Below are 115343 nucleotides of genomic sequence, written 5' to 3'. Positions count from 1 at the left end.
TCTTCACGGATTGCCACCAGCCTTGGCCGCCTTTGCTCATAACATGACGATGTTTGCCCCAATACACCAGATCCGGGCTTTCGCTCAGGAAAATGTCTCCAAACGGGGTATGTCCGCTATCACTTGGTCTGGACAGCATCACGTAATTGTCGTTAATTTTGCGTGGAAACAAGACGCCATTGCGGTTGAAGGGCAGCATCGGATTCTCAAGACGGATAAACATTTTGAAATCCTCCGTCTTGGCAAGGCCCAGAGCCGCACCGTAAAAATCGGTACACCAGATAATGTAATAGGTATCCTCCACTTTGACCAGACGCGGATCGTATGCGTAGTTCGGCATAAACGGTTCGCCCTGCTCGTCCACAAAAGCAATGCGCTCTTCTTCGATTGTCCAAGACAATCCGTCTTCACTGGAACCCAGGTGCAGGTGCGGACGGCCATTGATCGTCTCTGCGCGGAATACACCAATGAATTTCCCCTCATAAGGAACAACTGCACTGTTGAAAATACGCGCAACCCCTTTAACCGGATTACGCGGTACAACTGGATTGAATGAGTGTCTCCACACCGGACCTTCCGTTCCTTCCGGTTTATTCTCCCACGGCATATTTGGCAAAGCATCCCCAATAATGTGTACCTTTTTCGTTTCTGTAACTGTCATATTTCATTTCCCCCTTTAATTGAATGATTTCAAGGAATGGTTTCATGCATTCATTTCACGGAACCTTGCGCAAAACCGTTGTAGATGTATTTCTGAAGCAGCAGGAAAATAATCATCGTTGGAATAATGGCAATCATAATCCCTGCGCTGATGACCTCCCATTGTGATCCGAAGGGGCCCTTGAACTTGAACAGGGCAGTGGAAATCACCTGTAGATCGGTCTTGGGCATATATAGGAATGGCGTGTAGAAATCGTTGTAGATGTTTACACCTTTGACGATAATAACCGTAACAATTGCCGGTTTCAGCAAAGGTAAAATAATTTTCCAATAGATCGTGAAGTACGAAGCACCGTCCAGCATGGCCGATTCATCGAGTGCACTGGAGATTGAACCAAGGAATTGCAGGAAGATGTATACCGCGATAATATCGGTTCCCAAATACATAACGATGGCGGCCCATCGTGTGTTGAACAGGTCGAGTGCGTTAATAATCTGGAAGGTCGCAACTTGTGTGGTTACACTCGGAATCAAGGTAGCGAGCAGGAATGCGGCAACCATGATTTTTTTACCTTTGAATTTGAAGCGATCCAGAACATATGCAATCATAGATCCCGTTAATGTTGCACCCACGATGGAAATGATCAGGATAATAATGGTGTTTTTGAAACCAACAAGCATATTGCCATCAACAAATGCCTTCGTATAGTTCGCAAAATAAAACCAGTCGGCTGGCGGGGCAAGTGGACTACTTGTGGCATATTCGGCATTGGTCTTCAGGGACGCAAAGAGGATCACCACGATGGGCAAAAGTGCAATGAACGCTGCCAGAATAAGAGATGCGTATTTCAGTATAATTGCGATGGTCGTTTTGAATGGGTTCACGTTCATTCCTCTCCTTTCATGCTGACACGCTGCACAAGCGTCACAAGAATAACGATCAGAAGCAGCACAACAGCCATGGCTGATGCGAGTCCCAGTTTGCCGTATTTAAATGCCAAGTGAACCGTCTGAATAACAAAGGTCATACTGCCGTTGGAACCGTCAGTCATAATATATGGAATATCGAACGCACTGATGGCGCCGCTTATGGCCAAGATCAGGTTGAGCTGCAGGATACGGGTAATACTCGGCAAAATAATATGGCGGAATTGCTGCCAGCGGTTGGCACCATCAATATCGGAAGCTTCATACACATCCTTCGGAATGGAAGAAATCGCTCCGAGGAAGATAATAAAGTTAAAGCCCGTGTATCTCCAGACCGATGCACCCGCAAGAGATATGTTAATGATATTCGGGTTCCCAAGCCAAAGCTGGGTGTACTTCCCGAGTCCAATCGCTTGCATCAGCGTATCGAGCGTCCCATCCGGTTTGAAGAAAAAGAGGAAGATAAATCCGATGGCAACACCATTCAGCAGGTAAGGAAAGAACAGGATGCCTTTGAAGAAATTTTTGCCCCGGATTTTGAAACTCAGAATTGTCGCAAAATAAAGAGCCAGACCCATCTGTACAAAAGTGGCAACGAAATAATATAAGCTTACAATGAACACTTTGAAGTATTCCGGATCACTAAAAATCCGCGTGTAATTCTCCAATCCGACATAGTCGAACCTTTTACTGTATCCATTCCAGTCGGTAAAGCTGTATTTGAACATATTAATGACAGGCAAATAAGCAAACGTGAACAACAATGCCAGCGGAATAATCGAGAAGGCACAGATAATAAATATGCGTTGTGCTGAGTAACTCCAGTTTGAAAGTTTTACGTACTTCATGCTCCCCACACCTCCCAGCGGTTCGGCCGCCTTGGTTCATTAAAGCTTCGTATCGCTCCGCGGATGTAACCGCAGGGCGGGCCAAGTAAATACATTTTGAACAGGTTATCACCTTAGTCATTCCACTAATGGCTCAAACGCGCTGCGAACCTGGCCCTAAAACCCGACAACTACCGACACCCGCATTATATCTGCTCACATCTGCTGTATGAACGCTCGTTTTTTCTATTATTTCATGACCTCGGCGCGGGCTTTTACCCATTTATCGTTCAGATCTTTCATGATGTCATCGTACGATTCGCTTCGATTACCAATAGCTGCCTCAATAATGCGTTTCTTGAAGTCGGGCTGCCAGAGACCAATCTCGCCTTCGTTATCGATTTTGTCCATCAATCCCTCTTGCCCCTCTTTAGCGGGAGTTAGCGTAGAGAATTTTACGTCCTTGTATTGATTCAGAATGGGTGGCAGCTCTGCGCTTTTATCTGCGCTCATACCTCCTCCCTGCTGGACAGCATAGTTGGATTTCGCCAGGAACCAGTCGATCCATGCTTTCGCTGCAGGTTTGTTCTCGCTGTTCACATTCATGCCGATGTTGTAGTCCGCGGACAGCGGTACAATGATATCACTAGCCTTGGTCGGGAATGGCAAGAAACCGATATTGTCCGGTGTATCTGTCATACCTTGAATCTGTGTGATCGCCCAAGATCCGAGAGCCATCGTTGCAATTTTGCCTTTAGCCAGATCCGCCTTGGAGCTCTCCCAGTCTGTAGTCGTTGGATCTTTCTCGATCAGGCCATTCTTCGCTGCGTCATAGAGCACTTTGTATAGCTCGTAGTGCGGCTGCCCTGGCACAAAGTTATCATCCGTGTTTGGTTGATCTACGTTGACATAATCCACACTCCCTGCAACTGTCGGCAGGTCTGCCTCCCACTGAGTAAGTGCCCAGCCGGATGCGTAGTTGGTGTAGAGCGGAATAGCATCTGTGTTGTCTTTCACCTTCTGAAGTGCTACCTGGAATTGCTCTGGTGTCTTCGGCAGTTCGTTGATACCTGCATCTTTGAAGACTTGTTTGTTATAAATGATGCCGGAGAACGTAATAACGGTTGGAATTCCGTATACCTGGCCATCCACCATACGCTCTTCAATAGCGGTATATTTGTCTTTTAGCTCATCGTACGTACCGAGTGGCTCGAAAAAGTCCGGGATATCGGCGATCGGAACACTTGTTGGAATCATAAGTACGTCGCCGTAGTCTTTGGTGCTCATCCGAATTTTCACTTGCCCCTCATAATCAGCCAAGGCCTGGAAATTCACTTTAACGTCCGGATACTCTTTGTTGAACTCGGCCGCATAGTTCTTAAATACGGTATCCACAATATCTGTACGTTGCGTCAAAACCGTGATTTCCCCCTTGATATCTGCCGGATCTGTGCTAATCTCTTCTCCCGACTGCGAAGACCCTCCTCCTGATGAACATGCAGCAAGCAGCGAAGTGATGAGCAGCATCGTCAGCAACAACATCCAACCTTTATTTTTTTGCATTTGTTCCGACCCCTCTCTTAATTTAATTAGGTTATCGTTAAGGTTACAAAACAGATTCTATTATGGTAACGCTTACCTGTCAATGATATTATTCTATTACACCATTCATAAATGAAGACATATTTCGTTGACAAGTACATTTTATAGAACTAATATTACTCCATAAAGTTAACGATAACTTAATTAAACATAATTTTGTACTGTCGAAGGAGCACTCTGAATGACTCAAAAGTTGGTTCAGCTTCAATCTGAAATCGCGGAGCATTGGAAAACAAAGATTTTGCCGTTTTGGGCTAATCTGAAAGACACAGACCATGGCGGATTCTATGGCTGGGTTGGCAATGATCTGCTCGTTAACCGGTATGCACCCAAAGGTGGGATCGCTACAGCACGGCAACTCTGGTCTTTTGCCGCAGCCTACCGGGTGACCGGAGAGAAAATCTGGCAGGATCAAGCTGACCATGCCTATCGTTTTCTCACTGAATACCTGGTGGACAGGGAGCATGGAGGGATGTACTGGATGGTGGAAGCCACTGGTGAACCGCTGGATATGAGCAAGCATGTATATACCCAGGCTTTTGGCGTATATGCGCTCAGTGAATACTATCGCGCAACCGATAACACTTCTGCACTGGAACTTGCGAAAACGGTTTTTGCACGGATTGAGAGCAAAGGCCTTAACGCGGAACTGCCCGCTTACAAAGAGCAATTTGATCGGTACTGGAACGAACAGCCTAATGAAATGCTGAGTGAAAACGGGGTCATCGCGGATTACACGATGAATACCCATATCCATGTGCTTGAAGCTTACACCACCCTTTACAGGGTATGGCCGGACCCCGAAGTAAAAGCAGCGCTTGAACGCCTGCTCGGGATTCTGTATGAACGGGTATATGACAAAAACACAAAGTTCCTCGGGGTATTTTTCAACCAAAAGTGGGAGTCCATCATTGATCTGCGCTCGTTTGGACATGACATCGAGGCCAGTTGGCTGATTGACGACGCCCTCAAGATCCTGGGGCTTGAACATCACCCGCAATATTCAGTCATGGTCACGGATATCGCCTATAACATCCTGAATTCTGCTGTGCAAGCAGATGGTTCACTAATAAATGAACAGGAAGGCCACCATGTGGATACCATGCGCATCTGGTGGGTTCAGGCGGAAGCGATGGTTGGTTTCTATAACGCCTATCAACGCACCGGTGATGCCGTGTTTCTGGAACAAGTCGAAAGACTGTGGAGTTATACGAAGGATCACATTGTTGATCTCCGTGCAGGTGGCGAATGGCACTGGGCCGTGGATGAAAAGGGTACACCCGATCAGCACGAAGTCGCCGGCCCTTGGAAATGCCCGTACCATAACAGCCGGTTTTGCATTGAGCTACTGGAGAGGATGGGATAAGCATGATACACCCGAAATATGAATCATTACTGGAACAGCAGGAACAGCTTTTGTCACGTAAAAATGAAGTCGATTCCTCTTTCTACAATGGCGTACTCCGGCACGTATCATTGCCAAGCCGGGCGGCCATTTCATTGCCCCTTATGATGATGAGCGTGTGGGCAATGTATCCAATGTTATATTTTGCAACGGTGCTGCAGAACGAACGTTTATTGCAAAAGCATTGAAATTAACATCGGAAGATCAACCTCACCCCCTTTCGGACGTAGCGAAAATAGTGATGCGATGTCTGGAATGCCTTTATTCCAGGTTGGTAACGAGGTATACTAATATGGATTGTTGTTATGTTGGAAAAAAGCGCTCATCATAATGACAGCACATTGTATCTAAACCGGCTTGAAGGAGGCGACCAAAGCTGAAAAACAATATCACCATGCGGGATATCGCCGACAAGCTCGGGGTCAGCAGTGTGACCGTCTCGAAAGCGTTAAATGACAAAGATGGTGTCAGTGGCGAATTAAAGGAAAAGATTAAACAACTTGCCGTCCAGATGGGTTATCGGTATAACGCCACAGCCCGTTCAATGAAGGAAGGCTTAACCCATAATATCGGCGTAATTATCCCGGAGCGGTTCACCGGGCCTACGCAATCGTTCTATGTACGCGTGTTCCAACGCATCACTAAACATCTGGAGGATCAAGGGTACTACGGCATTCTCCATATTTTGAACAGTGAGGACGAAGAAGAACTGTCACTGCCCAAGCTGTACAGTGACAGTAAGGTCGACGGCTTCATTGTGCTGGGTCAGATCAGCAAGGAATATATTGAACTGGTACAGTCGATGGACGTTCCAAAGATGTTCCTCGACTTCTACGATGAGCATTCCGATATCGATTCGGTGGTGACCGATAACTTCTATGCCGCGTATGAGTTAACGAACTATCTGATCCAGCAGGGGCACCACAGCATTGCTTATGTTGGCAATCTGTATTCAACCAGTAGCATTCAGGATCGGTTCCTTGGTTACTACAAATCCCTGCTGGAACACCGACTACCTATGAATCCGGATCTCATCCTGAATGATCGGGACGAACGGGGAACCTTTATCGAGATTGACCTGCCCGCACAGCTGCCCACCGCATTTGTCTGCAACTGTGATCAAGTCGCTCATCTGCTCGTGCAGAAGCTGACTTCGCTGGGAATTCAAGTACCCGCTCAATGCTCTGTCGTTGGTTTCGACAATGATATCTATGCCATGTTGTCCGAACCCAAGCTCACCACGGTTGAAGTGGATATTGAGCAGATGGCACGCACAGCTGTTCAATCCATGCTCAAAAAGATCGATGATCCTAATCGCAGCTTCGGTCGTGTTCATGTGAAGGGCAATATCATCTACCGCGAATCGGTGAATGTTGCGCCGAAATCGACACGCCAATTGACAACCTAATGGAGTCAGTAAAATTTAAAAACGAGCGGCTCCCACAACCTTGTTGTGGAGCCGCTTGTTTTTTTGTGCATCTGTTTTTTTGGTGTACTGTATAGCTTAATTAGTAGCTTGTTTTCAGCCAGTTGTCTTTAGACCAGGTTAGTTTTCCTGCACCTGCACCATTGGAATTTGTCAGCCGTGCATTCAGCGTAGACGGATCATCCGTCTGATAACTGTATGGCAGGGAAGTAAAGCCATTCCACGAGAACGGTTTGATCACGGCTGGAACAGGTGCCAGCGGGCTACCTACTATGCCACTATCGCCACGGAACGAGCTCCCATCCAGAGAGTAGATCGTATCGAGCACGCTGATTTTACCCGTGTATGTGGCATTGGTTGGATCTGTCTGATTGTTGCGTACAGGGTACTGCACATCCTTGATTACGGATTTTTCAACCAACACAGCCCCATTTTCGGTGGAGATGGCTCCGTTGCTAGTAATACCGAATTTGTAGCCTTTGGAAGCGATGGCTGTTGCCATAGCAGTAGTAATACGCGCTTGGGCTGAACGTGCATCGGTCGCATCCATAATGATGTTATACGCATGAGCATTACCGCCGCGCAGACGAGGCATGCGATCCTGAATGTCTTTGTACAGGTTGTGATGCAGCGTAATGGACAGATTAGCGTTAGCTGACTCCAGGCTGGTCGCACCAACGAGATGCCCTTTTTTCTGCGGCCCAGCGATAGCAATGACATCTTCCTTGCTTAGACCGACCGCACTGCTACGCAGGTAATTGTACATGGGATAGGAAGCTTTATTGGCTTCCAACTCGTTAATCTGACGGGTGACCCAGCTGTTCGCGCTGCCGTCATCCCCTTTGAAGGTGGACCACGAGATGGTCACACCACTGGTTCCCTTTTTCGAGTCGACGAGTCCGTCATAGGCTTTGTTAAACGTGCAGTGATCGATCCATACGCCGCTGCTATCCTCCAGGGTAATGTAATCCCAATCGTTTTTGTCATAGTCGCCTTTGGTGGATTCATCCCACTCCCACAGCTCATCGAATTCCAGGTTGCGGATGATGACGTTGGAGCTTCGTTTCACCGTGATGGCAGCGTGTTTGATCTTGGAACCGTTGGCCGAGAAAATGGTTAATCCATTGAATCCGTCCACCGTAATTTTGCTGACTCCCGTCTGCTTCAATACAGGGTGTGTCAGTGCATCGTTATGCTTGGCAAAAGGCGAGGTCTGTGCCGCGCTAGGAATCTCGTTCCATCCTAAATCGAGGTCGTTCATAATTTCAACGACTTTGACACCGGAGTTCTTTTTCAGAGCCAGCGCCAGGTCGGTGGCATTGTACACTTTTTTGTACGTGGACGTGTTCGACTCATTGATGATTCCTCCGCCCGTATTGCCTTGGGAGAAACCGGTCAGATTGTAATCTGCATTGCCCGCTGCCTGCACACTTGCAGGTCCGGATAATAAGGTGAACCCTAACGTGAGAGCCAGAGCCGTGCTGCATAAGCTTCGTACTGTTTTTTTCATCGAATTGATTCCTCCCGGTAGATTATGAGTTTGCTTGTCTGCCCCTCTGCACTATGTTCATGTCGCAAGTGACATATTCACAATGTAAGTGTTGAAAGCGATTACAACAATAATCCTGATTTCACATTTGCAGGAGAACGACGGAACGGACAGGATTTGTGCCCAAAGCAACCTGGTATCGTATGTAGTTAACTTGTAAATCAGAGGATGTAGGAAAAATAACGGATGAATGACCTGATTAGCGGGCGTGTGAAAAAATGAAAACAAAAAAGCAGGACTGCTTCTGCTGCAGACCTGCCCGATTTTACTTTTTGATGGAACGTGTCCAGAAGCCTCCATGGAACTGTTTGGGCTCCACCGTAATGACAAACGCTTTGGGATCAAGAGCCAGGATCGTCTGGTAGAGCAGCTTCTGATTTTTACGTTTCGCAAGAATCTCCATCACAAGTCGATCTCCGTCTCGTCCGCTACCGACCCATGAGGTTACACCGTACCCTTTATCGCGCAGAGCATTTGCCAGCCCTCCGTCCATCTGGTTGCAAATCACTTTCACGGTAACGTAACCGAGTGCAATCTTTTCCTCGATCCATGCTCCGAGCAGTACTCCAAGTCCATACCCCACGGCGTATACGATGAGAGCTTCCGGCTGTTTCAAATAGTTAAGCACCAGATTCAAACCCAGCACATAGATCACAATCTCACCCATACTGATCAGGGCAGCGATGTATTTCTGCCCTTTGAGCGTTAAGATCATGCGCAGGGTATAGGCCGATACATATACAATCTGAATCAAAAAGATAAATATCAATATTTTAAACAATGACCATCCCTCTTTCCCAGGCTTTCCACTGTAAATCAAGCCCTCTGTTACATGCTGCATGACGAGCACTTCCGCCTAAGTGGAAAAACATTTTATATCACGCGTTACATGAAGCTCATCCTATTCCTCTATCTCCATCATTGGACGTTATGGCCTATTCCTAAACGGCTTGATGTAAATTTTCAGGTATCTGTCCGGTCCGTATGTGCCGGAACTGTCATTATAAAACCGTTTATGACGATGTTCAACCCGGCGAAGGTCCCAGGGGCGTAAAAGCCAAGGCATGAATATACTGTATTAACCACACGGGATATAGGGTGAGCCCTTATTCTTACGAAGCTGTCGACAGACTTGTTCAGAAGTGAAATTTGGACGGAATGCAGGTCTTATTGGGAATAGGGTTACCTGTTCGTACGAAGAACGGAATGAACATCAAAGGAGGAGTGCACCATGCGCATATGGCGAGAAATGGAGCAAGAAGGCATGGAAGAGCTTATATTTTGCCACGATCCCTCCAGCGGACTTAAAGCAATCATTGCCATTCACAATACTGCTCTAGGCCCAGCGTTGGGTGGATGCCGCTGCTGGGCCTATGCATCCGAAGAAGAAGCGATCCGAGACGCGGTAAAGCTAGCCCAGGGCATGACCTACAAAAATGCCATGGCAGGCCTGCCTTATGGCGGCGGTAAAGCAGTGGTCTGGGATGTCGGTGGCACGATAAAGCAGACGGTGACGGGGGAACGAGACGGCAGGTTGCTGGCGGACTCTGCGAAGAGTAGCACGCTTGGCGCGGGGCGGGCGGGTTCTGCGAAGGGTGACACGCTTGGCGCGGGGCGGGCGGGCTCTGCGAAGAGTGACACGCTTGGCGCGGGGCGGGCAGACTCTGCGAAGAGTGACACGCTTGGCGCGGGGCGGGCGGGCTCTGCGAAGGGTGGCACGCTTAGCGCGGGGCGGGCGGACTCTGCGAAGAGTGACACGCTTGGCGCGGGGCGGGCGGGCTCTGCGAAGAGTGGCACGCTTGGCGCGGGGCGGGCGGGCTCTGCGAAGAGTGGCACGCTTGGCGCGGGGCGGGCGGGCTCTGTGAAGGGTGAAGCACTGCGTGCGCTGCGTTTCCGGGCATTGGGTAGCTGTCTGGAGCGACTAAACGGTCGCTTCGTGACAGGTCTGGATCTGGGTACTACGGCGGCAGACATGGACCAGATCCGGATGGAGACGGCATATGTGACGGATACCACAGGTTCGCTTGGCGCACAGGATGACTTCACTGCCGACATGACCGCCTACGGCGTGTACACCGGCATTGTCACCTCACTGCGCCATCTGGGCACAGCCGATCTGCAGGGCATCTCCGTTGCCGTCCAGGGACTGGGCAAGGTCGGGCATGCCCTGTGCCGTTACCTGCATGCAGCCGGGGCACGGCTGATCGTGGCAGACGTTGTACCGGAACGTGTACAACGTGCCCTTGTGCAGTTCAGCGGCGCCATCTCGGCCGACCCGGCCCGTATTCACGCCGCTGACTGCAGGGTGTTCGCCCCCTGTGCCCTAGGGGGCGTGTTGACCCCGGCGACTGTGGAGGAGCTTCGCTGCTCCATTGTCGCCGGGGCGGCCAACAACCAGCTGAGTGAACGTCAGCTGGTTGTTGGCCGCATGCAGGCGCGCGGCATCCTGTACGCGCCTGACTACGTGCTGAGCGCAGGCGGCATTATCAGCACCGCCTGCGAACTGCAAGGCGCCGGGCCTGACCTGATCCGCCAGAAAGTGGCGGGGATTGCAGGCACGCTGAGCAAGGTATACGCAGAAGCTGCGCGCTCTGGAATCTCTACAGCAGATGCAGCGGATCGTCTAGCCGAGGCCATTCTGCGATCTGGCCAGACCGACCAGACCCAATAAATGAGGTTGAAGCAGCTCTTTTTTCAATGATCGAGCTAGTACTGTTTCAACCTTTTCATTCGGAGTCTTGCAGAGCTCTTTTTTAAAAGTCCTTCACCCATATCCACATCTACAGTTACATTCACACCTACATTACTTGTCCCAACACTCTAACGATCTCAGGAAAGCTTATTTGCCCCATTTTGCATGCTTCCCCAAGCTAACGATCACCAGAGACGCTATTTTGCAAAAACCAGCTCTTTCTCGGGCTAAAACACCCTCTTGTGCAGAAATAAGGTTCCTGGTGATCGTTAGAATTCATGAGAGCCACTTTTCGTCCAAATAAGCTCATCTGAGATCGTTAGAATACAGACTCACTTTGAGTACTTACTGCTTACTCTGGTTACCTATCCCTACCTACTGCACTTGAGTTACTTATTTTGTTTACCTCTCACTATCTACTGCACTTGAGTTACTTATTCTGTTTACCTCTCACTACCTACTGCACTTGAGTTACTTACTCTGGTTACCTATCCCTACCTACTGCACTTGAGTTACTCACTCGGATTACTTTCCTATCTAATCACTTTCTTTGGATTCTACTGCACTTTGGGTTACTTATTGCACTTGGTTCATCTTACTTCATTCACTTTCCATTTCATTCATTCGTTCATTCTGAACTCCCCTCTCTCCTACTCCACCCCTTCGCATCTCTCCCTTGCTGACCACTCTTGCGATGAAACAAAGCCCTACGTGCTGGTATTGCAAGTTGCACACGGGGCTAAATTAAAAGTTTACTTACATCATACAAGCGTAGAGTTACTGAGTAGGGCTACTGCATAGAGATATCACATTATACTTTTTGCATAAAGTCATTACATAGAGTTACTAAATAGAGTTATTACATTGCACTTACTGCATAAAGTTATTACGTAGACTTATTGCATAGTATTTACCGCATAGAGTTACTACGTAGACTCATTACATAGTACCTACCACATAGAATTATTAAATAGAGTTACTACTTATATACTTACTACATAAAGTTACTGCAAGAGTTATACTGGAGCCAATTCCAGTTCATCCAATTAAAAACTCTGGGCTGTTCCCAAGAAGCTTTCAACTCAAACCACCGCAGACGGTTGAACCACTGGTTTCTTCACCCGATACAACAGCGTCCACAGCAGCACATTAGCTAGAATCAAGATTGCACCGTATATCCAGACTCCTCCGGAGAAGGAACGGAAAAAGACATGAGCCCCCCACAGTAAAGCGAACACAGGTAAAGCAGCGAAAATATACCAGCCTTCACTTTGCTGGGCCACACTGAATGATTGCGAGAACGGCGGCTTTTGTAGCATAAACTTGCTGGATACCGGGATCAGCGCCGTAGCGGTGAGCAAAATAACCGCGATATCCGGCAAAATTCGCAGTCCGAATGTCCATGTGAACACTATCGCATTCAACAGAAATACGGGGATGAATATGTTGCTGAGGAATGCCTTCAAGGCTCCTCGATATAATACATTTTCATTAGCCATTGGCGCCGCACGAAAGATCCATGATGCCTTGTATTGGCCGGAATATTTCAGCATGATTATGATGGTTACCAAAAGTACCAGCATAATGTATAAGGTGTACATAAATGAACTTTGCCTGAATTCCGCCCAGGTCGATGATTGTAAAGCGGTATACCAGAAGATATAAGGCATCACTAAGGCAAAGCCTAGCGAAGGATATACTTTAAGCTTAAACTCCCGCTCATTGCGCATCATGCTGGCTGACAGGCGGAAGCAGGCCTGCTCCTCTGCAGAACGGCTGAACAGCTTGGCAGCCATCCGGTCCCATTTGCCCCGGCGGCGACTGGATGTCTGGCCGGAGTGAGCCATCTTTTCCAGATACAGCTCGAAAGAAGGCATAAGCTTCACGTATACGATTAGGCATATCACCGGAACAACAACAGCAAGCGCAGTTAACGTATAGATCCACACCCCGCCATGACCTGCGAATAACCATTCGTATGCAGCAGCGTACCATAGCGGAGGTAACAGCAACTGCCACCATTCGGGCGTAAAAGCTACTTTAAAATCAATAATATCGAAGGAACGAATGACAAACTGATATCCAACTGCGATGCCCACCGAAAGCAGAATCTGCACCATATTGATCATGTCTTTCAGCTTCTCTCCATCCAGAAACTTCATCATGAACAGGTAGATGAGGGATGTGGTCACCAGAATCAGCATACTGATCAGAATAATCTGTAAAAGAAAGATCAGGAAGAAACCAATCCCATGGGTAACCAAACCGGCAATTAGTGGCGCAGCCGTCACCGAACCCGTCAGCAATACCAGATAGACCCCTGCATGGATAGCCCGAGCCATACCTACGGTTCGTGCATTGACCGGTTTGGTCAATATAATGTTACGATCCCGGATGTCCAGAAGCACCGATGAAAAATCCGAAATCATCGATGTCATAATCATAAACATAAGCACGCCAAACAGGATGCCCATCTGAAGCATGAATTGGCCTGTATTCCAGACGACAAAGGGAATCATGATGGCTCCCATCAAGGCATACAGCCAGAGAGAGCGAACATACTGGTTACCCTCGTTGCTCTCCTTACTCTTTGTCCTTGAGGACATAATCGTAGGTACTCTGCGCTGATCCATCTGGAACTTCACCCGTAAAATGAGGCGTAGCACATCATAATCAGCCCCCATTTTGGTAATAATCGGCCGAAAACGATCCAGAATTTGGAGCGTACGAAAATCGGAGGATTCCGCCATGTCAGTTCACCTCCTGCACAATCGACACAAAGCGCTCAGCAATCGCCTTATGTTCATTAAAGCCAGTCAATTGGTTGAATACTTCCTCCAACGACCCTTCCATTGATTGCTGCTGAAGCTGTTTGAACGTCCCATCTGCCACCACACGACCCTCGGCAATCAGAACAATCCGGCTACTGATCTTCTCCACCACATCCATAATGTGTGACGAATAGAAGATGGTTGTGCCTTTCGCTGACAGCTGCGACAAAATCTCTTTCACCACCATCACACTGTTCGCATCCAGTCCGCTGAGCGGTTCATCCAGGAACAACAGATCAGGATCATGCAGCAGTGCCGAGATCAGCAGCACTTTCTGACGCATCCCTTTGGAGAAGGAGGCAATGCGCGAGTGATATGATTTTTCCAGTCCAAAACAATCCATCAGCAGCTTTGCTTTATAATCCGCATCTTCATAGGACAAGCCATATAACTCTCCGGTAAACGTTAAATATTCCGCCGGAGTTAATTGTTCATATAGTTCCGCCACTTCTGGCACATAACCGATTCTACGCTTATATTCCACATCGCCATTGGAGATATCCTGTCCAAAAATACGAACTGTTCCTAGATAACCCTCTACCAACCCGAGCAAGATCTTCACCGTTGTACTTTTCCCGGCTCCGTTCGGTCCGATATATCCAATCATCTCACCTCTACTCACATCCAGGTCGATGCCGTTCAACACATATCGCCCGTTATATCTCATACGTAAGCCTTCAATTGACAGTACTTGTTCTCTAGTCGTTTTGGAAACTATTTGTTCTAAAGCCACTTCGTTATCCAGCTCCTTCTCTCACCTATTTTCTACAATTCTACTAGTTTACCACAGTTTGGATTCAACTTCCTATGTAGCCTTGGAGACTCATCATTCTCGAACGTCATTAGTACAAGCAACGAAATGTTGCTACAATTACTCGCAATGTAGCCCATGTAGACTGTTTCCTTAGCTATACAAAAAAGACGCTTCATTCGAAGCGTCTTCCCTGCCTGATGCATCAGACTTAAGCTTTGTAGCCTAGGCACACTGTTTCGGACTAGTATGATATGGATGCTACCCATCAATCCTCATCGTCAAAATCCTGGTCAAACGACAACACCTTACCTGTATTCGCATCGATATCAACATCTGCTTCACCCTGAGCAGTTCTCAGTTCAATCTCATAGACATAGCGGCCGTTATCACGATCCAGTTCAACTTTCGTTACTTTCCCACCGGTCACTTGTTTCAGTGCAATGTTGGAAGCTTGCGCAACCGTCAGTTTAACCTGATTGGAAGCAGACGCACTCGAAGAGTTAGCTGTTCCATTATTACGATAATCATCGTCGTCATCGTGGTCGTCATCATTGATCACCGCCAAAACCTTGCCCGTGTACGCATCCAACCTAACCGTCACATCCGGGTTACCTTTTCTGTCGATCTCAACTTCATAGAACGTTTGGCCGTTTCTGCGCTCCAGATCCACATCATCCACTTTGCCTTCCACTGCTTTTAGCGCTATGGATTTGGCTTGTGCTGCTGTCAGCAGCTTACCTGTGTTGTTCTGATTTGCACTCGTGGACTGTGTCACTGATGCTGGTGCGGACTGCGTTGTTCCAGATTGTATTTGCGGTGCAGCTTGTCCATTGATATTGCCGCTGGCTGCAACGGCGGATCCGCCAAGCAGCACCGCTGCGGACAAGCTACCAATCCATAGTTTATGTTTGTTCATCATCATCATTCATCTCCTCGTTAATGTTCTCGTTCTCGTCTACATATATAGGATAACCTTGACGAATGAGAGTTCAGCGAGAGAAAGATTAGAATTTGATGAGAAAATAAACTTCAATCGTAGTTATCCCGAGCATCTTTTAATCATCGTCCTTATCCCAAGTTACCGAACGGATAGCACCCGAGATTGCATTCACCTGCACCGTGGCCTCCCGTCCGTCTTCCAGATCGATTTCAACCAGGTAGTATGGATTGCCACTGTTCGTACCGCGCAGCTCCACATCATCCACCTCGCCAGGAACCCTTGCAAGTGCTTTCTGCTTGGCCTGTTTCTCACTTAGAAACTGCGGCGCTTTCTCCGTACCTCCACCGCCGGATGCAGGCGGTACCTTAATCGCTTTGGAGGAAAGAATCCCGCCTGTATACGGATCAATCGTCAGTTCTTGACGGCTGTTGTCCTTGGCTTTCACTACTGCGGTGTACACAGGGCTGCCCTGCTGTTCAACTAACTCCAGCGACACAAGCGTCTCCCCGGCTCTTTGCTTCAGTAGCTCCGACTTCATCTGCTCACGGCTCCACAACGTCTTCTCTTCAGCCTGCGGACTTGCTTCCAGACGTTTGATCGATTGGACGGCTGCCGTAAACGCATCGACCTGCACATCGTATAGACCTGTCTCCGAACGAAGCTGCATCAGATACGTACCATCTTTAAGGGTGGAATGAATGATCTCCCCCGGATATTGATTCAGCACAGATTGTGCTGCTGCATCGGCGGATAACTGCTGACGGGCAGGTACCCACGGTTTCCACCATATCAATACGGCGAGGAGCACGAGAGCCAGCGTTCCAGCTCCCCACCACAGTAACTTTCGCGACCCTTTACCTACATTACTTCTGTCTGTATTTTTATTTTCACGCCCATGCTTATGTTTATGTTCACTTCGTATCATTTCAGGCCGTTGTTCCTGCTCTGTCATATGCATTCCCCCTCACCTTCTCCCACACTTTCACCTTATATATCCAGATCCTCACCCCTGAAAAAAGGAATCCAACAACGCTGGTCAAAACACCATCCTGGTTATTCTGTCATTGGAGTGTTCTGTGTGAACTTTTCAGTTCATTTATATCGTTCCATCCAGTATAGAAGAGAAGAATGAGAATTTCATGAGAGCGTGCTGTCTGGGCTTTCGGATCTGGATCGCGGCAAAATAATACAAGCCTCCGTACCCACACCCTCGGTACTGGAAAGTTCAATCTGTGCTCCCACGGCGCCTGCCAGTTCTTTGGCAAGGGACAATCCAAGTCCGGACCCCCCGGCACTGCCGCTTCGTGTTCTGGAGACATCCGCCTGGTAGAAACGGTCGAACACCTTCGCCAGATCCTCCTCCCGCATACCGATACCCTTATCCACGATTCGTATCCGGCAGCTCTCGCCCTGCGCCTCCAGCCTGACTTCAATGGCATCTTCACTATATTTCCGCGCATTATCCAGCAAAATAAACACCAACTGCCTCAGCTTGCTCTCATCGCTGATCGCCCAGATCGGGCCTGGAGCGTAGCACCGCACTTCCCGGTGGTACGCTTCGCGGAATGCACGTGTGGAATCCGTAGCCAGCTTCGTAATATCTACACGTTCCAGCTGTACATTCCATTGCTCAGGCTGCTTGGCCAGCAACAACAGCTGCTCGGTCATCTCACGCATGCGTACCGATTCAGACAGAATCGCTTCCACAGCTTCATCAAAGACTTCTGGCCGCTGCTTACCCCGGCGCCGAAGCAAACTGGCGTAACTCTCAATGATGGTCAGGGGTGTTTTCAGCTCATGTGATGCATCCGAGACAAAACGCTCCTGTCGTTCAAAGTTGGATTCCAGCAGATCCATCATGCGATTAAACGTCTGTCCCATTGTGTTCAGTTCATCTTTTGATTTTGCCTCTAGCGGAAGTCGCTTGAACTGTCCACTCGCTTGAATATCACTCATTGTACGTGTCATTTGCTGGATCGGTCTTGTCATGCGATTTGCCAAAATTCGGCTGGATATCACGGCAGGAATCAGGGCAACAATGGTCACGATTACTAATACCGTACGCAGGGTGGCAAGTCCATTCTCTGTTTCACCCACACTCTGAGTTACCTGCAGGTTTACCACTTCTCCGTCCGGCCAGATTAATGGCATGGATACCCACACATATCCGACCTGATCCACATGGGTATATTCTGCCTTTCTCTCATTCTCATATTGAAAAGACAACTTGCTGAGTTGTTCGGATGCTCCCGTTGTGGTTACTGGAGAACTGCTTCCATCTTCATGCACAATGCGTAGCATGCCATTCACGGGCGCATAAGCCCGGAGCAGATCATCTGGCGGGATGGAGCCGGCTGACTGCCGTACCCCTGTGACGATCGAATCCGCCTCGGCTTCCACCCGTCTGATCTCATTATTAATGGATACTCGCTCAAAGACGAGATATACAGACAGATTCACTGCAATTAACAGCACGGCAAATAGAACCGACGAGTATCCGTAGATTTTACTGCGCAAGCTCATGTTTGCTCCTTCAGGACGTATCCTACGCCCCTTACGGTATGTATTAAGGGTGGTGTGAATCCGTTATCCACCTTCTTGCGCACATAACGGATATACACGTCCACCACATTGGTATCGCCATAATAATCGTATCCCCACACGGATTGTACGATCTGATCCCTGTTAAGCACCTGACGCTGATTACGCAGCAAATATACCAGCAGGTCAAACTCACGCGGGGTAAGCTCGATAGCCTGTCCATCCCGAAACACTTCACGTGTTCCTTCATTCAGCTTCAAATCCGCAGCAGTCAACCATTCCTCCTGCGTTTCATGTAACTGACCCGCCGTCCCCTGCTCTGCTTCCTGCTCCAAAGTATGAGCCGCTGTCCTTGCAGAAACAGCCGCGGCAAGACGCAATGCTGCCCGGACTCGTGCCAGCAGCTCCTCAATCTGAAACGGTTTGGTGATATAGTCATTGGCACCCAAATCCAGGCCGGATACCTTGTCCTCCACCGAATCCTTGGCTGTCAGCATCAGGATCGGCACTACGGCATCTCTCGCCCGAATCCGCCGCAAAACCTCAATACCACTCAGGCCCGGCAGCATGATGTCCAATAGAATCAGATCCCATTGTCCTTCGCTGTACTTTTCCAGCCCTTCCGTCCCACTGCCTGCCTTTGTGACCTGATATCCTTCGTACTGCAATTCAAGTTCAAGCAGTCGTGCAATTTTGGGCTCATCTTCAATGACCAGCACAGCTTCATTCATGCTGATTCCCCCTCACCCGTCATATCATTCTCCCGTCATTTTACAACATCTGCTCACAATTTGCCCAAAGCATCGGAAACGGAGTGGTCTCCAGCCACCAGATCAAAGGCCATCCGATAGGTCTTCTCTTCCTGTAAAGAGGCAGCGATGACACGTGCCACATCTTCACGAGCAATGCTACCCGGTTTCAGCTCAGTTCCTACAGTCACTTTGCCGGTGCCCGGTTCGTTTTTCAGACCTCCGGGACGGATAATCGTATAGTTCAGATTACTGGCAAACAAGGCCCGATCCGCAAAATGCTTTGCGACATAATACGGTTTAATCTCCTCCGGCCATTTACTGCGCTGATCTGCACCATAGGCACTAACCAGAACATATCTGGAAATACCTTGTTTCTCTGCGGCCTCCATCGTTTTCACCGCACCGTCCAGGTCGATAAGCAATGTTTTGTCTGGACCCGTCGAACCACCGGAACCTGCTGTAAACACAATGGCATTCTGATCTTTCATCGCTTCGGCCAGCTCATCCACCGTACCCTCCAGATCGCCCATGACAACCTGTGCACCAAGTTCCTTCAAGGCGCCTGCCTGCTCCGGCTTGCGAATCATGGCTGTGACCTGATGTTTGCCTTCCTGCGCCAGCTGTTCTACCAAGTGTTTACCAATCTGTCCGTTTGCTCCAATCACCAGTACATTCATTGTTCATTCTCCTCTCAGGGTACGCAAGAGAGCGATTTAATCACTCCATGCCTGTTATGTTGTTGATCTTTTATAAAATTTTTAATCACTCCCCATCCTATCTTTTAAACGAAAGCGGGTGCTTTTAAGCGCGGACAGTGTCTATCGTTCCGTTTAATATCTGTATAACGCTCCATATTCATACCGTTAAGTGTCTCGTCTCAATTAGTTTCAACTCAAGCAGGTTCATGTCCAAAAGTGCATAGCAAAAAAGGACGCCCGATGGGCGCCCTTTAACGTTAGTGCTATAGATTAATAAGCCAGTGCGAACAAGCCATGGATGTGGGACAGGTAACGGATGTTACTTGCTTCTTTCATCATGGTTGCAGGCAGACCTTTCAGGCGAGTCTGGTTGCCACCGATCATGCCGACAGCATCTTTACGACCCAGACTTCCCAGCGTACCGGAGAAGATTGGCGAGAAGGATTCCATTGCGCCACCTTTGAACATTACGCCCAGGTTGTGACCAATGGTTTCACCCATTTGCCAAGCCAGTTGTGCTGTTGGAGGATACGGACGAGCGCCTTCGCTAGGGAAGACTACTGCGCTGTCACCAGCAACAAATACATCTTTGTGGGATGTGGATTGCAGAACTTCCGTTACTTTCGCACGGCCGCGATCCACTTCAATTCCGCTGTTAGCAACAACGGCATTACCTTGTACGCCACCTGTCCATACCAGTGTGTTCGTAGGGATGGAGCTGCCGTCTTTCAGCATAACTTCATTTTCTTTCATCTCGGTAATCGCTACGCCAACAATGAAGTTTACGCCGCGTTTCTCGAGACTGGATTTCGCACGATCAACCAGCTCTGGCGGGAAACCAGCCAGGATGGAAGGACCTGCTTCAACCGTGTAGAGGGAGATATCGTTGAAATCGATACCTTTCTCTTTACATACACCTGGAAGAAGGTCAACGAATTCGCCGACAAGCTCGATACCTGTCAAACCGCCGCCACCAATAACAAACGTAGCGTCTGCTTTGTTGCCGGATTGTTTGTATGCATCCAGACGTGCTTCAACATGTGCACGAATACGGTTTGCATCACTAACGGATTTCAGCGTGAAGCTGTATTCCTGCAGTCCAGGAATTCCGAAGTAAGCTGTTTCGCTACCCAGAGCAACAACGAGCGCATCGTAAGAGTATGTGGAGCCGCTAGTCATGAGAACTTTTTTCTCGTCCGGTTTGATTGTATCCACCGTATCGATTTTCAGGTTCACATCTTTACCGCGCAGCAACTTTTCAAGCGGGAGAGCAACAGCTTGCTCAGAAATGCTGCCTGCTGCAAGACGGTGCAGTTCCGTAATAATTTGGTGTGTAGGGTAACGGTTCACGACAGTAATTGTCGCTTCTTCCGGAGTCAAGTATTGACGCGCAGTCAGCGCAGTCAACAGACCGCCGTATCCTCCACCCAAGATCAAAATTTGCTTCGACATATCCATCCTCCGTTCTTCTAAGTCTTAACGTTTCGGTTGTTGACGCTCGTTCAGGATGCTCAAGAAAGATTGAGCAAAACGAAGCGATTGTTGTACGTTTGGATCTTTGAGCATTTTCAGCATAGCGAACAAGCCGACTGAAGACTGCTCTGTTTGTGCACGGTCGTTAGCTTCGATGGCAGCAGAAGCTACACCTTTAGCTTTGTCTACAACAGGCTTAGCGAACTCGCCCATTGCACTCATTGTGTCGCTGATCAGAACTTTGTCTGTAGCGATACCTTGTGCGAAGTCATAAGCTTTCGTCATTACAGTAACCATTTCAGCCAATTTAGGCAGGTTCTCCACCAATACAGTTAAAGACTCCTGTACCTCAGGCTTCATCAGTTGATCCAGTACATCCAGGGACTGGCGCTCAGCGCCTTCTGTTACTGGCACCTCTTGTTGAGTAGGCGATTGTGACATAAGAGAAAGTCCTCCTTTACTTTGGGATAGAAGTCCGCGACTTTCATGATGCCTGTCAAGCAGAGCCGAACCACAAATACATCAATACACTAAATGTACCAAATTTCACACATTAGGATAAGAGCAGCCAAAGACCACTCTCACGTATGCATGGTATGTTGGGTCTTATTGCGGACAACACATGTTGACGCACAAAACGACAAGCAGGCCGAAACCGAACTCTATACCCTTATATTACACCTCTTACACATGAACATGAAAAAGAAATTTTTTACACTTGTGAAGATATTGTGAACATTGTAACAAAATCGATTTTTTTGTCAAGCCGTGCAAGCTTATCACGAATGGTCATTTATCTTTCCCACACGTCACAAGCTACCATATGTGGTATTAAGACATGATCACAACGAACCATATGTACGAAAAGCACATATGAAAGTGCATGGTGAACGTTTTTTCAGGAATGGATTTCCAAAAATTTATTGTTCATGCAACGAATTTGGTCACTTTGGTTAGTATGCAGCGACAGCCCCGCCCTTATTCTCACAGTGTAAACATCTTTCATATTCAAGTATGAACATCTTTGGATGAGAATGCAAAAATGCCGCCCAAGAACGTGAACGTTTAAATTATCCTCAGCCCGGTTAATAAGGACTACACCAGACAACGAAGGAGATGTTCGATATGAGTAATTCAACTGGCGATAAAATCAAAGCAGGCATTAATAAGGCTAAAGGCGAAGTGAAGGATCAGATTGGTAACGCAACGAACAATAAGTCCCTTCAGGCTGAGGGTAAAATGGATAAGGCCAAAGGGGCCGTTCAAGATAAAGTAGCCGATGTGAAAAAACATCACGAATAATGCAATCAGGTTTGCATACTCGGCGAATTTCTACGCATCTTGCTAGAAGATCGCTAAAGAGTATTGAACCAGCCTAACCGTCGAAGTATGAAGTTCTGAACTTCATGACGGAGGCACAAAAAAGCCAAGGAAGGTGTTGAATAATCACCCTTCCTTGGCTTTTTTTGTTTTCTACATCACTGGTACCGAATACCGTGCCATATCAATGATAAAGTTACGGCTTTCACGCATGGTATGATATTCCTTGCTGAACAGTCTGACCCAATCGGTATGCTCCTGATACCAGCGGAATGTCTGTTCAAGCCCCTGCTCCAGCGTAGTTTGCGGATACCAGCCAAACGCCGCACGTAACTTGCCGGAGTGAACAACCAAGCTTGATCCTCTGGATTGCGTAGGCTCCTGTTCTCGTATCTCCTTCGCAGCTCCGGATCGATCCAGCGGCTCAATCAGCATCCCAATCTCCTGCATCGTTGTTCCAATTCCGGTAGAAATGTTATAGGTCTGTCCATCTTCGCCATGAATCATCATCTGCTCAATCGCTCTCAGTGCATCATCAATATACAGAAAATCACGTACTGCTGACCCCTGAATATCCAGTGGCAGCCCATCCAGCATCCGCCCGAAGTTTCGCGGAATAATGCGATCCGGCAGTTGCCATGGTCCGTACAGATTCGTCAAACGGAAAATTTTCACCGGAAGTTGATAACATCGAGCATAGGATTGAGCGAGTGTCTCGCAGGCTACTTTCGAGGCAGAATAAGGGGAGACTGGTGCGTAAGGGTCTGACTCGTTATATACTCGGCCCCATTCACCGCCGTACACTTCTACGGATGAAGCGAGTAAAAAAGGGATATCATGCTCGGATGCATACTGCAAGATGGCCTGTGTACTGAGGGTGTTATTGCGGAATACCTCTGCGGGTTGATGGTATGAATAATCGACATGAGGCATGGCGGCGAGATGAATGATGGAATCTGTGTTGTGTGGCAGATGAATGTTGTCTCTAGCGAGGTTACACTTGATGAAAGGCATATCATGTAGCGGAGAGCGGTACACAAGCCTCTGACAATAGTCATCCTGATCCAGCAGGGTGACCTGATGACCTTTTTGCGCCAAAAACTGTGAAAGATTAAATCCGACGAATCCAGAAGCTCCTGTGACCACGATGTTCACACATTTTCCCCCTATCGTTATATACATCGGCCGTTGAAAGAGAGTGTCTGTATCGAGTATAACTCAAAAATGATACACTTTGTATCATTTTGCAATGTTTTTTTGTTTGTCCATTCCCTGAAAGGTTAATATATGGAAAGAGGTGAATCAAAATGTGTGATCCAAAGCAGGAGTTCAGCGATATTCAGCACATGTATTTTAAAGACGACGGAGTCATGCCAAATCATCCGAATCTGCCAGTGCTTCTGTACAAAGGAGTCTGGCAGACTGAACCTGCCCGGGCTGAATTTAACTTAAACCGGAATGGCTGGGGCAATAGCTGGGTCAATGGTGTGTTTGATTATCATCATTATCACAGCAATTCACACGAGGTCCTTGCCGTAATTAGCGGATTTGTGCAGTTGATCTTAGGCGGTGAGAAGGGACAGAAGGTGTATCTGGAGAGCGGGGATGTTGTTGTGCTGCCTGCCGGAACCGGCCATAAACGTCTGGAGGCCAGTCCCGATTTTCGGATCGCCGGAGCTTATCCCGGAGGTATGAGCTACAACACCCGTACAGGCAAACAAAGCGAGCGGCCTCAGGTGTTGCAGGAGATTCAAGCAGTTCCGCTACCGGAGACAGACCCGGTGTATGGAAAAGGTGGTCCTTTAACCGAGCTTTGGCTCAATCATAATCGTTGAAACGCAAACTTTTGAAGTACACGCTGAAGCTGACAGACTATTTATGAAGAAATCGACTTTGAAGACGAATGCAATGAGTGTTGTTCATCTTGGTCCGGGTTGAACCGGGTAAAGTGACGCTCCAATTTTCGGCTTGCCCACAGGGATACCGCAATGAATAATACTACGCCAATCCAGCGTACGGGGTGTTCCAGAAACTGCTCTACGTTCGAGCCAATATACGTTACAGAGAAAATCATAATCCCTTTACCCAACCCAACTGCGAGCAAGAAGGACAACAATCGCATTCGGGCGATGCCCGCTGCCACATTAATAATAACAAATGGCCCTACTGGGAAAATGCTAAGCAGGAATACATAACTGAACGCGTTTCTGCGAATCCATACCATACTCCGCTGCACACGCGGTTTGCGTGCCCATTTTTCCACAAAAGCAGACTTCCCGATCTCTCTTACAATCAGAAATGTCACGGTACAGCCAAGAACCATGCCGATCCAGGAGTACAAGAAACCAGCCCATAGCCCATACACTGCCCCATTAACCCCCACAATTAATAACGTTGGAAGCGGCGGTACAAAAGACTTCATAAACGTAAGCAAAATGCCCGGCAATGGCCCGAGAGAACGGAACTTCTCCAGCCAGAATCGAATATTTTCTTCCGTGATATATGACATAATATCAAGCGCTGCTGGTGTCATCCGCATCCATCCAATCTATTCAATCTATTCAATCTATAATTCATTTATTTCATTCGTTAAAACAACGCTGAAGTACAGTTTGTTGAAGTACGTACACCTTAAGAAATGAATTAAGTCACTCCACTCGGTGCTACTCTGTCTCCTATACATGCAAGACAATATACAACTCGTTGTTTTCATGCGTATAGTTTGTGTTCCCTCGTGTGACGGTCAGCGCGCATAACCTCATTCCACTAAACATGTTGGAGGGATGTAGCTGTCGCCCTCCAAGTATAACGTACATTGAGGTGTAGCATCGTTGTCAATTTGAAGAAATTATTTGGATGGAAATATTCGGGTATCGAAACAAACGAACCAAAAAAGCACACCCCGATCATTCATCTTGGTGTGCTTACATATAAGAGCCCCTGGATCTTCTAAATTCAGCAGCATAACCTACCTAATGCTTATTCCAGTCCAGTTTCCTGTAACTCAAGCTCAAGCAGTTCCGCCTGATGGGCTGCATTCCACTCAGGAATACCCGAACGAATGAACTCTTCCGCATCCATCGCTGCTTTGGACTGGTTACACAGATTGCAGGCACAGACACAATTGAGTGGTGTAGTATGTCCACCTTTCGCCCGTGGTAGCAGATGATCAATCGTATCTCCATAGGAGCCGCAGAAGTAACACGTATACTTATCACGATCCAGAATAAACCGCTTGAAATCCTTGTTGCTGAACAATCGGCGAATGGTATACCGATTAACCACAACGGCGGCTTTCTCTTTTACCAGCGTAACCGCAAGTTCCATGTCCACTTCCTGATGCCAGCGGCGTCCTTTGTCCGTTTTGCCGCGCATGCGCACCATGCCCTGCCGATTGGTCCGGAGCGAAGCCGGATCTTCCGGGTCAATCGCTGCCGGCGGCGCGTGATAACGCCGCGGACGGCCATCCATGCCAGCCCCGTGGCTGCGGCTGGCATGAGATGGCTCTCGCCCTGCGGCGGCTGGCTGTGCCTTAGCCGCCGCATGTGCCGTGCCCGCGCTGGCCTCGCCGCGGGCTTGGCTTGGCTCCGGCGCAGGGGCCTCAGCAGCTCCGCTGCGGGCCTGCCCTGCGCCGGGCGCGAGCGCGGCCGCACGCTTGCGGCGCCGCTTGCGTTTGCGCCGGGCTGCGGGCGGCTGATCCGCAGCCACAGGCGCTGGCGCAGCTGCCGGGCCTTGCGGCATAGCCGGCAGCTGCGCTTGGGCCGTCGATGCCTGCACGACGGCCGGCACTACAGCGGCAGCTCGCTTGCGCGCCCGCTGTGCACTGCCCTTGCCATTCGCAGCAGCAACGCCTGGCGAATGCACATCCCCGGGCGGATGCTCCCCGCCCGGTGCCCCATCCACCGTATTCGGATCGGTGGATGGATTACCCTCGCTCTCTGCCTCGGCAGAGGCATGAGCATTCAGCATCTCTGACGGCTTTCTTTTCCGCCGTCTCCGTCTCTTCTTCTTCGTACTGGCGGAAGCACTGACCGAAGAAATCGCTGCATCCTTTACCGTCTGATCCGAAGACGCAGCTCCGGCCTCAGAGAGTGCCGGGCTTGCCAAGACATGTGGATCCACATGTCTTCCCAAATCCCCGCCCTGTTCATTCCCTCCGGTCGGCTGCTGCGACTGCGACGAAACACGCACGTTCTGTTCCCGTTCATTCTTTACCGGAGATGGAGGCTTGTCTTTCTCAGAATTCCTCTCCCTTCCATCATGACGATGCTCAAGCGGTGTACCCCCAGTTGCCTGTGGCACTCGCATATCACCGTTATGACGTTCTCGTACACCGAGCTGACGACAACGGCGGCAGGCTCCACGTCTGGCCCCGGAACCCGCACGTTTCCCGGTTCTGCGCCGAAAATCAGACGCAGGCCTCCGCTCTCCGCAATACATACACGTCTTGGTTTGTCGCGTTTCATGCTCTGTCTTCCCTTCGCGGAAAGGGGCTGATCCCGTCTCCATGTTGTCACCTCGGTTCCGAATGAATCCGGTTTCTTTCTATTGTATCACATCTGCTCGTGAACACCCTCATAGCCATAAGCCTTGTATTCTTCAGAGGTATACTCGGGTGTCTGTTCACTGCATTCACGGAGAATGTGCTCTACATATTCCAATATATCCTGCATCGGTTTCCCGCATTGTTCACATCTAGTCATGTATGATCACCTTGATCCTGTCCTCTAAGTTTACTGTATATTACCGTTCCGCCTTATGATTACCCTTGAATTCAGAAAAAGAAACATTCGTTCCCACGTAAACATACAGAAATATCCATCGGTATCGGACGATTCATAACAATAAAAACCGTCCCCGGCTCAACCTGAGGCTGATCCTGAGAACGGCTAATGGCAAAACATACGTTGCCTCGCTTCTAGCGGACATCCACTTGCCCCGAATTTTGTTGTGGTACCAAACGCGGTTTCGGTTTGGGCAGATTACCAAAGATAATCCACGCATGGGGCAAGAATCTTGCTGCAAGCCCAACCACAAACCATGAAGCCAGGAGTGCGATACCAAATCCACTGGCGTACCACAGATGAATGACCCAGGATACCCCGGTCTGCGGTGGATGTTCACGATAAAATAACAGGAAAAACGGATGAATCAGATAAATACCAAAGGATAATGCCCCAAGCCGGTTTAGCGGTTTGACGATCAGCGCAGGGCCATTGTGGTATAGCCAATAAGCAATCTGGATAATGACAAGTGCACAAGCGAAGGTATGTACATTCCAGAAGAGCTCGTACCATAACGTGTTGTATGTAGCAATTTTCAACCGCAGCAAATAATAAATATACACATGAGCCAATCCCGCCGTAAGCCACACCACCCACAGCAAAACCCATGAAGTTATGCGCACTTTGGTTGCATTCGCCCGGCTAATGACGAACCATTGCTTGATCTGTGGGAAGTACACACCCATGAAAGCACCTAACATAAAATAGGAGAAGTAAGAGAAGGCCCAGCTTCCTTTGTTGGGTACCTGAAATCCATATTTGTTGCTGATGATGAAGGCCCATTGAATAAGCAGACCGATTGGGATAGACCATTTTACAACAGAAGGATACTTCTTCAGTAGCCACAGCACCAGTGGGAAAATCAGATAAAATTGCATGTTGATAAACACAAAATACAGATGTGTGTAGGCTTTTCCCGTAAACAGCCTCTCTATGAAAGTAATCATCGAAACATCGAACGGACGCCCTTGATAGTACATGTTATGCAGTACAACAAAATACATAATTGAAAACAGGAAGTAGGGCAGTAGAATATAAACAAAGCGCTTCTTGTAGAAATTACTGACCAGTTTCTTGTCCAGCGGACGGGTGTAGTAGTTATAGAACAGCACGAAACTGCTCAAAAAAATAAAGGTCGGCGTACCATATTTCATAAAAATATTAATAAAGTTGTACATCCAGTAATAATTGGAATTTGTCATTTCCAGCATAGCATTGGATGTAGAATGTACGAAAAGCACACCGATAATCGCCATCGCCCGTACGAGATTTAACTCCGGGATTCGTTCTCTCTTCAGTGTTTGATTCATGTTATAGAGGTTCTCCTTTATGTATTCGTCAATATGTTAAATATGACTTAGTCCATTAAGCTCTCTATCTATTAAAAAGCATATTGCTTAACATGTGTAGCCCAATTTCTTAAGATTTTCCTAACTTTTAAGTTTTTCTCACATTTTTCCCATGATTTTGTAAGCCAAAAAGACCGCTATGACGCGGCCTAATATCTTTTAGCAATTAATCCAAATTTTATTTCTTTTGATAGCGATTAAATCTTGAAATCCGTTTCCCGATCATAGAATTTCTGTTGCACCGGGCATAAACCATAAAGGGCACAACGAGATTAGTTCTTCTCCCGGCTCGCCAAAATCTGCTTATACACGTCAATAGCCGCCTGTCTGGAGGTCTTCAGGTCTACGATGGCATCCTTGCCTGGCTGATGAATATCTTTGCTGTGCAAGTCTTTCAACTCAGGTAGCCACTTGCGAATATAGTCCCCTTCAGGATCGTACTTCTCCGACTGCGTCACGGGATTGTTCACACGGAAATACGGCGCAGCATTCTCTCCTAGTGATGCGCACCATAGCCAGTTTCCGCGATTCTGGATATTATCATAATCTTTCAATTTTCGTCTGAAATACGCCTCACCGAGCGTGAATGGGCACTGAAGGTTTTTGGTCAGGAACATTGCGGTAAGAATACGGAGCCGATTAGGCATATGCCCTGTCTCGTTCAGCTCTGTCATCGCTGCATCGATAATAGGGATACCTGTCTCTGCTCTGCACCAACGCTCAAAGTGAGTATCCTGAAGAGCAGAAAGATCATACACTTTTTCATACGTAAAATAATGTGCCTCATAAACTGCCCTGTACAAGTAGAAATCGCGGAAGCACAGCTGCCTGATCCACTCTCCAGCTTCTGAGATATGCCGCGCAGCATCGTACATCTTGCGAATGGATACAGCTCCCACAGCTACATACGAGCTAAGATGGCTCGGCTCATAGGCCTCAAACTCATCCCGATGATCCCCGTAATCCGCCACTCGCTCCGACAGAAAACGATCAAGCAATTTATGCGGATCTTCCTGATCTCCTGATTCGTCAGAACTCTCCAGCAAAGAAGGTGGAACCTTCATCTCCTTCGGCCAATCCACATCTCGTTCACTCACATTCACATCTGCGATGGTTGTTGCTGATGCCGGGTTAGGATGTTCGTTCATGAATTCAACCCAGCGCCGGTGGAAGGCCGCGAATACTTTATAGGGTTCCGACTTGCCTGTAAAATGGGCAAAGGCCTTCAGGTCCATCAGCAGGTGATCGGTCAGCAGGGTAAATGGAGTCTCATGGGCTTCGCAGATTTTACGTATCTCTCGATCCCGTTCCATCGCGTAAGGCGTCATATCCCGATGAACGACAATCTCACTGATCTCACCTTTCATATGTCGCAGTAGCCATTCCACCACTTCGGCTGGTTTGCCATAAGCTACATGCAACTGCCGTTTCGCCACCTGATACTTCTTGTCCAGTGCCGCAGCATGTTTAAGGAAATTCACACCACTGTGTTCTTTCTCCCTTCCTTGCCGCAACAGGAATGGGTCGTAGATCAACACATGCAGGCTCTCTTCTTCCTGCTCCCGCAAATAATCGAATGCGTTCAGATCATCTGTACGCAGATCTTTACGATGTATAAATAATTTCACGCGTCCTCCATCCCGCCTGAACAACTAAGGTTTGGTCAGACTTTGATATAACTTGCTCGTTTCAGGCTCTGGCTGATGACCCAGATCCTCCTTCAGGATTAATGTAAATGAATGATAGAGTCGCAATATGCCTTGCTGGTCATCCATGGAGGCATATACTTCCATCATTAATCTGCAGATTTCTTCCGAATAAGGCTCGCGTTCCTGCAATTGCATCAATAGCTCAATCGCTTGCCCGCCCCGCCCATGGTTCATTTCCCATGTGGCAATATCCATGACAAGCCCCGTATACTTACGCCTGAGTTCTCTTCCCTTGGATCTTGCCCAATCATAATCATGCTCTTCCAAATAATCGCCTCGGTAGAGCATGTAGATCTGTCTTAGATCCTGCACATTATCGGAATTGACGGCTTCATAGGACATCGCTTGCTCAAACTGTTCAATGTCACTCACCAGATTACCGGTCAACAGACGATAACGGTTCATATTGTACTCTAGCTTGCCCGTCATGCTCCATTCCTTCAATAACTTGCGGATCTGATACACAGATGTATGCAGAAGCGTCAATCCTTTGTCCTGGGATACATCTGCCCAGAGCTTATCAAGCAGAATCTCCTTGCTTACCCACTCTCCGCGGTGATGAAACAGAAAAGCAAATAATTCCTGCGACTTGGTCGTTCGCCATTTATGTTTCTCGGCACTCTGCTCCAGACTTCTGAAGATGTCCAGATGTTTGAAGGTTAGAAGTCCCGGCGCTTTGAATTCTATTGCCTCGGCTTCAGGTTCCGATTCCTGTACCTCAATTGTAGCAGCAACCTGTGCATGAAAAGACATTGCTCCTGCAATCCGATCAATGGTTTTGCTCAGTCGAGCCGAGCTGACCGGCTTCAACACATAATCCAGAGCATGAAGCTCGAATGCCTCCACTGCATGGTCCGCATACGCGGTTACAAATATAATCCGAATGCTCGGATCCAGCTGCTGTATATATTCAGCGGCTTCCAGGCCATTAACCTCCGGCATGCCAATGTCCAGAAATACAACATCTACACGATCACTTGCCAAAAAATGAAGACCATCTTGCGCTGTTGAAAAACATTGCACAGGCGTAATTCTTCCGTCCGATTGCAGCAGGCGCTGCAGGTGCATCTGCGCCGGCTTCTCGTCATCAATTACAATGGCTCTCACTGTTCTCAACCTCCTGCCATGAGAGATTTAATATGGACACCCACTATATCGGCATCCGCTAATTCGGTTGTTAACCATAATTACCCCATCCGCTTTAACTCATGTCTCATGTAAAATGATGAACCTGGTTCAGCGGGATGTGAAATTGGATCTGTGTACCACTTCCTACATGACTCTGGATCTCCAATCCATGTCCATAAAGCGACATGAGGCGACGATTGATATTTTGCAGCCCTACCCCTCCAGGCCCTTCGGTACGCCCTGATTTCACCTGAGCCATCCGGTCAGGAGGAATACCCACACCATCATCCTGTACCCGAACGATGACATCATCCGTATCCTGAAAAATATGAAGTCGCACTGTACCGCCTGCCGCTCTCTCCATGACCCCGTGACGAATAGCATTCTCCACAAGCGGTTGAATCGTGAGAGGAGGCAGAAACACCCGAATATCTGGCTGTACTTCATACTTGACGATGAGTCTGTCTTCAAACCTAGCCTGTTCCAGATGAACGTAGGACTCCACCAATTCGAGCTCTTTATACAAAGGCACCAGTTGTTCTCTATTCTGAAAGTCAAAGCTGCCTCGCAAATAATGACTCAATTCAATGAGCAGATCTGTTGCCTTATCCGGGTTCACCGCACAAGTTGCAATAATTACATTCAATGCATTATAGAGAAAATGGGGTTTAATCTGCGCCTGAAGAAAGGCCATCTCCGTCCGAATGGTGTCCTGTACCGAAGTGCGCAGCTCAATCAAGGTTCGAACCCGTGCTCGCAATTCACCTGCATCTACCGGTTTACTCAAAAAGTCATTCGCTCCCGCTTGAAAGCCGTGCCGGATATCTTCGGGTAATCCACGAGCAGTCAGCATCAGAATAGGAAGTTCTGACAACGAACGCTGCTCTCGCAACTTGCGACAGAGTTCAGGGCCGGACATTTTGGGCATCATCCAGTCCGTAATGACCAGATCGATGGTCGGGTTTTGTTCGTACAGCTCTATCGCTTTGAAGCCGCTATCTGCTGCAAGTACCCGGTAACGTTCGGTGGATAGCAGGTTCAAGAGTACATGCCGATTCACAGGGTCATCATCTACAATCAGAATCGTTGGTTCCCCGGCAAGCTTCTCATCCAGCTCATGCAATGGACTTGCGTCTTGCAAATCCTCAGCAACATACCCCTTCGTCTTTTTACCTTGCGCTGTCACATAACGGGCCGGAGCGGGAATGGCCTGTTCTTGTAGCAGCGGTAATTTCACTATAGGCAACGTAAAATGAAACGTGGATCCTTCACCCGGCTCTGATTCGACCCAGATTTCACCTTCACCCAGCTCGACCAGTTTCTTCGTGATACTGAGGCCCAGTCCAGTTCCCTCATAAGCCCTTTCCGTGGTTCCATTGCTTTGCTCATAGGATTGAAAAATATCTTCCAGCCTCTCCGGTGCGATGCCCACACCAGTATCCGCAACAGATACCTTGACCATCTCGCCTTCAACGGAAGCGTAAAGCCTTATTTCGCCATGCTCTGTGAACTTGTAAGCGTTACCCAGCAAATTATAGAGAATCTGCCGAAGCCGATCCTCGTCAGCTTCTACCAGCGGCAATGCATCTGGCCATTGCTGGATGAGTAAGATCGGCTTGTCCTCGAACGTAAAACCCGAGACCTCAACCACTGTTCTGGCAACTGACTCCAGATCAACAGGAACGCGCTTTAATTCAATCTCACTATTTTTCAGTTTGGAGAAGTCCAGAATATCATTCACTAGCAGTGACAAACGTTTGCCTGTAGCGGTGATCATGGACAGGTTTTTGGCTTGTTTTGGAGTGACAGCTCCAGCTGCTCCCTCCAGCATGGACTCAGCAATGTTAATGATGCCATGAAGCGGTGTCCTCAGTTCATGTGAGGTATTCGCCATGAATTCATCCTTGAGGCTATCGATTACCAGCAGACGCTCCGACAGAGCTTCCACTTCAAGGAAAGACTGCGCAAACCGAACGGCCGTAACGACCATCTGAAGGAGTACAAATAACAGAAGCTCAAGCAGTGCGAGAAAGGCAGTATCTACCGCCACGAATGCACCAATCGTGAATAACACAACAACCATGATAATGCTCATTAGACCAACAAGTGCAAAGTGGCTGTCGTTTGTCTGTTTGCGCGACCAATGAATCATCGTTCGTATGGCATAGATCAACACAGTGAAGGAGATGAGCAGCATTGGCAGTTCAAAAGTCGAAAATAACTGGGGTGGCAAAGTAATGCCTATAAGCGATTGAATAATAAGTAAAATCAGACCGAGACGCACAAACCAACCATGCACTGCCCCCGGCACTAATACAGACAGATACCGAAGCAAGAAATAATAAGAGAACGCTCCGCTTAGGAGCTGCAGACGAAGCAGCATATCGTGCGTCAGCAGCGGAACAATTGTAGCTAGCAGCTTCTCTCCATGCGTGAGAGCATACAATGCCCCCGAGAGACTAAACAGCCCTAGAAATTGAAGCTCTTTCTCACTACGCCGTAGCCTGAACAACACCAGGAAAAAAACAGCGGGTAGAATAAAACCAATCAAGGTCAGGAGATCCTTAAGCCAGTCCAGCTGTTGACTTCGAAGAATACTACCCTCATCTCCGAATAGAACGGGTGCAACAATTCCTCCCGAAGCATAGCTGTAATTGGTTACTTGAATGATGATGTCAGCTGTATCGCCATCAATGGACGTGAATCCTGTAAACGGCAGATTCATCTGACGGTCAGAATCCTCAGTTGCCCCAGGAGAACCCATACCACCTATGAGATTTCCGTTAATAAAAATACGATGAGACATGCGTATATTCTGGGTATGAATGCCGTAGCGATTTTTCATCTGCCGGGGGGTTAACTTCACTCGCAAGTGATACGTCCCATATCCTTGAGCCTGTCCCAACGATGTATTCCATTTTGACGGAACCTTAATAGTCTGCGAATTCGGAAGCAGCCTTCGTCCTGACAAATCGGCTCTAAAGTCTTCCGGCCCTAACAGCTCGCTAGGGTAAAAATCCCAGGTTCCATTCAGTGAGGCCGCACCTTCTTCGCTGAAATCCCATTGACGCAAATCTATATGCCCATTGGTCACCTGCGGATTGTTCCGCTCACTGATCCATGTCTGGGCGATCCATCCTAGCGGAAGCAAAACAACGCATATAAAACTTAGCGTCAGCATGATCCAGTGTTTTCTCATCTATGTATTCCTTCCATCCTCAAAGCAGCGAGAGATATCACTTTTTGTCGATTTATTCCTATATATCCATGTTACACGTTTCCGGGGCTCACGGAAATAGTTCATGAACAGTTTTAGCTCATTTTTCAACAAAATAAAGAGACTTTACAGGCATTCTTGTGCAAAAAGATGAAACCAAAAAGCCCCAGACTTCCTCCAACCAGGAAAACTGGGGAGAAGCCTGGAGCTTGGGCAATGCTCGCCGTATCAGTTTTCACTTCATAACTTCGGCCAGCTTCTCTACGAGACCAGCCCAACCTTGAGCCATACGTTCACGGATGACCGCGTGAGCCTGTCCGAATTCAGTCAATTTATCGGCATCCCAGCCGCTATGAATCAATGTAAAATGGGTGCCTTCAGCTTGTTCCGCAAGCTCGAACGTTAATGTCCAGTCTTTACCCCAGCGAAAAGCCAGCTTCTGCTGCGGCTTCACTTCAATCACTTGGCAAGGAGACTGTCCAAACGGTCCCGCTTCCAGCGTAAATTCACGTCCTTCAACAGCCTCCATATTGCTGGGCATGAACCATGACCCCATACCTTCCGCTGTCGAAACTTTAGGCCATACCTTTGCTACAGATGCCATCAGCAACCGTTCTTCCTTAATATCCGGCAATGTCGTTGATGATGATTCCATTCGTTTACCTCCTCCTTGATGCTCTTCTCGAACGCAACCTATAATAAGTCCATTTTACATATAAGGTGTGTTACTCCTATGATAGTCTGCTCTGAACAATCCATTTCCAAACAACGCTGCCGGAAGGGATAGCAATGCGAAATCCCACCTTCCACATGTGTGTTTCAAACATTCTTATTCGTGGAAAATAATACGATGTCAGCCCTTCATGCACCAGGGTATATGATGTAACCCAACCTGCCGGATACTCCTTGGGAGGCGACATTGAATTTTATAGCAATCTGCCGCTGCATTGCAACGGATGCATCCTTCAAGCTATGTCAGGCTCAGGGTGAATGCTCTGTTTCCACTGCTCGAAGCAAGCTTGTATGAAGCAACAGGCCGAGTATAGTTATATGAGTCTGGCACATTCGAAATATTAGAGCTGAAACTCTAACGATCACCAGGAAGCTTATTTTTCCCTAAAAGGGATTGCCAAAATTCTAACGATCTCCAGAAGCCTTATTTCATTGAAAAACCTGGAACTCGGCCTCAACTGAAGCAAATTTAGCCAAATAGCGTCTCTGGTGATCGTTAGAAAATGGCAATGGCTAAATTCGCCCAAATAAGGCTTCTCCTGATCGTTAGCGCTCTCCGCAACCATTTTGCGAATGCGAATGCGAACCCTACTTACTACTTACTACTTACTACTTACTACTTACTACTTACTACTTACTTCATTCTCATTCCACTCTTACTCATACAGGGACGGCTATCTGCCTCAAATTTAATACCCCCGCGAATATTGCTCGGCAATTGCCGCCTGATCCTTACTGACACCCAGTTCAAGTGCTGCATGATTAGCCCAGTACGGGTCACGCAACATACCTCTGCCAATTGCCGCCAGATCGGCATCCTCATTACCGATAACCGCCTGAGCCAACGCTGCATCTTCTAACATGCCCACAGCAATGACTGGCACATGCAGTTCCTCGCGGAAACGACGGGCAAAAGGAACCTGATACCCCGGATAGTTTCCAGGTTTACGCTGACCGGATGGCCCTTCACCTCCTGAGCTAATGTGGAACATGTCCACGCCTGCCTTCTGATAGGCACGGCCAATCTCAATGGCATGATCAAGATCATATCCGCCATCAGCATATTCCATTGCAGAGATGCGCATAATTAGCGGCATATCCGCAGGCATTTCTTTTTTCACCGCACGAATCACTTCTACGCCAAAACGAGACAGCTCCTGTCCATATACATCCTCGCGTTGATTCATCAGCGGAGAATGGAATTGGTGAATCAGATAACCATGCGCGCCATGAAGCTCAATGGCATCCACACCCGCCCGAACCGCGCGACGCACACCATCTGCAAACTTCTGCACCATGTCTTCCACTTCTTCGGTGGTCAACGCGCGCGGCTCCTTATACTTTTCTCCCGGAAACGTTACAACAGAAGGTGCTACAGGCTGCGGGGCATCCTCTGCTTTACGCCCTGCATGTGCGATCTGGATTGCTACTTTGGAGCCATAGGCATGCATTCCCTCCACCAGCTTGGCAAAGGCCGGGATATGTTCATCTGACCAGATTCCCAGGTCGTTGTCTGTAATGCGTCCATCCGGATCGATATCCGTCATCTCGATAATAATCAGTCCTGTTCCACCCACAGCACGGCTCACATAGTGAACCTGATGCCAGTCATTCGGGATGCCGTCCTTAGCTGTCACCGAATATTGGCACATGGGCGCCATAACGACACGGTTGTGCAGCTGTAGACTTTTGAATTGATACGGGGAAAATAATTGCTCTGTCATGGTTCATGCAACTCCTATTCCTGTTCTATAGTTCCTTTTCGTTGTTCGCTTCATTGTTCAGCTTCGTGATCATGTCATCCGCCTGGTTTCTGCTCTAACGATCACCAGGAAGCTTATCTTCCCCTGAATGGAGCTGTCAGAATTCTAACGATCTCCAGGAACCTTATTTCATCGAAAAACCCGAAAAACAGTCTCCACTGAAGCAAATTTATCCAAATAGCGTCTCTGGTGATCGTTAGAAAATGGCAATGGCTAAATTCGCCCAAATAAGGCTTCTCCTGATCGTTAGCGCTCTCCGCAACCATTTTGCGAATGCGAACATGAACCCTTCAAATCTCACTTTGCATGCTTACATTTTGCTACCACGTTCTCCTTCACTTGCATTGCTTTAATCGGTCTTTCCTTGACTGACTCCGTTTGCATCCAGATCGGAGAACATTTTGCCGTTTTTGCCGTAGTTATCTTTCTCCAGATCCTCTATGAAAATAAATACCTTGCTTGCTTCCACACCCAATGTCTCGCAAGCGACCTCGGTCATTCGTTCGATCAACTGACGCTTCTGCTCCTTTGTTTTGCCTTCCAGCATCTTCACTGTAATAAATGGCATGTTCTAAACACATCCTTTCTTCATAGCTATTATGAACCTGAGGTTCGAGAATTCAAGTACGCACTTTTTGGTGCCCTTCCATCAACAACCGTTCCAGATTCACTTCGATCCCCTTCAGCAGAATACCATTCTCGAAATCTGGCCAAAACATGATATGATATCGTTACGATCCCTACAGAAGGAATATCTTGCCACCAGCCTTTAGACATAAGAGGACTTCACCATCACAGGCAAGACCTTACACTCTAATGGGACAGGCATTTTCAAGGTGTGAGGAAGGGATATTAACGTTATACATGAACTAGCCCTGACGTTCCGACGTTCCATTCCTGCATTCAACCTATAGATTACCCATAAAGGAGAGATTCGACTTGAAAGATATATTAATCCAAAGACTCAGTACGTATGTACAGATGGATACCCAATCCGATGAAAATAGTGAAACCTGCCCATCCACACCAGGACAACTGGCGCTGGGCAAGCTGCTTGTAGAAGAGTGCACGTCCATTGGATTGCAGGAAGTGACGATGGATGAGAACGGCTATGTGATGGCTACCCTTCCTTCCAATACGGACAGAGATGTGCCAGTCATCGGGTTCCTCGCCCACCTCGACACGGCAACCGATTTTACCGGCAAAAATGTGAAACCGCAAGTGGTCGAAAACTATGATGGTGAAGACCTCGTGCTGAACCGGGAACTGGACGTTATTTTGTCCACCCAAGACTTCCCGGAACTCCATGAGTACAAAGGTCATACGTTGATTACCACGGATGGCACAACGCTTCTGGGTGCAGACAACAAAGCAGGCATTGCGGAGATCATGACGGCGATGGCTTATCTAATTGAGCATCCGGAAGTGAAACACGGCAAAATTCGGGTTGCTTTTACCCCGGATGAAGAGATCGGCCGCGGGCCTCACAAGTTCGATGTTGCTGCTTTTGGGGCTAAATACGCTTATACCGTAGACGGCGGTCCGCTCGGCGAACTGGAATATGAAAGCTTTAATGCAGCTGCTGCCAAAATTACAGTGCATGGTACTAACGTGCACCCCGGCACGGCAAAAGGCAAAATGGTGAGTTCTCTGAAAATTGCGATGGAGTTAAATGGACGCTTACCTGTAGAGGAAGCACCTGAATCCACAGAGGGTTACGAAGGCTTCTACCATCTGCTGTCGATGGAAGGTGATGTTGAGCTGACGAAGATGCAGTATATTATTCGTGATTTTGACCGGGAGAAGTTTGAAGCACGCAAAACCAACCTGTTAAACATCACGAATGAACTGAAGGCCAAGTATGGAGATAAACGTATTACACTGGAGATGAATGACCAGTATTACAACATGCGTGAGAAAATCGAGCCTGTCCGCCAGATCGTTGATATCGCGCATGAAGCCATGACTAGGCTGGGCATTGAGCCGATTATCCGCCCGATTCGAGGCGGAACAGATGGTTCCCAGCTCTCATATATGGGCATGCCAACACCGAATATCTTCACAGGCGGCGAGAATTACCATGGCAAGTTCGAGTATGTATCGGTGGATAATATGGTAAAAGCCGCACAAGTCATTGTAGAAATCGCGCAATTGTTCGAGCAGCAGGGAAACATCTGAATGGAACATAGCCAAGGAAGATAGAATTAGGAAAGATACGCCAACACACAACATAACGAATGAAAAGGCACCCTTCCATTGAAGGGTGCCTTTTGTGCTATCAAGGGTGGGAACGAGGCATGCGGAGTACAAGAAATGTAAAGTAAGTCAGCGAATGACCGGTTCATGGCACAAAGACACCCACTTATTCGTACATGTCTCCTCAACTCACTCGTACATATTGCCTCCTGCGATTGCTCGCAACTCCTCGACATTCTGAATGACGATCTTCCGCCTTACCTTGCGAATGATATCCCGATTGCATAAGTCCTGCGTGACTCGATTGAGATGCCTGTAGCTCGTACCGAGCAGATCGGCCAGCTCCGTCAGTTTAGATGTCTGAATCTCTTCCGAGACGGTTGAATCCTGTTCCGTTATAGATAAAAGATAACTGGCGAACCTGCTCTCGACAGGGTATAGCATGTTCAAACTCGACAGGTTCGAGAACGTGTACAGCTTGTGTGTCACCTGACTAAGCATAAAATGGAGGAATTTCGGATTCTCGGCATAGGTGTTCTGAATGGCACGGTAGCTAATGGCAAGCAGCAAACTGCGATTCACCGATTGCACCGTATTGTTCGCCTCTTTCCCATTGACCAGCTCCAAGTCACCGACTAGAGCGAGCGGTGTGCTGAACCTGAGCAGCAGTGACTTGCCATTCGGCAATGTTGTGAAGATCTTGAGCTTGCCTTGAACGAGAAAATATAAACGTTCAGGACGTTCCCCTTTTTCGCAAATAACTTCTCCTTTATCTGCCTCAAGCAGACGCAGCTCGGCAAGCACCGTTTCGTCCAGCACCTGATCTAATCCATACTCCCTGGCAAGCTGTCGCATAAGCTCAAAGTTCAGTACTTCCTTCATCCAGCTCTACCTCCAATGTAATCTCCCTGATACTCAAAAACGGACACATGTCCTATATTTTAATTTAATTTGCATCTATGTATTGGCATAAAAACAGCCGTAACTAGAACTAATATCCAAGAAAACGTACCACTTGGAAAAAAATTGGAACAACTTTCGAAAATAGTTCGATTTTCATCTAATTAGGCATTCAGGATATCCGATTTTTGTCCGATGAACAATAGAGGTTCTGCAAATTTTCCAATTCACTTTACATTTAAATATTGAGAGGATGATTCTGTTCCATGAGTAACATAAACATTGTTGATGCACTGTTAAAAGCTTTGCCGTATATTAAGTTGATCCTGCGGGAGCCAGCCAGCTTGACCGTGTATGACCACGAGAAAGTATTAGATGTAATTATGACAGATAAGTTCGATCTTGGATTTGAAAAAGGCATGAAGCTTATCGATTCTTATCAGAACTATGCCGTTTTGAAAAACGGCCGGGAATCTACACTCTCTACATTGCCCAAAGAAGTGTTTGGAGTAGAGCTGGATACGCTGAACGTTCCCATCTTTGATGACAACAATAACGTTGCGGCTGTATTCTGTGTATCCTATGACCAGTCCAATCAGAATCAACTGGAGGACATTATCCAAGAGAATCAAGACATCAATGCTAACCTCGTGGATATGGTACAGCATGTAGCAGCCCATGCCGAGGAATTACAGGCAACCAGTGAGCAGATTCTGGAGAATACACGGCTTGCCGTGCAGAACTCATCCCAAATTAACAAGGTTGCTGGTTTCATTCGTGAAATCTCGGAACAAACCAACCTGCTTGGCCTGAACGCCGCAATTGAGGCAGCCCGTGTAGGTGAAGCCGGTGCCGGGTTTGGTGTCGTTGCATCCGAAGTGCGCAAACTCTCTGTTGATGCAAAACAAGCAACGACCGATATCGATGTGAGCCTGAAAGATGTACAACAGGTGATCAAGCAGATGGAGGTTGAAGTGTCCCAGATTGCTGCTTCTTCACAAGAACAGGCCACACTGGTTGCATCCTTCACGGATGTGATCGAGAAGCTCAATGACACAGGTGCACGCATGAAAGCTCTGTCGGAGCAGCTAATCAGTTACTCCATACAAAAGTAATGTAACAGAGGCAGTACATATACTGCCCTGTCAGCATTAACTCCCTTGCTGAAAGACTTCAAATGTAATAAACAGGACTTGGAATGCCATCATGGTAGCCCAAGTCCTGTTGTTTTGTTATGCCATATACACGATATCATTTGAATGAAAGCATCTTGTTATCCTGTCGCATCCAGCTTTTTAGCACCTGTTACTTCTTCTTCCGACTCCCAGCATTCAATCTCGCCCGGAAGATGAATCCGGTCACGGGTGAATACAGGATCACGTCCCTCGGCCTTCTGACGCTTGTAATCCTTTAACGCTTCAAAGGTAACTTTGGACAGCATCAGAATGGCAATCAGGTTCACCACAACCATCAACCCCATGAACAGGTCAGCCAAATCCCAAACCAGCTGCACCTTCGCTACCGCTCCAAACACCACCATACTAATGACGGCAACACGATAAATCCAAAGCCACACCTTGTTCGATTTAATAAATTCAATGTTGGTTTCCCCGTAGTAATAATTGCCGATCAACGTACTGAAAGCAAACAGGAATACCATGACAGCCAGGAAGCCTGAAGCCCATGAACCCATGTGTACACTGAGCGCAGCCTGAGTTAGCTCGATTCCACCCAGATCAGAACCCTGATATACCCCGGATAACAAAATAATCATCGCTGTACTCGTACAGATAATCAGCGTATCTGTCAGAACGCCAAACGCCTGGATCAGACCCTGTTTGACCGGATGAGTCGTATCTGCCGTTGCCGCAGCATTCGGCGCACTACCCATCCCGGCTTCATTCGAGAATAATCCACGCTTAACGCCATTCATCAGCGCGGCACCTAGTGTACCGCCTGCCATCTGTTCAAAGCCGAAGGCGTTTTTCACAATCAGCATGATCATCGCCGGAAGTTCAGTAATGTTTGCCAGCACGATAAACGCAGCAACGCCAATATACAGAACGGCGAGCACCACCACGATATACTCTGACGCTTTTGCGATCCGTTTAACTCCGCCCATAATGATGCCTGCAAAAACGACAGCCATAATGATGCCAACCGTTAAACGATCCGTTCCGAAGGAGTTCTGGAATGCCACGGTAATGGTGTTGGACTGTACAGCGTTAAAGACCAGGCCGAACGAAAGGGTGATCAGAATGGCAAACAGGACTCCCATCCACCGTTTCCCAAGCCCTCGCTCCATATAATAAGCCGGCCCTCCGCGGAACCCGCCCTTGTCCTTAATTTTGTAGATCTGAGCCAGTGTGCTCTCAACAAAGCTTGAAGCCGATCCGATAATCGCGATAATCCACATCCAGAACACAGCTCCAGGCCCACCCAGGGCGATAGCCAGTGCAATCCCTGTAATGTTTCCCGTACCCACGCGTGCAGCCATACTGATACAGAAAGCCTGAAATGGGGAGATTTTGCCCGGCTCCTTGCTCTTTGGCTCTCTAAGCACCTTGACCATATCACCGATCATGCGGAATTGCATGAACCTCGTTTTCGTTGTGAAATAGACACCGCACACAACGAGTAGAATAATTAATAGCTTAGACCAGAGAAAATCATTGAAAACGACGACAACATCTTGTATTGTTTGCTCCATCGATACGCCCCTTATTTTGATGTATTATAAAAAGACTATTGCATTCGTTTCTTCATCCTGAGACTCCGTATGTCTGATCAGATGTTATGCTTGAAACAGCTGAAAATTTGCAACATTTTACACAACAACAGGCTCAGACGGATGTATGTTACTTATACTACAATTACACCTACCGAAATCGACAAATACCTACATGATTTCTGTACATTTTTTTCAAAAACGCGTCTTTCTCACCCAGCTACTGTCATCTAACCTCACATGTAAGCTTCTGTGTAACCTTCTATGCAGAAAAGCAAGATAGAAGTATGATAGGAGGGGTATCTCAGATGCACGAGATAGTCTTTATGTAGAATCAAACAAACTTTTTATGGCGAGACGAACCGCCTTTTAACATAGAGCATTATTTGTAACACCATGATGAACCGGAAAGGACGTGACGGATTTGCGTTATTTTATCGTGGATGATGATCCAGGCGTGCGTTCCATGCTAATGGACATTATTGAAGATGAGGGATTGGGTGACATTGCCGGGGAAGCTGAGGACGGGGCACATATTCATGCCGAATTGCTCGAGCTGCATAAGGTGGATGTGCTGCTGATTGATCTGTTAATGCCACATCAGGATGGAATTCAGACGGTACGGGCACTTGAAGGAAGGTTCAAAGGCAAGATCGTGATGATCTCCCAGATTGAGTCCAAAAATATGATTGGGGAAGCCTACTCTCTCGGTATTGAGTACTATATTACGAAACCGATTAACCGGCTTGAGATTCTATCGGTGCTGCGGCTGGTCGAGGAGAGATTACGGATGCAGCAGTCTATTGCCGACATCCAGCGCACGTTGCAAGGACTGACGGGCTTGCAGACAGGTGAACGCAAGCAGGCACAGGCTCCCGACAAAACGATTACCACCACGGGCCATTTTCTGCTGTCCGAGATGGGCATGATCGGAGAGGCTGGCAGCCGGGATCTGCTGGACATGCTGGAATATCTGGAGCAGGTAGAGACGGAGGAGCATAAGCTGTCGCCATACACTTTCCCCTCACTCAAGGACATCTTCCAGCATGTAGCCCAGCGTAAGTTGGGGCAAGACGCCTCGGCTGCGGACATTACCAAAGAGGTGAAAGCATCGGAACAGCGAGTGCGCAGAGCCATTTTCCAGACATTAAGTCATGTGGTGTCTCTTGGTTTGACGGATTATACACATCCGAAATTCGAGAACTATGCCTCCAAATTTTTTGATTTTACCGAGATTCGCAAAAAAATGCTCGAATTGCAAAACAACGTGGAACCCTCATTGTCCCAGACCCGCATTAATACGAAGAAGTTCGTACAAGTGTTGTACCTGGAAGCGAAACGCATGCTTCACTGAACAAAAATAGGCATGAATGATCCGCCGTTAAGGCTCCCTCACGTTGCTGCTGGGTTAACCCTTCCGGCGCTCTTCATGCCCTTCCTTGTTTTGTATGCTGTGCTGTGTGCCTAAGCCATACATATTCATAAGATGAGGCCTTGCTATATAGTTCCATTCCCGATTGATACGCTATCACGTTCGCGTCTGATTCCGGGATATTCGATTATATTCATTAATTAATTCGTCCAGCGCCATCGACTGCCGAATGACTTCGGGATGTCCAAGCCTTCCCTTGTTATGCTCCACCAGTTTATGAAGGTTATGCCTGGCCTTTTCTATTCTGTTCTTCAGATCCAAACTCATAACCATGGCTCCAGATACCTCCTTATTTCTGTTCCATTGTAGTGTTTTCTGTCAATCTATAATTGGATTAACATATGGCATAGGAGACATGGATGTTTTGTATGCTTCTCCAAAATTTGAAAGGGCTGATTCCATTCTAATAGAGATTGGTGAAAAATACCAGATGCAACATTGTGGTGCCACCTTACCCTAACTCTATACCCAAACCCCCGTTTACGCTCATACCGCTTCGAATGGGGTTGTGTCGTAATTGTGTATTTTATAAAAGTAAACCAAAAAGCACCTCTCCAATCTCGAACACCTGGTTGGTGTCCTTTTAAGATCGAAGAGATGCTCTCTTTACCTCTACTTTACGTCCGATGAGCTGCCCTGACTGTCATGTTGAAGGCTATTCACACATTAGTCCAATAGGACATTGAATATTAGTGCTTAACTTGGACCTGCATTGGTTCACTCGTGACCTTCCCACTTGCATTGATCCATTCCACGACATATTCGTATTCCCCAACAGCACGATCTTTGACCTCTATCTTGGCAGCCTGCGCATTCGGAGTAGATGCCGTCAGCGGCTGGCTATCAATCTCTATACCATTCTCGTATAACCGGTATGATGTCGCATTGGTGCCCCACCACAGATTCATCGTGATCGTGTACTGGCCATCCCCATCCCAATTGTCATGGGACAGCTCAGGCTTCGATGGTTCAGCATTACGAACAATTACCGTCAGAGGTTGGCACTCCGCCTTACCCTTAGCACTCTTCAGCTCACACGTATATACATACGTGCCGTTAGCTTGCCCCTGAATGGAAGTAGATGCATTCTGAGCAGTAGGGGTAGATGCAGATAACTTCTGAGTATCGAGCAGCACTCCATTTTCATACAACTTATATTCCGTACCGTTATTGCCCCACCACATGTTCATCGTAATCGTGTATGTTCCATCGCTAAGCCCGTTCCCGTGACCGTTATTATCGGATAAGACAGGTGTGCCAGGCACATCCGCCGGCTCTAGCGGGCCACCGACATAGCGGATATTGGGTGCCTTCGGCTGTTCCATATCTGCCCCCAGATAAAAGCTGGTATGCGGCGGCTGGTTATAGGCTACATTTTGCCAAGCTACACCTAGACGATAGACCGGATCATGCATCAGCGTGCGAAGCCGCACGTCTGTCTCATCGGTCGTTGTATAGATCCGCAGCTCGGAGCTGTCTTGGCTGCGCCAGATGACTTCCTCACGCCAGTCGCCAAACAAATCGGCCTGCAAGCTTGGATTGGCTTTGGTGCCATTATTGGAAGCAGCCCCCGTTGCCGTCAGCAGATTAACCGTCGTCTGGTTCTTGTAATCCCACTTGTCGATTCGAATGCCGTCCTGCAGCTCACGCAACAGATCACCGTCCCACCAGATCCCGAAGTTAGTCGAGGAAGGAATCTTGGTTGTGATCAGCTCTCCCTTGGCACTGTACAATCCGGTAATGGGAATGTGCTGTTCATTGGTAATCGTAGCAGCCCACACTTCAGCTCCCGGATAGTTTGGATCGATATCAGCCGCCATGCCGCGTCCCGTGTCCATACCTGTGAACACACCCCACAGTACTTCACCCGTAGCTGCATCCCGCATCTCCATACCGTATTTCGAACTTTTATCCTCGTGTACCCCGAATACCTCCATCCCCGGACGGGTTGGATCAAGGTCACTCAGATGCATGGCATCTCCATGTCCCAATCTTGTGTTGTAGAGCGGCTTACCGTCATCATCAATAGCCATCGCTCCGAAGGTAATCTCATCCTTGCCATCACCATCCACGTCACCTACGGACAGGTTGTGATTCCCTTGGCCAGCATATGAACCGTAACCTGCATCGTTCGAGTCAAAGCGCCATACCTGACTGATCTTGCCATCCCTGAAATCGTAAGAAGCAAGCACCGTACGTGTATAGTATCCACGGCTGAACATGGCACTTGGATGCTCCCCGTCCAGATAGGCTACAGCCGCAAGGAAGCGGTCTACCCGATTTCCGTATCCATCCCCCCATGCAGCAACGTCTCCGCGCGGCGGATCATAATTCACTGTATCCAGTGCCGCCCCGGTCTCTCCATCAAATACGGTCAGAAACTCATCGCCCAGCAGCACATATCCGGAGCTGTTGCGATGATCCGCACTCGAATCCCCGATGACCTTCCCTTGCCCGTCAACGGTTCCATCTGCGGTCTTCATCATCAGCTCAGCCCGGCCATCTCCATCAAAATCATAGACCAGGAACGGTGAGTAATGTGCCCCCGCCCTGATATTCGGCCCCATATTGATCCGCCAGAGACGAGTTCCATCCAGCTTATAGGCGTCCATATATACAATGCCGGTAATTCCGGCTTGAGAGTTATCCTTGCCATTATTCGGCGACCACATGAGCACAATTTCGTACTCGCCGTCCCCATCCACATCCCCGACACTGGCATCCCCTGCGTAGTAGGAATACGGCTGCCCGTCTTTGGTATATTCATCAGCAGGTTTCTGCAAAGGCACAGAGAGATATTGCTCCTGCCATACACCGAATTCCTTCGTCGCTGGCTCCTCCATTCCATTTTCTACCTTCGTAATACGGTATTTTGAGCTATCCGTACCCTCGGCATCCGTATAGTTCGTGCTTCCCGTCAGCGGCTCTGCGTTCAGCTTCACCCCATCACGATACAGATTGAAAGCAATCGAATCCGGATCCAGACCGAGCATGCGCCAGCCAATGTAGTTGCCTTGCTCCGTTTTCACCGCAACGGGTGCACGATCCAAATATTCCATTGCCCGGTTCAGTGTTGTGGCTACCGGGGTTTCAAGCGCGCCGGACAGCTCGGATACACCGCCTGCGTTCACTGAGGCCAATTTATAGTAATACGGAACCGTACTAAGAATGGTGGAATCCTTATATGAAGTCTCCTTCGTACGACCAATCATCTCATAAGCTCCATCCTCGTTCTTGGAGCGATAGATTTGGTAAAAGCGTGCACCCGCAGCTTCATTCCATGTGAAGGAAGCATCGTTTTTATTAACCTCTTGTAACGTCAGACCGGAAGGCACTTCCGCTTTCGTTACATTTGGATCAATCGTAGATACATTCAGCGCATTGGACGCGAGCGATTCCGTTCCCGTCTGATCCACTGCTGTTACCGTGTACACATAATCCATGCCAAGTTCGATCTGATTATCCGTGTAGGCTGGCTCATCAACCGTGGCGAGCAATTCCGGTATAGCAGCCCCCGCAGACTGCCGATAGACGTTGTACTGCACTTCCCCGGCAGCCGCCTCCCACGACAATACCGCACGGATTGGATCATTGTTCAGATCGAGATCATCGAGTTGAAGCCGCGAAGGAGCCATAAACGTCGGTGTGATCTCCAAACCGTTGAGGTGCGCGGTCTGTCCACTAAACACCAGATTCATCTGACCATCCTGAACCTGAACATCGTTGATCACTTTTTCGGCTATATTTTGGGCACCCGAAGACACGGTTCCGTAGTCTTTACCCTCGATATTAACGTTCGTTCGGGCAGAGCCGATCCAATCCCCAATGTAGGCTTTAACCGAATAGCTGCCATTCGGCAGATCCACCTTAAATTCATAATTCCCGCCAAAATAAATCACGAAATCACGGCGCAGCGCATCCGTGGCATTGCCACGATCCCGGTCCGCCATATTAGCCGAGGAGGTCAGGCCGTACCCACGCTCCGGCGTGTATAAGGTATTCCGATTCACTTCGTTATACCCTTCCGCGACCGGAGAGCCTACCGGGCCAAAGTCATATCGATACGCTGCCGACTTCGTTGTGAAACTCGTCTCGTCCGAAGGCTCGGATTCGCCGCGACCATTCACCGCGGTCACACGCACCGTATAGGTCTCACCTTCGGCAAGGCCGGATAAGGTCATGGTTGGAATCGTCGCTGTTCCAGCAAGCGTATACGCAGATGCCGGCTCGGAGGACAGCTTGCGATAAATTTTGTAAATATCTGCTGAATCATCCGCTGTCCACTTCAACACAGCACCCGCGTTGCTGATACTGCCAGCTTTCAGACCGCTTGGCTTCACCGGAACCTCGGCAGGCACCTCGGCATCTCGCACGGCACCTGCCAGTGGAATATCGAGTTCACGTACCGCACCGGCAACCATTCTTGCGATCTGGATGGCACCATACTCCTGAAAATGCGTATTATCGGCAACTCCGTTAGGGAACGCTTGATAGATGCCCGGTGCAACATGCAGGAACACCGACAGCGTAGCCTCAGGCCCGATCGAATCATAATATTCGATGCTGAGTTTGCTCAGATCGATCAGCAGCACATTGTTTTCGGACGCCACTTCTTTTGCTGCCTGCACATATTCCGGGAAGGATACATGGAACTTACCTGTGTTTGCATTGAAATCCCTGCGCCCCATCGGTGTCACCAGAATCGGCGTTGCCCCCCGTTGCCGCACACCGTCTATGTAGGTTTTTAGATAGATTTTGTAATCGGCTGGCGAAGCATAACGGTCAGGTACACTGATCGTGGCATCATTATGTCCGAACTGTACAAACAGATAGTCTCCCGGACGGATCACTCTCAGAATTTCATCCAACCGCCCTTGGAAAATAAATGATTTGGAGCTACGTCCACCAATGGAATGATTTTTGATCTCCACGGTATCGTTAAAAAAGGCAGGCAACATCTGCCCCCAGCCCGCTTGCGGCTCCCAATACGGATTGTAGGTCTGCATCGTTGAATCGCCTGCCAGATACAGAACAGGTTTGCTTCCAGCTTCGCGTTCAGCTTGCTTCGTAATAACCAGTGCATTCAGATTCGCAGCGGCACCGGAGAAGACCAGATTCATCTGACCATCCACCAAAGCGATGTCAAAGTTCATCTCCAAGTACTCACCTGCCGCCTTGCTGTTCAGCTGCACTTTGTTCATGCTTTCTACATCAATTGCAATCTCTGTAGCTCCGGCAGCATCCCCTGCAACAAGCGAGACCGTATAGTCACCATTCGGCAGATCCACATTGAATTGCCCACCCGCAGCAAACGTTGCAAAATCAGATTTGATTGGATCGCCGATCTCACGATCCTGCACCGTCACTTTGGAGACATCCGCAAAACCATATCCCCGTTCCGATGTATAAACTGCATCCGCCCCCACACCGGTATATCCATCTGCTACTGCTCCTGATCCAAAATCATATCGATAAACGGCTGTTTCCCCCGTAGCAGTAGCCGAATCTGGTTCGGCTGCACTTACTGCTGTTGTACCAAAGAATGCACCCCAACCCAAACTGGAAATCGTAAATAAGCATATAAGCAAAATCAAGCTGAGCCTACGTGTCTTTTTTGCGATCATCAACACCCATCCCTTCGCTTCTTCATCTTGTCCTGTTCACTTCTTCATCATGGAACGTACAGACTTTCTCGCTATAAACCAGATAAGTAAGCGCTTGCATTTTGTCAGTTATAAAAACATCTATTGCTGCCTTGCCTGCTACTAGTCCCCCCCTTCCCACCGCAATTCATACATTCTGCTGCTATTACACACACTACATTTCGAACCGCGGATGTGATTTCCATTCGATACTAACGTGAATTGTCTGGTAATAACATGTAATTATCCGTCTTTTTTCACCACAAACCCGATATATTGGTAACCCATTCAACTGGCTGTCACACAAGCAACCGTTTTCCGGCGTTTCAGGTAATAAAATCCCTTTTCATAACCGGGGCATTCGGTTACAATAGGTCGATATGTGTGTCCGGGTCCGGCGGATGCCAAATGAAGTTCGAGGATGGCCTATACAGGCTCATCATCCAGATTTGATATTATTGGAGGCTTATCAACACCATGCAAACCGAGTCACAGACTAAAGTCAAAATCATAAACGCCGATCCCAGCGCGATGGGATTATTTGGGCTGGCGATTGTAACCCTGGTCGCTTCTTCCCAAAAGCTCGGCATTACCGATGGACTTAGCTACGCTATTCCGTGGGCGATCTTCCTGGGTGCCTTTGCCCAGCTCTTCGCATGTATTCAGGATTCCAAACGCAATAACACGTTCGGCACCACTGCTTTTGGTGCATATGCCTTCTTCTGGTTCGCCATGGGCGCCAACTGGATGATCAAAATGGGCGTGTTCGGCTCTACACTTGCCGAACAGACCGATGGCAAGCAACTTGGATTTGCTTTTGCCGGATATCTGATCTTCACCTTGTTCATGACGATTGGCGCTGTTGAAGCCAACAAAGTATTGCTTATCATTTTCATTCTGATCGATTTCCTGTTCCTTGGTCTGACCTTTGACGCTTTCGGCGTAGCACCACATATCTTCCACACCATTGCAGCTTATGCTGAGATGGGAATCGGTATTGTGTCCCTGTACGGTACGGGTGCTTCTGTTCTGAATGCTCACTTCGGTTATACATTCTTGCCGATTGGCAAACCGTCCGGCATTTTCAGACCTAAGGCTTAATATACAGATTGAGGTTCCACCGCCTGCGCGCCGGTCCGCGCCTGGCGGTTTTTTTGGTATGATTGAGCCTCATCGCTCTACATTTGAATATGATTCTGACCGACACCTATACTAGGAAGAAAACCTTCTAACCCCCCAAAAAATAGTGAACCATGCTGCATTTAAAAATAGAGTCAGAGCAGCCATACTTCAAGGAGGAAGAGACATGAGAGAGATACCCAAACCTACGGAGATGGATCAAACGGAGAGAAAATATGTACGTGAAACGCGCTGTTACAAAACAGCAAGGGTGTTTCCGACAGATGTCAATAATCATAACACCTTGTTCGGCGGCAAACTGATGTCTTACATTGATGATATTGCCTCTATCACCGCATCCAAGTTGTGCCGGGTGAATACCGTCACCGCATCAACCGACTCTGTCGATTTTCTGTATCCGATTAATCCAACCGATTCCGTAACATTGGAGTCATTCGCTACGTGGACAGGCCGAAGTTCCATGGAAATCTTTGTGAAAGTCATTCGCGAGGATCTGAAGACCGGGGAGAAAAAAATCGCAGCAACAGCATTCCTGACCTTTGTGGCCCTGGATGAAAACAACCGCAAATTAATCGTTCCCCGAATCATTCCGGAGACGGAAGAAGAGAAAAAGCTTTACGAGACCGCACCTGACCGGGCAGCCATGCGTAAACAACGGCGGGAAGAGAGCAAAAAGTTCGCTAACTTCCTGACCGTAACGTACCCTTGGGAGTAAGAGAAGCACAGAGTGACGCCATGATCGCAGGCTGCGCTGCGTTTTCTTCACTCTGTAAGGAGAGTCTTGAGAGTCTTAAAATGCATGTGTCAGGAGAGTTAACACGCGGTTTAACGACTTTATAAGCAACTTGTTAGCCAGATGATGCCGGATAGATGGATACAGTTCTGCTATCCGGCAACTCTCCACCCATAGAGACACACCACTGCTGATAGAGGCGGAATGCAGCTCCACTCTCTATATGCTGCTTACAGGTATATATACCTTGCTCAATGGAAGGGACACGTCCGGCAACATATAGGCGAAAGCCCGCATTTAACAACACCTGATTAACAAATGTGAGATGGCCATCCCCGCGCAGCACACTCTCCGCCACTTCAACCTGCTTCGCTGCGGTCCAGATCATATCAGGCACGGGCATATCCAGATCATAGATTGAAGGATCTATGAGTTCAAGCTTCATCCCGCCATCCTCCACAGCGTATACACGTGTGGGGCGATCAATGTACATATCCTCTGATCCTTCCATGCCTTGAACAACATAAGCACGTTGATACTGAAAACGGGTAAGCAGTTTCGCAATTCGATCCAGAAACGTATTATGGAACACCCCATATACAAGATATGACGAATGGTTGTAATCAATCAGTTTCTCGGCTGTATTCAGCACTGTCCGAAAACCCAGTTCCTCCCGTAAAGGGCGAAGCCTGCGCAGCGGCTCACACCAGTCTTCGGAGGAAACATACATCACACCTGTGTGGCGAGCAGCACTCAGAGCATCCTCCCGGTTCATCTTGCGTGTATCCACCCCCGCTTCTCTAAGCACAACCGACAATGTAACTCCCCACTTGGGCGGCAAAGGTTCACTGCCATGAAGAGTAACCGGCAATCCGGCTGCAGCCAGCACAAATGCCACCGGATAAGTAGCCATAAATGACTTGGTTCGTCCATCGTAAGGACCGGCGCAATCCAAACTATCCTGAAATACAGGGAAACGCTCCGCGCTATTCCTGCATGCATGCACAAAAGCTTCCATTTCCTCCACGTTCTCCATCTTCATCCGCTCGGCCATTAGAAATGCAGCTGTCTGAGCAGGAGAAACTTGCTGTTTCAATATATGCTCAGCAACGTTCAGCGCTTCTGCATAATTCAGATCACGCGAACCTCGCTTTCCACGTCCAACCTCTCTGAGGATTTGAGACATATCCATAGAGCATCCTCCTTTCAATTATGACTGGAGCAGTTGATGCGCCTTTACAATTGCGGTAGCTACATCGACCATCCGTTTGCGCTCATCCATTGCTTTTTTACGTAAGAGATCGTACGCCTCCGATTCGGATATCTGCTTCAGATCAGACAAGATGGCCTTCGCCATATCAATCCATTTCCGGTCCTCCAGCTTGGAAAGCAGCTGCTTCCGCTCTTGCTCCCATTGCTTGCGTTCCATATAACGCCGTGCAGCAAAGTGCAGTGTCCAGTGGATTTCAGGTCCGGCCATAGACGGTGTAAGAATACCATCAAATGAAGTATCAACCTCACAGTCGTTGGCAGAGGAAGCCGCTGTATCCGGAGCACACCACCAGAGTAGCGGAGTATCCATCTTCCCCTCTCCCAGACGGTTCACCCAGTAAGCTACGTCCGCTAGAGACAGGTGCAGGATGGAAGCGTCCACCTCACGGGCTAGCTTCATCACCTCTGCCTCACTGTCCGAGACCTGTACTTGATAGCCAACGGTCCCGAGCAGCTTCTCTGGTGTCAGAGGGATTACTTCGGACGAGCTGGCCAGATTGGGTTGCACACGGATGACCAATATGGATCGCATGATGGATCAATCCCTCCTTATTTTAGTACACAAACACCGCCCTCACTTTTATTACATTACCACATGAAAGCACTAAATGTGTCATGTTATCTAACAAAAATGAAGAAATATATACAAAATCCCTGAAATCCTGAAGTCACTCGGAGTCATTTTTGAGGTAGATCGTCATAGAGGCTTTATTTCTTGTTGTTTGTCGTCCTATATTTTCTGGATGAAGATGGATTTAAAAACGATTATAGATCTTTGTCATGGCACCTTTCCTACATTGAATAATGTATTTAGTGCAATAAATGAAGTTATTTTCTTATAGATATGATAGAACATCATTTTTCCCCATCGCCGACTCCACTTTTCTTTAAACTCATGTAAACATAATTAACTTCAAATTTCAAATACTTTTTTATGTTAACTATATTGACATGAAAGGATCGTTCTTTTATAGTTAAGCCATAAGAACTCCATAAACGAAAGATCACTCACAGTTACAACGGCGTAGCTGGTTGAAACGGCAATGAAGCCTGTTTTGCAAATTCGGAGCAAAGGGATGCGTATGCGTATACGCAGTCCTCCGAGGCATGACAGGCTTTTTCTATTTTTCAGGATAAGGCGAAGACAGAGCAGTGAGCAGAATACAGAAATGGATCTGAGGGGGCTAACCACAATGAGTACAACGAAGAAACTGGTGCTAGTCGGCAATGGGATGGCGGGAATCCGTACAATTGAGCATATTCTGAAACTTGCTCCACATGCGTACGACATTACCGTCTTTGGCGCAGAGCCGCATCCAAACTACAACCGAATCATGCTGTCTTCTGTTCTGGCAGGCGGAACATCGATTGAAGATATCGTGATTAACGACTGGAGCTGGTACGAAGATAACGGTATCCATATCTATCCGGGTGATTCTGTCGTGCAGATTGACACCGTACGCAAGGAAGTTGTATCTCAGAACGGGGTTCACGCCTCCTACGATGAGTTGATTATGGCGACAGGTTCACAAGCATTCATTCTGCCTCTTCCAGGTGCGAACAAAGAAGGGGTCATCGGTTTCCGTGACATCAAAGACTGTGAAACGATGATGGATGCCTCGAAAAAGTATCGCAAAGCAGCTGTGATCGGCGGCGGACTACTCGGTCTTGAAGCTGCTCGCGGACTATTGAATCTGGGTATGGACGTAACCGTTATTCATATTAACGGACACCTGATGGATCGAAATCTCGATCTGCCTGCAGGATTAATGCTTCAGCGTGAGCTGGAGGAGCAGGGCATGAAGTTCCTTTTGAACAAACATACGGAAGAGATTACAGGCAAAGGCCGGGTTAAGGCGCTGCGGTTCACCGATCAAACGGTGCTTGAGACAGACCTGGTTGTCATGGCAGTCGGTATTCGTCCACAGATTGAACTGGCTCGAAACAGCGGACTGGACGTTAATCGCGGGGTCATCGTAGATGACTATATGCGTACCAACATTCCAGGTATCTCGGCTGTCGGAGAGTGTGCGGAACATCGCGGCATCGCGTATGGTCTCGTTGCTCCTTTATATGAACAAGGTATGGTCCTCGCCAAAAGACTCGCGGGTGCAGCAACGGATGGTTACGCAGGATCGGTCACTTCAACCAAACTGAAAGTTTCGGGCGTCGATGTATTCTCTGCCGGACAATTCAAAGATTCGCCAGATACACGCAGCATCCGCATCCAGGACGATGTAGACGGTGTATACAAAAAAATGGTGATTAAAGACGGTCAGCTCATTGGCGCTGTGTTGTTCGGCGATACGACCGATGGCGCATCCCTCTTCTCCTTGATAAAAAGCGGTGAGAATATCAGCGGCCGTGAAAAAGAAATTCTGCTCGGCGTGCCTTCTGGCGGTTCCGGCACTGGCCCGTCTGTGGCAGAGCGCATGGCTGCCATGCCCGATGATGAGATCATCTGCGGTTGTAACGGTGTAACGAAAGCTGCTATCGGCGATGCTGTTCTCAATAAAGGATGTAACACCGTCGGCGCCATTAAGTCCTGCACCAAAGCATCAGCTTCTTGCGGCGGATGTAAACCAATCGTAGAATCGCTGCTCACGTATTATGCAGGAGACAATGTAGGTGAGCAGACCAAAGAGGGTATCTGCGGATGTACTTCGTATGACCGGGATGAAATTGTGGCCCAAATTAAAGAAATGGGTCTGAAAACCGTCAAAGAAGTCATGAACGTACTCGGTTGGGATGAGCCGGAGGGCTGCTCCAAATGTCGTCCTTCCCTCAACTACTACCTTGGTATGATCTGGCCGACAGAGTATGAGGATGAGCGGGTATCCAAATTCACGAATGAGCGTTACCACGCCAATATTCAGAAGGACGGTACGTATTCTGTTATTCCACGGATCTATGGCGGTGTAACGTCACCTGCCGAACTGATCAAGATCGCCACGGTTGCAGCGAAGTATGATGTGCCGATGGTGAAGTTTACGGGCGGACAACGACTCGACCTGCTTGGCGTACAGAAGGAGAACCTGCCGAAAATTTGGGAAGAGCTCGACATGCCTTCCGGTTTCGGTTACGGCAAAGCTTTACGTACGGTAAAAACATGTGTAGGTAATACGTTCTGCCGCTTCGGTACACAGGATTCCATAGAAATGGGCATTCGTCTGGAGAAGAAACTCGACAAGATGGTCGCTCCAGCAAAAGTAAAATTGGCCGTTTCGGGATGCCCTCGGAACTGTGCCGAAGCAACGATTAAAGATCTGGGCGTTGTAGCCATCGATGGCGCATGGGAGCTTCATGTTGGAGGCAATGCCGGTGTGAAGGTACGTACTGCCGAGCTGTTATGTACGGTGAAGACGGATGCCGAAGTCGAAGAGTGGACTTACGCTTACCTGCAATATTATAGAGAGAATGCCAAATGGAATGAGAGAACAGCGGCGTGGATTGAACGGGTGGGTCTGGATCATGTGAAGGAGGCTCTTGCAGATCGAGATGTACGTCTCGCACTGGTTGAACGTCTGGAAGTGACACTGGGTCACACGGTAGATCCTTGGAAAGAAATTATCGAAGATGAGAAATTGCGTAAAAACTTTACCCCACTGTCCGGTGCAGAACCGGTAGCTCACTAGAAGAGGAGGATCAGCGATGAGTAAATTCCGAATTGGGCATATGGCCGATATTGATGAAAAAGGGGCTCGAACCTTTCTGGTCGAGGATACCGAAATTGCAGTCTTCAAACTCAGTGACGGCAGCCTGCATGCTGTGGAAAATAGCTGCCCTCACAAGGGCGGCAAGCTATCGGAGGGCATGATCTGCGGCACTGCCGTTCACTGCCCACTGCACGACTGGAAGATCGATCTGCGGAGCGGCAAGGTACATGAACCGGACGATGGCTGCTTGAACACATACAAAACAGAAGTGGACGGAGATAGCGGAGATATCTATATTACGATTGCAGGTTAACCAATTGATTAGTGTCACAAGACAATGCTGACAGAAGGAGGGGTGCACGATGGATTTTGTTAAACCTGCAGAAGTATTGCAAGCCATGGTTGACGTTGGTGAACATAAAGCCAAAATGAACCGGGTACAGATGTTGATCCGCGGTTTCTTGGCGGGGGCCATCCTTGCCTTTGCCACTACACTGGCGTATACTGCCGTGTCTCAAACTTCGCTTGGTTTGGCAGGTGCACTCATCTTCCCCGCAGGATTTGCCATCATTATTCTGCTCGGTCTCGAACTGGTAACAGGAAACTTTGCCCTGATTCCACTTGCAGTGATGAAGCGCAGAGTCAGGCTTATCGATATGTTTCGTAATTACTTTTGGGTGATTATCGGTCACCTGATTGGGTGTGCATTTTACGCGCTTTTATATGGCCTGACGATTACCAAAATGGGAACGGATATGAGTCACCCGCTAGTTCAGACACTGATTCAGACCAGCGAGACGAAAACACTGGGATATCAGCATCTGGGCGGAGCAGGGATCGTGCTCGTAATCATTAAAGCCATTCTATGTAACTGGATGGTTACACTCGGAGCTGTTATGGCGCTTACCTCCACGTCCACACTGGGTAAAATCGTAGCGATGTGGCTGCCCATTACAATCTTTTTCGCCCAAGGTTTTGAACACGCCGTTGTGAATATGTTTGTGATCCCGGCTGGCATGATGCTCGGTGCCCATGTCACTATTACAGACTGGTTGCTGTGGAATCAGATTCCGGTGCTGGCGGGCAACCTCTTGGGTGGCGCTGTATTTACGGGTTTCGGTTTGTATTTTGCACATCACCGGGGAAGCTCTCCGAAGCTCTCATCTGCACTCGCTACCATTCAGGGCGGTCGCTCCGGATTGATGAGCTCTGACGCTGCGCCAAAACTGGGGACACGGTCATGAGCCGGGGGATGGTAAGTATCATTGGTGCCGGCCCTGGAGATCCCGAACTGATTACAGTGAAAGCCCTGAAACGGATTCAGTCCGCTGATGTCATTCTGTATGATCGACTTGTCACAGATGAATTACTTGCCGAGGCGCGGGATAGTGCTCTCCGCATTTACTGTGGCAAAGCTCCTGGTCTTCACTCCATGAGCCAAGAGATGATTGGACGTATGCTCGCATCACATGCGGCAGAAGGTAAACAAGTCGTTCGCCTCAAAGGGGGTGACCCGTTCATCTTCGGCCGCGGCGGTGAAGAAGCGCTGGTGCTGGCAGAGTCAGGCATTCCGTATGAGATCATCCCCGGTATCACTTCGGCAGTAGGTACCTCTGCTTCGTCTTTGATTCCGCTAACGCATCGCGGAGTCGCTTCTTCTTTTGCCTGCGTCACCGGAACCGGCAGTGATGGACGTGTATCTTCCGTTCGTTGGGATCTGCTTGCGCACAGTGTAGATACGCTGGTGATCTATATGGGAATCAGTCAGTTGCCACAGATTCAGCAGGAATTGCTTCGTCACGGCAAAACCGAACATACACCGGCAGCACTGATTGAGCGTGGGACAACAAGTGAAGAACGGATTGTTACAGGTACTCTTGCCGAGTTGCAGACACTAGCTGTTATGCATCATATCTGTAATCCAGCTTTAATTATGATTGGAGAGTCCGTGCTTATTCGCGAACAGTTACTCCAGATGGAGCGCGCCGCATCCGCTTCGATGACGGGTTAACCTTGAACTGTACGTAGACTAAACCGACGGAATTCTCCTAGGACTGAACCGATTCACAGCACGTACATCCTCTAGTCCAACAGCATACGCTCATGCATTGTCCGGCCCTTCTGCCCTGGTTCAATCAGGAGGCGGGTCGGTTTGATGTTAATCAGAGCTGTCAGCTGTTCCCCCATATAATGAGCAGAATATTTGAACCCTTCTTCCGCCCAATGCATAACAACGCCCACGGTTGCGGATACGAGATAACTTAACATGATATCGTAATTAATAACCTGCTCACTTTCCTCGGTTATCAAAATGAAGTCTTCCATAAGGTAATTTCGGAACACATTGTTGATCCTCAGCGCCATATCCCCATGCATCGTCATCAATGCCTTGAATTGATCCTGGTGATTTTCAATATATTCAAAAACAGGCATAGTTGAAGGTAATAGTCCGGTCATGTCCACTTCTGTAAGGTTAGCATAAGGTGAGGCGTAAGCCTGCCCTAATCCTTGCAGAAAATCATCCAGAAGAAATTGCAGCAGCTCCGGTTTGCCGGGAAAATGCAAATAAAAGGTCCCCCGATTATAATCGGCTCGTTCCGTGATATCCCGGATGGTCAGGGCGTCAGCTCCCTTTTCCAATATTAAAGACACTGCCGCAGCGATGATCGCATCCTGCGTTCTTCGTGCTCTCCGATCCTGAGGATGTTCGATAATCAACACTTTTGCCCCCTTTGTCCATTATTGTAACCTAAATAAACAACGCTTACATCTGTGTTCATTAGCTGACATATGCGCTGTCAATGATTATTGTCACACGTTTACGTATATCTTAACATTAAGACAGGAACTACAACGACAGGTTTTCGGGCTTTTGGAACTTACCTGCCCACTATATATTATAAGGAGACGATTCAATCATGAGTACATCCTACACAAAAACCGCTGTAATTACAGGAGCTGCCGGAGGTATTGGTAAAGAGCTTGCACGTCGCCTGGCCGAACGTAAAATCAATCTGGTATTGGTGGATTTGAACGAAGAAGCCATTGCCAAAACGATTGCTGAATTGAATCTCGATCAGGAGCATGTCATTGCAGTTAAAGCCAATGTATCCGATGAAGCTGATGTTAAAAATTATGTACAAAAAGCGCTGGATGCGTTTGGCCGTATCGATTATTTTGCGAATAATGCCGGTATTGAAGGCCCAACGGGTCTAATTGAAGACCTGAGTGTTGAAGCACTTGATACGGTATACAACGTGAATATTCGCGGGGTGTTCCTTGGTCTGCAGAACGTCATTCCTGTGATGAAAAAACAAAAATCCGGTGCGATTCTAAATACCTCTTCCCTCGCAGGTCTGATGGGTGCTCCGGCTGTATCTCCATATATTATGTCCAAACATGCCGTTGTTGGTCTCACACGTACCGCTGCCAATGAGCTGGCACCGTTCAACATTCGGGTAAATGCTGTATTGCCAGGCACAATTAACACGCGTATGATGCGTCAGATCGAAGCTAACTCCGGCAACGTGGAAGATTACCAATCCGCTACGGTATCTGCCATTCCAATGGGGCGTTACGGTGAACCGGAAGAAGTTGCAGCCGTGATGAACTTCCTGTTGTCCGAAGAAGCATCGTATGTTACTGCCTCCCTCTACACTGTAGATGGCGGTATGATGGGACAGTAATAGGTAATTGGTAACACCAACATCATTGCCATATGGAAGGGCGCATAGTAGAATCTGCGGGCGTGTACTCTACGCGATGTCCTCGGGTGAGATGCCCTGTAGCGTGTAGCGTGTAGCGTGTAGCGTGTAGCGTGTAGCGTGTAGCGTGTAGCGTGTAGCGTGTAGCGTGTAGCGTGTAGCGTGTAGCGTGTAGCGTGTAGCGTGTAGCGTGTAGCCAAATTTTACCGACATCCAGCCAGTCTGCAAGAGTTTTTTTACTGGCATACCGCTAGTTTGATGCTAAAAGACCTCGACACCACCATTAAGGGATTTCCCTTTTGTGTGAAGTTGAGGTCTTTTCTTATATGCAATAGCTTCGCACTCATCCGGCACTCATCCGGCACTCATCCACTACGCTAACGATCACCAGAAACCTTATTTCGGCCATTTCGGCACATTTCCTAATCTAACGATCACCAGGAACCTTATTTCAGTAAAAACACCCTATTTTCATCAAAAATGACCCTCTACTCCGAGAATAACGTCTCTCCTGATCGTTAGGTTTAATTACATCCGAAAAACACAGAAATAGCGTCGCTGGTGATCGTTAGAATTTTGATGCACGGTTAACGACCTGTTATTCCCAGTTTACTCCATTGTTCGTTCCTTAACCCAAAACGTTCGGTCTCTAAGCCAAAACTCTACCTAATCCACGTACCCCGCGTGACCCTTGTCCATCAAGTAATCCATTTCCGCATCCAAAATACTTTCTACGGTCAGCTCGTCGAGCTTCACATCTTTGCGGCTTAGAATGTAGTCGGCCAGATCGTCACCGTCAATATCAACGTCTTTCCCTTTGGAATTCTCATGCGCCTTGTTGATGTAAGCTTGCTCATGATTCAGGACAAGCTCTATATTTGCCTTGCTTGCCTTTGTTTTGTCAGCAATATATTGAATCATTTCCTGCTCGTTAATTGCGTTGTTGTCTGCCACGTCAGTTCATCTCCTTGGTTATCCTTCTTGCTGTCATTGTAGCATAGGTTATCCCATTACGGGCAGAACTTATGCCCAGCCTTTTGCGGCACCTTTATGACAAGGTACTCATTTTCGCCAGTCGCCACTTTAGCATCCACCCTACGATAACCGCACATAAAACGTAGCCCCCTCGCCCAAGACACTTTTGGCATAAATCTCTCCCTTGTGCTGTTCCACAATAGATTTTGCAATGGCCAGACCTAGGCCATGTCCGCCGTGTTTGCGCGCTCGGGATGCATCCGTGCGATAGAAACGGTCAAAAATTCGATCCAGATGCTCTGACGCGATCCCTTCCCCCGTATTAAAAACAGTTAGCATGACATCATGGTTCTGCTTCTTGAGCGTAATGTTCACAGTTCCTTTGGGCCCGGAATATTTCACGGCGTTATCAAGCAAGATCAGAACCACCTGTTTGATCTGCTCCGGGTTTCCATGAACCATCAGATCAGGATCAATGCTGTAATCAAGGGCGATGTTTTTTTCAAAAATCACAGCTTCCATCGGCAAAATAATACCTTCCACTGCATCACTCATATTAAACTTGGTATGGATCATCGTGGAACGTGAGTCCTCCATCTGAGTCAGATACAGCAGATCATTCGTTAGTCCAGACATCCGCTCGGTTTCCGATTTGATATAGTGAAGCCATTTGGCCTGGCTTCCAATGGTCTCCTCCTGATTTGCGAGTAACACATCCGTATTCGTATGAATGGTTGCCAGAGGTGTTTTCAACTCATGGGAGGCGTCAGCGATAAACTGTTTCTGTTTCTCAAACGCTTCACGCACAGGCGCAATGGAGCGGCTAGCAAAATAACGACTTAGGAAGTAAATCACCACAAACATAATCAGCCCAACCACCGTAAAGGTGTAAATTAAATTGGTCAGGATACCCTGCTGCGCGGTCACGTCCATGAACACAATCATATGCCCGTCCCTGCTCGGATCAACCACATAGGCCCAATCCGTGCCATCCAGTGCAAATTGTCCGGTCCACCGATTACTGTTACCTTGACCCGTTTTCTCTTGATCTACTTTTTGCAGAGCTTGGGTGTAAAAAGATTCCTCCATATCAAACAGCGAATGTGTATCGGTAATTTTCCACTGCTGATCGGTTTGGATCATAAAAGAAACCGACCGGGCCGGGGGTGCACCGGGATCTCCACCCGGTCCTCGAAATCCACCAAAGTTCCCACCATTCATACTCTTGTTACCCCCGCCCCTCCCAGTAGAGAAAGGAACCGTTGCCGATTCGGAGTTCATTCCTACGTCAGCATCGGAGCCAGAACCTGAACGAGAATTTGAACCTGAATTAGAATCTGCATCAGAAGTTACACCCGACCCCGAGTTCGTTCCCGTTCCCGTCCCTGCTCCCCCATTTTTCCCTTCACCTCGTGACTGCTGAGTACCCAAGCCATAAGAGATATGGTAAAAATCAGAAACCTTGTACAGCTCCATATTCGTTTCGCGCTGCACATTCTGGTACGTAATCGTGTAGATCGTGACAAAAGCCACCAGCATCATAATCGAGATCGACACCAGATTGACAATCAGGAACCGATTGCGGAGTTTCTTGAACATTAGCTCGTCACCTCAAGTACGTATCCCACGCCCCGAATCGTATTAATGCGAACAACCGAATTCAGGAAGGTTAGTTTTTTACGCAAAAAGGAGATATAAACCTCCACGTTGTTATACTCGACATCCGAGTCGAATCCCCATAACTTCTCAATGATCTGCTCTTTGGAGGTGATCGCCTGTTTGCGGGTGATCAGCAGTTCCAGCAGCTCGTTTTCCTTCAGATTTAATTTGATCTCCTTGCCCTGTGCGCTCAGTTTCAACTGCGTGGTATTCAGTTCGATATCGCCAAACTTCAACCCATCCCCGGGGATCACTTCGCCTTTACGTCTCAGGGCTGCCCGAATCCGGGCAAGCAGTTCTTCCGTGGCAAAAGGCTTCGCAATGTAATCATCGGCACCATAGTCAAGACCGGATACCTTGTCCGAAAGTTCCCCTTTCGCTGTCAGCAAAATAACCGGAGTATGATTCCCTTCACTGCGCAGCGTTTTAAGCACCGTTATGCCGTCCATCTCCGGCATCATAATATCCAGCAGTAACAGGTCGTAGATGCCGCTCTGCGCATAATCCAGTCCTGATCTGCCGTCGTGGACCATGTCCACGGAGTAGTTGTTTTTTTTCAAAATCTGCGATACGGCCTCTGCCAAATGAACTTCATCTTCCGCTATCAAAATTCTCATGATCTATTCATCCTCTGCTCACGATGGTTGGTATGTTCTTATTCTATCAAGTAAACCTTGAATCAACCTTAATTGGAGACTCATTAAGAGTAGCAGCCACCAGAAAGATTAATCTGTCGTTGGAATCCGTGTGTGAATGCTCCCTTTTTCAACAGTATAGGTGAAGGCAAAGAAATGTTAACGCTATGTAAAAACCATTTAAGATTCATTCAAGGTTGCTTCGCTAAGATACAGACATGACAGCAACACACAACAAACCAAACATAATCAAAACATACACCAACTTATCCATACCCGAAAGGACTGAACCATTATGGCTATTGAAGTATTCAACCGATATGAGAGCAAGTATCTGCTGACCGATGAGCAATACCAGCATTTTTACAGCGATCTACTACATTACATGGAACTGGATGCCTACAACAAAAAACATGAGTTTTACTCCATCAGCAATCTGTACTTCGACACACCGCAGGATTCACTGATTCGAGCGAGTCTATCCAAACCGAAATACAAGGAAAAACTGCGCTTGCGAGCCTACGGCGTACCCGAAGAGAATGCGAAAGTGTATCTGGAGATCAAAAAGAAAGTGTTCGGCCTCGTCAACAAACGTAGAACGGCGCTGAAGCTGGATGAAGCTTATGATTTTGTTCGCTCGGGACAAGCGCCAGAGCTGGCCGACTACATGAACCCGCAGGTGTTGGAAGAAATCAAATATTTTCTCCGGCTCTACGATCTCGAACCTAAAGTGTATCTGGCCTACGAACGTAAGGCGCTGTTTGACAAGAACAGCCGCGATCTTCGCATTACCTTTGACACCAACATTCGCAGCCGCAGATATGATCTGAAGCTGGAACAGGGAGATTACGGCGAACCGCTGGTGAAGGACGGGCGATGGCTGATGGAAGTTAAAGCCGAGAAAACCGTTCCGATGTGGCTCTCCCAATTGCTGTCGGAGCACGGATTGTACCGAACCGGCTTTTCCAAATACGGCAATGAATACAGACATCTGGTGCGAACCACCAATCTGAATTATCAGACCGAACGCGAGCTGATCCCGGGTACCGATTTCAATCCTAATGATACGGTCACGGCTGCTTCACAAGAAAAATTAATTCGCGAAAGAGAGCGTGTGTTATATGCTTGATACCCTTTTCAGCTCCGCCCTGGACGATTCAACCTTGAGTTTTAGCAGTGCTGTCATCACAATCGGACTTGCCATCCTCCTGGGACTGATCATCAGCCTGACCTATATGAAAACCAACCAAGCGACTTACTCACAGAGTTTTACGTTGACTATGGTTGTGCTGCCCGTGATCGTTGCCATCATCATTCTGCTTATCGGCAGCAACATTGCCCGGGCGTTCAGTTTGGCGGGAGCCTTCTCCATCATCCGTTTCCGCAGTGCACCTGGTGATCCGAAAGACATTGCTTACGTTTTGTTCACGATGGCATCCGGTCTGGCTTGTGGTGTAGGTGCCTTTGGTTATGCCATTCTGTTCACCGTTATCCTGTGTGTGCTGATGTTTGTACTAAACCGATTTAACTTTGGCGGGAAAAAGAGTCAGCAGAAAACGCTCAAGATTACCATTCCCGAGAATTTGAGTTACGAAGAAGCGCTGAACGAAGTATTCCATCATTTTAAAGTCCCATTTGATCTGAAAAAAATCAGAACCACCGAACTCGGCAGTCTATACGAACTGGTCTATAACGTCACGATTCACGAGAGCGTGAATCAGAAACAATTTCTGGATGCCATCCGCACACGGAACGGCAACCTGGATATCTCGTTAACGATGAGTCCAACGACAGAATATTAAGCTTCGTATTAAGCTTGGAACGGTGTTTTACTCAATTGTTCGACTAACCCATTAGGATTTGGAGAGGAACGATAGATATGAAGAAGAAAAATGCTCAGAAACGTAAAAACATCATTACAGGCAGCAAACTGTGGTTCATCACCATGATTACCAGTTTGCTCGCAGCATGCAGTGCTCCGGCAACGACAAGCAGCACAGCAAATGCAGCCGTCTCCACAACAGGAACAACCAAAATTGTTTCTGTCAGCGAATCAACATCCGTGAAGTATGCCGATCTGGTCTCCCTCGATGCCGATGATACGAATGTCAGCTGGACTGAAGCGGATTCGACCATGATCAAGCTGAGTGGTACAACGGCAACCGTAACCGGTTCGGGTGCGAAGGCAGCAAACGGATCAGTTACGATCTCCGAAGCAGGCACTTATGTGCTAAGCGGTGAGCTAACCAACGGCCAAATCGTGGTCAATGTCGCTGATAAAGGCGTGGTACATCTCGTGTTGAATAGCGCAACCATTCATGACAATGACAGTGCAGGAATCTACATTCAAAAGGCAGGCAAAGCGGTAATCACGCTAGAAAAAGGAACCCAAAACGCCGTTTCCGATGGCAAAACCTACGTATATGCCGACAGCAGCACCGATGAGCCGGATGCGGCCATCTATAGCAAAGCCGATCTTACGTTTAACGGTGCAGGTCAGTTGACCGTCACAGGCAACTATAATGAAGGGATTACAAGCAAGGATGATCTGAAAATCATCAGCGGCTCTATTAACGTCAAGGCAGCCGATGACGGCATCAAAGGTAAAGACATGGTTGCCATTCAGTCAGGCACCATTACGGTTGATGCAACGGGGGACGGCATTAAATCAACCAATGATACGGATGCCAGTAAAGGGTTTGTCGCCATTGCTGACGGTACCTTCAACATCCAGAGTGGTAGTGACGGCATTCAGGCAGAGACCGCGCTTGTCACCGATGGAGGTACGTATAACATCGTGACAGCTGGCGGCAGCGCGAATGCACCTGCCAAGGTCGAAGAAGGCCCCGGTGGTGGCGGCTTTGGAGGAGGTCGTGGTGGATTCGGTGGTGGTGATGCAATGAATGGCGGCACGCCTCCAACCGATAGGGGTACACCACCGGATGGTGAACCGTCTGCCGACATGCCAGCGATGCCAGATGGTGCTACGAATGCAGGAAACCAAACGGAGACCAAAACGAAAAGCAAAACAGGAACCCAAGCTAGCAGCGGTACAACAACCAACTCCACAAAGTCGGCAAATTCGAGTACAACTAGCACTACTTCAGTATCGTCCGATTCGAGCGTCGATGCAGACAATACATCGACAACAACAGAGGAAGAGTCTACAAGCGCCAAAGCGCTTAAAGCAGGAACCAATCTCACCGTCAATGGTGGGACATACACGATTGATTCTATGGATGATTCTTTGCACAGCAACAGCAATGTAACAGTAAACGATGGGACTTTCAACATTCAGTCCGGAGATGACGGCATTCATGCCGATCAGGCGCTGACCATTAACGGTGGAACAATCAAAATTGCGAAAAGTTATGAAGGAATCGAAGGGGCAATTATTACCCTGAATGACGGGGATGTAGACGTAATGGCGTCGGATGATGGGGTGAATGCCGCTGGTGGTGAGGCAACAACGAGCAGCACAACCGCAACTACAACGGGAAAAGCTACAAATAACAGCAATTCTGCTAGCGTCACCAACAAATCAGCAGATACAGACACAAACTCTGCTAACTCCACCGGAACCACGGGTACCACATCCACGTCAGATCAGTCGGCACAAGGTACGGATGCAAGCCAGCAAAATCGCGGCCCTGAGGGTATGCCAGGCGAATCATCAGGCAATAACGAGCTTCACATCAATGGTGGCTCCCTGACCGTAAATGCTGTTGGTGACGGCCTTGATTCCAATGGCTCCATTACAATGACGGGCGGAACGGTGATCGTGAATGGTCCAACGAATAACGGCAACGGTGCACTCGATTATGACGGGACATTTGTGATCAACGGTGGATATCTGGTGGCGGCGGGAAGCTCCGGCATGGCACAAGGCACCTCCGATGCTTCAACGCAAAATACAATCGTGATGACCTTCCCCGAGACACAAAAAGCCGGAACATTGGTTCATGTTCAGGATAGCAAAGGGAATAATATCCTGACGTTTGCACCAGTCAAAGACTATCAAAATGTAGTCGTTAGCTCACCGGATCTCGCAAAAGATGGATCTTATGTCATCTTCTCTGGCGGAACATCGACAGGCAAATCGGTAGATGGACTTTATACTGGCGGTACCTATAGTGGTGGAACCCAGGTCGTTGCTTTCCAGTCCACAAGCAATGTGACCTGGGTGAATGAATCAGGTGTAACAACAGCCCGCTCTGGTATGGGTGGTTTCGATGGCGGCAATGGAGGTGGACAAGGCGGATCCGGCGGTGGGAGAAATCGTTCACAATCCGGTACATCTACAGATACCACGGGTACGACAAGCACAACTGGTACAACAGGAACTACGGATTCGGCAAAGTAAATAAAATGAATACGCTGATTGAAGAGAGGGCAATTGACATTGCCTAACCTAAGTAAATTAAAAAGTCCGGCTCTGATTTCACATTCAAGGTGAACTCGGAGCCGGACTTTGCATGTTTTCCCCAGGGAAAATAAGTCATCTAACAGGAGTCTGTCACCCTAACGCGAATTTTGCTGTATTTGGGGAATCGAGCAACCTGGTCAGGAAACAAAGTGAGAAGGTACTATCTATCAAAACGAAAAGGTGACGGCATTCATAGCGAGCAAATGGTGGCCTAACAATAAAGGGCACGCTCATCTTGTTCCTAATCCGCATTTTGAAAATATCTTTGACCTGCCTTCAGATTACGCGGCTGCCATTCAACATGCAGCTCAGCTTACAGCTACAGCTATGAAAAGTACATATGAATGTGCAGGAATCTCCACTGCCAGCATAATGAACCTGCGGGTGATCAAGATGTGTGGCATTACCACTTTCATGCTTTCCCAAGATTTGTGGACGATCAGTTCTATCTCTTCAAAGGTTCACGTCCGAATTATTTTCTAACGATCACTACGAAGCTGATGTCCAAGAAACATACCACAAAATGGCCAAAAGACAGCCTTTCTACCGAAATAGCGTCACTGGAGATCGTTAGATTTTTATATTGGTTAAATCCAGTCAAATAACGTCTCTGTGATCGTTAGAAGTTAGCTGAGACGAAATCAAGATACAGGGAGATATATCTGTCATATCCATTCGACTGTATTACAGAGTTTATGTTTTTTGAAACAAAATAGAAACCGCTCATGTAATCTTGAGTCCCGGAGGAAGCCATCCACAGCTGATGGAAAGCGCAGCTGAGCTATATCATCTAGGACTTGACTTGCACCGTATATCCTTCCCTCAGACTGCTCAACAACGAATGTGGAGACGACAGAATGGGAATTCCTTCATAACATCGGAAGGTGTCCACTCATTAAGCTGTAGCGATAGTACAACGTCCCGTGTTCCATTTTTGAAAATCACAACCTGTCCCACTCTTAAAAAGCGTACACGTACACCTTGGTCCGCAGCGCATCACGGCAGGTGATCGTACGTAGCGGCTCCTTGCCCGGCAATGCAAAACAGACGCTAATCACCTTCGCGCCCGGCGGCAGTTCGCTTTGGAACTTGTCTACCAGCCGAGTCATCGCACCCGGGAACAGATAACAGATCACACAATCCGCATGCGCATAAGAACAGGTATAGATGTTTCCGCGAATGAAGCGCAGACGTCCTTTCAATGAATGCTGCTGCCCACCGACTCGGCGGAGCCATATACTGAGCCATGTTAGCCATTGAGAAGTCCAAAGTGGGATGAGTGAGTTTTCAATGCCCGTAAGTCTTTTGCCTGGACAATGCTTTACTACATCCAAGCCAAGTGTTCCCCAACCGGAGCCGGCTTCCATAATGTCACCATAACCCGATATGCGATTGACCTCCTGAATCACCACCTGCCTCACCGGGCCGGATGTGGGCATGGGCGAGATTCCATTTTTCCAGCTTACGATTACGATCCATACAACGGCGACAAGCGTTAACACAGCGATGAGCCATGGCATCAATTGAATAATCATCATGAACTCATCATAACAAAGGGAAGCTCCAGCGGTCTATGATCGCTCAGAAGCTTCCCTTTGTCTATATTCTTTTAAAGGCTTGATCACATTACTTGGTAGTGCTGTTTTCAGAGGATGTGATGCGGCTACTCATCGGTCTCCCCGACATGAGATTTCATGTATACCCCTTTTTTGTACACCGATTTAATCGTAAAATGAATGCCCAGCTTGCGATTCGTGCGGTAGATCAGCGAGTTAATCTCGTCGATGCCTACCGGATCACTCTCAAGCATACTCCGTTCCGGCCACACCTGAGCAATGATCTGCTCCCTCGTGACAAAATGATCCAGTTCGCTGTACAGCAGCTTGAACAATTGGTATTCCTTCTTGGATAACGGAATTTCATCCTCGTTCACCTGCACCGTCTGCAGATGATCCTGTAAACGCACACCCTCACCGAGCAGATCAGATATGCGATATTCTCTCGTTTCTCCGAGATCACCTTCCACGCGAAGGTGGATCAAACCGTTGACCAGTGTCAGGCTGTCCCCTTCGCCAAACGGATATTTCTCATATGGAACGAGGCGTTGCCCGTTGAGTTCGGTTCCATTTTTACTATCCAAATCCTCGATCCAAAGCTGTTCTTTCGTGTCATAATGAATGCGGCAATGCCGCTTCGATATCATCTGATTATAGATGGACAAGTCCAGTTCACTGACCCCTGTGTAACGCCCCACCGTAATCGAGCGGCCCTGGCTCACATAAGCGAACGAACCATCGCTCTCCTGACCCGGCGTACGAATGACGATTTTTGCCGTCTCCCGCATGTTATTCCCCACCTTTAATGTAACTCGATCTCTATCTTTTCATTTGAGTACTGATAAATTCATCAGATTTGTTCCATTGTTTGCATACCTGCCATTTCATATAGTGATATACAGGAACACCATGGATGTAAACAAACTTAAACATCCATTACTTACTCAATTACTATACCAAACGTTGTGCATTTTTTCTCATAGCGGCCTGACGGACGCACGCTTTAGCATATTCAACAAGAGAGGTATTTCCCATGAAGAAAAAAAATATTTTGATATACGTGCTGCTTGCCTTCGCTCTATCGATCACCCTAACCGTGCTGTCACGCGTGAGTGACGACGGCGGTGTATCACCAGAAGGGACATCGGCCTCCGAAATCTCGTGGCTTCGAATGAACAATCAACCTTAAATGTAGAAGCTACTCTATTATAAACGCGACTCCTGTGCAAAACGTTTCACGAATGTCATCTATGCGAAACATTTCCAGTACGTCCTTCATTTCAGACTAAAGGGAGGAATGACGGTGAAAAGAAATACCATTCACGCTATCACATGCGCTCTTTTTGCTGCTTTGATTCTTAGCAGTTGCCAAAATTCTGATCTTCCTAATCAAGCGGAAATAAATAAAACACCAAAAGAACTTGGGTCCTTCTTTCCAGGCAACATCACTGAAGCGGATTCAATCGAAATCATGAGTGGCAGTGATGGTTCTAAAAAAATGACTACCGATCCCCAACTGATTCAGGACTGGACTGAAAAGTTACGGCACTTAAAAATCGTTCTGAATCCACATCAGGAAGATACAACTGGGGTTCTGTTTCATGTGACGGTGTTTAAACAAGAAGAGGTTATTTTTTATATGACACCTACTAATATCAATCATCATCCGATCGAGCCTCAGAGCAAACTGGCCGACCTGATGACTGAACTGTACAAAACAATGAAATAACTATTATTGCATGTTAGACGACTTCAATAAGAAAAGACTCTGAAATTGCCCCAATTCCAGAGTCTCCTACAACGTTTAACGAAGTATAAGTGTACTAAGTACAGCGTTTTTCTAACATAAGTTATTACGACAGTCGCTATATGCTTACATCAGTTCTCTTCATCATCTGATTTGCTCTCCCTCGCCTGAATCTCCTCCATCCGGCTGGTCACCTTCTGGTACAGATACGAGATGCCCAACAGCAGAACACCAAAGCTGAAATACGCAAAGATTTTGCTGCCTGCGGTCAACAAACTGGCATCGTAGAATACCATCTTGCCGGTAGCGAACAGCGTCAGACCCAGACCGAGACGCCGGATCATGACGTATTTTCTACGGAACCCGTAGGCAATATAGAGAATCGCCAGCACCAGATAGATCAGGCTGAACATCAACCCCACGTCACCCCACTGGAACTGAATGGTCAGGAACACGGTAATGACGCCGAGCAGATAGATTCCCGCAATAACAGGATACCACTCCACACTTTTGAACTGACTGCGAATGCCTGCAATCAGCAGATCTCGGCCTGCGAAGAACACGCCCACGTTGAAAATAATCAAGACAACCAGCCCGACAATCTCGGCCGCCGTATGCTGCTCTACACCTGGCTGCAATGCAGGCATCGTCAAGGTTACTGCCAGTGCGATACAGCACCCAATTCCATGCAAAAAGAGTGTATACCCCCGCAGGAACGGGTCACGGAGCAGCTTCACTTTGCCCAGTCCATATGCCAAAGCAATTGTCAGTGCGGCAAACATAAGCAGCTTGTAGAACATATATAACAGGAAGGTTTCATCAACAGCCCTGACATACAGCTCATTCGATTCATACAGCACGTATAACCATACATTCACAAGGGTCACGTACCTGAAACCTTCCAGAAAACCGCGCTCCCACGAAGCGTAGCTGAATCTCCTCCCCGTTCCTTCGGAGGCGTTTCCGCGCAGCGCCCAAGCATAATAAAGTGTAATGAGCAAGGTTCCCAGCGTAAGGCTGGAGTATTTTAACATGAAATACGACGATTCCCCCACAAAGAATAAAGAGAGCAAATCATACTGTACAAAAATCGTAATACATAGGAGCATGATGCCCCAGCCCGCGCGTTCGACCGCCTTAAACGTTCTGAAATGTCCAAACGTCACGAGCAACACACCTTCGATCAGCCAACCCATCGACAGCCATCTCGAACCGAACTGGAACGGAATGAGCAGAATCGTAAAGGTGAGCGACGTAAGATAGAACAAGAGGATCGTCTGTTTCTCCTGCGCCATATAGCGCTGAACCAATCTGGCGAGTCCGAGATATACGAGTGCAAAAATAACAGCAAGCAAACCCTGCGCATCATTCCAGCCTGCTGCATCGAGCAGTACATACAGGACAAGACAGCTCAAGCTCGTATTCATCGCTAACAAAGCAAAATCCCACCAGGTCAACTTCACCCGATGTTTAAACGGATAGGCGAGCGTAATGCCCAGGTACAAGGCAAACGTCACGACAGAGTACAACATGCCCACCTGTTCACTCGGCGAGAGCCATAACAGAATCAGCATGGATGGCGCGTGGAACAGGAAGCTGATGTAATGCACCACCGGCCAACGCTGCCCGAAGGAAATGATGACAATGATGCCGTTCAGCAACAACAGATAGATCATCGCGGTATAAACCGCTGTGCCTTCCAACCCAAACGTGAACAGATAAGAGAAGAACGGCAGATAGCCGCCCACAAGACCAAAGGAACAGATTGTCTTGGACTGATACCGCAACGACAACAGTACAGCGACGGCCGACACCAATATGGATAAACCGAGACCTGTATATAGCCCGATGATTTGCAGCAAAAAGTAACTGTAGAAAATCGATCCAAACAGCACGGATATGCCTCCGCCGAGCAGTCCCATTGCAAATGTTTTCTGTTTCCGGCGGAACAGCCACTCCCCGCCTGCGAGCATCAGTGCGCCGAGCAGGAAGAAACCCGCACCTTTCATCTCATCGCTAAACCACGTTGAATAAGAGTATCGGAAGGCTGCACCCACCCCCAGGATGAGAAGCAGGATGGCTACTTTGTTAATCCAGCTAAGTCCAATGCGCATCTCCATCCGGTTCTGTTTGATCCGGCGCTGAATGGTTTCCTCACTCAGTTCCTCCTCTGCCATCTGGTCATAGCCATGTTGCATCTGTCCGCGCACAGCCTCGGCTCTCTCCCATACCGCCTGCTTGTGCGATTCGATCCGTGATTTCACCTCCGTTGCCAGGTAGGCAATCCGTTCCTTCATCTCTGCCGCATCCTCCTGCAGATGCCGGGAAGCCTCATGGAAGAGAGCGTTCAGATTGGATTTCGTTCGGTATTCCAAATTGCTGACATGGTCGTTATGTACTTCCGTTTTCCCTTGAAAATACGTCTCCATCTTCTCCCGGGATACCCGGATCAGATTCAGTTTCTCGTCCAGCATCTGCTCGGACAAGGCCGTGCGAAGGCGTGCATTTTCCTCTTCCATCTGGCGTGCACGATGCTCCAATTGTTGCAGCCTAAGCTGCTGAGCTTGCGTCTGTTCCAGCAACTGTTCATTACGAACCGTGAGGTCATCGGATTGATACTCCTGAAGCAGGGCCTGATAGTCCTTGGCGAGCTGCTTTTGCCGCTCCTGAACCTGCCTAAGCCGATCCTTAAATTCCTTCATGGACTTCCTCCATTGGTTGTCATAAGATGTTTTCCTATATTTTACTATACTTATGTCAAAAATTGAGGTTTTCATGATAACTTTCCATCTGATACAATGCTGAGCCACTACACAAAAAAACACCGGCACTTCAGCCTGTGATATCACAGATGCCAGAAGATGCTGATGCTTATTTATAGAAGGAGTATAGAAGTAGCATGGAGATATCAAAAAAGATGTATGGATACCTATTTCCATACCTATATGACAGCAAAAAAAGCACACAGAGGGCATCTGCCCTACTGTGTACTTTGGTGTTTTTGTAGCTTATCATAAGCAATGTGCGAAGCCCTACTGCTTCACCTTGCTTCAAACCTACTTTTTATCTGCTGTATTGCTTTTTTCTGCTGTGCCGCTTTCATCCGTCGATTCAGGCTCGATCAACTGTGTTGTATTAGGGTCAAGCCAGCTGGCAATCATACCTCGCACATAGGTCAGATCTTCATCAGACAGATCGTAATACCACGTACCGCTACGCATCTTTCCGTCGCCTTTCAGCATGTAATTGCTGATGGTTGGAATGCTGTCTTTCATATATAGAGACTCGGCAAAATTCACAATAAAGTCCGATTTCATATTGGTTGTAAAATTCGATCCGGCAATCTTGATGATGTCCGGGATCTTGGTCAGATTTTTGACCTCCATCGCACGGTTCATGAAGCTACTTAGGAAAATCCGGTGACGCATCGTACGATTGAAATCGGAATCCTCCCGGTAACGTACATATCCGAGTGCCTCTTCGCCGCTATAGATCGGTTTGTTGGCTTGCACGAACAGCTTCTCATGCGCTTTGCTTTTGTTCTCAATATCTTTCTTAATCGGCAGCTCCACGCCACCCACCGCATCGACAATGTCTTTCAAACCATGAAAGTTAATTGCCGCATAGAAATCCACTTTGTTCTCCAGCAGCTTCTCCACCGTATCCATTGCCATCTTGGCTTCGCCGTGGGCATAAGCCGAGTTGATCTTGGACTTCACATCACGACCCACAATTTCGGTATAGGAGTCACGCGGAATGGACAGCAGCAGCACTTTATTGTCCTCTGGACGCACGACAGAATAGATGATGGTGTCCGAACGGCTCGGCTCATTATCTCTCTGGTCGATACCCAGCAGCAACAGTGAAAATGGATCGGTATGTTGTACAACAGGTGCATCCTTGTCCCCTGCGGCTTTATACGAATCATCCAAAGCTTCCTTCACCGTACCTGAGGCAAACATATTAAATGCCAGCAACACGAGCTGTTTTTGATAGATAAATCCGATGCCTCCAAGCACAATCAAAATGCTCAGTATGATGATGAGTGGCTTTTTCCATTTTTTCTTCGGTTTCTTCGGCTTCCGTCTAGTTAGATGTGCAGCACTGTTTTCCATCATATCTCCTTTAGTTGCGGTTTCTTCATTCATTTAACTATATTAATAACACGTTTTCAATAGATTACGATATAATCGGCTATACAAATACTGGACACCAAAGGAGCGATAAGAGATGGAGTATCGACGTTTAGGTAACAGCGGTCTACGTGTGTCAGCGCTGGGGCTGGGTACAAATGCATTTGGCAAAAGAGCAGACGAGGCCGCTTCAACCCGCATTCTTCATGCAGCGATGGACCGTGGCATCAACTTTATTGATACGGCCAACATCTATGCTGGCACCGAATCAGAACGAATTATCGGACAGGCACTGGCTGGTCGGCGGGAAAACGCGGTGCTTGCAACCAAAGCCGGCTTGCCCCGGCATGATGGTCCTCATGGGCGCGGTTCCTCGCGCTACCATCTACAGCAAGAGCTGGAACATAGCCTGCGGCGTCTGCAAACGGATTATGTTGATCTGTACCAGATCCATACCTTTGACCCGCATACCCCGCTGGATGAAACCCTGCGCACGCTGGACGACATGATCACGTCCGGCAAAGTTCGCTACATCGGCGCCTCCAACTACGCCGCCTGGGAGCTGATGAAAGCCCTCGGCATCAGCGAGTTGCGCGGATATGCGCGGTATATCTCCACGCAAACCAGCTACTCGCTTGCCGATCGAACACCTGAGAACGAACTCGTTCCGCTGTGTCTCGATCAAGGTGTAGGCATTATCCCGTATTTCCCACTGGCTGGTGGTATATTGACGGGGAAATACAATGGACACACCAGCGTGCCATCTGGCTCCAGAGCAGATACAGATCCATCCTTCAACCGCTTCCTGCTGGAGCACAACATTCAGTTGAGCGAGCAGGTAAGCGCCAAGGCAGAGGCATACGGCTGCTCCCCAAGCGTGCTATCGCTAGCATGGCTGCTAACTCGTCCGGCAGTATCCACTGTGATCGTTGGTGCTACTCAGACCCAGCAGCTGGAGCATAATCTCGCTAGTCTTGATCTGCAGCTTCCACATGAGCTGCTGACGGAACTGAATCAACTGAGCGACGATTTCCGTTATGGAGAGCCGTTTGCTGCCTATAGGCTCGATTAATTCTCAATGACAAATAAACCTTCCAACCTTACATGGTTAGGGAGGTTTATCCATTTTTCGTCATTTTTCGCAAAAGCCACATGATGAATCCACTTGATGCAAACGCAAGTCACTGAGAATACGCTATGGTTATTATTGTTCTTCTTTAAGTCGAATGAATTCCTGCATGATTTCCATGTATCCCTCTTTACGGTCCGCAAGAAGCTCGAAGAAGTTTTTGTCTGATTCCTCTACGAGATTCATCCCTTCAATCGCGAGCTTGGTGCCTGCCGGCGTTGTCGTGATAATATTAGCCCGTGTATCCGTCTGATGACGAGCACGTGTAATGTAACCTCTCTTTTCAAGCGCTCGTAGCACCTGAGAGGTAACGTTGACGTCTACATTGGCGAATTGAGCAATCTGAACCTGGGTAACGCCCTTACCTTCCAAATCACGCTCATTAAGCCATAAACAAGAATGTAATAATATGAATTGGGGTTGCGTCAGATCGAGAGGTTCTAATACCCTTCGCACTTCCTTCTGCCACATTGTCGTTACGTGCCATAACAGGTATCCTGGACTATCTTGCGGATTCGTGTATCGTGAGCTTTTCATTCTTATACCTCCATGGTGTACGATCTTGTGCTGCAGAGATGTATGAATCATGCATCGTATAACAAATCTGTTATACTAACGCTTCGAAACACACATCCGTTGCATCTCTATAAGTTTATCTATGAAATAATTACCTTATTTATCGTGTGGGAATAAACTGTTTCACCCATTGCCCAAACCCCTGTGGATTGCGGCTCTGTATGAAGATCGTGCCTTCTCCGCGGAAACGGCAGACTAAGCCTTCGCCACTCGTCACACTGGATAACCAGCCCTGGGATGCTTTTTCGATGCGATAATCAACGTAATGCGGCCAAGCCACCAAGTGAGCATTGTCCACAATAACCTCTTCACCAGCAGCCAGATGTATGGAGTGTATCGCACCATAGGAAGACAGGAACACCGTGCCGCGTCCGCTGATCTCAACAATAAAGAAGCCCTCTCCGGAAAAAAGACCCTTTTTCAAATTCTGCATTTTGGTGTTCACCTGAATGCCTTCTGTCCCTGCCAGAAATCCGTCTTTCTGTACATAGAGAGAATAAGACCCGTCGAGTTCCACGGCCTCCACACCACCCATGGCTGATGGAGATAACAAAATCTCCGCACGACCTCCTGCTGCCGTCAGTTCCTGAAAGAAAAATTTCTCTCCGCTCAGCATGCGGCCAAATCCGGCAAACATCCCACCTTCCGCTGATCCTTTGAGTTCGACGGTAGGTGACATCGAAACCATGGCTCCACTTTCAGCCTTGAAACGTTCTCCACGCTGTAACTCTACCTTAAGCATGGCAAAGGCACCATCGTATAGAATTTCGTATCTCACGGTTTCATCAGCTCCCTGTCGTTGTCCGTAGTAAAGTCATTGAGTCCGTTATCTTCCAGCACGGCTGCTTTGTCGCCGTACTCCTTCATAATGTGCTGGTCACCCCAATTACAAAGCGCGGTCAGAATTGGCTCTAGACTCCGCCCGTAATCACTTAATTCATACTCTACCTTGGGCGGTACCTGATTGTATACAATTCGTTTTACAATACCGTCATTCTCGAGTTCTCTCAGCTGCTGTGTCAACATTTTCTGGGTAATTGCGGGCATAATACGCTTTAAATCACCCGTTCGTTTCTTTCCATGCGTCAGGTGACAGAGAATAACACACTTCCATTTACCGCCGATAACCTCTAGCGTTGCTTCGACCGAGATATTATATTTTTTGCGCTCCATTACTGTCTTCCTCCCTGATGAATCACTAATCCATTTGCTTCCGCTCATGCTACTGTATAGGCACCAATAAGTACGTAGGGTACTAAAAAGTACGTACTGTTCATGTTATACCGAATAATTCATAATAGCATTTGCCGGTAAGCAAATCTACATTCTAGGAGTTGAGCAGGACATGCATCATGAGACAAAACATAGCACTTGGGCGCTACTGGCACTAGCAATCAGCGCTTTTGCAATCGGTACAACCGAGTTCATCAGCGTGGGACTCTTGCCCCTGATCGCAAATGATCTTCACGTTAGTGTATCTTCGGCGGGACTAACCGTTACCATATATGCTCTGGGTGTGATGTTCGGTGCTCCGATCCTTACATCGCTAACCTCCGCTATATCACGCAAAACATTGCTGCTGGCTATTATGGTGGTCTTCATCGCAGGCAACACGCTGGCCTCATTATCTACAGGGATTACCGCACTGCTTATCGCACGAGTGATATCTGCTCTGGCACACGGCTTGTTCATGTCGATCGGTTCCACCATAGCGGCTGATTTGGTACCAGAAGGCCGCAGAGCAAGCGCCATTGCCACTATGTTCTCCGGACTGACCATTGCAACGGTAACCGGTGTACCTTTCGGTACATTCATAGGCCAACATGTTAGCTGGCGTGCTGCTTTTATGCTGATCGCAGCAGTTGGCACCCTTGCCTTGATTGCTAACTTGTTACTTGTGCCCTCAGCATTACAGCGTGGCACACGTACAGCCATCCGGGATCAGCTCAAGCTGGTGACAGGCGGACGGATGATGCTCGCTTTTATCATCACGGCTGTAGGCTACGGAGGTACGTTCGTTGTGTTCACCTATTTATCCCCACTGTTGCACGACATTAGCGGTTTCTCAGAACATACGGTGACCTTCATTCTGCTGTTGTATGGCATTGCCATCGCCATCGGCAATATGATTGGTGGCAGAGCGGCTAATCGAAACCCGTTAAAATCACTACTTTACATGTTCATCGTACAGACCCTCATTCTGGGTGTGCTGTACTTTACCGTTCCATTCAAATGGGCAGCACTACTGACCATTATCGGCATGGGTTTGCTCGCTTTCATGAATGTGCCGGGCCTTCAAGTGGTTGTGCTTACACTCGCAGAAAGGTATGCACCGCAGGCCAAGGATGTAGCATCCGCTTTTAACATCGCTGCATTTAATGCAGGCATTGCTATAGGTGCTTATCTAGGTGGAGTCATTAATGACTCTATCGGTCTGATTCATACCACCTGGGTTGGTGCATTGATGGTACTCATTGCAGCAATCCTGACGATATGGGCCAAACATCTTGAGCAACAAGTCAAGGCGAGTTCAAACCAACTGAATAAAAGCTTCATTAAGGTGTAATCTAAGAGAAAACGTATTTCTGGTTATGGATAGGAGACCGTTGGAACCAATAACTGGTCTCATATTATATATCGACAGATTATATACGTTACTATATACGTTGGATGCAATTTGATCTACTATCATTCAATTTTGTATCATGAAACTTTGGCAATTTCACTTTATATGGAAATATCAACATTTTTCAAGGAGGATTTCTCATGACAGCTGCACAACATTTACAATCAACAACAACATTGCATAACGGTGTCCATATGCCTTGGTTTGGTCTAGGCGTATTCAAGGTCGAAGAAGGATCAGAGCTCATCGAGGCAATAAAAAGTGCTATCAAGCATGGTTACCGTAGTATCGACACAGCGGCGATCTATGGTAATGAAGCAGGAGTAGGACAGGCCATTGCGGAAGCCTTGCAGGAAAACGATCTAAAGCGCGAAGACCTGTTTATTACATCTAAGGTATGGAATGCAGACCTCGGATATGCTGAGACACTGGCCGCATTTGATACAACGATGAACAAACTTGGACTGCATGTCCTGGATCTATACCTGATTCACTGGCCCAAAGCCGGCAAGTATAAAGGTGCATGGAAAGCCATGGAGGAATTGTACGCAGCAGGCCGAATCCGCGCAATTGGCGTAAGTAACTTTCAGATTCACCATCTGCAAGATCTGATGCAGGATGCACAGGTGAAACCGATGATCAACCAGGTTGAGTACCACCCGCGTCTAACGCAGGAGGATTTAAAATCATTTTGTAAGCAGCATGGCATTCAGCTTGAGGCCTGGTCACCGTTAATGCAAGGCGAATTGCTGGACAACGCGGTACTCACGGAGATTGCTACATCCAAGAACAAGTCTGTCGCTCAAGTCATCCTACGCTGGGATCTGCAAAATGGCGTCGTGACCATCCCGAAATCCACGAAAGAGCATCGGATTATCGAAAATGCTGACATATTCGACTTTGAGCTGTCCACTGAGGAGATGGAACGGATCAACTCGTTGAACGAGAATGTGCGCGTAGGTCCGGACCCGGATAACTTTGATTTTTAAAACTTAAAAACTACATCTCTAAACCGTCAAGCAAAGTCGATTGTTCATCCATCGGCTTTGTTTTTTGTTTCATCCTCTTCGTTAAACTGGTTAATCAGTTTATCCAGGATCACGGACTGCCTGATTACCTCAGGGTGTAGAAATCCGTTATGTTCCTTCGCCAGTTCATGCAGCCGTCTTCTAGCCCGCTCTATTCTCAACTGTATAAGCATGCTTCTTTTCATCAAATTCAGCCCCTCTGAACTATTTTAGAATTTGATGTCAGATAATAGAATATTACTTTAAAGGCACAAAAAATATTTAGAAAGTATCGTAACGAGTAAATAATGTTATTGGAATATCAATAAGTATCCATTTCTTATACTTATGTTGTTTCATACAGCCTATATCATCTCGAAATTTTTTCAATATAAGCCAAGCAAGAGTTAATGATCTTCCTACTCCCCATCGCTACTGATAAATTTAAACCTTCTAACATCAGTTTTGTTGCGGACTCAGCATCCTTACATTCATTCAACTGATACATGGCTAGTTCAGCGAGGAATTGGACATAACTTTCTTTTAATATCGTTGGTTCATACTCACCGAACTCCGTCTGCCCTGATTGGTAAGGAATATATTCATTGAAACGTTCCAAGATGCTGTCTATATTGAGATGATATATATTCGCAGCTTGGAGTATATGCCACAGTGCAATGAATATCTCATCTTCGTGGATTGCTATATACTCAACATATTCATTCAAAACATCCACTTCTCCAGACATCAGGCGATACAAATAAGTGTTGGCAACAGCCCACTCTGTAAATTGTCCGATTATCCTTGTGGCCTCCTCGTCTTTCTCTCGTATCCAACTCTCACCGTGAGCATATAAAGCCACAAACTCTAAAGCCCTCTTATAATTTCCACATTCCTCACTAGCTGTGGCTCGAGCCAGATAGGCATATAAAATATAATAATATATAGGTCGCCCTGCTATATCAAATAATACCGGGGTATAAGAAAGGTCTTCTAATATACGTATCGTGATTTGCTGTATACAATCTACTCTTTTTAAATCAGCACACCGAAATAAAAATGGCCGAATACGTCTGATAGACACTGAAGAAGAGAAACACTCCTCAATGTAATCGATAAAAAAGTAATCTTCAGCCAATCCCATCCCAGCGGTAATTGCTTGGAGTTGATTCATAGATATTGGTTTGTTTCCTTGTAATATCCGACTAAGTGTACCTGAGTTTATGCCTGATTGATTAGCAAAATGGGAATGTCTCATGTCATTGTTATGTATATACTGCATCAGTTTTTTTCGAATTGAATTTGTAGTATCCATTGAAAACACCTCCTGAAAAATACAAAAATAGGTCTTACACCTATATGTTACTATATACTTTAGAGGTCAGCTATTCAGTGAAAATAAAAGAGTGTGGTTAAACTCCTATCACCCAAATACATTAATTAGGAAAGAATATATCTACCTCCTAAGTGACCAAAGAGACTGCTTCTAAATTCCTGATCCGAATTTAGACACAGTCTCTGCTTTCTTTTTGGAACAACAGCCCGAGAGAAGGATCTACATCCTTCTATTTAATTAAATGGCTTCCAGCCATCCTCCCCCGACAGGACAAGGGACAAATCATACTCGGCTGCTTCTTCATCCGTCAGGATGTTAGACCAGGGTACACGAACGTCTGCACGCCCAGCGCCAGGTCCAGCGCTTTTATATTCGGCAAAATGAACCGTCGCTTCCGCTTCGATCTTGCTCCAGTTGTGCCAACCCTCTTGTTTCACATGCGCGCCGAGCCAGCAGTTCAGGAAACAGACTTTGGCGTGATTACGCCATGGCCTGCCCAGATACACCGATTGCGGAGGGGCGTTGCTGGTCAGATCACATTCAACAAATACATATCCGTAACGAACGTCCTCTGGTGTAGAGGCTGCCGTAATCCAGCCATTCACTTCGCCTTCCGCCACTTCCACATCCGTCAGGCGGCTTTTCGTATAAATCTCACAGCCCTTGAACACAACGGTAGCCGAGCCGAAAATAAAATCGATATCCCCTTCGATATAACAACCCTCGAAGTACTGTCTTAACTTCCGCCGCTCCGCACCGTCACGCGGACCGCCGAAATAACTGCGATCCAGCGGTTGCTCCGGCAGCGGCCCAGTGAATATTGTATCCTGATAACCGATAAAACGACATTGACGAAACACAGCGCGATCCCCATCCACATAAATGGCCAGCGCCTGTCCCACTTCCTTGCCCGGCCCGGCCGAATTCACAAAAGAGATCCCTTCTGCCGTAAAATCATCCGCACCGACAAACGCTGTATAGGAATGAAAGGTATGGTACTGCGAGCCATCCGGAAATCTCTTGAGCGCATGATCATCATAGGTGATAATCGTCTCATCCGCTCCATCACCTATGAGATGAATGCCCGGCTTTTCCATGTGCAGCTTCTCAACATACACACCTGCCTTCACTCGAATCGGAAGACCACCAACGCCATCGTCCGGGTAAGCATCCACTGCTGCCTGAATGGTGTTGTAGTCCCCTGATCCATCCGATGCCACGGTTATGCAGGACACAGATGACTCCAACATGATATCGGCCGCCGAGCGCTGCTCTGTCATGACAAACGCTCCATTTCCAGCGCAGCCAGCAACAACGGAGCAACCCCCATAAAGGAATCGCTTACAATTGCCTCGCTGACATAATAACTGTACGAGCCATCACGATCGAGGCTTAATCCTGCTCCGTGACAGATGCCGTTCAACTTCACACCTTCCGCGGTCTCTTCTACCAACCTGGAGGTAAGTCCTTGCCAACCTTTCTCTGCCGCTTCTCTGAAGTGAGGTTCCAGATAACGCAATCTCACACCCTTGGCGAGTGCATATACAAACATGCTTGAACCTGAAGCTTCCAGATAGTTCCCTTTACGGAATCCCTGATCCAGCACCTGGAACCATAATCCGCTCTCCTGCTCTTGTACACGTACCAACGCATTGCACATCCGTTCAAAGATACCAATGATCGTGCCCCGTTTAGGGTGATTTAGCGGGAAATGCTCCACGCTATCCACGATGGCCATAGCGTACCAGCCCATCGCCCGGCTCCAGAAATGTGGTGAGCATCCCGTCAGGGAATCTGCCCAGATCTGCTCCTTTGATTCATCCCAGCCATGATACAGCAGTCCGGTACGCGGATCACGTGTCTGGCGCTCGACCAGCAAAATTTGATGTGCTACCTCATCAAATAACTCTGGACGCTGGAACGTCTTTGCATATTGGGAGAGAAAAGGTGAAGACATGTACAGTCCATCCAGCCACATCTGGAACGGATAGATTTTTTTGTGCCAGAATCCGCCCTCGGACGTTCGGGGCTGCCCTGCAAGCTGTGCAGCGAGTAGATGAGCTGCTTCTGCGTAGCGTCCATCCTTGGCACCATCCAGTAACGCAAACAGGTTTTTTCCCTGATTAATCTGATCCAGATTATATTCTTCCAGGGAGTAGGTGCCGATGGAGCCGTCAGGCTGCACATACAGATCCATATGTCTCTTCATAAAATCGATATATTCCTGCTTGTTGTACTCTTCTCCCGTACGTGCCATACCCATCAACGTCATGCCCTCTACATATGCCCACCGTCCCGAAGGGAACGCATGGAAACCGTCCTCGTTACATTGCTGCATAATCGTAGCTGCAATTCGCTCAGACCAGGATAACTGCGTCTGTACCTGCATCGCGGTACCTCCTAGAAGTTCGTATTGGTTTATTTTCTATTTGCACTTCTATTGTTACTTGCTACATTCACTTTCTACTAAAAAGCCGGCATTACTGCCGGCACTTTGCCGTTGAATTACGCAGGTTTAGCTTCGGCTGGATGACAACCGGCACTTCCACCTGCTCGTCACGGATCAGGGATACGATCAGCTCTGCCGCCTGAGCAGCCAACTCATCCAGCGGTGGACCAATGGTGGTCAGCGCCACTTCGGCATACTGCATATCCGGCAAGTCATCGTAACCGATAATCGAGATATCTCGTGGCACGCTGTAGCCCGCTTCGAGCAGCGCCCGAAGTGCTCCCCGTGTCACAAGGTTATTCAGGCCGATAAATGCCGTTGGAGACTCCGGACCAAACGTGTAATTTCGAATGGCAAAATACCCGTCTTCCCACGAAGAATACGCCGGCAGCACATCGTCCTCATTAAAAGTCAGACCTGTACGCTGCAACGCTTCCCTGTATCCCTCCAGCTTGACATGCTGCGAGTTACCGATGAATCCAATTCGACTATGACCGAGTGATTTCAGATGCTCCACGGCCTTGTACAGCCCCTCCTTACGGTCAATCTTGATGTAAGGAGAGTTCGGAGCTTCATCTGTACCGAGTACAAAACATGGCATGTTAAGGGTCGCAAACTTTTTCCAGAAAGCATCCCGATTGTCCAGCGCATAGTCCCACAGAATACAACCATCCACCCGCAGCTGGCTGAACACATCCACCCCGTCATCGGCCACAACCAGAATCATCTGATATCCCCGCTTCTTCAGTTCCGTATGCAGGCTGCCCGATATGTTGGAGAACAAAGGGTTGCTTAATTCATCCAGCACAAAACCAATGATATTGCTTCTGCCGGTGGAGAGCTGCCTTGCCAGCATATTTTTTCGATATTGATGTTTCTCCGCTATCGCAAGCACCTTCTGCTTGGTCGCCGGTTTGATCCGGGGATCATCATTCAGTGCTTTCGATACCGTGCTGTAGCTCACCCCCGCCAGTTTGGCAATATCTTTAATGGTAATCAAATTGAATCAACACCTCTCATATGCCTGAAACCTGTCTCTTATTTCTGTGCAGCTTTATAGCGATCGTATTGTGCCTGTCTGCCTGCGATCACCTGTTCAACATTCATTTTCTTCAATGTTTCGATATAACTGTCGAACTGATCCAGGCTTGCGTCACCGCTGATAAACTTGAAGTTCATCTCTTCCACATACGTGGTAATGTCAGGCATCGACATGCTCTCTACGCTCGCTTCATCTGGCAGAGCATAAACAAACGGGAAGGGCTCACGTACATACTTCTCTAATTCTTTGTCCAGCTTCGCATGCCATGGTGCAACGATGGAATCCGCCGAATCCGTGGATTGGATGTTAGGCAGATTGACCGGGCCAATTCCAAGCTTTTGGATATATTCATTGTCTTTACCTTTATCCGTGAACTTCTTCACGCCGTTCTCTTCTGTATACGTGTCATCTTTGATACCCCAAGTGTAATACGTCTGTGCTTCTTCACTGACTGCATAATCCAGGAAGCGGAAAGCCAGTTCCGGATTTTTACTATCCTTACTGATGCCGAAGATACCGCTAACCGGTGTACGTCCAATGTAGAACTGGTCTCCATGTGGCCCTTTTAATGGCAGAATACCTTTGATGATTGGCTCTTCCGGCTTGTAATCCTTGAAGAGTGGGCTGTACACCATCGACATATACCAGCTAAAATTAAACGTTGCTCCAGTTACATTCTGGGAGATCCTTGAAGTAACCTGATCGCTTGTCGTGCTCGCATAGTCCACGCCGAGCAGACCTTCCTTGTACAAACCGTTCAAGTATGTCAGATATTCCTTGTAGGCAGGCTCATAATAACTGAAGTGCACTTTGCCTTGATCATCTGCATAGAAATTGTTCGACAGATCAAGTCCAAAGGCTGGACCAAAGGCCATCGGCACAAATTTCGATTCCATAGACAGCGGAATCTCATCGGCTTTGCCGTTGCCGTTCGGATCTTCCGTTTTGAATTTGCGCAGCATCGCTGTGAACTCATCCAGCGTCGTTGGTTCGCTTAACCCCAGTTTTTTCAACCAACGCTCATTCAACATGAACACAGGCATATAGTTACGGGTCAACGTCTGCTGTGGAATATAATACATTTTACCATCTGGCGTTGTTAAACTGGCCTTAACTGATGGCGACTTTTCATATATTTTTTTGAGATTAACGCCGTATTTCTCTACCAGGTCATTAATCGGGATGAACAGACCGCTGTTAATGTACTTCATCAATTGATCCTGATCCGGCAGGTACACGATATCCGGGAGCCCTGTACCCGCAGCCAGTCTTGGATTCACTGCATCCGCATAGTTTTGAGGAGGGATCAGATCCCAATCCACTTTCACACCCGCATTACTCTCAATTTTCTTAACGATGGCTGCGGTGGATAAATCCACGTTTGTGGTCCATGCATTGGTTGCCAAGACAGACAGCTTCGCATCCGGTTGATCCGTTACCGGCCCAGCGCCGGTATAATTGAAGGCTTTTTCTGTACTCTCTGGTGTTTTCCCCGCATCGGTTCCTGCACCTGTTCCCCCACTACAACCCGCTAAACTGATTGCCAGTATCGCTGCGATTACACTTTTTCTTCCTGCCCCTTTGACTTTCATCCATCATTCCTCCTTGGTATGAACCCTTTTGAACTCCCTTGAATGACTTTCTTGAATGATTATGATGCTTGGGTGATGCAATCTATCCTTTCACGGCTCCGAGGGTAATCCCCTTAACGAAGTACCGTTGGATAAACGGGTAGATCATGACGATCGGCAGAATGCTGACCACAATAGATACATAACGAACTTGCAGCGATGAAACCGCCAATGCACCGGATGTCATCGTACCACCCATCTTCTGCATCACCTCTGGCGAAGCCATAATCAGCACCCTTCGCAGGAACATCTGGAGCGGCTGCATATCCTGTTTCCCCAGATATAAGAGGGCCGAAAAAAAGTTGTTCCAGTGGAATACGGCATAATACAGCGTAAGCACGGCCAGTGTAGGTTTGATAATCGGCACAGCCAGACGGTACAGCATCGTCATCTCATTGGCTCCATCAATGCTTGCGCTTTCAAATATTTCATTCGGAATGCCTTCAAAGGCCGAGCGGCAGATCATCACGTTAAATGTGATTACCAGTACAGGCAGCACCATCACCCAGCGGGTATTGTACAGACCGAGCGATGTAATCAGCATGTAGACCGGAATGAGTCCACCTGAGAAATACATGGTGAAAGCGATGAAGAAGTTCAGCTTGCGACGTAGAAAAAATTGCTGTCTCGACAAGGGGAATGCGGCCAGGCAGGTGGCTACAATGTTCAGCAGCGTGCCTACAACGGTATACCAGACGGTGTTATAAAAGGATACCCAGAGTTCCTTATACTGGAGCACCATCTTATATCCCGAGAGCGTAAACCCTACGGGCCAGAGCACTACTTTCTGTTTATCAATGGCATCCACCGAACTGAAGGAAATGCTGACCACGTACAGGAACGGATATAAGGTAACAACAACCGCCACGATCGTCAGCAGGTAGACGAAGACATAGAATAATCGGTCACTTCTCGATTTTTGCATACAGGCTCTCCTTTGGATCAGTGTGTGTCTTACCAGAGTGACATTTTGGTCAGGCGGCGAGTCATGGTATTGGCTGCAAAAACAAGGATAAAGGTGATAACGGAGTTGAATAATCCAATAGCTGTGGCGAAGCCATAGTTCTGACCCTCAATCCCCATGCGATACACATAAGTGGACAGCACATCTGCCGTTTCGTACGTAGCCCCGTTATAGAGCAGGTATACTTTCTCGAAGCCTACGCTCATAATGCCGCCAAGCGACAGAAGCAAGAGAATGACGATGGTTGGTTTGATGCTTGGGAGTGTGAGATGCCATAGCTCCTGGAATTTGTTAACGCCATCGATTTTACCGGAGTCATACATCTCAGGGTCAATGCCCATAATGGCTGCGATGTAGATGATGGAGCTGAAGCCGAAGCTCTGCCAGATATCAGAACTTGTGAAGATGGTGCGGAACCAGCTGGCGTCCATCATGAAGTTTACTTTTTCCATGCCGAGACTCGAGATCAAGGTGTTAATAATACCGTCTGTTGGCGACAGGAAGTTGATAATAATGCCGGCTACAACGACGGTGGAGATAAAGTGAGGAAGATAGGTTACGGTTTGGGCGAAGCGTTTAAAGGTTCGATTCTTAATCTCTACGATGCAGACTGCAAATAGGATGGGGATGGAGAAACCGAACAAAAGCGGCAGAAAGGCCAATAAAAAGGTGTTACGTAGCAGCCGCCAGAAGTAGATTGAGTTCACGAACTGTTCAAACCATCGTAGACCCACCCATTCGCCGCTGAACATGCCTTGACCTGGGATAAAATTGCGAAAGGCAAGCAGCACACCCGGCATAGGCAGGTACATAAAGATGAGATAATACAGAAAGATTGGTGAAAACATCAGCAGTAAATACTTATCCCGCCGGATCAGACCGAACAGTGTGGACATGCGTTTTTTCAACATAAACACTCCCCTTCGATTCCTAATTACAACGTTTGAATTTTTAATTAAAAAAATATCCGTTCCTCCGAATCATCTGTTGCATAGCCAATTCCAATTTGGTAATAACCTATACTATATCGCATGATTACAAGGAATATTGGGTTGATACAGCCTTTATCGAACCTCAGTTAAGTCTTTTCAGCACTTGCCGCCCCCACAATTACAACGTTGTAATTTTATTTTAAATGTATACGCTTTCATAAACTTTTTCTCATCTTAGCAGAGTCTTTCATGTTTAGCAACAACAAAATCAGAGATACCCTTTTATTTTAAAAAGTCATGCCCCTCGGGGCAAACATGAATATTGCATGGTACCCGCATTTCATTCGTCATCCGGCTGTGTTCCTTTTTGCCCCTGATCGGCGTGTGTGCTGTATTCTTGCACAGTGATCCATCCGCTAAAGCTTAACAAGCTATTGAAACTTGCATAGCAGGTTCAATACAATAAGTTGAGAAGCAGAGGCGCGATATTTATCAGAGAGAAGGGATGGTTCAATGATCATTGATGTACAGCATGTCACTTGGAAAAGAGAACATGTCACCCTGTTGCACGATGTCAGCTGGCGTGTAAACAAAGGCGAACACTGGGCTTTGCTTGGCCTGAACGGCTCCGGCAAAACAACGCTCCTTAATATGATTACCGGCTACCTGTGGCCTACGGAAGGCAGCATCTCGGTACTCGGCCATGAATATGGCCATGTAGACCTGAGAGAGCTTCGGAAGTCCATTGGCTGGGTAAGTTCCTCCTTGCAGGAGAAACTGCACACGTCCGACCGCACACAATATGTCGTGATTAGTGGGAAACACGCCACGATTGGCTTATATGACAAGCTTGCGGACGAAGATCTGGAACAGGCCAGACACTGGATGGAGACGCTAGGCTGCGACCATCTGTGGGATCGCGAGTATCGTACCTGCTCACAGGGGGAGAAGCAGAAACTTCTCATTGCCCGCGCTCTGATGGCGAATCCGCGCCTTCTTATTCTGGACGAGCCCTGTAACGGACTCGATCTGTTCTCCAGAGAACGTCTGCTGGACAGTATCCGTGAACTGACAGAGCGTGCCGACACCCCTTCGTTGATCTACGTTACGCACCATACCGAGGAAATCCTGCCTGTTTTCCGGCATAGCCTTCTACTCCGCCGGGGTGAAGTTTTCGGGAGTGGATTAACCTCTGATCTCATGACAGAGAATGTATTAAGTGATTTCTTTGAAGCCCCAGTAGAAGTAGATCAGCATGGTGAACGAGTTTATGTAAGAGCGGCAACAACCAAGAGTTAGAAACACCCCCATTGAAGATACAAAACACAGAACAAAGCAGAGCAAAAATACAGACAAAGCCCAAAGACTTATCCACATGTGGATAGTTTTTGGGCTTTTCACTCCTATATCTTGTGTTATCCACGGTTTTCTGTGTAGAACTTTCGCCAATCTGAGTATAACTTCCGCTTCTACGTCTGCCGTCATACCTTAGATGATTCATCCTAACCAAAACGTTCGGTTTTGTACCATTTGCTCTCCCGTTTGCGGATTTTGTCCATCAGCAGATTGTAGAAGGCCCGGATCGAGATCAGAATGAAGAGCTGTGCATACGTGAAATACGATACGCACGCATAGATAAAGTTACGGGTGTTGCTCTGCCCGATATCGGCTGCCAGTGCCAGATTGATCTGCAGCACATAGATAAAGTACATCAATGCCCAACCAATCACAAGATAAACGTATGCATCCCCGGCAAACTGGAAGGGAGAACTGACCTCCGGTTTGAATATCGCGATAACCTGGTAAACGAGGTTAACCACAAAGATGATATCCGACACAATAATGGCCAACATAAACCAGAAGTAACTGACAGCATAGTAGAGAACAAGCAATTTGTTGCGCCAGCTGGAACGGTTGAACAGATTATGAATGTTATCCAGAACCACCTGGTAGTTCCCTTTCGCCCAGCGTTCACGCTGCTTCATGTATACACCAAGCTGTTCTGGCTCTTGCTGATACGCTTCCGCTTGCGGTGCAAGAGCAACCAGCTGGCCTCGATTCATGATCTCGAATGAAAGGGCGGTATCTTCCGTAATGGCGGTTACATCCCAGCCTCCGATTTCACGGATAAGCTTGCTTTTGATAATATAATTCGTACCCGGTATGGTTCCCAGTTTGAACAGCTCCCACAGCCCTGTGTGGTAGACACGCTGAGACGTGATAATTTCGAGATTAATGCATTTGGAGAGGAAGTTTTGCCCACGGTTACGGGCTTTGTTCCGCCCAAACACGACACCATACTGCTCCGGGTTTTCCAGTGATTTTTGCGCGAGGAACATGAGTGAATTCCGCTCCGGTGCAGCGTCTGCATCGAATATACAGATCCATTCGCCGGTTGCCAGCTCCAGTCCGTCGTTCAGTGCACCAGATTTTCCACCCTTGCCTTTGCGTTCAAGTACCGTGACATTACGGTGTACATAACTGGTCTGACCAAGGAATGATTGTAAACGTTCCGCTGTGTCATCCGTACAGTTATCCGCAATAACAATGACCTGCACCTTATCCTCTGGATAGTTCAGGCGCAAAATATGCTCCACCGTTGCCACAATGACCAGACCCTCATTATGGGCAGGTACCATGACCGTAACGGTCGGGTAAAGATCCATATTTTCCGGGATCTGAATGCCCTTCTTCTCTTGCTTGTGTATAAAACGAATGGCCCCAGCCATAATGACGATGGATTCAAACACAGCAATCCAAATACTGAATATCGACAAGATCAGAATGAAATCAGCCATCCGTTTTCCTCCGATCATACCTTCGAATAACTCTGGAGCGAAATCGGAGCGTTGCAATCGTTAATCCGATGGTAAACACCACAAAAATACAACTCACGGCAATACAGATCGGAATAAACCAGGACATATAATCCATCAGCCTCGCTCCTTCCTGTTAGATATATTCCCCGATTAAATCCGTTTCCGTGTTTCGTTCCAGTGCAGCAAGAACAGCGTCGAGATTGTCATACTTGCTGAATTGTTCCTTCTGAAACACCAGCGCACCGGATTTGATGACGGTCTGTAGTTCATTCCCCTTTTTGTCGAGCACATCCAGGTCCATAATATTTTTCTTGATCCGGCGTGTCAGCATCGGCAGGTAATCCACATTCACCATCGGGCACAAAATGACAAATCGACCGCGGTCTACAAAAAACTTGTGATCCTCATATCGAATCTGTTTCTGAATCGTCTGTGATATCTCAAGCAAAAATTGTGAATACCTCACTGAACCGAGCGATTCCAACACAAGCGGCAGAAATTCAATCTTAAACATTGCAATACTGAATCCATAGCAATCCGAATAGCGGCGGGCAAGGTTGCTCTGCTTGACTAATGTATCTTCAAACGCTTCCTTATTGCCCAGTGTCGTATCCAGATCAACCTCGGGATTGCGATCTTTCATCTGCTCCAGGCGTTCAATCACCCGTGCGCTTCGCACAAGTCTTCTCTTAATAACTGCTGCGATTGCGGTATTTGCCGGAATAAGCAGCCACCAGGAAAACACGAGCACATTCGGTTCTGCGAAAGTCACGAGCCACACAAAATAGGTAACCAGATAAACAAATATCAACACGGCGGATACACCAACAGGAAGCAAAAGCCCCAAAGCAAGCGCCCCTAGCGACGCAATGCTTAATACAACATCAAGCTTGGTATAACTCTGATTCATGTACAAATGAAGATACACGAAAAACTGTTGTATGATGGCAAGGCTGATCAAGATGGCGTATCCCCAGGCTAGACGTCGGGTAGGTGCTTTATTTTTCATAGGCCTCCTTGTCCGCAAATAATAATTTAATTTTTAAGAAAATTGTACAAATATGTTTCTCCCAGCAACGGGAACAGGTTGTCAAACAAATGAGTGTTTCCGTCAAATACATAACCACCCGGATAACGTGCATCCTGCCCGCGGAAAGTAATCATATGTTTATACAATTGCTTCGCCCAAGCTGAATCTTCTGACCGAACCGCAAGCAAGATGGCGAGGCCGTAAACTGATGCGGATTCGTATTCTACAGCAGGATTATGCGTTTTACGATCATACTGTCCGGGAAGCTTGCCCCGGGTGGCCCATTCTTTTTTCAGAAAAGAAATCAGCTTGTCGGGTCTACTCCCTGTCTCCATGGCGTGATTCGCCACGATGAGCTGATCAATCAGATTAACCTTGTCATCATAGGTATAAGCTTTGGTGTTTATATCGATGCTCTTCGGATAGAATAATCCATCGTCGGGCATTTTATGCAGCACGTCTTCGTACTTGGCATACGCATCCGGCTCCAGCATCTGATGATCTCTCATAGCTTGCAAAGCGAGCGAATCCACATAGACCAGGCTTAGCGTTTTCGTGGAATGACCGCTTTTGAAATCATAAAAATCAACCATGTACCCCTGCTGCTCTGTACGCTGCGTCAACGTGCGGGAAAGGGCCGATGCCGTCGCCAGCTTGTCCGCTCTGCCTTGCTTCCAGCGATCTGCTGCTTCCAACAAAGCTCCTATAATTCGCAGGTCATCCCCCAGCGCATTGGTTCCCACATGGGCTTTCCCCTGCGGATCGAGCTTCCAGGCAATATACATATCGGGCCTAATCACATAATACGTCTGGAACTGCTTGTAGGCCTGCTCGAACATGGGCTCGTTATCACTCGCCAAAGCATACTGCATCCACAGTCCAACCGATTCGGACAATGCCTCTCGCCCTGCAACGATGTCCGCTCTCTGGGAGGGTGCATCCTGCAGATAGGTTGCAAGTGTGCCATTCGGATTGGTCATATGTTTTTCAACAAAAGCGACTGTAGGCGAAACCTTATCCATCACCAACCGCTCCTTCCATAGCAATACGATCGCCACAGATGAAACAATAAGAAGTAATATGTACCATGATCGTTTGTTCCGAAAAATAAACTTCACACCATTCCTCCTGACGGGAATATATGACGGATTAACCCAGCCTCTTCTGATGAAGGAAGGTGGCCTTATCCAAAGTGTGCACTTAATCATGGTTATCCATGTATGAGCGGCGCCCGCCCTTTTTAACATATTTCCAATCCACCTCAATGTTATGTCTCATCTTCCGCAGCAGCTGGATCGCCATCTGAATATCCGCATCCGTCAAACCGTTCAGCGTAACCTGATCCGAATGCACGCCTTCTTTGCGAATAAACTCCCATGCTTCAAGCCCTGCTTCAGTTGGATAGAGTACCTTATTCTTCTTATTACCCAATGCTGGCTGTTTGACTATAAAACCGTCCGATTCCAGTTTGCTGATCGCTCGGGCTGCCGTTGTACGATCCACCTTGATCAGTTCAGCCAGCTGGTTGGGAATGATGCCAGGGTTCTCACAGATACGGTACAAATACAAATATTGCCCGCGGGACAAATTCAGATGCTGGAACTCCACATTGCTGATGGAATCCAGGCAGCGAGCAATCATGCCAATCTCACGCAGCACTTCTCTCGGTTCGTTTTGTTCATGCGTCTTATGCACTTCTATCGGTTCGTTGGGTTCTTTTGATTCATTCACAGAGCTCACACCCCTATAAAATTGTTGCATTCGCAACATAATTAATGATATAACTACACTAGTTTAGTGTATCACTTTCCATTCCATTCCGATATTCGATTCCAATCATGCAAAGGAGAACTATCCATGAATATAACTATTGTTGAAGCGAACACCCAGGAGCTGCTTGATGCGTGCTTTGCTATTCGTACGGCCATTTTTGTAGAGGAGCAAGGTGTACCTGCTTCTGACGAGTTTGATGCATTTGATGCCCTGGGCACTAAAGCACGCCATATCTTGCTCTATGTGGACGGTGTGCCTGCCGCTTCCTCCAGACTGCGCATCGTCGAACAAGTAGCCAAGCTGGAACGTATCTGTGTCATGCTGGATTACCGCAAGCACGGCCTCGGCCGTGTATTAATCAACAAACTGGAGGAAATGGCTATTGAGGACGGACTACAGAAAGCCAAGCTGCACGCACAGGTGCAAGCCTCTGGGTTCTATGAACGTCTCGGCTATACTCCTGCTTCCGAAGTATTCATGGAGGATGGCATTCCCCATCTACTGATGACGAAAAGCCTAAGTAAAGCTCAATTAAGCTAAATTAGCTCCCAGGTTCAATCTGGCCTGCAATTCGAAAAACGCCTCTATCCTCACTTCTTCAGTGATCGGATAGAGGCGTTTATTATAAGCTAAGATGCCTTGCGTTATCCCATAGCGAGACGGCTTGTATCTGGTTTTGCAGATGTTTGCCCATCGGCGCTAGCTTCCGCATTATTCTTCATCTGTTTGCTGCGCAATTGCCCGCAAGCAGCATCGATATCCGACCCATGCTCCATACGTACAGTTGAGTTAATGTTGTTCTTTTTCAGCGTATCGTAGAAACCCGAGATAGACTCTTCGGTGCTACGCTGATACTGGCTGTGCTCATCCACCGGATTGTATGGAATCAGATTTACACTGACCATGCTCTTGCGGCTGGACAGCAGTTCCGCCAGTTCGGCAGCGTGTTCGCGCTGATCGTTCACATCCCGGAGCAGAATGTATTCGAACATGATACGTTTGTTTGTTTTCTCCAGATAATAATCTACCGCATCCATCAATTGTTCAATCGGAAACGCCCGGTTGATCTTCATGATGTGTGTACGCAGCTCATTATTCGGCGCATGGAGCGAGATCGCAAGGTTTACCTGCAGACTGCTGTCTGCAAATTCCTTGATTTTATCCGGCAATCCGCTTGTGGACACCGTGATTCGCTTCGCAGCGAGAGCTAGCCCTTTGCGATCCTTGACCACTTCGATAAAGTTGCTCATATGCTCGAAGTTATCAAATGGTTCGCCAATGCCCATCACCACAACGTTCGTGACAAGCTCGCCTTGACCCGCCGCATCCAGATGCCGCTGTACATGCATGATCTGTTCTACAATCTCTCCTGCAGAGAGATCCCGGCTTTTTTTGATCAGCCCGCTGGCACAGAAGCTGCAGCCGATATTACATCCGACCTGTGTTGTGACACAGACGGTCAAGCCGTACTTTTGCCGCATAAGCACAGTCTCGATCAAGTTGCCGTCCTGCAGTCGGAGCAGGAACTTCACCGTACCGTCTGCTGATTCCTGCTTCACATGCTCACTCAGTGAATTCATCGTGAAATGCTCAGCCAGTACATCTACACATTCCTGACGGACATCGGACATACCCGTAAAATCATGAACCCGGTCTTGGTATAACCACTCCCAGATACGAGAAGCACGGGATTTCTTCTGCCCATGTTCGGGCAGCCAGGCACGTAATTGCTCTAATGTTAATCCATATATGGATGATTTAATCATGATATAAACCTCTTTTCGCGAAAAACATATGGTTCATCGGTCAAGTAACCCAAAAAACCTCTACTCTGTATTGTCCCAAAATTATCAGGTGAACACAAGAGCTTTTGCATTTCTTCCAAGAGGTTTTATGCTTGGTAAATCTGCGCAGGCCGTCCTAGAAGTGAATGATGCCAGACGTATGCAGCAGAACAAGCAGGACTAAGATTGGTGCTACATAACGAAGCATGAACAACCAGATGCGGAACCATCCTGAGCTTAGACCAGCTGCCTCAGCAGCTGTTTTCCAAAAGTATCCCGCAAAGATCGTAACTAACAATCCGCCTACAGGCAGCAAAATGTTGGATGCTACAAAATCAAGCCAGTCGAATACATTCTTTGATCCAATCTTCCACTCCGGGAACAGTCCGAGCGACAGCACGGAAGGCAGCCCTACGATGAAAACAGCGAGAGAGATGATCCATACGGCACGGTTACGACTCCAGGAGAGACGCTCCATGAAGTATTTTACGGGAACCTCCAGCAGCGAAACCGCTGATGTCAACGCTGCAATCGCCAGCAACACAAAGAATAATCCCGCAAACAGGAATCCCATCGGCATCGCCGAGAATGCTGCTGGAAGCGCAATGAAGATCAGGGAAGGCCCCTGGTCAGGCGCGATGCCAAACGAGAAGGTCGTCGGGAAAATAATCAGACCCGCAATAAAAGCATAGAGCAAGTCACCCGCACCTACGGCCACTGTTGCTGCACCGAGAGATTGGCTTTTATCCACATACGAACCATACGTTACGAGAATACCCATACCCAGCGACAGCGAGAAGAAGGCATGTCCAAGCGCAACCAGTGCCGACTCTGTTGTAAGCTGGGAGAAGTCCGGATTCAGGAAAAAGGAAACCCCGGCACCTGATCCCGGCAGTGTAACTGCACGAATCATCAGTACAATTAACAGAACCAGCATGGCTGGGATCAGAATTTTGTTAAACTTCTCGATTCCGTTCGATACACCCTTCGCAACAATCCAGCCTGTGATCAGGACAGAAACCAACTGCCATACAATTGGCATATAGCCACCGACAAAACTGTCGAATTGTGCGCCATAATCCGGATTGTTGAACAATGTGCCGCTGAACGAAGTTACGGCGTATTGCAATGTCCAGCCCGCAATAATCACATAGAAGGACAGAATAATAAACGGTGTTAATACTTGCAGTAATCCGGCTGCCAGCCAGCCTTTGTGTCCACCTGCTTTGATAAAAGCCGTAGCTGCACTCCCCCGCCCACTGCGTCCAATAGCCAGCTCCGCAAGCAATACAGGCAGACCGATCAGCAATAGACAGACAATAAACAGCAGGAAAAATGCCGCTCCACCATTTTCACCCGTGATATATGGGAATTTCCACATGTTACCGAGACCCACGGAACTACCGATGGCCGCCAGAATGAAACCGGCGCGCGAGAATCGTTCCCCTTTACCAGCGTTGTTTGGGTCCAGATCAGACTTACTCAAATTCATTGTATCTACTCCATCACTTTAAAGTTTTCCCGTAATTATATACTACTCGGCGTGTCAGGTCATGCAAAAATCAATATTTGTCGAAAATTCACCATATTGAGGATGATTTGATTTCAGTATGGATCAATTACATCGGGCTTAACCATGAATTCACTTGAAAAAACACAAAAAGAGACGTTTCAGACAGCCCCTTTTACATGCTGGCCTATGAAAACATCTCTTCCATTTTGCGATTGACGCTGTTTATACTTTAATTTCAAGCAGTTCGTATTTGATTACACCCATCGGAGCATTAACATGGATCACACTGCCCACTTCTTTGCCCATCAACTCTTTGCCCAGTGGACTCTCGTACGAAATTTTGCTATTGGATACATCCGCTTCTGCTGGACCGACCAGTTGATATTCGATCTTTTCAGCAAACTCAAGGTCGTTCAGGATTACCGTTGAACCAATGCTTACTTTAGTGGAATCCATATTGTCTGAGCTGATCACTCTTGCTTTGGTCAGCATTTTCTCCAGAATCAGAATGCGTGTCTCCATAAATGCCTGATCATCTTTGGCTGAATGATACTCACTGTTCTCCTTCAGGTCCCCGTAACTGATCGCAAGCTTCAAACGTTCTGCCAGCTCCTTGCGTTTCACCGTTTTCAGTTCCTTCAGTTCTTCCTCCAGCTTTTCCAAGCCTTCCTGTGTCAAAATTACTTCATCATTAGCCATATTTTCCATCTCCTAATCCTGCTATCTATCTCTATTCTAACCTATATCCACTCCAAACAGTTAACATACCCCGGAAAAAGAAACCAAACTCTCCTTTGTCGAAACAGGAGCACACCCTACAACCTCACTATTTCATGATCATTCAAACTGTACCGGTACAATAGGGATAATCATATGTGTGCATTTCAGACGTTCACTTTTACAATGAAGTCAGGCAGCAGCTTTTCACAACATTTCACCTGCAGCCCATTACATGACCCTGAGGTGATCGGAATGAATGTTACTTTAACTCCATCTGAAATACATGCCTATTTGAAACGGATAGGCATTGATAAAGTCAAGGAACCTACATTGGAATTTCTATCCGAAATTCAGAAAGCACATATCCATCATCTATCCTGGCAAACGGTCGATATCTTTGCAGGTCGGCCTGCCGGCATCGGTCTCCAAGAATCTGTACAGCTTATCCTCCAAGGACGTAGCGGTTACTGTTTCCACCTGAATGGTGCGTTCAGCATCTTGCTTCAGTCTCTGGGATACACCGTACATTGGCACCGTGCTGGCGTTCAGCCGCATGGAGAACAACCACGTGTGAACTCGTTCCATCTTGGTCTCTCGGTATCTTTGCCAGATGCAAACCCGGACGTGGAGCGTTGGATTGTGGATGTCGGTCTGGGCGGCATGCCTTTTGAACCGCTTCCTCTTCGTTATGGAACCTATGGACGCGAACCGTTCACTTACACTTTAATGTCTTCTTCTGTTGTTTCCGGTGGATGGAGGCTCGAATATGAGCCTAACGGACCAAGTAAGGGCGTGGACTATGCTCCCGAGGAGCTTACCAGCCTGGAAGAGTTTATTCCCAAGCATGAATTCTACAGCCAATCCGCTGATTCGCCTTGGCATAACACATTTTTACTCCGCCAGAGAGATACAGACCACAGCTATGAGCTGCGGGGAAGTATGCTTCGCACCCATGGTATCGAAGGCATTAACAAAATGGAGATTCAAACCTACACCGAGTGGAAAGACGTGCTCGTCTCACACTTCAACGAATCGTTGGCGAACTATACGGAACAGGAACGCAGAGAAATGTGGGATCGGATTCAGGTTGCACATGTGGAATGGAAAAAAACGCAACGAGCCTGACACAAAGTCTCGGACAACGAGACGACTGGAAAACAGGAAAACGGGATCAATATAAAGGAAAGGCTGCCACCCATGCCGAATACAACGTCAGGTGATAAATGATGATAACTATACAAGTACTGCAAGTCCCCTCCGTTATACCAGCAGCATACTGGGATCTTTTTCTGTCATACGTCTCTGAAGAGCGCCGGACACAGGCTTTACGCTTCATACATCAAGCGGATGCCTATCGGTCTGTTATGGGTGAAGTGTTGACCCGTGTGAAGTTAAGCGAGTTGACTGGCATAAGGCCTGAAGAGTTTTCCTTTACTCGTAACAAATACGGCAAACCTGCCCTTATTAACGATGCTAATGTACAATTTAATGTTTCGCATTCCGGTGATTGGGTTGCGTTAATCGCTGGAAGTGAAGATGAACTCGGTGTGGATGTGGAAAAAATCGCACCGATTGACCTGCAGATCGCAGAGCGGTTCTTCTCTTCATCCGAATGCCAGTTCCTGGCTGGGAAGCCTGAAGAAATGCAGCAGGAAACCTTCTATCGTCTGTGGACACTGAAGGAGAGTTACATCAAGGCTGTGGGCATGGGGCTTTCCATGCCACTGAACTCTTTCGCTATTCTTCCTCATGTCCAGCAGCAAGGAGAGCATAATTGGAAATGCAACCAAGCCGGGCTAAATCTTGGCCATCGCTTCTACAGTCATCCCTTGGATGAACAGCATATGTTGGCTGCCTGTGCTGCAAGAGGCGAGCTGCCGACCCGGCCCGAGATCGTGACGCTGGAGAGTTTATACGCAGAGCTTATTTAAGGTGCAGCCAAAAATCTAATGGTTTCAAAAAAAGGAGCGAATTCATCCGGTGGTAAAATTCTCCGGTGATTCTCTCCCTTTTCTGTGTCCAAACACAGCTGATCCATAATAACCCACTCATAATCAGGGCCAAATTGAAACCAACAATCAATCCGCCACAGGCAAGCGGCATCACTTCTTATGCCTAGTGCTGCTTCCTTAACCATTTGAACTCTTCAGTTTCTTCATAAGTTATGTAGAACTACTTTCTTTAAATAAATGGAGCCGGATGTGATCCTTAGATCACACCCTGCGCACCTACACAATCTCATAGGACATATGTCCTAACCATCTCCGGCATTGCGTTTGGCATTTTTACTTTAAGCCTCTATAAATTCCCTGCCTACTTATACAGAACCTTGTCCACATTATACTTTGCACGCATGGTGTTAATGATATAGGTCTCGTAAATTTCACGATCCACCGGATCTTCTACCAGACAGACCTCAATCTTAGTCACTTCCTCACGATGATTTTTCATCGGGGACACGGTATCTTCAAAATGCTTTTTAATGCGGGGTCTTAATTTTCGTGCTTTCCCGACAAATAACAACTCGCCAGCGGCATTATAAAACATGAAAATCCCGCCTAGCTCCCGCGTAATCAAGTGAAAATCAGTAAATCCATAGATGTGGCTTAACTGCGGATTTACCTGCTTCGTAATGGTCACATCTGGTGTTGGAACAGTAATTTGAATCATCATTTTCACTTCCTCAATGTTCTATAGATGTACATCCTAACACATATTATAATCCGACACCATTTCAATCTAAATGATGTACAATTCACGGAATTTTCGCTATTGCGACAAATATTTCAAAAAAAGGTTAACTTTCCTGATTCAAAGTGGTACTATAGGGGTGCGAGGAAGAAATTGGGCACTAAGACACATGTCTTTGTATCCAACCAAGTCTGATAGGGCCTGAAATGTTTCGTCTTTCTCACACTGAATTCTGTGATGTGCACACGAGAAGAGTACAGTTAGCAAGAAACGTAGATTTTTAGATTTACCATCTATACGAATATACGAGAACTTATTGCAGCAAGCAAATCCGGCCTAATAGTCATGAATGATTTCTGTATATTACAGCATCAGGTTCATCAACTAGAATTAGAAATGATATAAACAACCTATAGCCTCATCATAGTAGATAGACACACGTAGAAGGATAGATAGAAACCCGTTTTAGAGACTAGTCAGAACTTGTAACTTTAATCAAGCAGAATAGCATCACACCCTTAGAACATGAATAGGTTCCACCTCCAGCCCGGCATATGAGCCAGGGCTTTTTCCCATTTGTGCTCCAACTCAGACCACCTCGGCAGTGAAACAGAGGTATCGTGGTTCTTTCTGCTGGGTTTATAATATGGCAAGATACCAGTAGAGGGAGTGATGGGATGTATTCCGATCTGCTATTGACGGAGAACCGCCCTATATATATACAAGTTAAAGATTATTTGAAACGATTAATGTTAAAAGGGGCTTTACAGCCCAATCAGAAGCTGCCTTCGACCCGTGAGCTTGGCACGCTCATGAAGGTAAGCCGCAGCACCATTCTGCTTGCCTACGCTGAACTTGAAGAGGAAGGTTTGATCTATGCACTCAAAGGTAAGGGCAATTACGTCAGTACGCTCATTGAAACGCAGCAGACCCCCAATACACATTGGCAATTAGACTGGACAGCAAGGGTCAGCGACTATGCGATTCAGGCAGAACAATATGATCTGATGAAACACGGCTCGGGAGCAGAGCGCGGCGAAATCTCGTTTACCAGCATAGCCCCAGATGAAAAGCTGTTCGATCTGCACAATGTGAAGCGGGCTTTTCTGGATCGGATGTCACTTGAAGGGGAAGTTTTGCTTAATTACGGTTACGCGCAAGGGTACAAACCGCTCATGAATTATTTACTGCGCTATATGGAAAACAAAGGCGTAGACCTTGCCGGCAAGGATATTCTGATTACGAACGGATTTACGGAGGGTTTCGATCTGGTGCTTGGGGCATTGCGCAAAAAGAGCGGTAAAGCACTCTGTGAGAATCCCACACATCACACGGCAATCAAAAACCTGAAGTTGCACCAGTTCCAGCTAACCGGTATCCATATGGAACCGGACGGAATCGATCTGAAGCGGCTGGAGCAAGAGCTGGCAGGCAGTGCGTATGATCTGGCCTATCTTGTTCCCTCTTATCATAATCCAACCGGAATCGTGACTTCCCCTGCCAAACGAATTGAAATTATACGTTTGATGAATGAATATCAAGTCCCCATCATCGAGGATGGATTCAACGAAGAACTTCGTTATTCGGGCTCCCATGTCTCGCCCCTCATCGCAAGTATGGGTAACGGGAATGGCCTGGTGTATCTGGGCAGCTTCTCCAAAGTGTTATTCCCCGGACTGCGCGTAGGCTGGATTATCGCAGATGCCGCATTCATTGATTATTTGGAGAGCATGAAGCGGGCACGCAGCATTCATACGTCCACACTAGATCAATCCCTGTTATATCAATATTTGAGCAACGGCAATTTCGAGAAATACTTGAAACGGGCTCGTACAGAGTACAAGCGAAAATATGAACTCGTTGTGCGCTGTCTCAATCAACATCTGCCGATGTGTCAAATATCCGGAGCTGGCGGTCTGCATCTGTTCGTGCAGTTTCCGCCGAAGGTACGAACGCGGGAGCTGCTTGCCGCTTGCAAAATAAAAGGGGTGACTTTCACCCCTGGAGATACCTTTTATCTGGAACCCGGTCAAGGACTCCATACGATGCGTCTCGGCTTCTCCAGAGTCAGCGACGAGAACATTCACAAAGGCATACGTATCATCGGAGAGACCGTTGTGAGCATGTTGTAAACTAGTTTAATAACATTAGGGAGGATTTCATATGAAAGTCGGCGTTATTATGGGCGGCACATCTTCAGAGCGGGGCATATCCCTGCTCACCGGACAGGAGATGATTACAAATCTGGACAAAAGCAAATACGAAGTCGTGCCCATTGAGCTGAACTCCAAGCGGGATTTAATCGACAAATCGGACGGGATCGATGTAGCCTTGCTTGCGTTGCACGGAAAATACGGAGAGGATGGTACGGTGCAAGGCACACTCGAATCCCTCGGCATCCCTTATACGGGCTGCGGCGTGCTTGCCAGCAGTGTATGCATGGATAAAGACATGTCCAAACAGCTCATGCGCCAAGCGGGGGTACTTACAGGAGATTGGCTTCAAGTGAATCGAATGCTAGATCTATCCTCAGTGGCTGTCCAGCACTTAACGTACCCTGTAGTCGTCAAACCAAATTCAGGGGGCTCCAGTATCGGGACGCAGATCGTACATGAGCCGGATGCCCTGCCTGCTGCGGTAGAAGCTGCTCTTGCCTGGGATGACAGTGTGATGATTGAGCAATACATCGAGGGTGAAGAGATTACCTGCGCCATTGTAGATGGCAAGATGCTGCCTGTAATCTCCATCCGTGCCAATGCTGCCTTTTTCGACTATGCTGCCAAATACGATGATAACGGCGCAGACGAACAAGTTGTGCAGTTGCCTTCCGAGCTGCATCAGCGTGTAGAGGCCGCAGCATTAACTTGTTACAGTGTGCTCAAATGCAGTGTATATGCACGGGTGGATATGCTCATTCGGGAAGGTGTGCCTTACGTGCTGGAGGTTAACACCTTACCTGGGCTTACCCGAAACAGTCTGCTGCCCAAAAGTGCAGCCGCTGCGGGTATTTCTTTTGCCGAACTGCTCGACACGATTATTGATCTGTCTCTCAAAGAACGTTCCGGGGAGTTGTCACGCATATGAGTCTAGATGTAAATATCCGGCATAGCACCGACCAGGATCTGCAGGGCGTGGTTATTCTCATGGATCAACTTGGATATCCAACAACCTACGCTGAGATGCAGGAAAGATACGCTCACATCGCTGCCGATGCCAATTTCACAACATTGGTTGCTGAAGTGCGCGGGCGTGTAGTGGGACTCATTGGTATGCAGACGTCATATTCATATGAAAAGAACGGAAGACATTGCCGTATCATGGCACTGGTTGTCCATGAGCATTACCGGGGCTCCGGTATCGGCCGTCAGCTTCTACGCGCTGCTGAACAATGGGCAGCCGCACAGCAAGTGGACTCTATATCGCTAAACAGCGGTAATCGTACGGATCGTGAAGCAGCGCATGCATTTTATCAGGAAATGGGCTATACCGCTGGCAGCACCGGATTTAGCAAAAAAACACAGCTCCTGCAACACACGTGATTGAAGTCAGACGATGTAATAAGATATACGATTTTACTGCCCATCGTAATTGAAGCTCAGTACGCGACTCACTGAATCTAAATCAACAAAACATGCCCTCCAAAGCGTTGATGCGGCTCGGAAGGGCATGTTTACATTTAGCTTTTAGCTTCATTCGCTTAGCTGTATTTACTTTGTACTTGGCGATTTTGCGTAACGTCGGATTGATCCGGTATCAACTCAACAATTATTCAGCCTCTCATATGCCTCAAATAAATGCTCAATGGAAACTCCATTGATCTTCATTCTCGCTACTTGACAAGCCTCTAGCTCCACACCTGACAGATCACAATCAACAAAACGACTGCCCACCAAATCACAATGTTTCCACTGCATCGGTACGTTGCCTGCTCCCAGATGTGTATCCTGAAATTGAACCCCGTCCAGTGCGCAGAATTCAAACTTGGTGTTGGTTAAACGCAAATCCGCCAGCAGCATTTCTGTCATGTTCAGGTTCGTTAATTTGCTTCCGCTCAGATTACAGTCGGTGATGCGGCTATTCTTCATTGTACTGGAGCTATACCACGTCGAATCCAAATTGGCTTGCACATATTCATGTTCTATCACTGGATTATACTTCCAGCTCTCGGCATCGATCTTCTTCTCATAACCGTACTCCTCATCAGAGGCATACATACGAACATAACCGAGCTTTTCGTAAAAATGATGATTACTCGTCTGCCGACCCGAGGTCTCCAGCCTCCAGTGCAGGATATGTGGGTACGCAGCCTCAATCTGCCTGATCACTTGTGAGCCTGCTCCGCGCCCTTGGCAGACAGGATCGATATAGATTTTGTCCAGCCTTGCGATTTCCTGCCCAAGCACATTCACGCTTACCCCGCCAATGGCACACCCATCCGCTTCCACTACATAATAGTCCCACTCACGAATGACATATTCATGCAAACGGACAGAGTTATAACCCGGAGGGCTTAGATTACTATCCAGGTCATGCTTTCCTTTGGTCCAGACGCGGATCGCATGATCAAAAGCACGAGTGCAGATTTCTGTCAGCACAATGGCATCTTGGTGTTCCGCTCGGCGCAGGTTTATCGATAATGGTTTGGATGTAATCCGTTCAATGGCTTTCCCATCGGAATGGGTGCTGTGAAGTTCAAAATAATCATAGACCTCTCCGTCAGACAGACGTCTCCGGTTCACATACTGAAAGCCAGTATGCTCGAGCACTCGGCGAGAAGAAGGGTTATACGTCTTCACAATGCCCACAATCCGGTTTAACGATGTACGTTCGAATAGATATGCCGTCAATGCCCGTACCGCCTCCGTGATATAACCTTTATTCCGATGATCACGCGAGATAGCATAAGCCACCTCACGATCAGACGGATCAAGCATATCGTTCGGGAACACGCCACACCAACCGATCGGTTGCTGGCTCTCCTGATGAACTACCGCAAGCATCATTCGCACATCTTGCGGATCAAACCGCTCATAACTACCCATGACGAACTGCAAAAACTCACTTAATTGCTCTTCCGTCATCTTCAATCGGGCAACAAGTCGGTAATTTCAGGCTGATGTGTCAGGGCTGCCAGCGCAGCTTGGTCTTGCAAGGTAAAGGGACGTAACATCACTGCACTCGCATCAATCGTAAATCCATTCATATAGAACACCTCTTAGGGATTATTTTGCGATGGCACAACAAAAAGGAGCACCTCCAATAGAGGCACTCCCGTGTCGTTTCATCCTTTCAGATCGAAACGCCGAAGCTCCTCGTAATGGTTTAAAAAGGACAGACGTATCCTGTGTTGATCTAACGGAATTTTTGCGCCATGTTCTTTTCTACATCATTACGAGAAATCTGGCATTCTCTGAAATCCCCTTCCAATTCACGCATCATTTTCAACAAATTCAATTACATTATGGGCGGTCAATGAAAATCCAGCCTGTATCTTGTTCTTTCTCCACTGTGGCTCCAAGCGATTCAGCCATAAAGCGCAGTGGCACATAGGTTTTGCCGTTTTTGCCAACGAAGGCCGATTCTACCATCGTAACTTCTTGACCCGCGACTGTTGCTTTCGGAGAACCTACCGTCAGCACAACCTCGTCTCCCGTCATATCGTCAATGACAATAATCTGTTTCGAGCCTTTGGTCCATTTCACTTCTGCATCCAATTGCTCGGATAGATACCGAAGTGGAACAAAGGTTGTATTTTTCACCGTGATCGCACCATTTTCTTCACTCGGGTGGAGGAAGATGCTTTTTGTTGAAATTTTCATCTCATTCTTCAGGAATTGATAGACGAATGAATTCGAATCAAAATTGCGAAGAACTTGGCCAGGGGTAACTTCTCCTTCTGCCAGTTCCATCACACCGCGGGAAGCATCCACTTCATCCACTGTGACCGCACCGCCAATATTCCACAACTCACTGTCTGCACTGAGGGTTACAGCACGAACCGGCAGGTCTTCCGAAGCAGGAACAGCCACCTTCAACGACATATTTTGTTTACGAATATCCAGCTTGCTATCCACGAAGAAGTCCATGTTCAATTTGGTCTCCGGGCCAAATACCGTTTTCAGCTCCGGTGTATCTTTCAGCAGGTTGTTCAGTTCCTCATCATAGTTCACCAGGATGCTGTCCAAACCTTTTTTAATCATGTCATATATGGATGTGACTGCTTCTTCCTTCGATTTCGGTAAGATAGAAGTCACTTCATCGTCTTCCATGCCTTCTATACCTTCCAGACCCATATAACTTTCAAATACAGGGTACAGTACATCATACAGGTCTCCAATCAACTGCTTGAGACCTTGCTCATCCTTGGCCATACTCGTCAGGAACGGCTTAACCATAGCGAGCAATTCTTCACCGTTAATCTCCATGTGCAGCTTGTTCAGAGACAGTGTTTCACCGTTTACAGTCTCCTGAACAGGTGTAACGGATATGTTTTTGGGATTAGACAGATGTTTCATGACAAAAGTTAATACCTTCGGAGAAAGCTCCTGCATCTGTTTCTCCAGCTCTTTCATATCCAGAGGCAGCATGGTTTCTGCTCCCCCAAGTGTATCGAGCGATATGTAAACCGGTTTCTGAGCTCCATCCACATCAATGGTCATGCCCGACTTGTCCACGGACAGGTGGAAAGGCAGTTTTGTTCCATCCATGCTCAGTGATCCTTTGACCGATGCCGTATCCGTGTCTTTCATTTTGGCATGGTCGATATTCAGTGAGATCGAATTGATTCGTTTGATCATTTCGAGAGCTTCATCCGTTGCAAGTTGTTTGTCCGGCTCTATATTGATGTGCATGGATTGCTTGGATTCGCCGGATTTTAATTTGGTGTTATTGACTAAGGCTTGGCTAACATCAACGCCACCTACGGCCTGACACCCTGTAAGAACAACCATTAACAGGACAAGCGGTATTGCCATCCATTGATACAACTTTCGGCTCTTAATTGGGATCTCCCCCTTAACAAAATATGGTTCATTCCATATTATGAGGGCACAAGGAATTGTTGTAAACGGATACGTATAAAAATAGGCCAAATAGGCCGGAACACGTCCGGCCTTCTGGTTCTTCTATCCTTCATATGTCATAACATGCGCGTGGAAACATGCTGTTTCATGTAATATTTTCAGGTTATTCCTGTTCCTGATCCTCTGCAGTCTCTTCATCCTTCGCTTCATCTACGGGTGTCACAGTTGCCTCAAATTGATCCGGTTCATCGTCTTGAATCGCTTTGTTCTCTTCATTCTGATTTTGTGTCATAACGGTTCTCCCTCTCTTCGGCGAAATCATCAAGGCGCTGCCTTGTGTGTATCAATAACCGGATGACGCATGAATCAAACATCGTACACACGTGTTCACTGGCAGCACACTCTAGAAAACATAGAAGATAATCCCGTTGCCGTTCTCCACAGTCACCTGAAACAACCCCTGAATTTGATCAATCGTCTGCTTAATCTCCTGAAGAGTCTCTTGTTCGTCCCAGCCTTCCATCACGGGATATACACCTTCGGCAAGCATATGCTCCAGATTGAAACGTGCCTCCACATCATCAGGGGTAAGCTGCTCCAATGCCATATAAGCTTCAAGAACCTGCTTGTTATTAATCAAGAACAGATCCATGTCTGAATAATTCCCAAGATACTGTTGACTAGCGAGCGGCACAACATAACCGAGCGGTGGTTCTCCATCCGCAAGACTGCCGTTCAACGTGAACTGCAGCATCTGCCACATTTTATCAATATCCAGATCGACCTGACAATCATGCACACTAACCTCACCCGATTGGATGGATTGCACCAACTCATCGTTCACTACAACATATCTGCCCGACATGCCCATCGCGTTATCCCTCCTGTACATTTCCTTCTATTGTTCCCCATTAACCGTGCTTGTTACATCAGAATCGGGGTAAAAAAGAAAAAGAGCATATTAACATTATCATACGATGTGCAAGTAGATGTGAACGCGAATGTTCTTTCAAGGAGGGTAACCACATGAAAAAATTCGATTACAGTCTCAATTACAAAGAGCTGAATCTGCGCAAGCAGCCTGAATTATATACTGTGGGACGAGGCGAGCAAGGTGTACTTATGGTGGAGCCCTACAAAAGCGAGATTTTGCCGCACTGGCGGTTCAAGACACCCGAGATCGCGACAGAGTCAGCCGAGAAGATCTATGAACTATTTTTGGCGTATAAGAAAAAGAGTGACTTCGTTGGCATGGATATGGCTCGCAAGTTCCTGCAGATGGGCTACACACGGGCAAGACGATATACCAATCACCGAGGAGGACGCAAATACTCGAAGGAAGATGGTTCGATCTTACCCTATCAGAATGATGAGGTGAAGGCTGAGGCTGCAGCCATATTCAAAGCGCAATGGGAGATTGCAAGGGCCGATCCTGACTATGTAAAAATGAAGAAGGAACATCGAGAAAAATACGAGTCAGCAGAAGCATAAGCACAACAACCAACGTATTGGTGAACGAAGTGAGAAACGTGCCTTCCGCCGAAGTGTTCATCCCTATGGTTAATTCAGACTTGTAGCTTCTGTTTCACCACCTTTGGAACGTGGTCGTAGCATGCTTCCTACAATTCGTAACATGAACTTGCGTGGCATGAGACGGGAGAACTGTGCTGTCCAGTAATTTCTGCTCCCCGGTACAGCATAAGGTTTCCCTGACTCCAGTGCCCTCATAGCCACTGCCACGACATGCTCAGGTGTATCACGTTTACCGACGGACGCTTCATCAGCACCCACCACATCAAAGAACGAAGTCTCGGTTGAACCCGGACATAATGCTAAAAACTGAACGCCACGCTTCCTGTTCTCCTCATATAACGCCTCTGTAAAAGAAAGTACATACGCCTTCGTTGCTCCATACACAGCCATATAAGGATCTGGTTGAAAGGAAGCTGTCGAAGATACATTAATGACGACGCCATTTTTCCCCTGTAACATGCCTGGCAAGAAAAGGTGTGTCATGTTTGTCAAAGCGAGCACGTTCAACATAATCTCATCCTGCTGCCGGGAACTGTCTACTTGTTCAAAATATCCATGAGTAGCGAATCCAGCATTATTAATCAAGATATCAATCCGTATTCCCCGATTCTGGCATTCCTCATACACCTTCCGTGGTGCGTCTGCTTCAGAGAGATCCGATACAATTAACTCAGCCTTTACTTGATATGTACGTTCTATTCGTTCTGCCAATTGTTCCAGTTTGGACTCTGTTCTGGCCACCAGCACAACATTTTTACCCTTGGAAGCCATCTCGATTGCAAAAACTTCGCCTATTCCCGAAGAAGCTCCTGTAATAAGTGCCCATTGTTGTTGTTTTATCATTTCTCTTCCATCCTCCAGACATAATAAGAACAGTTGTTTTCTTTAAGAAACACTGTTTCCTTACGGAATCATTGTAACCTGAATTCATGATCCAGTCAAATGATATCTGTTAAATCATCTTTTACACTGAGTTTAGTATGTGGTGCTGACATTCTAAAGCCGGATTAATTGACGTTATCTGGCGTATACCAGTAGAATGACCATAAGAAAAGGAAACGTCATCGTTTCTTTTAACAACAATACGGTTATGAGGATGAAATCAATGAAGGATACACATTCGGGTTCCGCGGAATCTGCACATACGGTAACAACCTTTCAGGAAGCCAGACTCCAGCACTCGGATAATCTGCGGCAAAATATTGTACATGCTGCTGCGGCTTTATTACAAGAGCATGGCCCCGAAGCCGTCACGGTACGCCGTGTAGCTGAACGCATGGAATGCTCTACCAAGATCATATATAACCTTTTTGGCAAAAAAGAGGGATTAGCCAAACATCTATATTTAGAGGGATGTTCTCTTATGGCCCAGCGTTTTGAAGCTATGCCCCGGCAGGCATCGTTCGAACACTATTTCCGTGATCTTGCCTACGTCTACTGGGACTTCGGCATATCTCAATCCAGCTTCTATCAGCTGATGTTTGGAGGTTCCTTTTCCGAATTCAAACCGGACGGAGAGACGTTACAGGGAACAGCGACTGCACTGAAGCAAGTGTCCGGGTTAGTTGAGGTAGCGATTGAACAAGGAATGATTCAGGTGCAAGATCCCCTGCTTGCGGTGCGGATGATCTGGGCTCCCTTACATGGTGTGATTCATCTGTACCTGGGAGGACATATTGAAACCGAAGAAGCTGCCAAAACCCTCTATGATCATACGTTATCGATGATCATAAACTCTCTTGTGAATCCATCTGCGAATGGATAGACACAGAATTTGTACATTTAGAAACGATTAAAGATAAACATAAAGGAGCATATCCATGGCGTAATACGCTTAGGACATGCTCCTTTTTCTATGCTACTATTTCTGTGTACATAAATAGATCAATTTAGATCAACTACAACCCGATTAGCGTGCTTCCTGATTTTCCGTTTCCCAGCGTGCAATCTCCTCACGAACTCTTGGCGCTACTTGTTTGCCGAGCAGTTCGATCGCGTGCATAACCTCATCATGCGGCTGTGTGCCGAGTGGAGTGTGCAACATGAACCGGGTGATGCCGACCTCTTTGCGCAGATATATGATTTTCTCAACTAACGTGTCCACATCCCCTACGTACAGCGCACCTTCCAGGCTGCGTGCCGCATCAAAGGTTTCGCGCCCGTAATGTCCCCATCCGCGTTCACGTCCGAGCTGGTTCATTACCGCTTGTGCAGGGCGGAAAAACTTCTCCACCGCTTCATCGGTAGTATCGGCAACAAAGCCGTGAGAGTGGGAAGCAACGGTTAACTTGGAAGCGTCATGCCCAGCGTGTGCAGCTGCTTTTTTGTACAACTCCACCAGAGGTGCGAACTGTTTGGGACGTCCTCCGATAATCGCAAGCACGAGCGGCAATCCGAGCAGACCTGCACGAACAACTGATTCCTGATTACCGCCACTGCCGATCCAGACCGGAAGCTTCTCTTGCACCGGGCGCGGATAAATGCCCAGGTTGTTGAAGGAAGGGCGATGTTTGCCCGACCAAGTTACTTTTTCCGACTCCGTCAATTTCAAAAGCAGATCCAATTTCTCATCAAACAATTCATCATAGTCGCCCAGATCATAACCGAACAACGGGAACGACTCAATAAATGAGCCACGTCCTGCCATAATCTCTGCACGTCCATTCGAAATACCGTCCAATGTCGCAAAATCCTGAAACACACGAACCGGATCATCTGACGACAGCACCGTTACTGCACTGGTTAGGCGAATGTTCTTCGTCTGTGAAGCTGCTGCCGCCAAAATGACTGCCGGGGACGAAGCTGCATAATCTGAACGATGATGTTCCCCTACGCCGTATACATCCAGCCCCACCTGATCTGCCAAAACAATCTCTTCCACGACATCACGAATCCGCTGTGCGTGGCTGATAACTTTTCCTGTATTTACATCCGGGTTTGTCTCCACAAATGTACTGATTCCGATTTCCATAGTATGTTCCTCCCTGGGTATGAAGCGATCCGTCGTCCATCTAACCTATTGTAAGTAGATCACCTTTTGTTATTTATCTTTATATTGAACTATTTCGAACAAAAACACAAGTACCCTCTGTTTCCAGAGGGCACTTTTCTTCTACAACTTCCTTCCGATATACAACAGATGGGACGAGATCCCCAGAATGGAAGGATCTTTGGCTACCTCAATCATGTATTGAAGCAGCTCTTGTTCCTCCCCACGTTCCTTCCAGTATCGATGCTGCTCGTCTGTGATCATCGCTTTGAGGCTGGAGGAACCGATCAGCTGAACAGTCTCGAAGCCGTGCTGCTCCATGAACGGCACAACATCCTTCACATGAAAATAGTATGCTCCCGTAAAACGTCCCTGATCCTGATGATCAAACGTACCTCTTTCGACAAAAGACCGGATCGCACCGATGTTATCATTGGGCTTCCAATGTTGCGGTGATTGCAATGAATTGATACTCATCCGCATCCGGCTCTGGACCGCCACAAATACAGTGCCTCCCGGCTTCGTGACTCGATAGAGTTCACGCATTGCCGCCGCCCGCTCTTTTTCCTGTTGCAGATGATACAGCGGCCCCAGCATAAGCACCGCATCATAGGTGTCATCGGCAATCCCGTTCAGGGAAGTTGCATCCAGTACATGAAATCCATCAAATTGCGGAGTCAGCCCTAATGCTTCGGCTTTCTCCTGCGCAAGTTCTACCGATGAAGGTGTAAGATCCGATAACGTAACCTGATATCCCGACTTAGCCAGCTCCATTGCGTATTTCCCCGGTCCAGCACCGTTATCCAGAATCAAACCGCCTGGAGGAAGATACTCCCGAATGTAATTCATATTAATGATAAATTCGATGGGTTCACGCTCCAGCCTGCCCCACTCATCAAATCCGGAATAATATCGAATAATGTGCTCTCGATCTTTGTGCATCTCTTGTACACCCGCCTTTTTTGAACTATTTAACTACAGTAAATTTGCTCTAGTATACATCCTAAATTTTTCCTGTCAAATCAAAATGACGTCCTCCTTTCGCTATATTCGAAAGAGAACGTCATTGCAGGTTTATTTAGTATTTAAGTCTGTATCAACCAGGGATATGATAAGACTAGATTTTTTTTACAAATTCAGATTTCAGTTTCATCGCACCCAGGCTATCGATCTTGCAATCAATATCATGGTCTCCATCAATCAGACGAATATTCTTCACTTTGGTTCCTTGTTTCACGACGAGGGAGCTACCTTTCACCTTGAGGTCTTTGATGACCGTAACCGTGTCACCATCATTCAGTACATTCCCATTGGCATCACGCACAACTTTGGATTCCTCAGCATCCCCTTCTGCTTCCAAAGACCATTCATGCGCGCATTCCGGGCAGATCAACAACAAACCATCCTCGTACGTATACTCTGAATTACATTTCGGACAATTAGGCAAATTAGACATATGTATCAAACTCTCCATTCTGCATTTTCGCTATCTCGCTAGTATAAGGGATTTCTGCAATATGTTCCATACGATGGCTCACTGCATTCCTGATTCGACTTATTTTTAAACAAAATTTAAAGGAAGATGTTCTTCACTTTAAGGAAAGACCATTATGATAAAAAAACAACGTATCCGCTTCATGTTGATTACAAGAAAATTTTCACAGCACCAATGATGGATTACCCTTTGTAAAAACAATAAATGATTATATAAAATCAATCTTTCATCCCAAAGGAGTTTCGGCTTATGTCATCTTATGTTTTCCCTATTCAGACCGCGTTTATCATCTTTGTCATTGCCTCCATGTTCCTGCTGGTTCCATGGTTAATCTATGGTTATCGCAAAGACGGCTTCTTCAGCTGGTCCCGGTTTGCTGTCAGCTTTTCTTTTATTTTCTTCCTAATGGCTGCTTACTGCCTTGTGATACTGCCGCTTCCCGCGACTCGAAATACTTGTGCAGGGCACACAGCGAATGCAGTCTATTACAACCTGAAACCCTTTATGTTTGTAAAAGACATTATGAAGGAAACCCCCATCATCTGGTCTCAGCCCTCTACGTGGATTAACATGATTAAGGGCCGAGCCTTCCTGCAAGTGCTATTCAATGTATTACTGCTCATGCCACTGGGGGTATATATCCGGTATTTCTGGCAAAAGAGAGCTTTT

Annotated in this window: 102 protein-coding genes and 2 pseudogenes (2 of these 104 cut by a window edge); 36 read left to right on the top strand and 68 right to left on the bottom strand. The window is 47.5% G+C overall.

Annotation, left to right across the window (positions count from 1 at the left end; all coding sequences use genetic code 11):
- The 4 genes from ACUTVW_RS13535 to ACUTVW_RS13520 all read right to left on the bottom strand — a co-directional run.
- On the bottom strand, window positions 1-661 hold the 5' portion of the coding sequence (locus ACUTVW_RS13535) for a glycoside hydrolase family 130 protein (protein WP_445646283.1). 377 nt of this gene lie to the left of the window's left edge; only the first 661 of its 1038 coding nucleotides appear in the window; the start codon lies at window positions 659-661; the stop codon falls past the left edge of the window.
- Window positions 662-711: 50 nt separating this feature from the next.
- Complete coding sequence (locus tag ACUTVW_RS13530; RefSeq protein WP_445646282.1) at window positions 712-1551, bottom strand: carbohydrate ABC transporter permease; 840 nt, start codon at window positions 1549-1551, stop codon at window positions 712-714.
- Window positions 1548-2435 carry a carbohydrate ABC transporter permease gene (locus ACUTVW_RS13525; protein ID WP_445646281.1) on the bottom strand — a complete coding sequence of 296 codons (888 nt, stop codon included), beginning with the start codon at window positions 2433-2435 and terminating at the stop codon, window positions 1548-1550. The genes ACUTVW_RS13530 and ACUTVW_RS13525 overlap by 4 nt, the downstream gene beginning before the upstream one ends.
- A 228-nt stretch (window positions 2436-2663) precedes the next feature.
- Window positions 2664-3977 (bottom strand): ABC transporter substrate-binding protein, encoded by a 1314-nt coding sequence (locus ACUTVW_RS13520; protein ID WP_445646280.1) that lies wholly within the window; start codon window positions 3975-3977, stop codon window positions 2664-2666.
- Window positions 3978-4197: 220 nt separating this feature from the next.
- On the opposite strand from ACUTVW_RS13520, the gene ACUTVW_RS13515 reads away from it, so the two are divergent.
- From ACUTVW_RS13515 to ACUTVW_RS13505, 3 genes are all read left to right on the top strand, one after another.
- Window positions 4198-5382, top strand: a complete 1185-nt coding sequence (locus tag ACUTVW_RS13515) for an AGE family epimerase/isomerase (protein WP_445646279.1) — start codon at window positions 4198-4200, stop codon at window positions 5380-5382.
- A gap of 2 nt (window positions 5383-5384) precedes the next feature.
- A complete protein-coding gene (locus ACUTVW_RS13510; RefSeq protein WP_445646278.1) occupies window positions 5385-5609 on the top strand; it encodes a hypothetical protein in 225 nt (74 codons plus the stop codon).
- Window positions 5610-5851: 242 nt separating this feature from the next.
- The gene (locus tag ACUTVW_RS13505) at window positions 5852-6829 is read left to right on the top strand and encodes a substrate-binding domain-containing protein (RefSeq protein ID WP_445646277.1); all 978 of its coding nucleotides are present in this window, start codon (window positions 5852-5854) and stop codon (window positions 6827-6829) included.
- A gap of 100 nt (window positions 6830-6929) precedes the next feature.
- Here ACUTVW_RS13505 and ACUTVW_RS13500 read toward each other — a convergent pair whose 3' ends face one another.
- Window positions 6930-8357: a pectate lyase family protein gene (locus ACUTVW_RS13500; RefSeq protein WP_445646276.1), complete on the bottom strand. Its 1428-nt coding sequence runs from the start codon at window positions 8355-8357 to the stop codon at window positions 6930-6932.
- A 304-nt stretch (window positions 8358-8661) separates the two neighbouring features.
- Window positions 8662-9177, bottom strand: coding sequence for a DUF2179 domain-containing protein (locus ACUTVW_RS13495; RefSeq protein WP_445646275.1), 516 nt, complete (start codon window positions 9175-9177; stop codon window positions 8662-8664).
- Between the two features lie 450 nt (window positions 9178-9627).
- Between ACUTVW_RS13495 and ACUTVW_RS13490 the strand changes: the two are divergent.
- Together ACUTVW_RS13490 and ACUTVW_RS13485 are read left to right on the top strand one after the other, a co-directional pair.
- Window positions 9628-9876 (top strand): annotated as a pseudogene (locus tag ACUTVW_RS13490) (Glu/Leu/Phe/Val dehydrogenase dimerization domain-containing protein); the annotation flags it as partial.
- A gap of 381 nt (window positions 9877-10257) precedes the next feature.
- The gene (locus ACUTVW_RS13485) at window positions 10258-11067 is read left to right on the top strand and encodes a Glu/Leu/Phe/Val dehydrogenase family protein (RefSeq protein WP_445646410.1); all 810 of its coding nucleotides are present in this window, start codon (window positions 10258-10260) and stop codon (window positions 11065-11067) included.
- A gap of 1103 nt (window positions 11068-12170) precedes the next feature.
- On the opposite strand, the gene ACUTVW_RS13480 is transcribed toward ACUTVW_RS13485, so the two are convergent.
- The 9 genes from ACUTVW_RS13480 to ACUTVW_RS13440 form a co-directional block, all read right to left on the bottom strand.
- Entirely contained in the window at window positions 12171-13838 is a 1668-nt protein-coding gene (locus tag ACUTVW_RS13480) for a hypothetical protein (RefSeq protein WP_445646274.1), read from the bottom strand.
- A gap of 1 nt (window position 13839) precedes the next feature.
- Window positions 13840-14586, bottom strand: a complete 747-nt coding sequence (locus ACUTVW_RS13475; protein ID WP_445646273.1) for an ABC transporter ATP-binding protein — start codon at window positions 14584-14586, stop codon at window positions 13840-13842.
- 352 nt (window positions 14587-14938) lie between these two features.
- Entirely contained in the window at window positions 14939-15592 is a 654-nt protein-coding gene (locus ACUTVW_RS13470) for a PepSY domain-containing protein (protein WP_445646272.1), read from the bottom strand.
- A gap of 136 nt (window positions 15593-15728) precedes the next feature.
- Window positions 15729-16565 (bottom strand): PepSY domain-containing protein, encoded by an 837-nt coding sequence (locus ACUTVW_RS13465; RefSeq protein WP_445646271.1) that lies wholly within the window; start codon window positions 16563-16565, stop codon window positions 15729-15731.
- Window positions 16566-16750: 185 nt separating this feature from the next.
- Window positions 16751-18136, bottom strand: coding sequence for a sensor histidine kinase (locus tag ACUTVW_RS13460; protein WP_445646270.1), 1386 nt, complete (start codon window positions 18134-18136; stop codon window positions 16751-16753).
- Complete coding sequence (locus ACUTVW_RS13455; protein WP_445646269.1) at window positions 18133-18885, bottom strand: response regulator transcription factor; 753 nt, start codon at window positions 18883-18885, stop codon at window positions 18133-18135. Before ACUTVW_RS13455 ends, ACUTVW_RS13460 begins: the two co-directional genes overlap by 4 nt.
- 53 nt (window positions 18886-18938) lie before the next feature.
- Entirely contained in the window at window positions 18939-19583 is a 645-nt protein-coding gene (locus tag ACUTVW_RS13450; RefSeq protein WP_445646268.1) for an SDR family oxidoreductase, read from the bottom strand.
- Window positions 19584-19874: 291 nt separating this feature from the next.
- Window positions 19875-21056 (bottom strand): NAD(P)/FAD-dependent oxidoreductase, encoded by a 1182-nt coding sequence (locus ACUTVW_RS13445; RefSeq protein ID WP_145333676.1) that lies wholly within the window; start codon window positions 21054-21056, stop codon window positions 19875-19877.
- 24 nt (window positions 21057-21080) lie between these two features.
- Window positions 21081-21518: a DUF1641 domain-containing protein gene (locus ACUTVW_RS13440; RefSeq protein ID WP_445646267.1), complete on the bottom strand. Its 438-nt coding sequence runs from the start codon at window positions 21516-21518 to the stop codon at window positions 21081-21083.
- A 684-nt stretch (window positions 21519-22202) separates the two neighbouring features.
- Here ACUTVW_RS13440 and ACUTVW_RS13435 point away from each other — a divergent pair.
- On the top strand, window positions 22203-22379 hold the full coding sequence (locus ACUTVW_RS13435; RefSeq protein WP_090921556.1) for a CsbD family protein: 177 nt from the start codon (window positions 22203-22205) through the stop codon (window positions 22377-22379).
- Window positions 22380-22550: 171 nt separating this feature from the next.
- Here the strand turns inward: ACUTVW_RS13435 and ACUTVW_RS13430 are convergent, their stop codons facing one another.
- Window positions 22551-23552 (bottom strand): NAD-dependent epimerase/dehydratase family protein, encoded by a 1002-nt coding sequence (locus tag ACUTVW_RS13430; protein ID WP_445646266.1) that lies wholly within the window; start codon window positions 23550-23552, stop codon window positions 22551-22553.
- Window positions 23553-23704: 152 nt separating this feature from the next.
- Between ACUTVW_RS13430 and ACUTVW_RS13425 the strand changes: the two genes are divergently transcribed.
- Window positions 23705-24232, top strand: coding sequence for a cupin domain-containing protein (locus ACUTVW_RS13425; protein WP_445646265.1), 528 nt, complete (start codon window positions 23705-23707; stop codon window positions 24230-24232).
- A 41-nt stretch (window positions 24233-24273) separates the two neighbouring features.
- Here the strand turns inward: ACUTVW_RS13425 and ACUTVW_RS13420 are convergent, their stop codons facing one another.
- The 10 genes and pseudogenes from ACUTVW_RS13420 to ACUTVW_RS13375 form a co-directional block, all read right to left on the bottom strand.
- The gene (locus ACUTVW_RS13420; protein WP_445646264.1) at window positions 24274-24930 is read right to left on the bottom strand and encodes a TVP38/TMEM64 family protein; all 657 of its coding nucleotides are present in this window, start codon (window positions 24928-24930) and stop codon (window positions 24274-24276) included.
- A 446-nt stretch (window positions 24931-25376) separates the two neighbouring features.
- Window positions 25377-25814: pseudogene (locus ACUTVW_RS13415) on the bottom strand (HNH endonuclease); the annotation flags it as partial.
- Window positions 25815-26950: 1136 nt separating this feature from the next.
- Window positions 26951-27100: a hypothetical protein gene (locus ACUTVW_RS13410; protein WP_445646263.1), complete on the bottom strand. Its 150-nt coding sequence runs from the start codon at window positions 27098-27100 to the stop codon at window positions 26951-26953.
- Window positions 27101-27315: 215 nt separating this feature from the next.
- A complete protein-coding gene (locus ACUTVW_RS13405) occupies window positions 27316-28491 on the bottom strand; it encodes an acyltransferase (protein WP_445646262.1) in 1176 nt (391 codons plus the stop codon).
- Window positions 28492-28802: 311 nt separating this feature from the next.
- Window positions 28803-30158 carry a cryptochrome/photolyase family protein gene (locus tag ACUTVW_RS13400; RefSeq protein WP_445646261.1) on the bottom strand — a complete coding sequence of 452 codons (1356 nt, stop codon included), beginning with the start codon at window positions 30156-30158 and terminating at the stop codon, window positions 28803-28805.
- Between the two features lie 24 nt (window positions 30159-30182).
- Window positions 30183-31346 (bottom strand): response regulator, encoded by a 1164-nt coding sequence (locus ACUTVW_RS13395; RefSeq protein ID WP_445646260.1) that lies wholly within the window; start codon window positions 31344-31346, stop codon window positions 30183-30185.
- Between the two features lie 106 nt (window positions 31347-31452).
- The gene (locus ACUTVW_RS13390; protein WP_445646259.1) at window positions 31453-34566 is read right to left on the bottom strand and encodes an ATP-binding protein; all 3114 of its coding nucleotides are present in this window, start codon (window positions 34564-34566) and stop codon (window positions 31453-31455) included.
- 253 nt (window positions 34567-34819) lie between these two features.
- A complete protein-coding gene (locus ACUTVW_RS13385; protein WP_445646258.1) occupies window positions 34820-35239 on the bottom strand; it encodes an SRPBCC family protein in 420 nt (139 codons plus the stop codon).
- 766 nt (window positions 35240-36005) lie between these two features.
- Window positions 36006-37040, bottom strand: coding sequence for an NADH:flavin oxidoreductase/NADH oxidase (locus ACUTVW_RS13380; RefSeq protein ID WP_445646257.1), 1035 nt, complete (start codon window positions 37038-37040; stop codon window positions 36006-36008).
- A gap of 388 nt (window positions 37041-37428) precedes the next feature.
- Complete coding sequence (locus ACUTVW_RS13375) at window positions 37429-37647, bottom strand: 2-hydroxymuconate tautomerase (protein WP_445646256.1); 219 nt, start codon at window positions 37645-37647, stop codon at window positions 37429-37431.
- A gap of 371 nt (window positions 37648-38018) precedes the next feature.
- On the opposite strand from ACUTVW_RS13375, the gene pepT reads away from it, so the two are divergent.
- The gene (pepT, locus tag ACUTVW_RS13370) at window positions 38019-39257 is read left to right on the top strand and encodes a peptidase T (protein ID WP_445646255.1); all 1239 of its coding nucleotides are present in this window, start codon (window positions 38019-38021) and stop codon (window positions 39255-39257) included.
- A gap of 207 nt (window positions 39258-39464) precedes the next feature.
- On the opposite strand, the gene ACUTVW_RS13365 is transcribed toward pepT, so the two are convergent.
- Window positions 39465-40157, bottom strand: coding sequence for a Crp/Fnr family transcriptional regulator (locus ACUTVW_RS13365; RefSeq protein WP_445646254.1), 693 nt, complete (start codon window positions 40155-40157; stop codon window positions 39465-39467).
- Between the two features lie 293 nt (window positions 40158-40450).
- On the opposite strand from ACUTVW_RS13365, the gene ACUTVW_RS13360 reads away from it, so the two are divergent.
- Window positions 40451-41290 (top strand): methyl-accepting chemotaxis protein, encoded by an 840-nt coding sequence (locus ACUTVW_RS13360; RefSeq protein ID WP_445646409.1) that lies wholly within the window; start codon window positions 40451-40453, stop codon window positions 41288-41290.
- A 158-nt stretch (window positions 41291-41448) separates the two neighbouring features.
- Here the strand turns inward: ACUTVW_RS13360 and ACUTVW_RS13355 are convergent, their stop codons facing one another.
- Window positions 41449-42885, bottom strand: a complete 1437-nt coding sequence (locus ACUTVW_RS13355) for an alanine/glycine:cation symporter family protein (protein WP_445646253.1) — start codon at window positions 42883-42885, stop codon at window positions 41449-41451.
- Between the two features lie 442 nt (window positions 42886-43327).
- Here ACUTVW_RS13355 and ACUTVW_RS13350 point away from each other — a divergent pair, with 442 nt between their 5' ends.
- Complete coding sequence (locus ACUTVW_RS13350) at window positions 43328-44257, top strand: response regulator (protein ID WP_445646252.1); 930 nt, start codon at window positions 43328-43330, stop codon at window positions 44255-44257.
- 174 nt (window positions 44258-44431) lie between these two features.
- Here the strand turns inward: ACUTVW_RS13350 and ACUTVW_RS13345 are convergent, their stop codons facing one another.
- Together ACUTVW_RS13345 and ACUTVW_RS13340 are read right to left on the bottom strand one after the other, a co-directional pair.
- A complete protein-coding gene (locus ACUTVW_RS13345; RefSeq protein ID WP_445646251.1) occupies window positions 44432-44608 on the bottom strand; it encodes an aspartyl-phosphate phosphatase Spo0E family protein in 177 nt (58 codons plus the stop codon).
- 416 nt (window positions 44609-45024) lie between these two features.
- Window positions 45025-49959 carry a rhamnogalacturonan lyase family protein gene (locus ACUTVW_RS13340; protein WP_445646250.1) on the bottom strand — a complete coding sequence of 1645 codons (4935 nt, stop codon included), beginning with the start codon at window positions 49957-49959 and terminating at the stop codon, window positions 45025-45027.
- A 495-nt stretch (window positions 49960-50454) separates the two neighbouring features.
- On the opposite strand from ACUTVW_RS13340, the gene ACUTVW_RS13335 reads away from it, so the two are divergent.
- Both ACUTVW_RS13335 and ACUTVW_RS13330 read left to right on the top strand, forming a co-directional pair.
- Window positions 50455-51078: an acetate uptake transporter gene (locus ACUTVW_RS13335; protein WP_434748880.1), complete on the top strand. Its 624-nt coding sequence runs from the start codon at window positions 50455-50457 to the stop codon at window positions 51076-51078.
- Between the two features lie 205 nt (window positions 51079-51283).
- The gene (locus tag ACUTVW_RS13330; protein WP_434748879.1) at window positions 51284-51832 is read left to right on the top strand and encodes an acyl-CoA thioesterase; all 549 of its coding nucleotides are present in this window, start codon (window positions 51284-51286) and stop codon (window positions 51830-51832) included.
- Between the two features lie 133 nt (window positions 51833-51965).
- Here ACUTVW_RS13330 and ACUTVW_RS13325 read toward each other — a convergent pair whose 3' ends face one another.
- Entirely contained in the window at window positions 51966-53042 is a 1077-nt protein-coding gene (locus ACUTVW_RS13325) for an anthranilate phosphoribosyltransferase (protein WP_445646249.1), read from the bottom strand.
- An 18-nt stretch (window positions 53043-53060) separates the two neighbouring features.
- Window positions 53061-53654: an ANTAR domain-containing response regulator gene (locus ACUTVW_RS13320; protein WP_445646248.1), complete on the bottom strand. Its 594-nt coding sequence runs from the start codon at window positions 53652-53654 to the stop codon at window positions 53061-53063.
- A gap of 661 nt (window positions 53655-54315) precedes the next feature.
- Between ACUTVW_RS13320 and nirB the strand changes: the two genes are divergently transcribed.
- The 4 genes from nirB to cobA are packed head-to-tail and all read left to right on the top strand — an operon-like array spanning window position 54316 to window position 58789.
- Window positions 54316-56757, top strand: coding sequence for a nitrite reductase large subunit NirB (nirB, locus tag ACUTVW_RS13315; protein ID WP_445646247.1), 2442 nt, complete (start codon window positions 54316-54318; stop codon window positions 56755-56757).
- A 16-nt stretch (window positions 56758-56773) separates the two neighbouring features.
- On the top strand, window positions 56774-57091 hold the full coding sequence (gene nirD, locus ACUTVW_RS13310; RefSeq protein ID WP_445646246.1) for a nitrite reductase small subunit NirD: 318 nt from the start codon (window positions 56774-56776) through the stop codon (window positions 57089-57091).
- A 49-nt stretch (window positions 57092-57140) separates the two neighbouring features.
- Entirely contained in the window at window positions 57141-58022 is an 882-nt protein-coding gene (locus tag ACUTVW_RS13305) for a formate/nitrite transporter family protein (RefSeq protein WP_445646245.1), read from the top strand.
- Window positions 58019-58789 carry a uroporphyrinogen-III C-methyltransferase gene (gene cobA / locus ACUTVW_RS13300; protein ID WP_445646244.1) on the top strand — a complete coding sequence of 257 codons (771 nt, stop codon included), beginning with the start codon at window positions 58019-58021 and terminating at the stop codon, window positions 58787-58789. Before ACUTVW_RS13305 ends, cobA begins: the two co-directional genes overlap by 4 nt.
- Before the next feature lie 71 nt (window positions 58790-58860).
- Here the strand turns inward: cobA and ACUTVW_RS13295 are convergent, their stop codons facing one another.
- Complete coding sequence (locus tag ACUTVW_RS13295; RefSeq protein ID WP_445646243.1) at window positions 58861-59496, bottom strand: TetR/AcrR family transcriptional regulator; 636 nt, start codon at window positions 59494-59496, stop codon at window positions 58861-58863.
- Window positions 59497-59696: 200 nt separating this feature from the next.
- On the opposite strand from ACUTVW_RS13295, the gene ACUTVW_RS13290 reads away from it, so the two are divergent.
- Entirely contained in the window at window positions 59697-60464 is a 768-nt protein-coding gene (locus ACUTVW_RS13290; RefSeq protein WP_445646242.1) for an SDR family NAD(P)-dependent oxidoreductase, read from the top strand.
- Window positions 60465-61148: 684 nt separating this feature from the next.
- On the opposite strand, the gene ACUTVW_RS13285 is transcribed toward ACUTVW_RS13290, so the two are convergent.
- The 3 genes from ACUTVW_RS13285 to ACUTVW_RS13275 form a co-directional block, all read right to left on the bottom strand.
- The gene (locus ACUTVW_RS13285) at window positions 61149-61436 is read right to left on the bottom strand and encodes a hypothetical protein (protein ID WP_445646241.1); all 288 of its coding nucleotides are present in this window, start codon (window positions 61434-61436) and stop codon (window positions 61149-61151) included.
- Window positions 61437-61577: 141 nt separating this feature from the next.
- Window positions 61578-63056 carry a sensor histidine kinase gene (locus tag ACUTVW_RS13280; protein WP_445646240.1) on the bottom strand — a complete coding sequence of 493 codons (1479 nt, stop codon included), beginning with the start codon at window positions 63054-63056 and terminating at the stop codon, window positions 61578-61580.
- Window positions 63056-63733 carry a response regulator transcription factor gene (locus tag ACUTVW_RS13275; protein WP_445646239.1) on the bottom strand — a complete coding sequence of 226 codons (678 nt, stop codon included), beginning with the start codon at window positions 63731-63733 and terminating at the stop codon, window positions 63056-63058. Before ACUTVW_RS13275 ends, ACUTVW_RS13280 begins: the two co-directional genes overlap by 1 nt.
- A 313-nt stretch (window positions 63734-64046) precedes the next feature.
- Between ACUTVW_RS13275 and ACUTVW_RS13270 the strand changes: the two genes are divergently transcribed.
- From ACUTVW_RS13270 to ACUTVW_RS13255, 4 genes are all read left to right on the top strand, one after another.
- Window positions 64047-64880, top strand: coding sequence for a polyphosphate polymerase domain-containing protein (locus ACUTVW_RS13270; RefSeq protein WP_445646238.1), 834 nt, complete (start codon window positions 64047-64049; stop codon window positions 64878-64880).
- Window positions 64873-65553, top strand: coding sequence for a DUF4956 domain-containing protein (locus tag ACUTVW_RS13265; RefSeq protein ID WP_445646237.1), 681 nt, complete (start codon window positions 64873-64875; stop codon window positions 65551-65553). Before ACUTVW_RS13270 ends, ACUTVW_RS13265 begins: the two co-directional genes overlap by 8 nt.
- A 77-nt stretch (window positions 65554-65630) precedes the next feature.
- Window positions 65631-68114: a carbohydrate-binding domain-containing protein gene (locus ACUTVW_RS13260; protein WP_445646236.1), complete on the top strand. Its 2484-nt coding sequence runs from the start codon at window positions 65631-65633 to the stop codon at window positions 68112-68114.
- Between the two features lie 243 nt (window positions 68115-68357).
- Window positions 68358-68660 carry an HIT family protein gene (locus ACUTVW_RS13255; RefSeq protein WP_445646235.1) on the top strand — a complete coding sequence of 101 codons (303 nt, stop codon included), beginning with the start codon at window positions 68358-68360 and terminating at the stop codon, window positions 68658-68660.
- A gap of 476 nt (window positions 68661-69136) precedes the next feature.
- Here ACUTVW_RS13255 and ACUTVW_RS13250 read toward each other — a convergent pair whose 3' ends face one another.
- Both ACUTVW_RS13250 and ACUTVW_RS13245 read right to left on the bottom strand, forming a co-directional pair.
- Window positions 69137-69715: a class I SAM-dependent methyltransferase gene (locus ACUTVW_RS13250; RefSeq protein WP_445646234.1), complete on the bottom strand. Its 579-nt coding sequence runs from the start codon at window positions 69713-69715 to the stop codon at window positions 69137-69139.
- A gap of 125 nt (window positions 69716-69840) precedes the next feature.
- Complete coding sequence (locus tag ACUTVW_RS13245; RefSeq protein WP_445646233.1) at window positions 69841-70521, bottom strand: FHA domain-containing protein; 681 nt, start codon at window positions 70519-70521, stop codon at window positions 69841-69843.
- A 245-nt stretch (window positions 70522-70766) separates the two neighbouring features.
- Between ACUTVW_RS13245 and ACUTVW_RS13240 the strand changes: the two genes are divergently transcribed.
- Window positions 70767-70922 carry a hypothetical protein gene (locus tag ACUTVW_RS13240; RefSeq protein WP_445646232.1) on the top strand — a complete coding sequence of 52 codons (156 nt, stop codon included), beginning with the start codon at window positions 70767-70769 and terminating at the stop codon, window positions 70920-70922.
- A gap of 114 nt (window positions 70923-71036) precedes the next feature.
- Window positions 71037-71462 carry a hypothetical protein gene (locus ACUTVW_RS13235; RefSeq protein ID WP_445646231.1) on the top strand — a complete coding sequence of 142 codons (426 nt, stop codon included), beginning with the start codon at window positions 71037-71039 and terminating at the stop codon, window positions 71460-71462.
- 149 nt (window positions 71463-71611) lie between these two features.
- On the opposite strand, the gene ACUTVW_RS13230 is transcribed toward ACUTVW_RS13235, so the two are convergent.
- Both ACUTVW_RS13230 and ACUTVW_RS13225 read right to left on the bottom strand, forming a co-directional pair.
- On the bottom strand, window positions 71612-74182 hold the full coding sequence (locus ACUTVW_RS13230) for a DUF2339 domain-containing protein (RefSeq protein ID WP_445646230.1): 2571 nt from the start codon (window positions 74180-74182) through the stop codon (window positions 71612-71614).
- A gap of 354 nt (window positions 74183-74536) precedes the next feature.
- Window positions 74537-75598, bottom strand: coding sequence for an LCP family protein (locus ACUTVW_RS13225; protein WP_445646229.1), 1062 nt, complete (start codon window positions 75596-75598; stop codon window positions 74537-74539).
- Window positions 75599-75710: 112 nt separating this feature from the next.
- Here ACUTVW_RS13225 and ACUTVW_RS13220 point away from each other — a divergent pair, with 112 nt between their 5' ends.
- Entirely contained in the window at window positions 75711-76685 is a 975-nt protein-coding gene (locus ACUTVW_RS13220) for an aldo/keto reductase (protein ID WP_445646228.1), read from the top strand.
- Window positions 76686-76817: 132 nt separating this feature from the next.
- Here ACUTVW_RS13220 and ACUTVW_RS13215 read toward each other — a convergent pair whose 3' ends face one another.
- From ACUTVW_RS13215 to ACUTVW_RS13205, 3 genes are all read right to left on the bottom strand, one after another.
- Window positions 76818-77279, bottom strand: a complete 462-nt coding sequence (locus tag ACUTVW_RS13215) for a MarR family winged helix-turn-helix transcriptional regulator (RefSeq protein WP_445646227.1) — start codon at window positions 77277-77279, stop codon at window positions 76818-76820.
- Between the two features lie 139 nt (window positions 77280-77418).
- Window positions 77419-78096 carry a TIGR00266 family protein gene (locus tag ACUTVW_RS13210; RefSeq protein WP_445646226.1) on the bottom strand — a complete coding sequence of 226 codons (678 nt, stop codon included), beginning with the start codon at window positions 78094-78096 and terminating at the stop codon, window positions 77419-77421.
- Complete coding sequence (locus ACUTVW_RS13205) at window positions 78093-78491, bottom strand: winged helix-turn-helix transcriptional regulator (RefSeq protein ID WP_445646225.1); 399 nt, start codon at window positions 78489-78491, stop codon at window positions 78093-78095. The genes ACUTVW_RS13210 and ACUTVW_RS13205 overlap by 4 nt, the downstream gene beginning before the upstream one ends.
- Window positions 78492-78663: 172 nt before the next feature.
- Here ACUTVW_RS13205 and ACUTVW_RS13200 point away from each other — a divergent pair, with 172 nt between their 5' ends.
- Complete coding sequence (locus ACUTVW_RS13200) at window positions 78664-79884, top strand: MFS transporter (RefSeq protein WP_445646224.1); 1221 nt, start codon at window positions 78664-78666, stop codon at window positions 79882-79884.
- 200 nt (window positions 79885-80084) lie between these two features.
- Window positions 80085-80933, top strand: coding sequence for an aldo/keto reductase (locus tag ACUTVW_RS13195; protein WP_445646223.1), 849 nt, complete (start codon window positions 80085-80087; stop codon window positions 80931-80933).
- A 44-nt stretch (window positions 80934-80977) separates the two neighbouring features.
- On the opposite strand, the gene ACUTVW_RS13190 is transcribed toward ACUTVW_RS13195, so the two are convergent.
- The 8 genes from ACUTVW_RS13190 to ACUTVW_RS13155 all read right to left on the bottom strand — a co-directional run bounded on the left by ACUTVW_RS13190 (window position 80978) and on the right by ACUTVW_RS13155 (window position 89284).
- On the bottom strand, window positions 80978-81157 hold the full coding sequence (locus tag ACUTVW_RS13190) for an aspartyl-phosphate phosphatase Spo0E family protein (RefSeq protein ID WP_154889962.1): 180 nt from the start codon (window positions 81155-81157) through the stop codon (window positions 80978-80980).
- Window positions 81158-81321: 164 nt separating this feature from the next.
- Complete coding sequence (locus tag ACUTVW_RS13185) at window positions 81322-82266, bottom strand: hypothetical protein (RefSeq protein WP_445646222.1); 945 nt, start codon at window positions 82264-82266, stop codon at window positions 81322-81324.
- Between the two features lie 254 nt (window positions 82267-82520).
- A complete protein-coding gene (locus ACUTVW_RS13180) occupies window positions 82521-83567 on the bottom strand; it encodes a pectinesterase family protein (RefSeq protein WP_445646221.1) in 1047 nt (348 codons plus the stop codon).
- The gene (locus ACUTVW_RS13175; protein WP_445646220.1) at window positions 83564-84676 is read right to left on the bottom strand and encodes a glycoside hydrolase family 88/105 protein; all 1113 of its coding nucleotides are present in this window, start codon (window positions 84674-84676) and stop codon (window positions 83564-83566) included. Before ACUTVW_RS13175 ends, ACUTVW_RS13180 begins: the two co-directional genes overlap by 4 nt.
- 91 nt (window positions 84677-84767) lie before the next feature.
- On the bottom strand, window positions 84768-85736 hold the full coding sequence (locus ACUTVW_RS13170) for a LacI family DNA-binding transcriptional regulator (protein ID WP_445646219.1): 969 nt from the start codon (window positions 85734-85736) through the stop codon (window positions 84768-84770).
- A gap of 38 nt (window positions 85737-85774) precedes the next feature.
- Complete coding sequence (locus ACUTVW_RS13165) at window positions 85775-87370, bottom strand: extracellular solute-binding protein (protein ID WP_445646218.1); 1596 nt, start codon at window positions 87368-87370, stop codon at window positions 85775-85777.
- 82 nt (window positions 87371-87452) lie between these two features.
- Window positions 87453-88334, bottom strand: a complete 882-nt coding sequence (locus ACUTVW_RS13160; RefSeq protein ID WP_434748845.1) for a carbohydrate ABC transporter permease — start codon at window positions 88332-88334, stop codon at window positions 87453-87455.
- Window positions 88335-88363: 29 nt separating this feature from the next.
- Entirely contained in the window at window positions 88364-89284 is a 921-nt protein-coding gene (locus ACUTVW_RS13155) for an ABC transporter permease (protein ID WP_445646217.1), read from the bottom strand.
- Window positions 89285-89818: 534 nt separating this feature from the next.
- On the opposite strand from ACUTVW_RS13155, the gene ACUTVW_RS13150 reads away from it, so the two are divergent.
- Window positions 89819-90604 carry an ABC transporter ATP-binding protein gene (locus ACUTVW_RS13150; RefSeq protein ID WP_445646216.1) on the top strand — a complete coding sequence of 262 codons (786 nt, stop codon included), beginning with the start codon at window positions 89819-89821 and terminating at the stop codon, window positions 90602-90604.
- Between the two features lie 203 nt (window positions 90605-90807).
- On the opposite strand, the gene ACUTVW_RS13145 is transcribed toward ACUTVW_RS13150, so the two are convergent.
- From ACUTVW_RS13145 to ACUTVW_RS13125, 5 genes are all read right to left on the bottom strand, one after another.
- Window positions 90808-92103: a glycosyltransferase family 2 protein gene (locus ACUTVW_RS13145; protein ID WP_445646215.1), complete on the bottom strand. Its 1296-nt coding sequence runs from the start codon at window positions 92101-92103 to the stop codon at window positions 90808-90810.
- Window positions 92096-92239 (bottom strand): hypothetical protein, encoded by a 144-nt coding sequence (locus ACUTVW_RS13140; protein WP_167375743.1) that lies wholly within the window; start codon window positions 92237-92239, stop codon window positions 92096-92098. Before ACUTVW_RS13140 ends, ACUTVW_RS13145 begins: the two co-directional genes overlap by 8 nt.
- Window positions 92240-92257: 18 nt before the next feature.
- Window positions 92258-93133 (bottom strand): diguanylate cyclase domain-containing protein, encoded by an 876-nt coding sequence (locus ACUTVW_RS13135; protein WP_445646214.1) that lies wholly within the window; start codon window positions 93131-93133, stop codon window positions 92258-92260.
- Window positions 93134-93159: 26 nt separating this feature from the next.
- Window positions 93160-94272: a glycosyl hydrolase gene (locus ACUTVW_RS13130; RefSeq protein ID WP_445646213.1), complete on the bottom strand. Its 1113-nt coding sequence runs from the start codon at window positions 94270-94272 to the stop codon at window positions 93160-93162.
- A gap of 82 nt (window positions 94273-94354) precedes the next feature.
- Window positions 94355-94795: a MarR family winged helix-turn-helix transcriptional regulator gene (locus ACUTVW_RS13125; RefSeq protein WP_445646408.1), complete on the bottom strand. Its 441-nt coding sequence runs from the start codon at window positions 94793-94795 to the stop codon at window positions 94355-94357.
- Between the two features lie 216 nt (window positions 94796-95011).
- Here ACUTVW_RS13125 and ACUTVW_RS13120 point away from each other — a divergent pair, with 216 nt between their 5' ends.
- Window positions 95012-95467 (top strand): GNAT family N-acetyltransferase, encoded by a 456-nt coding sequence (locus tag ACUTVW_RS13120; protein WP_445646212.1) that lies wholly within the window; start codon window positions 95012-95014, stop codon window positions 95465-95467.
- Window positions 95468-95571: 104 nt separating this feature from the next.
- Here ACUTVW_RS13120 and rlmN read toward each other — a convergent pair whose 3' ends face one another.
- From rlmN to greA, 3 genes are all read right to left on the bottom strand, one after another.
- A complete protein-coding gene (rlmN, locus tag ACUTVW_RS13115) occupies window positions 95572-96693 on the bottom strand; it encodes a 23S rRNA (adenine(2503)-C(2))-methyltransferase RlmN (protein WP_445646211.1) in 1122 nt (373 codons plus the stop codon).
- A 154-nt stretch (window positions 96694-96847) separates the two neighbouring features.
- Complete coding sequence (locus ACUTVW_RS13110; protein ID WP_445646210.1) at window positions 96848-98203, bottom strand: sodium-dependent transporter; 1356 nt, start codon at window positions 98201-98203, stop codon at window positions 96848-96850.
- A gap of 243 nt (window positions 98204-98446) precedes the next feature.
- Entirely contained in the window at window positions 98447-98923 is a 477-nt protein-coding gene (greA, locus tag ACUTVW_RS13105; RefSeq protein WP_434748833.1) for a transcription elongation factor GreA, read from the bottom strand.
- A 273-nt stretch (window positions 98924-99196) separates the two neighbouring features.
- Between greA and ACUTVW_RS13100 the strand changes: the two genes are divergently transcribed.
- Both ACUTVW_RS13100 and ACUTVW_RS13095 read left to right on the top strand, forming a co-directional pair.
- The gene (locus ACUTVW_RS13100; protein WP_445646209.1) at window positions 99197-100069 is read left to right on the top strand and encodes an arylamine N-acetyltransferase family protein; all 873 of its coding nucleotides are present in this window, start codon (window positions 99197-99199) and stop codon (window positions 100067-100069) included.
- A gap of 101 nt (window positions 100070-100170) precedes the next feature.
- The gene (locus ACUTVW_RS13095) at window positions 100171-100875 is read left to right on the top strand and encodes a 4'-phosphopantetheinyl transferase family protein (protein ID WP_445646208.1); all 705 of its coding nucleotides are present in this window, start codon (window positions 100171-100173) and stop codon (window positions 100873-100875) included.
- Window positions 100876-101257: 382 nt separating this feature from the next.
- Here ACUTVW_RS13095 and ACUTVW_RS13090 read toward each other — a convergent pair whose 3' ends face one another.
- Entirely contained in the window at window positions 101258-101614 is a 357-nt protein-coding gene (locus ACUTVW_RS13090) for a nucleotide excision repair endonuclease (RefSeq protein WP_445646407.1), read from the bottom strand.
- 698 nt (window positions 101615-102312) lie between these two features.
- On the opposite strand from ACUTVW_RS13090, the gene pdxR reads away from it, so the two are divergent.
- From pdxR to ACUTVW_RS13075, 3 genes are read left to right on the top strand one after another with little or no spacing between them, the layout of a single operon-like run.
- The gene (gene pdxR, locus ACUTVW_RS13085; RefSeq protein ID WP_445646207.1) at window positions 102313-103767 is read left to right on the top strand and encodes a MocR-like pyridoxine biosynthesis transcription factor PdxR; all 1455 of its coding nucleotides are present in this window, start codon (window positions 102313-102315) and stop codon (window positions 103765-103767) included.
- A gap of 31 nt (window positions 103768-103798) precedes the next feature.
- On the top strand, window positions 103799-104719 hold the full coding sequence (locus tag ACUTVW_RS13080; RefSeq protein ID WP_445646206.1) for a D-alanine--D-alanine ligase: 921 nt from the start codon (window positions 103799-103801) through the stop codon (window positions 104717-104719).
- Entirely contained in the window at window positions 104716-105174 is a 459-nt protein-coding gene (locus ACUTVW_RS13075) for a GNAT family N-acetyltransferase (protein WP_445646205.1), read from the top strand. The genes ACUTVW_RS13080 and ACUTVW_RS13075 overlap by 4 nt, the downstream gene beginning before the upstream one ends.
- A gap of 219 nt (window positions 105175-105393) precedes the next feature.
- On the opposite strand, the gene ACUTVW_RS13070 is transcribed toward ACUTVW_RS13075, so the two are convergent.
- The 4 genes from ACUTVW_RS13070 to ACUTVW_RS13055 form a co-directional block, all read right to left on the bottom strand.
- Window positions 105394-106716: a GNAT family N-acetyltransferase gene (locus ACUTVW_RS13070; RefSeq protein ID WP_445646204.1), complete on the bottom strand. Its 1323-nt coding sequence runs from the start codon at window positions 106714-106716 to the stop codon at window positions 105394-105396.
- A 378-nt stretch (window positions 106717-107094) separates the two neighbouring features.
- Window positions 107095-108621, bottom strand: coding sequence for a copper amine oxidase N-terminal domain-containing protein (locus ACUTVW_RS13065; protein ID WP_445646203.1), 1527 nt, complete (start codon window positions 108619-108621; stop codon window positions 107095-107097).
- 199 nt (window positions 108622-108820) lie between these two features.
- Window positions 108821-108949 (bottom strand): hypothetical protein, encoded by a 129-nt coding sequence (locus ACUTVW_RS13060; RefSeq protein ID WP_445646202.1) that lies wholly within the window; start codon window positions 108947-108949, stop codon window positions 108821-108823.
- Between the two features lie 111 nt (window positions 108950-109060).
- Window positions 109061-109528, bottom strand: a complete 468-nt coding sequence (locus ACUTVW_RS13055; RefSeq protein ID WP_445646201.1) for a DUF1877 family protein — start codon at window positions 109526-109528, stop codon at window positions 109061-109063.
- Window positions 109529-109683: 155 nt separating this feature from the next.
- Here ACUTVW_RS13055 and ACUTVW_RS13050 point away from each other — a divergent pair, with 155 nt between their 5' ends.
- On the top strand, window positions 109684-110148 hold the full coding sequence (locus ACUTVW_RS13050; RefSeq protein ID WP_445646200.1) for a DUF4385 domain-containing protein: 465 nt from the start codon (window positions 109684-109686) through the stop codon (window positions 110146-110148).
- A gap of 69 nt (window positions 110149-110217) precedes the next feature.
- Here ACUTVW_RS13050 and ACUTVW_RS13045 read toward each other — a convergent pair whose 3' ends face one another.
- Window positions 110218-111033 (bottom strand): SDR family NAD(P)-dependent oxidoreductase, encoded by an 816-nt coding sequence (locus tag ACUTVW_RS13045; protein WP_445646199.1) that lies wholly within the window; start codon window positions 111031-111033, stop codon window positions 110218-110220.
- 262 nt (window positions 111034-111295) lie between these two features.
- Between ACUTVW_RS13045 and ACUTVW_RS13040 the strand changes: the two genes are divergently transcribed.
- Window positions 111296-111955 carry a TetR/AcrR family transcriptional regulator gene (locus tag ACUTVW_RS13040; protein ID WP_445646198.1) on the top strand — a complete coding sequence of 220 codons (660 nt, stop codon included), beginning with the start codon at window positions 111296-111298 and terminating at the stop codon, window positions 111953-111955.
- A gap of 144 nt (window positions 111956-112099) precedes the next feature.
- Here ACUTVW_RS13040 and ACUTVW_RS13035 read toward each other — a convergent pair whose 3' ends face one another.
- The 3 genes from ACUTVW_RS13035 to ACUTVW_RS13025 form a co-directional block, all read right to left on the bottom strand.
- The gene (locus tag ACUTVW_RS13035) at window positions 112100-113161 is read right to left on the bottom strand and encodes an LLM class flavin-dependent oxidoreductase (RefSeq protein ID WP_445646197.1); all 1062 of its coding nucleotides are present in this window, start codon (window positions 113159-113161) and stop codon (window positions 112100-112102) included.
- A 141-nt stretch (window positions 113162-113302) separates the two neighbouring features.
- On the bottom strand, window positions 113303-114121 hold the full coding sequence (locus ACUTVW_RS13030) for a class I SAM-dependent methyltransferase (protein ID WP_445646196.1): 819 nt from the start codon (window positions 114119-114121) through the stop codon (window positions 113303-113305).
- 175 nt (window positions 114122-114296) lie between these two features.
- Window positions 114297-114635, bottom strand: coding sequence for a zinc ribbon domain-containing protein YjdM (locus ACUTVW_RS13025; RefSeq protein WP_445646195.1), 339 nt, complete (start codon window positions 114633-114635; stop codon window positions 114297-114299).
- A 288-nt stretch (window positions 114636-114923) separates the two neighbouring features.
- Here ACUTVW_RS13025 and ACUTVW_RS13020 point away from each other — a divergent pair, with 288 nt between their 5' ends.
- Window positions 114924-115343 carry the beginning of a VanZ family protein gene (locus ACUTVW_RS13020; protein WP_445646194.1) on the top strand. 732 nt of this gene lie beyond the right edge of the window, so only the first 420 of its 1152 coding nucleotides appear in the window; the start codon lies at window positions 114924-114926; the stop codon falls past the right edge of the window.

Source organism: Paenibacillus sp. TSA_86.1 (genome assembly GCF_052691815.1).
Note: the sequence above shows the minus strand (reverse complement) of the source record. Positions and strands in the feature narration are given on the sequence as shown.

Excerpts from the sequence above, each read along its gene's own strand:
- ACUTVW_RS13245 (WP_445646233.1), bottom strand. The coding sequence starts at position 70,521 with ATGCGGGAGACGGCAAAAATCGTCATTCGTACGCCGGGTCAGGAGAGC.
- ACUTVW_RS13275 (WP_445646239.1), bottom strand. The coding sequence starts at position 63,733 with ATGAGAATTTTGATAGCGGAAGATGAAGTTCATTTGGCAGAGGCCGTA.
- ACUTVW_RS13340 (WP_445646250.1), bottom strand. The coding sequence starts at position 49,959 with ATGATCGCAAAAAAGACACGTAGGCTCAGCTTGATTTTGCTTATATGC.
- ACUTVW_RS13200 (WP_445646224.1), top strand. The coding sequence starts at position 78,664 with ATGCATCATGAGACAAAACATAGCACTTGGGCGCTACTGGCACTAGCA.
- ACUTVW_RS13465 (WP_445646271.1), bottom strand. The coding sequence starts at position 16,565 with ATGACAGAGCAGGAACAACGGCCTGAAATGATACGAAGTGAACATAAA.
- ACUTVW_RS13220 (WP_445646228.1), top strand. The coding sequence starts at position 75,711 with ATGGAGTATCGACGTTTAGGTAACAGCGGTCTACGTGTGTCAGCGCTG.
- ACUTVW_RS13270 (WP_445646238.1), top strand. The coding sequence starts at position 64,047 with ATGGCTATTGAAGTATTCAACCGATATGAGAGCAAGTATCTGCTGACC.
- ACUTVW_RS13225 (WP_445646229.1), bottom strand. The coding sequence starts at position 75,598 with ATGATGGAAAACAGTGCTGCACATCTAACTAGACGGAAGCCGAAGAAA.
- ACUTVW_RS13230 (WP_445646230.1), bottom strand. The coding sequence starts at position 74,182 with ATGAAGGAATTTAAGGATCGGCTTAGGCAGGTTCAGGAGCGGCAAAAG.
- ACUTVW_RS13095 (WP_445646208.1), top strand. The coding sequence starts at position 100,171 with ATGATAACTATACAAGTACTGCAAGTCCCCTCCGTTATACCAGCAGCA.
- ACUTVW_RS13380 (WP_445646257.1), bottom strand. The coding sequence starts at position 37,040 with ATGACAGAGCAATTATTTTCCCCGTATCAATTCAAAAGTCTACAGCTG.
- ACUTVW_RS13060 (WP_445646202.1), bottom strand. The coding sequence starts at position 108,949 with ATGACACAAAATCAGAATGAAGAGAACAAAGCGATTCAAGACGATGAA.
- cobA (WP_445646244.1), top strand. The coding sequence starts at position 58,019 with ATGAGCCGGGGGATGGTAAGTATCATTGGTGCCGGCCCTGGAGATCCC.
- ACUTVW_RS13025 (WP_445646195.1), bottom strand. The coding sequence starts at position 114,635 with ATGTCTAATTTGCCTAATTGTCCGAAATGTAATTCAGAGTATACGTAC.
- ACUTVW_RS13330 (WP_434748879.1), top strand. The coding sequence starts at position 51,284 with ATGAGAGAGATACCCAAACCTACGGAGATGGATCAAACGGAGAGAAAA.
- ACUTVW_RS13055 (WP_445646201.1), bottom strand. The coding sequence starts at position 109,528 with ATGGGCATGTCGGGCAGATATGTTGTAGTGAACGATGAGTTGGTGCAA.
- ACUTVW_RS13180 (WP_445646221.1), bottom strand. The coding sequence starts at position 83,567 with ATGACAGAGCAGCGCTCGGCGGCCGATATCATGTTGGAGTCATCTGTG.
- ACUTVW_RS13120 (WP_445646212.1), top strand. The coding sequence starts at position 95,012 with ATGAATATAACTATTGTTGAAGCGAACACCCAGGAGCTGCTTGATGCG.
- ACUTVW_RS13035 (WP_445646197.1), bottom strand. The coding sequence starts at position 113,161 with ATGGAAATCGGAATCAGTACATTTGTGGAGACAAACCCGGATGTAAAT.
- ACUTVW_RS13240 (WP_445646232.1), top strand. The coding sequence starts at position 70,767 with ATGAAGAAAAAAAATATTTTGATATACGTGCTGCTTGCCTTCGCTCTA.
- ACUTVW_RS13185 (WP_445646222.1), bottom strand. The coding sequence starts at position 82,266 with ATGGATACTACAAATTCAATTCGAAAAAAACTGATGCAGTATATACAT.
- ACUTVW_RS13040 (WP_445646198.1), top strand. The coding sequence starts at position 111,296 with ATGAAGGATACACATTCGGGTTCCGCGGAATCTGCACATACGGTAACA.
- ACUTVW_RS13260 (WP_445646236.1), top strand. The coding sequence starts at position 65,631 with ATGAAGAAGAAAAATGCTCAGAAACGTAAAAACATCATTACAGGCAGC.
- ACUTVW_RS13335 (WP_434748880.1), top strand. The coding sequence starts at position 50,455 with ATGCAAACCGAGTCACAGACTAAAGTCAAAATCATAAACGCCGATCCC.
- ACUTVW_RS13045 (WP_445646199.1), bottom strand. The coding sequence starts at position 111,033 with ATGATAAAACAACAACAATGGGCACTTATTACAGGAGCTTCTTCGGGA.
- ACUTVW_RS13280 (WP_445646240.1), bottom strand. The coding sequence starts at position 63,056 with ATGTTCAAGAAACTCCGCAATCGGTTCCTGATTGTCAATCTGGTGTCG.
- ACUTVW_RS13445 (WP_145333676.1), bottom strand. The coding sequence starts at position 21,056 with ATGTCGAAGCAAATTTTGATCTTGGGTGGAGGATACGGCGGTCTGTTG.
- ACUTVW_RS13460 (WP_445646270.1), bottom strand. The coding sequence starts at position 18,136 with ATGAGCTTGCGCAGTAAAATCTACGGATACTCGTCGGTTCTATTTGCC.
- nirB (WP_445646247.1), top strand. The coding sequence starts at position 54,316 with ATGAGTACAACGAAGAAACTGGTGCTAGTCGGCAATGGGATGGCGGGA.
- ACUTVW_RS13160 (WP_434748845.1), bottom strand. The coding sequence starts at position 88,334 with ATGCAAAAATCGAGAAGTGACCGATTATTCTATGTCTTCGTCTACCTG.
- ACUTVW_RS13440 (WP_445646267.1), bottom strand. The coding sequence starts at position 21,518 with ATGTCACAATCGCCTACTCAACAAGAGGTGCCAGTAACAGAAGGCGCT.
- ACUTVW_RS13450 (WP_445646268.1), bottom strand. The coding sequence starts at position 19,583 with ATGAATGTACTGGTGATTGGAGCAAACGGACAGATTGGTAAACACTTG.
- ACUTVW_RS13480 (WP_445646274.1), bottom strand. The coding sequence starts at position 13,838 with ATGGCGGAATCCTCCGATTTTCGTACGCTCCAAATTCTGGATCGTTTT.
- ACUTVW_RS13385 (WP_445646258.1), bottom strand. The coding sequence starts at position 35,239 with ATGGAATCATCATCAACGACATTGCCGGATATTAAGGAAGAACGGTTG.
- ACUTVW_RS13090 (WP_445646407.1), bottom strand. The coding sequence starts at position 101,614 with ATGATTCAAATTACTGTTCCAACACCAGATGTGACCATTACGAAGCAG.
- ACUTVW_RS13050 (WP_445646200.1), top strand. The coding sequence starts at position 109,684 with ATGAAAAAATTCGATTACAGTCTCAATTACAAAGAGCTGAATCTGCGC.
- ACUTVW_RS13075 (WP_445646205.1), top strand. The coding sequence starts at position 104,716 with ATGAGTCTAGATGTAAATATCCGGCATAGCACCGACCAGGATCTGCAG.
- ACUTVW_RS13320 (WP_445646248.1), bottom strand. The coding sequence starts at position 53,654 with ATGCGATCCATATTGGTCATCCGTGTGCAACCCAATCTGGCCAGCTCG.
- ACUTVW_RS13470 (WP_445646272.1), bottom strand. The coding sequence starts at position 15,592 with ATGATGAACAAACATAAACTATGGATTGGTAGCTTGTCCGCAGCGGTG.
- ACUTVW_RS13405 (WP_445646262.1), bottom strand. The coding sequence starts at position 28,491 with ATGAATCAAACACTGAAGAGAGAACGAATCCCGGAGTTAAATCTCGTA.
- ACUTVW_RS13525 (WP_445646281.1), bottom strand. The coding sequence starts at position 2,435 with ATGAAGTACGTAAAACTTTCAAACTGGAGTTACTCAGCACAACGCATA.
- ACUTVW_RS13520 (WP_445646280.1), bottom strand. The coding sequence starts at position 3,977 with ATGCAAAAAAATAAAGGTTGGATGTTGTTGCTGACGATGCTGCTCATC.
- pdxR (WP_445646207.1), top strand. The coding sequence starts at position 102,313 with ATGTATTCCGATCTGCTATTGACGGAGAACCGCCCTATATATATACAA.
- ACUTVW_RS13150 (WP_445646216.1), top strand. The coding sequence starts at position 89,819 with ATGATCATTGATGTACAGCATGTCACTTGGAAAAGAGAACATGTCACC.
- ACUTVW_RS13515 (WP_445646279.1), top strand. The coding sequence starts at position 4,198 with ATGACTCAAAAGTTGGTTCAGCTTCAATCTGAAATCGCGGAGCATTGG.
- ACUTVW_RS13030 (WP_445646196.1), bottom strand. The coding sequence starts at position 114,121 with ATGCACAAAGATCGAGAGCACATTATTCGATATTATTCCGGATTTGAT.
- ACUTVW_RS13510 (WP_445646278.1), top strand. The coding sequence starts at position 5,385 with ATGATACACCCGAAATATGAATCATTACTGGAACAGCAGGAACAGCTT.
- ACUTVW_RS13425 (WP_445646265.1), top strand. The coding sequence starts at position 23,705 with ATGTGTGATCCAAAGCAGGAGTTCAGCGATATTCAGCACATGTATTTT.
- ACUTVW_RS13145 (WP_445646215.1), bottom strand. The coding sequence starts at position 92,103 with ATGGCTGATTTCATTCTGATCTTGTCGATATTCAGTATTTGGATTGCT.
- ACUTVW_RS13390 (WP_445646259.1), bottom strand. The coding sequence starts at position 34,566 with ATGAGAAAACACTGGATCATGCTGACGCTAAGTTTTATATGCGTTGTT.
- ACUTVW_RS13190 (WP_154889962.1), bottom strand. The coding sequence starts at position 81,157 with ATGAAAAGAAGCATGCTTATACAGTTGAGAATAGAGCGGGCTAGAAGA.
- ACUTVW_RS13265 (WP_445646237.1), top strand. The coding sequence starts at position 64,873 with ATGCTTGATACCCTTTTCAGCTCCGCCCTGGACGATTCAACCTTGAGT.
- ACUTVW_RS13100 (WP_445646209.1), top strand. The coding sequence starts at position 99,197 with ATGAATGTTACTTTAACTCCATCTGAAATACATGCCTATTTGAAACGG.
- ACUTVW_RS13475 (WP_445646273.1), bottom strand. The coding sequence starts at position 14,586 with ATGAGATATAACGGGCGATATGTGTTGAACGGCATCGACCTGGATGTG.
- nirD (WP_445646246.1), top strand. The coding sequence starts at position 56,774 with ATGAGTAAATTCCGAATTGGGCATATGGCCGATATTGATGAAAAAGGG.
- ACUTVW_RS13110 (WP_445646210.1), bottom strand. The coding sequence starts at position 98,203 with ATGAATTTGAGTAAGTCTGATCTGGACCCAAACAACGCTGGTAAAGGG.
- rlmN (WP_445646211.1), bottom strand. The coding sequence starts at position 96,693 with ATGATTAAATCATCCATATATGGATTAACATTAGAGCAATTACGTGCC.
- ACUTVW_RS13290 (WP_445646242.1), top strand. The coding sequence starts at position 59,697 with ATGAGTACATCCTACACAAAAACCGCTGTAATTACAGGAGCTGCCGGA.
- ACUTVW_RS13500 (WP_445646276.1), bottom strand. The coding sequence starts at position 8,357 with ATGAAAAAAACAGTACGAAGCTTATGCAGCACGGCTCTGGCTCTCACG.
- ACUTVW_RS13375 (WP_445646256.1), bottom strand. The coding sequence starts at position 37,647 with ATGCCATTTATTACAGTGAAGATGCTGGAAGGCAAAACAAAGGAGCAG.
- ACUTVW_RS13410 (WP_445646263.1), bottom strand. The coding sequence starts at position 27,100 with ATGACTAGATGTGAACAATGCGGGAAACCGATGCAGGATATATTGGAA.
- ACUTVW_RS13205 (WP_445646225.1), bottom strand. The coding sequence starts at position 78,491 with ATGGAGCGCAAAAAATATAATATCTCGGTCGAAGCAACGCTAGAGGTT.
- ACUTVW_RS13175 (WP_445646220.1), bottom strand. The coding sequence starts at position 84,676 with ATGCAGGTACAGACGCAGTTATCCTGGTCTGAGCGAATTGCAGCTACG.
- ACUTVW_RS13420 (WP_445646264.1), bottom strand. The coding sequence starts at position 24,930 with ATGACACCAGCAGCGCTTGATATTATGTCATATATCACGGAAGAAAAT.
- ACUTVW_RS13305 (WP_445646245.1), top strand. The coding sequence starts at position 57,141 with ATGGATTTTGTTAAACCTGCAGAAGTATTGCAAGCCATGGTTGACGTT.
- ACUTVW_RS13125 (WP_445646408.1), bottom strand. The coding sequence starts at position 94,795 with ATGATTGCTCGCTGCCTGGATTCCATCAGCAATGTGGAGTTCCAGCAT.
- ACUTVW_RS13195 (WP_445646223.1), top strand. The coding sequence starts at position 80,085 with ATGACAGCTGCACAACATTTACAATCAACAACAACATTGCATAACGGT.
- ACUTVW_RS13155 (WP_445646217.1), bottom strand. The coding sequence starts at position 89,284 with ATGTTGAAAAAACGCATGTCCACACTGTTCGGTCTGATCCGGCGGGAT.
- ACUTVW_RS13325 (WP_445646249.1), bottom strand. The coding sequence starts at position 53,042 with ATGGATATGTCTCAAATCCTCAGAGAGGTTGGACGTGGAAAGCGAGGT.
- ACUTVW_RS13530 (WP_445646282.1), bottom strand. The coding sequence starts at position 1,551 with ATGAACGTGAACCCATTCAAAACGACCATCGCAATTATACTGAAATAC.
- ACUTVW_RS13080 (WP_445646206.1), top strand. The coding sequence starts at position 103,799 with ATGAAAGTCGGCGTTATTATGGGCGGCACATCTTCAGAGCGGGGCATA.
- ACUTVW_RS13345 (WP_445646251.1), bottom strand. The coding sequence starts at position 44,608 with ATGGTTATGAGTTTGGATCTGAAGAACAGAATAGAAAAGGCCAGGCAT.
- ACUTVW_RS13070 (WP_445646204.1), bottom strand. The coding sequence starts at position 106,716 with ATGACGGAAGAGCAATTAAGTGAGTTTTTGCAGTTCGTCATGGGTAGT.
- ACUTVW_RS13365 (WP_445646254.1), bottom strand. The coding sequence starts at position 40,157 with ATGAAGGAAGTACTGAACTTTGAGCTTATGCGACAGCTTGCCAGGGAG.
- ACUTVW_RS13140 (WP_167375743.1), bottom strand. The coding sequence starts at position 92,239 with ATGGATTATATGTCCTGGTTTATTCCGATCTGTATTGCCGTGAGTTGT.
- ACUTVW_RS13250 (WP_445646234.1), bottom strand. The coding sequence starts at position 69,715 with ATGATGATTATTCAATTGATGCCATGGCTCATCGCTGTGTTAACGCTT.
- ACUTVW_RS13165 (WP_445646218.1), bottom strand. The coding sequence starts at position 87,370 with ATGAAAGTCAAAGGGGCAGGAAGAAAAAGTGTAATCGCAGCGATACTG.
- ACUTVW_RS13355 (WP_445646253.1), bottom strand. The coding sequence starts at position 42,885 with ATGGAGCAAACAATACAAGATGTTGTCGTCGTTTTCAATGATTTTCTC.
- ACUTVW_RS13435 (WP_090921556.1), top strand. The coding sequence starts at position 22,203 with ATGAGTAATTCAACTGGCGATAAAATCAAAGCAGGCATTAATAAGGCT.
- ACUTVW_RS13455 (WP_445646269.1), bottom strand. The coding sequence starts at position 18,885 with ATGAATGAAGCTGTGCTGGTCATTGAAGATGAGCCCAAAATTGCACGA.
- greA (WP_434748833.1), bottom strand. The coding sequence starts at position 98,923 with ATGGCTAATGATGAAGTAATTTTGACACAGGAAGGCTTGGAAAAGCTG.
- ACUTVW_RS13215 (WP_445646227.1), bottom strand. The coding sequence starts at position 77,279 with ATGAAAAGCTCACGATACACGAATCCGCAAGATAGTCCAGGATACCTG.
- ACUTVW_RS13135 (WP_445646214.1), bottom strand. The coding sequence starts at position 93,133 with ATGAAAAATAAAGCACCTACCCGACGTCTAGCCTGGGGATACGCCATC.